The following is a 111447-nucleotide window of genomic DNA, read 5'->3' as shown; positions in this document are numbered from 1 at the left end:
CATTGCCGGCACTTTGCGGATCGCATACATCGGCATCAGGAACAGGATCGCAGCGATGACCGGGCCACCGATGGTCTCGATCATGCCGAGGATGCTCGGGTTCAGGGTCGCCACGATCCAGCACACCACCAGCATGAACGCCGCAACGATGCGATCCAGCGCCTTGGCGCCCGGACGCTTGCCGCTTTTGACGATCAGGCCTTTCAGACCTTCGCTGGCACCGATGTAGTGACCGAGGAACGACTTGGAGATGGCCACGAACGCAATCAACGGCGCTGCGAAAGCGATGGTCGGGTTGCTGAAGTGGTTGGCCAGGTACGACAGGATCGACAGGTTCTGCGCCTTGGCTTCAGCCAGTTGCTCTGGCGACAGGGTCAGCACGCAGCTGAAGACGAAGAACAGCACCATCACCACCATCAGCAGGTGGGCGCGGGACAGGATCTGCGAGCTGCGCTCGTCGGCGTGAACGCCGTAACGACGCTTCTGGTCCACCGCAAACGCCGAGATGATCGGCGAGTGGTTGAACGAGAACACCATCACCGGAATCGCCAGCCACAGCGTGTGCAGCAGCGCCGACGGCGCCGGCACCTGCGAAGCGGTGGACAGGATGCCGCCGTTCCAGTGCGGAATCAGGTACACGGCGAGGAACAGCAGCGCAACGATGAACGGATACACCATCAGGCTCATCGCCTTGACGATCACTTGCTCGCCGCAGCGAACAACAGCCAGCAGGCCGAGGATCAGCACGAACGACAGCAGCGCGCGCGGTGGCGGCGTGATGTGCAGTTGGTGTTCGAGGAAGCTGGCGACCGTGTTGGTCAGGCCGACGCTGTAGATCAGCAGGATCGGGAAGATCGCGAAGAAGTACAGCAACGTGATCAGCGCACCGGCCTTGATGCCGAAATGCTGCTCCACCACCTCAGTGATGTCGGCGCCTTCGCGACCGGAAAGCACGAAGCGGGTCAGGCCGCGGTGTGCAAAGAAGGTCATGGGGAATGCCAGCAGCGCGAGAATCACCAGCGGCCAGAAGCCACCCAGACCTGCGTTGATCGGCAAAAACAGGGTACCGGCGCCGATGGCCGTCCCAAACAGTCCCAACATCCAGGTAGTGTCATGGCGATTCCAGCTCGACAGTTGCGCTGGTGCTGCCGCTTCAAAGCGTTGTTCGACGCTATTGGCCTGATCATTCATCCGGTCGGATCTCCGCATTCCGGTCACTTGCCACTCGGTCAGGACGCGTCGGAAAAAACCGACAGACATGCTCCGGCCGAAACAGGGGCGCGATTCTCCGCGATAAATGAGCGGAAGCAAAGACTTAGCTGAGGAATGGTTGTGCGGAGCAGATTGGAGCGATGTCGTTTTTTGGAATATTACTGTCGGCAACAGGTACGCCTTATGTCGTTTTATGACGCGTCCCGGTGCCGAATGCGATCAGAAAAACCTGGTCAGATCGATCGGCCCACTATGAAGCCAAGTGACATGCAGAAGAGACCGAAACCCAGCATGCTCCAGACCGGGTACCTGTCCTCTTTGTCTTTGATTCGCATTTTTTCGACCCACTCATCGTACTCTCGATCTGCTTGTTCAATGATGGCCTGGCGGTCAAATGTGTTCATGTTGGCTCCTTCGGGTCAAGGGTCTGTTTTTTATGAGTAGCGAATACTCAAAACTTGAAGTAAACACTTGCTACTGCAGTGATTGCGGTCACCACACCACCCAATACTGCGATTGGATACAGGTATATTTCACTGTTCAGCTTTTTAACCTCCGCCAAAAGCTTTTGCCTTTCAGCAACGAGTTTTCGTGATTCATGCAGTAACCTTTCGAGTTCCAGCTCTTCGCGGTTGTTCTGAAGCATTGGCCTTCCTTGGCTAATGGCAATCACCGTTCAGGTTGCTGCCCCATCCTGAAGAGCACATCCCGTCTTGCCTGAATGATTTCGCATTTCTCACCCCGTCAGATAGCGGATAAATCCACCAGCATCCGTAGGCAGCTTCCGTAACTTTTGCAGGACGGCACTGACATCGTCGAACGGCTTTAAACAACCTCACCGACTGGCATTTTTCGGCTATACCCAATGGCGAACCGACTGACAGCCGCTTCCAGTCCCCTGCCCCAAGGAGCCTTTTCATGCCCCTCGTCCGTGTCGAACTCAAGAAACGTCCCGACCCGACCTTCGCCAAACGCGTCGGCGAGCAGATCTACGCCGCGATGCGCAGCACGATCAATGTCCCGGAGCACGACAACTTCCAGATCCTGGCCGAGCACGACGGCGAGCATTTCATCTTCGATACGCAATACCTGGGGATCCAGCGCAGCGACCAACTGGTGATCATCCAGATCACCCTCAATGAGGGCCGGACGCTGGAGCAGAAAAAAGCGCTGTACCAGACCATCGCCCAGAACCTGAACACGCACCTGTCGATCCGTCTGGAGGATGTGTTCATCAATCTGGTGGAAGTGAAGAAAGAAAACTGGTCATTCGGCAACGGCATCGCCCAGTACGCCAGTTGATGCATCTGTTGACAGCCCGTTGACGCCGCCAGCATGATCGGCCCCATGAACCTTTGCGCGCTGCACCTCACCCGTACCACCACGACCGCCACTGGCGGGTCGTGGTGTTTGCGCCTGAGGTAAATCCAGCGCAGCAAACCCAAGGCCCCGCCAGCAATGGACGGGGCCTTGTTGTTTCTCCCGTCCGTGCGGCACGTTTTGCATCCAAGGAGAAACACCATGCCCGCAGCACTGTTGATCATCGATATGCAGGTCGGCCTGTTCCAGGGTCAGGAAGAACCCCACGACGGCGAACGTATGCTCGCCAACATCCAGCACTTGATCGCCCAGGCACGCCAACGGCAAGTGCCGATCTTTGCCGTGCGCCACACCGGGCCGGTTGGCTCGCCGATTGCCGTCGGCAGTGCGTTCTGGCAGTTATTGCCAGCACTTGAGCTGGCCGCTGAAAACGCCACCTTCATCGACAAATCCCGCCCCAATGCCTTCCACGGCACAGATCTGGCTCAACAACTCAACGCCGCGAAAATCGAAGATCTGTACATCGTCGGCATGAAAACCCAGTTCTGCATCGACAGCACCTGCCGCGCCGCTGCCGATCTGGGCTTCAAGCCATTGCTGGTAGCCGATGCCCACACTTGCATGGACACACCCGCACTACCGGCCCAAGCGATCATCGAGCACCACAACGCAACCCTTGGCACGGCGTTCGCGCGGTTGATCAACACTGCCGACGTTGCCTTCTGACGAAGCGCCCACGCGCTCCCCGTATCAGCTCCTACACTGGCTGGTGCGGGGCAGTGCCGGCCATTGCCAAACCGCTCTGGAATCAGCACTCTGACACGACTTTCGCGACCGACACGCCGACGATCACAGGAGCCGAGCAATGCCCGCCACCGTTCTGGTACTGGTTGAAACCATCAATGACTACCTGCCCATTCTCGAACGACAGGGCTTTCACCTGATCCTCGCCCCGACACCCGCCGAACGCGCCCAGGCGATTGCCACCCACGGCGCACGCATCGACGCGGTGCTGACCCGTGGCCCGCTGGGGTTGTACGCCGAAGAAATCGCCGCGTTGCCCGCGCTGAAAATCATCTGCGTGATCGGCGCCGGCTACGAACAGGTGGACCTGCAAGCCGCCAGCAACCGGGGCCTGACCGTCACCAACGGCGCCGGCGTCAACGCCTCGTCGGTGGCCGACCATGCCATGGCGTTGCTGCTGTCGCTGGTACGCGACATTCCGCGCTGTGACGCGGCCGTGCGCCGTGGCGAATGGCCGAAGATCATGCGCCCGTCCCTGGCGGGCAAGCGGCTCGGGATTCTCGGCCTCGGCGCGGTGGGAATGGCCATCGCCAAACGGGCGAATCTGGGCTTCGACATGGAGATCAGCTACCACAACCGCCAGGTGCGCAGCGATGTGCCCTACGCCTTCTGTTCGACCCCCACCGAACTGGCGCGAGCCTCGGACTTTCTGGTGGTGGCGACGCCCGGCGGCATCGGCAGCCAGCATCTGGTGACCCGTCCCGTGCTGGACGCGCTGGGGCCCAAAGGCTTTATCGTCAACATCGCCCGTGCCAGCGTGATCGCCACGGCGGACCTGATCACGGCACTTGAGCAACGGCGAATCGCCGGCGCCGCACTGGATGTGTTCGACCACGAACCCCGGGTGCCGGACGCACTGAAAACCCTGAGCAACGTGATTCTCACCCCGCACGTCGCCGGGCTGTCACCGGAAGCCACCCAGGGCACCGTGGAGCTGGTGGGGAAAAACCTGGTGGCGTTCTTTGCCGGGGAGCCGGTGCTGACACCGCTGACACTGCCGCCGAAGCAAAACAACCAGCGCGTGCACTAAAGCACGCCGAGCAACGTCCACAGCCGCCGCGATTCGGCGTCGGCCGAGATCAACTCGCCGAGCAGTTCGCTCAACGGCTTGTTGCCCCACTCCACCCCGCGCCGGATCAGGTATGGCACGGGGCTGTGAGGTTCGGTGCGGGCCAGGTATTCAGCGATCAGCAGCAATTGCCGATAGGCTTCTTCGCGGTTCGCCGGCTCACGAAAGACCTGCGCCGCCACGGGCGCTTCATCGACCGGCTGCGCCTCCACCACGGGGGCTTCGACAGGGGCGACCGGCGCCGGTTTTTGTGGGTGCATGGCGATGAACTCCTGAACCAGTTTCAGCAGCGCTTGAATGATCTCCTGCAAGGGCTGCAAACCCGGCCCCTGATCGCCCAGATACGTATCGCTCCAGGCGTTCAGACGCTGCAGGTGTTGCTGGCTCAGCAGCAGGTTGCCCTGTTGGCGCAGCCAGAATGCCAATGGCGTGGCGCGCACCTGATCGCTGAGTTTCTTCTGTTCATTGCGTGCGGTTTCCGCCGAGGCCTTGGCATTCTTGCTGTCGTTGACCTGCACCTGCTGCACCTGCAAGCGGCGCCAGGTTTCCAGGTTGTATGCCTCGAAATCGCTGTTGTGCGAACCGAACAGCGGCACCCGGGTCAGCAGCACCTCACTGTACCGACGCACCAGCCACTCCAGCGGAATCACCCGCCACGACTGATCACCCTCCTCGGCCTGCGGGTGCAACTGTTCGGGATAGCGCTCACACAATCCGGCGATCAGCGCCAGGCTGCCGGGCAATCCGTCCAGTCCTTGAAGGTGCAGCCAGGCCTCGCCGAGCCAGGCGCTGAGCATCAGGTCCTTGCTGCGCTCGATCAGCAACGTCGTGGTGAGTTTTTCCACTTCTGGCCAGTTCGCCTGTTTCAGCGTCGATTGCCAGACCCCGGTCGGCAGGCTCGCATCGTCCTCGCGACGCAGGTCGCGCAATTGATCGAACTCGCGTTCGTAACGCAGATCCGCACCACACGGCGCGTCGGCGCTGATCGGTGCGAGCAACTGATCGATCAGGTCCGGCATGGTTGCAGATGGCAGGCTCACAGGCCCTCCTCGCGGGATTCAATGGCGGCGGTGGTGCCCGTTGCCTGAAACGGCGAGCGCGGCGCCCGGGTCGGCAACGGTGGAATCGACAATGGCAGCTTCGAGCCCTGGCTCATCAACGACAGACGCACGAACATCCGGGTGAACTCCGTGGTGATGCTGTCATTGAGCGCGGTGACCGGCAGGCGTAGGGTCAGCGGAAAGTCCGTGTAATCCATACTCGGCTGTCGCTGGACCGAGAAGTGCGCGCGCATCAACCGCAGCAACGACCATGGCCCGCCGTACTCCCAGCCCGCCTCCATGTCCCGAACCACCAGGTTCGGTTGCAGCGGATCGTTGACCGGGCGCTCGCGACCGTTGCGCGCCCAGCGCAGGGTCAGGCGGATCGGCTGGCCGACCATCCAGCGCAGGTTCGTCTGCTCGGCAGCGGGATAGCTGACCTGCTGACTGCCGGCCAGCAAGCCCCCGGCGATCACCTGATCGGCACCGCGCTCATCGTCGCGATCGGTGCGCCAGCGAACGTCCATCTCGACACCGAGAATGCCGCTCTTGTCGCGTACGAACAGCGGGGTCAGCCACAGGCTCGCCTGCTTCAAACGGTTGAGAAAATCTTCCGCCGCCAGTCGTTCCGGGGTCTGACTCAGCACCAGCCCGGCTTGGGCGACCGGCAGGCGCTTGTCGATGATTTCCAGAAAATGCTGCACCCGCGCGGGGTCCGCATCCTGCGCCTGCAAACCGTTGGCAAACGGGAAGCGATCGGCCAGGTACTGATTGAAATAGTTGGCCAGTTCATTCCACGCCGCTGCTGCCTGTTGCTGTTGCAGGTACTGGCAACGCTGCATGGCCGACTGTTGCAATTCCACCGCACGCATTGCCAGAGTGCCGCGCCCGCCCGCCAGATTGGCGGTCTGCAACACCTGCACGCAGGAGCCGGTGTCCATCTCGATGAAATCGCGGCTGACCAATTGCTCGATCTGCGCCGGCGAACTGGCCGGGTTCGAATCCTTGTACTTGAGCAGTTCGTCGTTGAGCGCGCTGAACTGGGTCACCCGTTCGTAATCCAGCGCCGACAGATTGCCCTGCTGGGTCATCAGCCACTGCAACGCCGATGTGCGCCGCTCGGTGATGCCGAGCATGGTGTTGAATTGCTGCTTGAGGCTCAGCTTCAAGTCCTGCACATCGCTGGCGCCGTACAGCTGCAAGCCGAGGTTTTTCGAGCCGTCCCACTGGCTGATTTCAGTCCGTCCGCCGAACAGCGGTTGTGCGGTGATTTCATCCAGACCGTTGACGATCTGCGCCATGGCCCGACGGTTCAACGCACCTTGCAGACGTGCCGCCAGATCGCTGCGATGGACTTCGACAAACGCCTTCTGCAAAGCCATGGCCTGCTCGGCCTGCACATTGAACACCGCATAGGGATGCGTCTGGTCGTTGTGATCTTTCAGGCTCAGCCACATGGCCTGCGCCGCCGCGCCTTCAGCCGCTTGCAGCAGCGCACCGCGATAAGCCGGGGGAATGCGCGGCAGTTCTTCGGCGACATAACTCTTGTAGCTGGCGAAATAGTTGAGCGAGGTGTTGAGATCGTCGCCATCGACGGTCTGGCCTTGCAGGTTGACGTTGTCTTCGGTGGCGCGCATGGCGATGGACACGAAGTCGCGCTTGAACAGCGCCTGCACCGCGTTATTGAGCTTCACCACCTGATCCTGCAACGCCAGTTGCCCGCTGCCCTGCTGCACCAGCAAGTTGCCGCGCGAACCGACCTGAGCGATCCACTGATCACGGAAACTCTGCTGCAACTTGCCCGCCTGGGCGTCGAGTTGTTGCTCGACCGCCGGCCCGAGCAACGTGCTCTTGCGCACCTTGTCGAGAAATTCGCGGTAGCCCGGCACTAGTTCCTGACCCTTGCCGCGACTCCAGGTCGAATTGGTCAGGGCGATCGCCGCTTGCAGGTCATCGATCAGCGCGCGCAGGTCTTCCAGCTCGCTGAGGCTGTTGCCACTCCCGGCCTCAAGCTGTTCCAGGTGCAGCTTGAGGTAGCCGGCCTTGCTGACAAAATTGTCGGCCAGAAAATACTGATCGAGCCAGCGCTCCATCAGCCCGTTGAAGTTGCTGACGATCAGCGGCCGCTCGACACTCAGATCCAGCGCCTGCAAATCACCATTGTCCCCTGCCGCCAACAGCCGGTTGTAATAAGCGGCGTGGGGCACCGTCGCCGCGTTGAGGTTGAGCGACAGCGCGTTGTTGCTCAGTTGCACCAGATCGTCCAACGGTGCCCGCTGATTGTTCTGCACCTCAGCGAACAACTGGTTCTGCTGCTCCAGGCGCAGCGCCCGGTCCACCAGGTCCGTGGCCTTCTGGTAGTTCTGCCACTGGGCCGGGTCTTCGCTTTCGACGCTGTTGCGCCGATCCGCCACGCGGATCGCCTTGATCTTCGCCAGCTCCGCCACCAGCAAGGCATGCAGCGGCTGAACCATATGACGCTGGGCAGCCTGGAACACCGCCCGTTCGATCTTCACGTCCACAGAGGAAATCCACGAAGACGGAAACGCCAGCGACACGTAGTGCCAGTGCGGCGCTTTTTCCAGTACCCGCCAGAAGCTCTGCACGTTGCGCCGGGTCGGCTCGACGCGGTGCGCCTCGTCGGTGACCGTGACGTAGCTCTTGTGCGCGCCTTGCATCAGCCGCGCCAGTTCATGGGCGTCCTTGACCGACTGGTTCCACACCCAGAACATCGCCAGCGCCCAGACAACCCCGACCACCAGCGCCACGCCGGCCGTCAGTCGTTGCCAACGCTGACGCAGGCGCAACAACCGTGGCACCCCTTGCGCCAGACCACGCTCACCGACCAGGCGCTGACGCCACAACTGACGCATGAACACACTGCGCTGCAAGCCGCTGTCATCGGCGCTGAACCCGTCGAGCGCATCCTCGCAGGGTTGATTGGCGCTGAAATACACACCACGAAAACACGGTGCCTCGCCCTGCGCGTTGCCCTGAAACACCGGCTCAAGCACGTTTTGCAGCCCCCGTCGCAGCGTTTCGAGACGCTCCGGCAAGGCATACAGGTCAGCACTCAAATGCCCGGACAATGTGCCGAGTTCAATCACTGCTTCGGCGACGGCGCGGTGCAGGCGATCCAGCGCCTGATCACTCCACTGCCCCTGCCACACCGCATCCCGCGCAAACGGCGACGACCAGCCCAGGGTGCGTTCGCGTGCCTCATTAGGCAGCGCACTGATCAGGTCCTGAAACCCCGGCAGTTCCTCAAGCCCGGTGACGATCACGTACACCGGTACACTCAGGCCAAAGCGCTGCAGCAGATCGATGAAGCGTCGGCGCGCCGCAAGCCCCAACTGCGTCGCCTGTTCCAGATTGCCCAGGCGACTGACCGGCACGGTCCAGATCACCCCGTCGAGCGGACGCTTGCTGCGCAGGCGCAGGATCAGCCCGAGCAGTCGCCACCAGCCGCCACGTTGCAGATGCATGCCGTCTTCCGGCAGAAACAAGCCTTGCGGCACCACCAGCACCGCACCTTCCGGGTCCGACCACCAACGGCCGAACCAGGCCGGTTTGTCGGTGGGTTGCAGGCGCCACTCGGTCACCAGTTGCGTGCCTTGGACTTCATCGCCGAGCATCAGCAACCATGGCAACTGATAGCGATCGTGAGTGCCCTGCTCTTGCTCCATGTGCCGCACCGCAAGATAGAAGCTGCGGATCGCCGCGCCGCTTCGAGTGCGCAGCCACCACACCGCCACACCGACGATCACCAGCAACAACAGCACCGCGACCACCCATGCGACGATCGACAAGGTACTCATGAGTCTTGCTCCGGCGCCGCCATCGAGTCGGTGGTTTGCAGCACTGGTTCCAGCTCTGAACGAATGTCACTCCACAAGAACTGGCCGACCCCGGTCAGCAACAGCACCATCGCCAGAATGCCCAACGCCAGACGAAAACCGTCCGGCAACGCCGTGCGCACCGGCAGTTGCAGGGGTGCGACCAGCGACGGCTGGACCAGTCGTTCGCTGACATCGTCGTAACTGGCCTCGTCCTGCCAGGCAAAGGTGAACAGCGCCAGCCGCCACTTTTCCAATTGCGCCTGACTGTGCTCGCCACGCAGGCGCCCATGGAAACCGAGGATCAGACATTGCAGGTAGACGTTGGCGAGGTCACGGGTGGTGGGTTGTTGTTCATCGAGAAGGGTTTGAATCGCCGCCGGCACTTGCTCACCCGCCTGACGGCTGGAATACAGGCGCGACTCCAGCGGCTTGTCTTGCCAGGCGCCCTGGCCCGGCCATGGGCTGAACAGCAGGGTTTCATCGACCAGCGCAACGAAGGCGTACACCAGCGCCTTGACCTGTTCGGTCGCCGAGTCGCCGACCCGCGAAAACGCCGTACGCCACAAGCGCTGTGAAGCCTGGGTGGACAGCTCGACCACGGTTTCGACCAGCGCCGCATCGTCCTCGATGTCCTTGGGCAATTGAGTCCAGTCCAGTTGCCATTGCTGCCACGTCTGACGGAACGCGCTGCTCAACGGTGCGTCCTGCAACCCAAGGCTTGCGGCACTTCCTTGCGACATACGGCGTTCCTTGTGTGATCAGGCACTTTCACTGTTCTGGGCGACAAACAGCACCACTTGCCACGGACTGCTGGTCAGCCGGGTGGCCGGCGCGGCGATCATCAGCGGCAATTGCGCGTCGAACCAGTTGCCTTCGGCCGTCACCACAAACAGTCGGGTGTCATCGCCGACGCTGTAGGCCACCTGTTCGCTGCGGCTCATCGCCTGATGCATCAGGCCGCTCATGCGCTGGCGGCTGAGCAAGGCGATGTGTGGCGCCGAGGCGATGATCGCACCGCGCAGCCACTCGCCGGCCGCCTGCTCGCTGGCACCGTTGGGCATGCGCAGGCCGATGACCAGCCGCTGACTGGGCTGCTCGTCCGGCAACTGAATGGAAAAGCTGTGTTCGCTGCGTTCGAAAGCGATGCTGCGGTAACCGGCGCGGATCAGCTCCAGGGTGGTTTCCAGCCAGTCCAGCAGCGGCTCGTATCCGCGCTGCAACTCGAAAAAGTCCAGCGGCGCGAACGACGGCACGCCCGCCAGCGGATCCAGCGCCGACCACGCGCCGGCCAGCCCCAGCAACTGCACGTACAAACCCTGCGGATGGGCAATGCGACTGTTCAGCGAACCTTCGACTTCCGGCAGCCGCGTCCATAACGCGGTCAGTTGGCGGCGGATCTCCAGCGCATCGTCCTGATTGCCGGACTGTTGTGCCTGACGCAGACGCCCGCCAAGGAACAGGCATTTCTCCCGGGCTCGCGCGCAGAGCCCGGCAATCCGCCGACCCAGCGGCGACTCCGGTAACAGGACCGGCGTCGGCGGTGTATAGGGCAACGGCAGGAAACCGCCACCCTCCTTGCGGATTTTCAGCAGTGGCAGGCAGATCGAATCGGCCTTGTTCAGTTGCGTGCACAGACGCGGATTGGGTCGCCACACCGTGATCGATTCGGGGAATTCGCCGCTGGTGAGATCCGGCAGCGCCTCGCCAACCACCGACTGCAATCGCCCCTTGAGCGGCAACAGTTGACCGGCGCGCCACAGCGGACTGATCGCCAGGTAAACGGTGACGGTCGCATCGTCGGTTTCGTTGATCGACGGGCCGACATCCAGCTCCAGCAACGGCCCGACTCCCGCCTGCAGATTGACCGGCAACCCGTCCGGCATCGTCCCTTGCAACGACAGCACCCGCACCACCCCGGCACTCATCGCCGAAGGGTCGAACTCCATGTGGCTGACACCAAAGAACCACGGGTTGCACGCCTGGGCCAGATGCGCGCCGAGCGCCTCGGCCCGCAAGCCCTGCAACTGAAAATGCTGTGGCAGCAATTGCATGCCTTCATGCCAGCAGACCGCGTCAGGTAGCAGACTCATACGACTCCCTTCGACTGCACCGCGAACCGGCGGCGGACGGTGTTTTTTTCAGTTTTCCTTGCTGACCAGGCTCATCTCGCGGCTGTCGAACTTGAGCCAGGCATCGCTCTGATCGTCCAGCCGCAAGCGGTGCGCTCCGGGTGTGTTATAGCTGGCGAAGACTAAAAGTCCAGCCGCCCGCTTGCCCCCCAGCGGGAAGGGTTGGCGGTCGATGAATTGCCCCGGCACCAGCTCCAGTCCCCACACGCTCATCAACTGACGATAGTCGCGCTGGTACTGCTCGCGCCCGGCGAACCACTGCTGGGCGCTGATGCCCGACAGTTGCTTGAGCAGATCCGGATCGTTGACCGCGATGAAATCCACGGCGATCGGTGTGTCGTCATTGGCCTTGGGCGCGACGTCGAGGGTCAGGCTGTCGAGGTCGACTTTCGGCCCGAAGAACGAACAGCCCGCGAGTAGCGCAAACCCGAGTGTTAGAAAAAGTCGTCCAGACAAAATGAATTTTCCTTTTCGCGAGACAGTCCAAAAATGTTTTTCGCTTGCATTTTTATAGACCTGTTCTAGCGTCTTGGGTAGTTCGGTTCCTACAGCCGAATGTGGAAGGTTTGTCAAAGGAACGACAGGTCATCTGCCTCCCTTTCTAACCTGTGGTCCAGCAAGGGAAAGCGATGAACGGGCCTCCCCGATGCATTGCGCCCGCTCATCGCATCGGAGTCCGCCGACATGGCAGAAAGTACCCAGCACAAGCTCGACCGGGTTCGCCCGCCTCGAGTGCAAATCACCTATGACGTCGAAATCGGCAACGCCATCGAGAAAAAGGAATTGCCGCTGGTCGTCGGGATCCTGGCCGACCTCTCGGGAAAACCGCTCGAACCATTGGCAAAACTGACTGAGCGACGTTTCACCGAAATCGACCGCGACAACTTCAACGAAGTGCTCGCCTCCATCGGCCCCCGTGCCACGCTACAAGTCAACAACACCCTCAGCGGCGATGACAGCAAGCTGAACATCGAACTCAACTTCAAACACATCGACGATTTCGACCCGGTCAAGGTGGTGGAGCAAGTCACCCCGCTGCGCCGCCTGTTCGAAGCCCGTCAGCGCCTGCGCGATTTGCTGACCAAACTCGACGGCAACGATGATCTGGACAAGCTGTTGCGCGATGTCATCGCCAACACCGAAGGCTTGCAAGAGATCAAATCGGCCCGCCCGGACACCGCTACCCCGGCAGCTGATGCCGAGGCTCCGGCCGAACCGCAAGCCTGATCGTCCACCTGACCGAGGAAGAATTCGCCATGCCCGCCGCCGCCCAGAATCAAGCCAGCGAAAATGCTGCTGCCGAGACTTTATCCCTGCTTGACCGGATCATCGCCGAGGGCCGCATGGCCCATGACGACAGCCAGCAGGACTACGCCCGCGACATGCTCGCGGAATTCGCCACCCAGGTACTCGACGAAGGCATGGCCATCGACAAGGACACGGTGGCGATGATCAACGACCGCATCAGCCAGATCGACGAGCTGATCAGCGCCCAGCTCAACGAAGTGCTGCATCACCCGGACCTGCAAAAACTCGAAGCGTCCTGGCGCGGCCTGCACATGCTGGTGCAGAACACCGAAACCAGCACCCGGTTGAAACTGCGTCTGCTCAACGTGACGCAGAAAGAGCTGCAGAACGACCTGGAAAAAGCCGTCGAATTCGACCAGAGCGCGTTGTTCAAAAAGATCTACGAAGAGGAATACGGCACCTTCGGTGGCCATCCGTTCAGCCTGCTGGTGGGTGATTACACCTTCGGCCGCCACCCGCAGGACATCGGCCTGCTGGAGAAACTGTCGAACGTCGCTGCAGCCGCCCACGCCCCGTTCATCGCTGCCGCCAGCCCGCGTCTGTTCGACATGAACAGCTTCACCGAACTGGCTGTGCCGCGTGATCTGTCGAAAGTGTTCGAGAGCCAGGAGCTGATCAAGTGGCGCTCGTTCCGTGAGAGCGAAGACTCGCGCTACGTCTCGCTGGTGCTGCCGCACTTCCTGCTGCGCCTGCCTTACGGCCCGGACACTTCGCCGGTGGAAGGCATCAACTACGTCGAAGACACCAACGGCACCGACCACAGCAAATACCTGTGGGGCAACGCTGCGTGGGCGCTGTCGCAACGCATCACCGAAGCCTTTGCCAAGTACGGCTGGTGCGCGGCGATCCGTGGTGCTGAAGGCGGCGGCGCGGTCGAAGGCCTGCCGGCGCACACCTTCCGCACCAGCTCCGGCGACCTGTCGCTCAAATGCCCGACCGAAGTGGCGATCACCGACCGTCGTGAGAAGGAACTCAACGACCTCGGTTTCATCGCCCTGTGCCACAAGAAGAACAGCGACATCGCGGTGTTCTTCGGCGGCCAGACCACCAACAAGTCCAAGGTCTACAACACCAACGAGGCCAACGCCAACGCGCGAATCTCGGCGATGTTGCCGTACGTGCTCGCGGCCTCGCGTTTCGCCCATTACCTGAAGGTGATCATGCGCGACAAGGTCGGCAGTTTCATGACCCGCGACAACGTGCAGACCTACCTCAACAACTGGATCGCCGACTACGTGCTGATCAACGACAACGCGCCGCAGGAGATCAAGGCGCAGTACCCGCTGCGCGAAGCACGGGTGGACGTCACCGAAGTCGCCGGCAAACCCGGTGCCTATCGCGCGACCGTGTTCCTGCGGCCGCACTTCCAGCTGGAAGAACTGACGGCATCGATCCGCCTGGTCGCCACGCTGCCGCCTCCGGTAGCCGCCTGACCCGCATACGCTCGCAGGATGTTCCTGCGGGCGCTCCCCTGTTTGTCTAGCGCGACACCTTTCAGGAGTTTCAAGCGATGGATGCAATCATTCTCGACCTCGGCGGCGACATCAAAGGCGACAGCCTGCTCGAGGGCTACAAGGACAAGATCGAAGTCATGTCCTACAGCCACAACGTGGCGATGCAGGTAACCAACGACGTCAGCAACTCGGAGCGCACCTCCGGCCGCCCACACATCGGCGAGTTCACCCTGACCAAATTCGTCGACAGCTCGACGCCCTCCCTCAACGAATATTGCTGCGCCGGCAAACCGATCCCGGAAGCCAAGATCACCATCGGTCGCAACGCCGCCGAAGGCAGCGGGCAGATCATGCCGTTCATCATCTACACCCTGACCAACGTGGTGCTGTCCAACGTCAGCGTCAGCGGCGGTACCGGTGGCAAACCGGTGGAAACCATTTCCCTGAACTTCACCAAGATCAAATGGGAACTCACGGCGCAAAAAGACGACGGCACCAAGGAAGGCACCGCCGGCACGGTCTGGGACCTGGCGGCCAACAAGGCCAGCAAGTAACCGGACGCCCTCGCCATGGCTGGCACCGGCATCCGCGCACCGCTGTTCGAACGCCTCGCCTGGAGCGAGGCCGACGAGCCGCCGGAGTTCGATCGGCAGGATTTGCTCGACTCGGTGCACACCGAGCTCGGGCGCCTGTTCAACACCCGCCGTGGCCCGCGCACATTGACGGTGCCCCCCAGCGTGATCGACTACGGCATCGCCGACTGGAGTGCCCTGCAACAGCAGCGCAGCGATGATCGCCGTCGCCTGGCACGGGACATTCGTGAGGCCATCACCCATTTCGAACCGCGCCTGCTGCTGGGCGAGGTTCAGGTCAATCCCCTCCCCGATCAGCCACAGCGATTGAGCATCCGTCTGCTCGGCGAATTGCGCAGCGGCTCGCAGCATTGGCCGGTGGCCTTTGTCATCGAGCCCGGCAACGAAGGGCTGGAGGTGCGCCATGAGCGACTCGATTGACCCGCAACTGCTCGACTATTACCAACGCGAACTGACCTGGTTGCGCCACGCCGGCAGCCAGTTTGCCGAACGCTATCCGAAAGTCGCGCGGCGGCTGGAACTGTCTCCCGGTGAATGCCCGGATCCGCACGTCGAGCGATTGCTCGAAGGCTTCGCCCTGCTCGCGGCGCGCCTGCAACGGCGTCTGGATGACGACTACGCAGAGTTCAGCGATGCCTTGCTGGAGCAGCTCTATCCCTTGGCCGTGCGCCCGCTGCCGTCCTGCGCCATCGTGCAGTTCGAACCTGATCCGAGCAAAGGCAAACTCGACGGCGGCTATCCCCTGCCCCGGGACACGCCGCTGTTCGTCACCACCAGCAAGGGCGAAAGCATTCACTTTCGCACCAGTGCCGCCGTGCGGCTGTGGCCGATCGAAGTGACTGAAGCGCTGCTGCTTGGCAGCGACGAAGCCCAGGCACTGACCGGCGTGGCGCAGTCCCGTTCGGCCTTGCGCCTGAACCTGCGTTGCCTGGGCGAAAGCCAATGGTCCGAGCTGGAGATCGAAAGTTTACGCATTCACCTGGCCGCCTCGCCCGTGATCAACGCCGGTCTCTATGACCTGCTCGGCGCCCATGCGGTGCAGGTACTTGCAGGCTCGCCAGGGAGTATTCCGGCGAAGGTGAAGGGACTGCCGCAGATCGTCGGGTTTGCCGACGACGAAGTGCTGCTGCCGGACGAAGACGGCGTACACCCGGGCATGCGTCTGTTGGCGGAATACTTTGCCTTCCCGGAAAAATTCCACTTCTTCGACTTGCCGCTTGCCGGCGTTTCCAGCGACAGCCAGACGCTCTACCTCTACATCGTTTTCGACCGTGCGCCGGCCGGCCGACTGCACTTGCAGGCCAGCGACATCGCACTGGGCTGTGCGCCGGTGATCAATCTGTTCCCGCGCACATCCGAGCCGTTGCGCCCCGACGGCACCCGCAGCGAGTACCGACTGGTCGCCGACAGCCACCGGGAAAACAGCGTCGAGATCCACAGCATCCGAGGCATGCGCGCCAGTTCCAGTGCCGGCGTGCAACGCCTGCCCGCCTATTACGGCAGCCAGCACAGCGGCGGCGATCAACAGCGTTACTGGCATGCGCGGCGAGTCAGTGGCCAGTCGCCGAACCGGCTCGGCAGCGATCTTTTGGTCAGCGTCGTCGACACCCGTTTTGAACCGCAAACCGATCTGCCCGACTACAGCCTCACGGCCGAACTGCTGTGCACCAACCGGCATCTGGCCCAGAGTCTGCCGGCCGGTACGCCGCTGGGATTCGAACGGCCGGGCCCGGTAGCGTGGGCACGCCTGCGCAATCCTCCGAGCCCGCAGAGTCTGCCGCGACTGGACGGCGATTCGCGCTGGCGGCTGGTGTCGCAACTGACCCTCAATCACCTGTCGCTGGTCGAAGGGCCACAGGCGCTGGACGCACTGAAGGAAATTCTTCATCTGCATAACCTGCGCGATGAAGCCAGCGCCCTGCGCCAGATCGAAGGCTTGCTGAGCCTCGCTTGCGAACGGGTGATCGGCCACGTCGGTGCCGATGCCTGGCGCGGCTGGCGCAACGGACTTGAAGTGCAGTTGCAGCTTGATCCGCAGCATTTCGTCGGCAGCAGCGCAGTGCTGTTCTCGGCGGTGCTCGCGCAATTCTTTTCGGTGTACGCCACGGCCAATCGCTTTGTGCGCACGGTGCTCATGCAGGCTGACAAGGAGGTCAAGGCATGGCAACCCCAAGCCGGCATGCCCCTGTCGCTCTGACACTCGGTCAGCGACTGCGCCGCGATCCGCAGGCCTTCGAATGGTTGCAGGCGTTGCTGTTGCTGGAGCGCGAACAGCCGCAGGCCGACTCCCTGGGTTCCGGTACGTCGCCGCAGGCCGAAGCGTTGAAATTGCGCGGGCCGTTGACGCCCGTGTTCGCCGCCAGCCAGATCGAAAGCCTTGAGGAAAAACCGGGCGAACCGCTGACCCTGAACACACCGATGTTCGGCCTCGGCGGCCCCGACGGCCCGTTGCCTTACGCCTATCAGGAATGGCTGCAACAACGGGCCCGGGCCAAGGATCACGCGCCCGCCGAGTTCCTCGACCTGTTCCAGCATCGGTTGCTCAGCCTGCTCTACAAGGTGATGCGCAAACACCGGATCGCCCTCGGCTTTACCACGCCCGGCGCTTCGCCGGTGCAGGCGCAATTGCGGGCGCTGACCGGGTTGCTGCCCAAGTCGTTGCAGGAACGTCAGGCGATTCCCGACTGCGCCGTTCTGGCCTGCACGGCGTTGTACGCCGATGGCCGCCGGTCGTTGGCGGGGTTCGCAGCCATTGTCCGCGAGCAATTTGCCGTGCCGGTGGAGCTGAGCGCGTATGAAGGCGCGTGGCGTGAGATTCCGGCAGCCAGCCGCAGCGTCATGAAGGCTGGCGGGCGCAATCTGCAACTTGGTCGCACTGCGGTCGCCGGCACTCGGGTCTGGGATGAACACGCCGGAATTCGCCTGACGCTCGGCCCATTGTCCTCGGCGCAGGCCGGGCGCTTTTTGCCGGACGGTGAAGCGCACCCGGCACTGGCGAGCCTGGCGGCGCTGTATTTCGGCCCGGATCTGGACGTGAAACTGGTGATGCTGGTACGCGGCGCCGGGCCGATGAAACTCGGTCGCCAGACCCCGGCGTTGTTGAGCTGGAACGGCGGTTTGCAACGGCAGGCCAGCCTTGCAGTACAACGGATCGAAACCCGTCTTCGTCAGCTGGAGATCACCTGAAATGGAACTGGCCAGCCTGATCGGACGCCTCAACCCGGACAACCGCCGCGCCCTCGAACGCGCCGCGCAACGATGCCTGCAACGCGGGCATCACTTTGTCGAGATCGAGCATTTGTTGCTGGAGTTGCTCGACATCGAGGGCGGAGACTTTGCCTTTCTGCTGCCGCGTTTCGGACTGGAACGGGATGCATTGACGGCTGAAATCAACAAGGCGCTGGACCTGTTCAAGGCTGGCAGCACCCGCACGCCGGCGCTGTCTTCGCACACGCTGGGATTGCTGGAAGATGCGGTGGTGCAGGCCAGTGTGCTGGGCATCGACAGCATTCGTTCCGGGCTGCTTTTATTGGCGTTGATCGACCGTGACGAGCGCCGCAGCCTGCTGCTCAACAGCGCGTCGTCATTGCTGCGAATTCCAAAAGAAGCCCTGCGCGCGAACCTGCTGGAGTGGACGGAGAACTCCCGCGAGCACGCAGGCCCGCGCTCTGTCGCCTCTGGAAACCCTGCGCCACGGCAGGACTCGGTGCTCGATCAGTACACCCAGGACCTCACCGCCGACGCTCACGCCGGGCGCATCGACCCCATCGTTGGTCGCGACGGCGAGATTCGTCAGTGCATCGACATTCTTTTGAGGCGCCGGCAAAACAACCCGATTCTGGTCGGCGCACCGGGCGTGGGCAAAACCGCCGTGGTCGAAGGCCTGGCACTGCGCATCGCTGCCGGGGACGTGCCGCCCTCCTTGCAGGAAGTCAGCCTGCGGGTGCTCGATCTCGGTCTGTTGCAGGCCGGGGCCGGGGTCAAAGGTGAATTCGAACAACGGCTCAAAGGTGTGATCGACGCGGTTCGCAGCGCCGACAAGCCAATCATCCTGTTCATCGACGAAGCCCACACCTTGATCGGCGCTGGCGGTGCCGAGGGCGGCAGCGATGCGGCCAACCTGCTGAAACCAGCGTTGGCCCGAGGCGAATTGCGCACCCTCGCCGCCACGACCTGGATGGAATACAAGAAATACTTCGAGAAAGACCCGGCCCTCGCCCGCCGCTTCCAGCTTGTGCAGGTCGAGGAACCGGATGAAATCACCGCCGTGGAAATGCTCCGTGGCGTGGCCGCCAAACTCGAACAGCACCATGGCGTACAAGTGCTGGATGCGGCGATCCATGAAGCGGTGAAACTCTCGCACCGCTACATCTCCGGCCGTCAGTTGCCGGACAAAGCCATCAGCGTCCTCGACACCGCGTGCGCCCGGGTCGCCCTCGGCCAGCACGACGTGCCGCCACCGCTGGAGAGCCTGCGCCATCGCCAGCAAAGCCTGAAAGAAGAGGTTGAGCGCCTGCGTCGTGAACAGGCCACAGGGCTCGACCACCGCGAACGCATCACCCTGCTGGAAAGTGAATCGAAGACCAACGTCCAGGCGATCCGCGAACTGGAAACCCGCTGGAGCGAAGAGCGCGTCGCCGTGCGCGAACTGCTCGACACCCGCCGCGAATTGCTCGACCTCAGTGAACGCGCCGACAGCGACAAGCCCGACGAAGCCACCGACAGTCGCATTGATCATCTGGCAGCCGAATTGTTGCGGCTTGAGGCAGGCCTCGATGCGATTCGCCAGGACGACCCGCTGGTGCCCGAACAGGTCGACAGCAAAACCGTCGCTGCCGTGATCGCAGGCTGGACCGGCATCCCCGTCGGCAAAATGCTTGCCGACGAAGCCCATGCCGTGCGCACCCTCGGACAGCGCATGGGCTTGCGCGTGATGGGCCAGAAAACGGCACTCGCGACCATCGCCCAGCGCTTGCAGGCCTACCGCGCAGGGCTCACCGATCCGCAAAAACCGGTCGGTGTGTTCTTGCTGGTCGGGCCCACGGGCGTTGGCAAAACCGAAACCGCGTATGCGCTGGCCGATGCCTTGTACGGCGGCGAACGCAATCTGATCAGCATCAACCTCTCCGAATATCAGGAAGCCCACACCGTCAGCCAACTCAAGGGCGCCCCTCCGGGTTACGTCGGTTATGGCAGTGGCGGCGTGCTGACGGAAGCGGTACGGCGCAAACCGTATTCGGTGGTGTTGCTGGACGAAATCGAGAAGGCGCATCCGGATGTGCTGGAGGCGTTTTACAACGTATTCGACAAAGGCTTGATGGAAGACGGCACCGGGCTGGTGGTGGACTTCAAGAACACCGTGATGCTCGCCACCAGCAACGTCGGCGCTGAACTGTTGCTCGATACGCCCGTGTCACAGATCGGCTCTGAAGCCTTCAACGAGGCGCTGCACAAAGTCCTTTTGCAAGCCTTCCGCCCGGCATTTCTGGCACGCATGACGGTGGTTGCGTACCGGCCGCTGGATGAGGCGACGCTGGAAGGAATTGTGTTGGCGAAGCTGGAAAAACTGCGCGGGCGCTACAAGGCGGCGACCGGCAAACAGTTCGAGTTTGATGCAGGAATCGTCAAAGCAGTACTCGCCAAATGCAGCGCGGCCGGGGCGCGTGATGTCGAGAACGTGTTGATGACGCAGGTGACCGGGAAGTTAGCGGAATGGGTGCTGGAATAGCACCCTTCATTTGCAAGGAATCAAACGGGCCGAGCTATTCGTCATTCGCTGCTTATTTATTCAAAAGGCGTTCAACCATGGGCAATACCTCATCAAACTCAAAAAAGGCCGATCAGCCTGAAGCATTGCTTTCATTGCTGCGCACAAACCCTGAAGCCTTTTTCGGCAGCCATGCCCTGATTGTGCGAGGCGGCTCCGCCACCCCGGACTGCAGTGTTTCACCCGTCTCGACGGGCAATAAAAGTGTATTGCAATTGAACGTCACGGCGGCGGGCATCGATTGGTATATCCCCTATAAAAACTTTGACGCAGGTTCTATCGAGGTCCCAAAAGGGCAGGACACAGGCACGCTGGTTGTGACGTGTTCAATGAACGGTTGTGCGCTGTCCGTTCATGGAACGGCAACCGGCAACCGCTTCTTTCATGATGCCGACGGCAAACACATGCCCGATCCGTTACCTGAAGGTGTTGAGACCCTCCCCAAGTTTCGCCGCACAGATGCAGACTTTTCCGGAAGCGACTCCACCGACCTCAGCGCATTTATCGTCAAAGCCAAACAGGCTGCCGAGGAAGGCGCGAAGGACATTAACAAGTTTGTGAAGACCTGGTTTGAACACACGGTTGTCTCGGTAAAAACCGATGCCGGCTGGTCGGTTTACCGCTGTACCGTATTGATGTGGGGATCTGACTACACGTGGCTTAACAAGAACAAGCCTTTACTGGGCACGTTCCTGGACTGACGCCTGGTAAAAGCAAACCGGACGGCAAGAGAACAGCTCCAAAGAATCAAACGGGAGTCAATGAGGCAGCACGTGGTAGACATAAGGAAAAGTCATCATGTTGAAAAGTATTCTCGAAAGAACAAAAACACACCTGATGATGAACATAGACACAACTCATTCAGGAACAGTTGACTTCGACCTGGAACGTCCGTCTTCCGGTCCGCAATACATGCTGGTCAATTCCGGCGGGCCTTATCGGGCCTACTACTTGGCGTGGCGTGAGGACAGCGGACTGTTTATTGACCTGCCTGCCGCCCCCACCGGAACCGACCCGATTGTTTTTCTTACGGCAAATCTCACGGGCTGTTGCGTAGGCATTCAGAATTACGGTGGTTTTATCAGGGTTCGTCATTACAACCTGGCGACTGAGGACGATCACAAACCGGTCTTCTCCCGTGATGATCTGGCCAGATACGGCACTAACATTTCCTGGTTATTGCCGGCGGACAAGTACAACGCGGCTACTCTGAACAACGCGACTTCCTATACGCATTTTGGCCCATGGACAGATGCTGTCATCTGGGGTGAATACGTGGCCCGATACTGGCCGTTCACCTCAAAGTGGCACTTCTACTATCAGGACGGCAATGCCAGTACTGTCGTTCATGAGTTGAACTATCAATAGCAGGCCATTTGATGCCCCGCTCCACCGACAGCAATACCACGCTCTCCCTCACCGCCCCCTCGCTGTCGGCGCTTTACCCCGATTCGCTGGCCGGTGACGAATCGCTCAACTCTCTCGGCTCGCAAACCCTCAACGGCCTCAACGACGGCACCGCCCTCACCCTGACCAGCGCTGTCGCCACTCACGTCACCACCACCCTGCACAACGACGCCCAACTCCGTCCCTTCGACGCACTGGTCGCCGAAATCCGCCAACTCCCTGCCGACGCCACCGCCGAGCGCTATCAACTCGTATTGCGTCCGTGGCTCTGGTGGCTGACCCTGGCCAGCAACAACCGTGTGTTCCAGAACCTCGCCACTTCGGACATCGTCACCACGATCTTCAAGGCCCACGGTTTCACCGATTTCAAACTGTCGCTGACCGGCAGCTACACCCCCCGCGAATACTGCGTGCAGTACGGCGAAACCGATTTCGCCTTTGTCTCACGGTTGCTGGAAGAGGAAGGCATCTTCTGGTTTTTCACCCACGAGGACGGCAAGCACACGCTGGTGCTGGGTGATAGCAATGACGCCTTTGTACAGATCCCCAACGGTCCGAAGGTCAAGTATCTGGGTCAGCAAATGGGTGAACGTGAGCTGCACGGCATCCGCTCCGGCCAGGTGTGCGTGCAGGCTGTCGCGGGCGTGTATCGAGCGACGGATTACGAGTTCACCACGCCGACCACCTCGCTCTATGGCCAGGCGGAGGCCGTGGCCGGGCCGCGTTCGATCTACGAGCATCCCGGTGGTTACAACGCCAAGGCTCGGGGCGATGCATTGACCAAACAACGGGTCGACGGTTTGCGCAGTGAAGAGAAACGTTTTGTCGGCGAAAGCGATTGCCGCTGGCTGATCCCGGGCCACTGGTTCACCCTCGACGGCCACGAAGATCCGAGCCTGAATATCGATTGGGTGGTCACGCACGTCACCCACGACGCCAGCCACGAAAGCTATCGCAACCGCTTCGAAGCAATCCCCAAAGCCACGCCCTTTCGCCCGCAACGCACCACACCGAAACCGCGCATGCATCCGCAGACCGCCCTCGTGGTCGGCAAGTCCGGGGAAGAAATCTGGACCGACGAGTACGGCCGGATCAAGTTGCAGTTCCCCTGGGATCGCGACGGCAAGAACGATGAAACCAGCTCCTGCTGGGTGCGCGTGGTGTTGCCGTGGAGTGGCAAGGGTTTTGGCATGCAGTTCGTACCGCGCATCGGCCAGGAAGTCATCGTGACCTTTATCGACGGCGATCCGGATCGGCCGCTGGTCACCGGATGCGTCTACAACGGCGACAACGCCCTGCCCTATGCCCTGCCGGCGAACCAGACCCAATCGGGGATCAAGACTCAATCTTCGAAGGGCGGCGGCGGGTTCAACGAGCTGCGTTTCGAGGACAAGAAGGATGCCGAAGAGGTGTTCCTGCAAGCGCAGAAAGACCTGAAGATCAACGTGCTCAACGACACCACCGCCACCGTCGGCCACGATGAAACCCTCACGGTGCAGAACGCCCGCACCCGCACGGTCAAGGACGGCGACGAAACCGTCACGCTGGAGAAAGGCAAACGCAGCGTGACCATCCAGACCGGCAGCGACAGCCTCGATGTGAAGGACAGTCGCACCGTGAAGGTCGGCGCCGACCAGACCCACAGCACCGGCGGCAACTACACCGACAAGGTCACCGGCGATTACAGCCTGACGGTGGACGGCAACCTGACAATCAAGGTCAGCGGCACCCTCACCCTGCAAAGCGGCGGCAGTTTCACGATCAAGAGCGGCGCGGATCTGGCGACCTCCGCCAGCACTTCGATCACCCAGAAGGCCGGCACCGCCATGACCAACCAGGCCGGTACCTCGCTGGACAACAAGGCCGGGACAACATTGACCAATGATGCCGGTATCAGCCTGACCAACAAGGGTGCGGCCTCGCAGACCGTGGACGGCGGCGGCATGCTGACCATCAAGGGCGGGCTGGTGCAGGTCAACTGACAAGGAGTCACCATGGCGATCACACCGCTGGATTTGCAGCAGGATGACAAACACCTCAAGGGGCGTCTGCAGGACGGGCAACTCGATGGCCCGTTGAGCATCAAGGATGACGGTCGCCAACAGGCAGACCTGAATTACAGCCAGGGCGAATTGCAGGGCACGTCCCTGCTCTATCACCCCAACGGCAAGGTGTCGGCGCAGATGCCGTTCGTGCGCGACAAACTGCAGGGCATCGCCAGTTTCTACGCGCCCGAGGGCTGGTTGCAGCGCAAGGCCACCTACCGGCGCGGGTTATTGCATGGCGAGGCGTTCAATTACTTTCCCGACGGGCAAGTGGCGGAGGCCGAGTTCTATCGCGACGGCGTGCGTGAGGGTCGCTATCAGCGCTTTCACCCGAACGGCAAACCGGCGGTGGATGCGCGTTATCTGAATGGGCAGTTGATGGAACCGGAGCAAGGGTTCGCCGAGGACGGGCGGCCGCTGGATGCCGATGGCAAGCCGATTTCCCGGGTGCGCTGGTGGTATCGCAAATGGACGGATCCGGCGCAGGCCTGACTCAGGGAATCAACATCTGCATCTGCCCCGGCATCACGATCTTGATCACCCCCGCCCAGTTGCACATCAACGTGCTGTTGGCATCGATTGCAGGCATCCCGCCCAACAGCAAGGTCGGCGCGCCGCCGGGGATCCACGGCGAGGCGGTGGCGGGAATGCACGGCATCGGCGTCAGCACACCCAACGCGGCAGCCGTGGCAGCGGCGACCATCGGGTTGGCCATGCTCATGCACATGCCGAAGGTGGTGACGTTGACCAGCGGAATATGATCCATGATGTTCGCCGCCGGCATTCCGCCGGTCAACGTGCGGTTGACCGGCAGCACGTTGAGCACCGCCGGCGCGGCGCCGAAACTGCATTGCAGGGTGGCGCTGGCACAGACTTGCGGGCAGCCCATTTCAAAGCTCCTTTCTGAACAAGGCATTCGCGCTAAACCTTAGTCGCCTGCGGCCCGCCGCGCACATTCCCAAAGGTGATTATCGTGCAACACGCTAACCTATAAGACCGAACCGCGCTTGTGACCGCCCGAGCGCGCCATTAGATTAGCCAATGATGTCTGGCCTCCAAAATAAGCAGAAGGGATAAGCATGGCGCTTACTGACCAGTCCACCCGTATCCGCTCTGGCGAAGAACTCGATGCCAGCCTGATCGATCCGTACCTCAAGGCGCACATTCCGGGCCTGACCGGCACGCCGCAGATCAGCCAGTTTCCCGGCGGCGCGTCGAACCTGACCTACCTGCTGGAATACCCGGATCAGGAATTCGTCCTGCGCCGTCCGCCGTTCGGCCACAAGGCCAAGTCCGCCCACGACATGGGCCGCGAATTTCGCATCCTCAACCAGTTGCGCGACGGCTTCCCGTATTGCCCGAAAGCCTACGTGCACTGCACCGACGAATCGGTGATCGGCGCCGAGTTCTATGTGATGGAACGGGTCAAGGGCATCATCCTGCGCTCGGACCTGCCGCCGGAACTGGGCCTGGATTCGGCGAAAACCGAAGCCCTGTGCAAGAGCTTCATCGACCGTTTCGTCGAACTGCACCGGGTCGATTACAACGCCTGCGGCCTCGGGGATCTGGGCAAGCCTGAAGGCTACGTCGCCCGCCAGATCAAAGGCTGGAGCGAACGCTACGAAAAAGCCCTGACCCCGGACGCACCGCACTGGGAGAAAGTCAAAGCCTGGCTCAACGACAAGATGCCGGCCGATCACCCGACTTCCAGCATCGTGCACAACGACTATCGCTTCGACAACGTCATCCTCGACCCGAACAACCCGATGCAGATCATCGGCGTGCTCGACTGGGAACTGACCACCCTCGGCGATCCATTGATGGACCTGGGCAACACCCTCGCCTACTGGATCCAGGCCGACGACCCGGCACCGGTGCAACTGATGCGCCGCCAACCGAGCCACGCCCCGGGCATGCTGACCCGCCGCGAATTCGTCGACTACTACGCCGAGCGTTCCGGCATCCAGATCGACAATTTCGACTTCTACTACACCTACGGCCTGTTCCGCCTGGCCGGCATCGTGCAGCAGATCTACTACCGCTTCTTCCATGGCCAGACCCAGGACAAACGCTTCGCGCAGTTCATTCACATGAACAAACTGCTGGAGCACATGAGCCTGCAGGTCATTGCCAAATCCAGCCTCTGATGACGGCGTTATAACAAGGCTTACTACAAGGGAATCCCATGTCCAAGACTCAGTTGTTCGACCTCGACGGCAAGATCGCTTTCGTCTCCGGCGCCAGCCGTGGCATCGGTGAAGCCATCGCCAAACTGCTGGCCCAGCAAGGTGCCCATGTGATCGTTTCGAGCCGCAAACTCGAAGGCTGCCAACACGTGGCCGACGCCATCATCGCCGCCGGCGGCAAGGCCACAGCGGTCGCCTGCCACATCGGCGAAATGGAACAGATCAGCCAGGTCTTCGCCGGGATCAAGGAACAGTTCGGGCGCCTCGACATTCTGGTCAACAACGCCGCGACCAACCCGCAGTTCTGCAACGTGCTGGACACCGACCTCGGCGCCTTCCAGAAAACCGTCGACGTGAACATCCGCGGCTACTTCTTCATGTCGGTGGAAGCCGGCAAGCTGATGCGCGAAAACGGTGGCGGCAGCATCATCAACGTGGCGTCGATCAACGGCATTTCGCCGGGGATCTTCCAGGGCATCTACTCGGTGACCAAAGCCGCCGTGATCAACATGACCAAAGTCTTCGCCAAGGAATGTGCGCAGTTCGGCATCCGCTGCAACGCCCTGCTGCCGGGCCTGACCGACACCAAATTCGCCTCGGCCCTGGTGAAGAACGACGCGATCCTGAAACAGGCCCTGACGCAGATCCCGCTCAAGCGCGTAGCCGACCCGAGCGAAATGGCCGGCGCCGTGCTGTACCTGGCAAGTGATGCGTCGAGCTACACCACGGGTGTGTCGCTGAACGTGGACGGCGGTTTCCTGTCCTGATCCACTTCTGACGCAAACGAAAGGCAGCCCTAGGGCTGCCTTTTTCATGCCTCCAGAACCTTCGGCAACTGCCAGCCGAAATGCACCGACAACAACCTCAACAACAAACACGCGGCCCCCGCCAGCAACGCCGCCGCCACTGGCGGAACCCCCAGCCTGCGCCCGATGATCAACACCGCTGCGCCGATAAACGCCGAACTGGCGTACAAATCCGCCTGCAACACCACCGGCACCCGCGCCAGCACGATGTCACGCAGCACCCCGCCACCGACGCCGGTAATCGTGCCCATCAGCATGGACACAAACGGCGAGATCCCGAAATTCAACGCCTTCTGCGCCCCGGCCACGGCAAACAGCGCCAACCCCGCCGCGTCCAGCACGATCAAGGTCGAACCGGACCAGCCCAGCACCTGCTCATGAAAAACAAACGCCACCCCGCCCATGGCAAACGCCAGCGCCGGATAACGCCAGTCAGCCACAGCCTTGGGTGGTGTAGCGCCGATCAACAGATCACGGGTCACCCCGCCGCCGAGTGCGACGATAAAGGCAATCACCATCACCCCGAGCAGATCGAGCTGACTGCGCATCGCCGCAATCGCGCCCTCAACCGCAAACACCGCCGTGCCGACCAGATCGGCCACCAGCACAATCCACTCGACCCGCGCCTTCACAGGCGCCCGGGCTATTGAGTGACGCAACGGGTCGTTGAGATGTGTCGAGTCACTTGACCGTCGGCATACGCATCACCGGCGACCTCGGTATTTTCCATGACCTGACAAGTGCGCTCAGGTGGCGGAGGCGGTGCTGCCGGCGGAGGGGGTGGAGGACTGGCGCAGCCACTGAGCAGCACCAGACCGAAAGCCGACAACAACGAAGAACACACGCGTTTCCCAGGATTGTTCATAGGATGACCCGCGATGAAAGGAAGAAAACTCCCGTTGCCGAGCGTACAAATGCCCGGTTATGGAAACCGAACCACTCATTCCTTATAGACCAGTGGGCTGCGAGTGCCAGTGAAATGGCTTGAACTGGTGGGATTTGCTGTCGATTTTTGGGATGAGTAGCTATCAATTGAACGAGTCGACTGATCCGTCGCCACCACTGACAAGCCAGTGCCAACAGGTGAATGTCAGATTGGGACGCAGAGCGTCCCGGGCTGCATTCCCACGCGGAGCGTGGGAACGATCAAAGAGCACACAAGTCGGCTTCGCGCTCCTCACCACTCAACACGATGAGCGTTAGCTCGAGTACCGCCTTTGATCGCAGGGCCCGTCGGCAGGCTGAGTGGAGGGATTGATCCGGGGGTGGGAGCGCAGCGACCGTTTGGCGAAGCCAAACACATCGAGAGGAGGTGCAGCGAAGCAAACCGTAGGCGATGCCCCCGGATCAATCCCGGAGCGAAGGAACCCGAGCCACAGCGAGGGCCGAACGTCAGGGTAAAGACTTTTTGGTTACTTTTGAGGCGTTTGTCAAAAGTGACCCGCTGTAAGAGCGGAACCGCCAGCCGCAACACCCGAAGAAACTGATATTCATCCAAACCCACCCAGAGCATGGTCGGCCCAAAGGCCGCCAAGCTCACCCGGGCGACCGCAAAGAATTACTCTCAAGCTCATACCGCAACTCATCAACCAAACCATCCACCGCCTCATCCGTGCGCAACGCATCCAGACTCAACCCACTGATCACCAGATCCACCCGCCCCGAAACCGGCTCATACAACTTCACAGTAAGCGAATGATCCCCATCCACCACACACTCACAAGCCAACGGCGAAAAACTGCGCTCAAGCCGAGCCCGCAACTGCGCCAGATAAATCATCGCGCCAGCTCCACACAACCAGACTCAACAACAAACAACACATTCATAAAGGGCTGATCCATTAGCAGGTTCCAAAGAGACACGATCACCAAAAAATGCATCGCACCTCACCAGACTAAGAACACCCCGCCCGATCAAACACCCGAATTTGCACCCCATGAACTAGTGCATTTGCACCTTACCGCTGCCCCCGGCCGCCCCCCGAAAACAACCCACGCTCGCGAGCCCAGACAATCGCCTCACTGCGACTGTGCACATCGAGCTTCGAATACACCGTCGCCACATGATTGCGCACCGTGTTCGGCGCCAGTTTCAAGCGCGCAGCAATCTCCTTGTCCGCCAACCCCTCACAGATCAGCCCCAGCACATCGCGCTCGCGGGCGGTGAGATCGGTGAACGACACACTCGGCAATTGCGGCGAATTGACCTTCTTCACATTGGCCAGTTTTTCGATCAGCGTACGGCTGAACCACGAAGCATCCTTCATCACCTCTTCAATCGCCGCCACCAGCTCAAGCTCGGTGCGCTTGCGCTCGGTGATGTCCATCAGCACCAGCAGATAGCACACCGTGTCCTGAATGTTGACGGTGTCGGCGGACACCGCGCACTCCAGCAATTCGGCGTCTTTCCTGCGGATCCGCATATCGACGCGATCGACCCGACCGGTCTTCTCCAGCGCCGCCAGCAACCGGGCGCGTTCCGCCGGTTCATCGATGAATTCCAGTTGCGCGACGGTCTTGCCGAGCACGTCGTCGCTCTCGTAAGCCAAGGTATCGAGAAAGGCCTGATTGACGTCGATCAGCCGCTGCTCGTCGGCACTGCAAATCAGGATCGGCACCGGGGTCAGGCGAAAGGCCTTGGCGAACCGCTCTTCACTTTGGCGTAAGGCGACTTCGGCCTTGTGCCGAGGCTCCATGTCGACGAACGAAAACAGCATGCAGTCCTCGTCATTGAGCACCAGCGGCTGCCCCGCCACGATCACCTGCTTGCTGCCACCGTCCGGCAGACGCAATTCAGCCTGCATCTGCGGAATGGTCGCGACATCGCGCAGGCGCTGGATCGCCAGGTCCTTGCGCTCGGCCTGTTCGAGAATATCCAGTTCATAGGTCGAGGCGCCGATCACCTGATCGCGGGTGTAACCGGTCATTTCCAGGAACCCCGGATTGACCTTGATGTAACGCAGATCGCTGAGGCGGCAGATCACTGCCGGCGCCGGGTTGGCATTGAAGGTTTTTTCGAAGCGCTGCTCGGCGTTGGCCCAATCGGTGACGTCGCTCATGATCAGCACCAACGACTCGGTCTCGCCGTCGCGGTCGGTCAACACCATGCTGCGCACGCTGTGCACCCAGGTGCGCTCCTCATCGCTGCGCGGGGTGACTTCGACCAGCACGTCGCTGAAGGTCTCGCCGGCGGCCACACGGCTGATCGGGTACTGCTCCAGCGTCAGCGTATGGTTGTTGCGATAACGCAGATTGAAACGCTCGACGTATTCCCCGGCGTTGTTGCCCAACTCGCCGATGCGACTGACGCCATGCATCGCCAGCGCCGCTTCGTTGGCCCAGAGAATCGTCTGGTCGAGTTCCAGCAGAATCACCCCGTCGGACAGGCCGGCAATGATCTGCTGCAACTGACGGCGATTGGTTTCGGTGGTCAGGACGTCCCGGCTCATTGGCTCTCCACAAATGCACGCATGTGAAGTTTACGACCGCAGGCCGTTGTGATCGTGCCGGGCAACTTTGTCCCTGATTATCGCGATGTGTGATCGACCAGTTCGCGCAGCGTATCCAGAAACAGCTTGAGCACCGGCGAGGCATCGTCCGCCCGATACGTCGCGCCGGGCCAACGGGTGATCCGCCGGCATCACCACGTGGATCGGCTCGTGGATCAGCAATTCATTGCGCAGCTGCGGGTCGTCATAGCCGACGCGAAACACGGATGGCTCGGCCCGGACGTCTGCGACGGTGCGACGATTGGTCTCGTCAGCTCCCACCGGCGGCGTTCGCGACTTTCGGCTTTCTCGACTAACGTTAGTACCTCATCGGATTGAGCCCCTGCCAGCTACACCGGGCTCTTGATCAAGGAGAGACTGATGACATCCAACCGCCTCATCGAACAGACCTATCGCACCTGGTCCAGCCCCATCCTGCTGGAGCTGAAAAAGCGCGAACACCAGATGGCGCCAGCCGAACGCCAGGCGCTCGAGAACGTGCTGGTGGAAAGACGATTGCTGGACGTTGGCAACCCGAATGGCGTTGAACGACGAAAAGGCGCGGCGAGTAAAACCGACAATCCCGGGTAATCACTTCACCCGCCTGAGTTTGCGTTCAGCCCCAGGCTCAGTAGTTCCTTGCGCAAGATCGAGGGTTTTAGAAACGCCAACCCAGCCTGCCATTCCATCGGCAGCAAACGACTCAACTTCTGCTGGCTGACCACGGGTTCGGCCAGCAAACAACTTTTGCGTTGACTGATGCAGATGACGTTCAGCAACCAGTCATCACCCTGCCCGTCCATCCAGCGGCAAATCTCGCTGCGATACTTCTCGATCAGCGCGTCGGCATCCCATACGGTCATCTGCGCAAAAACCTCAGACAACCGGCTTTCGGGTTTCATGCGTTTGAGATCGGCGGCCAATGCAGCAGACATGTCTGATTCGATGGCAGCCTGACATTCGAGGAAGTACTGCCCGGGCCAGTCCGCCGTGAGTTTCCCGTGTGGCGCGAGTTCGGCGTAGGCATCGATGTCCGCGGTTGTGGTCATTTGCCCGGTGAAATTCAGCGTGTTGTCCAGAATCGCCGTGGCCAGCAGAGCGGCGCTTTGTTCGCTGATCCTTGGCACCAAGCCTGCGGCTTTCCAGCGCTGAAAAACCTGAGTCGCTGCCGCGCCGATCGGGCGGATGTCGGCGGCCGATCCAAGTGTCTGTGCCCAATGGTCTTCGAAGCCCGGATGATGGTCGATGACTTCCACCACCCGATCGAGCGCGACCATCGGGTCGAAATGGTGGTAATCGGAGACGTCGACCAGAATGAACTCATCGTTGGAGGTCGGGCGGTAATCGTGCAGCACCGCGCCCCAGCCGAGCACGGTGTTCGAAACACTGGCATTGGGTTTTGCGCTGCTGACGGCGCGGGCAGGAATGCCTTGCAGGTTGAGCAGTTCTGCGTAGGCGATGCAGCAGGCGTAGGCGTCGATGTCCAGATACGCCGAGCCTGAGGTGATGACTTTGATAGGCGACATTGCGCGTCCCTGGCTTCCATTTCAGGGGCGGCAACGTCGCACGTACAGATGACAGTTTCAAGTCAGGCGGCGCGCTGCCCTCCCGCCACCGCCGCCGAAGCCGCCAGCATCGCCCGCAGCAACACCGCACAGCCGGCCGCCAGATCGTCCGGCGCGGCGTTTTCGATTTCGTTGTGGCTGATGCCGCCTTCGCACGGCACGAAGATCATCCCGGCCGGGCCGAGTTCGGCGAGGAAGATTGCGTCGTGTCCGGCGCCGCTGACGATGTCCATGTGCGACAGGCCCAGACCTTTGGCGGCACCGCGCACGGCTTCGACACAGCCTTTTTCGAAGTACAGCGGCGGGAAGTCGGCGGTCGGGGTCAGTTCATAGCTCAGGCCGTGTTCTTCGCAGGTCGCTTCGATGACTTGTTTCACCTCGCTGATCATCGAGTCGAGACGTGCCGGTTCCAGATGCCGGAAGTCGAGGGTCATGCGCACTTCGCCGGGAATGACGTTGCGCGAGCCCGGATAGGCTTGCAGGCAACCGACCGTGCCGCAGGCGTGGGGTTGGTGGCCGAGGGCCGCGCGATTGACCGCGCCGACGATCACCGAAGCGCCGACCAGAGCATCCTTGCGCAGGTGCATCGGGGTCGGGCCGGCGTGGGCTTCGACGCCGCGCAGTTTCAGGTCGAACCACTTCTGGCCCAGCGCGCCGAGTACTACGCCGATGGTTTTCTGTTCGTCTTCAAGGATTGGTCCTTGTTCGATATGTGCTTCGAAGTAGGCCCCGACCTTGTGCCCGCTGACCTTGCGTGGCCCGGCATAGCCGATGGCATTCAGCGCTTCACCAACGGTCACGCCGTCGGCATCGACCTTGGCCAGGGTTTCTTCGAGGGTGAATTTTTCCGCGAACACGCCGGAGCCCATCATGCACGGGGCGAAGCGCGAACCTTCTTCGTTGGTCCAGACCACCACTTCCAGCGGCGCCTCGGTTTCCACGCCCAGGTCATTGAGGGTGCGCAACACTTCGACCCCGGCCAGCACGCCGAAGCAACCGTCGAACTTGCCGCCGGTGGGCTGGGTGTCGATGTGGCTGCCGGTCATCACCGGGGGCAGGTTCGGGTTACGGCCAGGGCGGCGGGCGAAGATGTTGCCGACTTCATCGACCGTGACGCTGCAACCGGCGTCCTTGCACCACTGCACGAACAGGTCGCGGGCCTGGCGGTCGAGGTCGGTCAGGGCCAGGCGACAGACCCCGCCCTTGACCGTGGCGCCGAGTTTGGCGAGTTCCATGAGCGACGCCCACAAGCGGTCGCGGTTGATGTGCTGATGGGTCGATTGCAGAACGTCTACGGCTGCGTTCATGGGGATCTCCTCAGGCAGTTCTTATGGGAATTACAACGGCGATTTGACGACCACCGGGCTGGTCCGCATCGCGCACAACCCGTAATAGATCAACCCGCCCAGCGCCGAGCCGGTGAACCAGCCGTAGCTGTAAAACCAGCTGAATGCGCTGCTGCCCAGCGACAGCAGGGTCAGCACCACCGGCACGCCGAACGCGATGAACCCGGCCCAGTTCCACGCCGGGTACACGTCGTCGCGGTACAGGCCGGCCAGGTCCAGTTGCTGTTTCTTGATCAGGAAATAGTCCACCACCATGATCCCGGCGATCGGCCCGAGCAGGCTGGAATAACCCAGCAGCCAGTTCGAATACACGGTTTCCAGGCTGACATCGGAGACGATCCATCCGAGCTTTTTCAGCAGCTCATGGCCCATCAGCGCCAGACCGACGAAACCAGTGAGGATGACCGCTTTGGTGCGGTTGATCACCTTGGGCGCGATGTTCTGGAAATCGTTGGTTGGCGAGACGATGTTGGCGGCGGTGTTGGTCGACAGCGTGGCGATGATGATCAGCGCCATGGCCACCGCAACCCACACCGGGCTCTGGATATGGCCGATCAAAGTCACCGGATCGGAGACGCTGACGCCCACCAGTTTCACCGACGCGGCGGTCATCACCACGCCCAGTGCGGCGAACAGGAACATGGTCAGCGGCAGGCCGAAAATCTGCCCGAGGATCTGATCCTTCTGGCTGCGGGCATATCGGCTGAAATCGGGAATGTTCAGCGACAGGGTGGCCCAGAAGCCGACCATCGCTGTCAGCCCGGCGGCGAAGTAACTGACCACGCTCGCACCTTCGGGACGCTTCGGCGGAATCGCCAGCAGTTCAGTCATCGACACATTCGGCATGGCCCACACCAGCAAGCCGATGCCGACCGCCACCAGCAACGGTGCCGACAGGGTTTCCAGCCACTTGATCGACTCGGCACCCCGAATCACCACCCACAGGTTCAGCACCCAAAAAATCATGAAACCGATCACCTCCCCCGTCCCGCCGAGGGATTTCCAGCCCTCAAACACCGAGCCGAGAAACAGGTGAATCGCCAGCCCGCCGAACATGGTCTGAATGCCGAACCATCCGCACGCCACCAGCGCCCGGATCAGGCACGGCACGTTGGAGCCGAGAATTCCGAACGACGAACGCAGCAGCACGGGAAACGGAATCCCGTACTTGGTGCCGGGAAACGCGTTGAGTGTGAGGGGAATCAGAACGATGACGTTGGCAAACAGAATCGCCAGCAGTGCCTCGCCAACGGTCAGGCCAAAGTACGCGGTGAGCACCCCGCCGAGGGTGTAGGTCGGCACGCAGATCGACATGCCGATCCACAGCGCGGTGATGTGCCATTTGTTCCAGGTTCGTTCGCGCACCTTGGTCGGTGCCATGTCGTGGTTGTAACGGGGACTGTCGAGGACGTCGCTGCCGGCTTCGAGCTCGAACAAGCCGTCGCGCTCGATCACTTGTGATCTGTTCTGTTGCATGGCCGCTCCACTGTTCTTCTGATTATTTTTTTGCTCATCAGGCGGCTGCACACGCGGGTGCAAGCCGGACGATGGCCGGAGGAACTGACAACTTTCTTGCACCGGCCATGGTGTCAGCGGCGGCATCAATAAACATGCCGGGTGCCCCGCTTTCGCATCGGGCCGTGCTTTCAACTTTGCGTAACCAACTGATGTTTATCAGTTTTAATTATTCACCTTATGAGGCCGCGAAAACTTGACTGAACACTCAGGCTAAATGCCAGGCAAGTTGTCCGAACTGTCAGGACTCAATCTGGTGCACTGCACTTTTTTTCGTCGTGGGCGATCAACCGCAGCTCAACTTCAAGCGGCTGATTTCACATAGGAAATCTTGCTCATATTTCCAACCTGTCAAGTGCGTCAAAATGGTGAAGCACCTCACCATTTTGGTGATTTTGTATTTTTATCGTTATTTATCAGTCACTTAAAACAGATATAAGCTTATAAAAAATATTCTTGCTCAATTGTAAAACTGCGACTAGCGTCTATTCCTGACAGCGCTGACAAGATTACGCATTGGCGCTGCAAACAATAAAACATCTAGAACCGGCACAAGTCGGTCATGCCTGCGAGGAACTCGGAATGTCTCTGTTGATCCGTGGCGCCACCGTTGTTACCCATGATGAAAGTTACCGCGCCGATGTCTATTGCGCTGACGGCGTGATCAAAGCCATTTGTGAAAACCTGGATATTCCCGCCGGCGCCGAAGTGCTCGACGGCAGCGGCCAATACCTGATGCCCGGCGGCATCGATCCACACACCCACATGCAACTCCCGTTCATGGGCACCGTGGCCAGCGAAGACTTCTACAGCGGCACCGCCGCAGGCCTGGCCGGTGGCACCACCTCGATCATCGATTTCGTGATTCCCAATCCGCAGCAGTCGCTGCTCGAAGCGTTTCATCAGTGGCGTGGCTGGGCGGAGAAGTCCGCCTCCGACTACGGTTTCCACGTCGCGATCACCTGGTGGAGCGAGCAGGTCCGCGAGGAAATGGCTGAACTGGTCAGCCATCACGGAATCAACAGCTTCAAGCATTTCATGGCCTACAAGAACGCGATCATGGCCGCCGACGACACGCTGGTGGCGAGTTTCGAGCGCTGCCTGGAACTCGGCGCCGTGCCGACCGTGCACGCGGAAAACGGCGAGCTGGTCTATCACCTGCAGCGCAAGTTGATGGCCCAGGGCATCACCGGGCCGGAAGCGCACCCGCTGTCGCGGCCCTCACAGGTCGAAGGTGAAGCCGCGAGCCGGGCGATCCGCATCGCTGAAACCATCGGCACGCCGCTGTACCTGGTACACGTCTCGACCAAGGAGGCCCTCGACGAAATCACCTACGCCCGCAGCAAGGGTCAACCGGTCTACGGCGAAGTGCTGGCCGGGCATCTGCTGCTGGACGACAGCGTCTACCAGCACCCGGACTGGCAGACCGCCGCCGGTTACGTGATGAGCCCGCCGTTCCGCCCGCGCGGGCATCAGGAGGCGCTGTGGCAAGGCTTGCAGAGCGGCAATCTGCACACCACCGCCACCGATCATTGCTGCTTCTGCGCCGAGCAGAAAGCCGCTGGCCGCGACGACTTCAGCAAGATCCCCAACGGCACCGCCGGTATCGAAGACCGCATGGCGGTGTTGTGGGATGAAGGGGTGAACTCGGGACGGTTGTCGATGCAGGACTTCGTCGCCCTCACCTCCACCAACACCGCGAAAATCTTCAATCTCTATCCGCGCAAGGGCGCAATCCGCGTCGGCGCCGATGCCGACCTGGTGCTGTGGGATCCGCAAGGCACCCGCACCATCTCCGCCAAGACCCACCATCAGCAGGTGGACTTCAACATCTTCGAAGGCAAGACCGTGACCGGTGTGCCGAGCCATACCGTCAGCCAGGGCCGGGTGGTCTGGGCCGATGGCGACCTGCGCGCCGAGCGCGGGGCAGGCCGGTATATCGAACGGCCGGCGTATCCGGCGGTGTTTGACTTGTTGAGCAAGCGGGCTGAGTTGCACAGACCTGTGGCCGTCAAACGCTGATTCCCTGATTACCGATGATCGTTCCCACGCTCTGCGTGGGAATGCAGCCCGTGACGCTCCGCGTCACTGGACGCGGAGCGTCCCTTGAGGCATTCCCACGCAGAGCGTGGGAACGATCGACAACAAAAAACCACTGCCCGACAGAGGCAGAAAACCTCAAATAACCGTGAGGCAAAAAACCGTGATCGAGACCCTGAATCATCTCCCGCACCCGCACGAAAGTGCGGCCGCCCTCGCCGGCCATTTCACTGATCTGGCACCGCCGCTCAACGACCGTCAGGCGCATCTGGAAGCTTCGCGCTGCCTGTATTGCTACGACGCGCCGTGCGTGAATGCGTGCCCGAGCGAGATCGACATCCCGTCGTTCATCCGCAATATCCATCAGGACAACGTACCGGGTGCCGCGCAGAAAATCCTCTCGGCGAACATCCTCGGCGGCAGTTGCGCGCGGGTCTGTCCGACCGAGATCCTCTGCCAGCAAGCCTGCGTGCGCAACAACGCCCACGAATGCGCGCCGGTGCTGATCGGCCTGCTGCAACGCTACGCCGTGGACAACGCGCACTTCACCGAGCACCCGTTCCAGCGCGCCGCCGCCACCGGTAAACGCATCGCAGTGGTCGGTGCCGGCCCGGCGGGTCTGTCCTGTGCGCATCGCAGCGCCATGCACGGTCATGACGTAGTGATTTTCGAAGCGCGGGAGAAGGCTGGCGGGCTCAACGAATACGGAATCGCCAAATACAAACTGGTCGACGACTACGCACAGAAGGAACTGGATTTCCTCCTGCAGATCGGCGGCATCGAAATCCGCCACGGGCAGAAACTCGGCGACAACCTGACCTTGAGCGAACTGCATCAGCAGTTCGACGCGGTGTTCCTCGGCCTCGGTCTGAACGCCAGCAAGCAACTCGGCCTGGCCCACGAAGACGCGCCCGGCCTGCTCGCTGCCACCGACTACATCCGCGAACTACGCCAGGCCGATGACCTGTCGCAACTACCGCTGGCTGAACACTGCATCGTCCTCGGCGCCGGCAACACCGCCATCGATATGGCCGTGCAAATGGCCCGCCTCGGCGCCCGCGACGTCAACCTGGTCTATCGCCGTGGCGCGGCAGACATGGGCGCCACCGGCCACGAGCAGGACATTGCCAAGGCCAATCAGGTGCGGCTGCTGACCTGGGCGCAACCGGACGAAGTGCTGCTCGACGCTCAGGGCAAGGTGCGCGGCATGCGCTTCGCCCGTACGCATCTGGTGGAAGGTCGCCTGCAAACCACTGGCGAGACGTTCGAGCTGGCCGCCGATGCGATCTTCAAAGCCATCGGCCAGGCCTTCGACAGCAGCGCCCTCGCCGACCCGCTGGCCCGCGAACTCAAGCGTCAGGGTGAACGCATCCAGGTCGATGAAAACCTGCGTACCAGCATCCCCGGCGTGTACGCCGGCGGCGACTGCACCAGCCTCGATCAGGACCTGACCGTGCAAGCGGTGCAACACGGCAAGCGCGCCGCCGAGGCGATCAACGCTCAACTGATGCTCAACGTGGAGGCTGCGTAAATGGCCGATATCTCGATTGTCTTCGCCGGTATCAAAGCCCCCAACCCGTTCTGGCTGGCCTCCGCGCCTCCGACCGACAAGGCCTACAACGTGGTGCGCGCCTTCGAGGCCGGCTGGGGCGGCGTGGTCTGGAAAACCCTGGGTGAAGACCCGGCGGCGGTCAACGTCTCTTCGCGTTACTCGGCGCATTACGGCGCCAACCGCGAAGTGCTGGGCATCAACAACATCGAACTGATCACCGACCGCTCGCTGGAAATCAACCTGCGGGAAATCACCCAGGTGAAAAAGGACTGGCCGGATCGCGCGTTGATCGTGTCACTGATGGTGCCCTGCGTCGAAGAGTCGTGGAAAAACATCCTGCCGCTGGTGGAAGCCACCGGCGCCGACGGCATCGAGCTGAACTTCGGTTGCCCCCACGGCATGCCCGAACGCGGGATGGGCGCGGCAGTCGGTCAGGTGCCGGAGTACGTCGAGCAGGTCACGCGCTGGTGCAAGACCTATTGCTCGCTGCCGGTGATCGTCAAACTCACACCGAACATCACCGACATTCGCGTCGCCGCCCGCGCCGCATACCGGGGCGGCGCCGATGCGGTGTCGCTGATCAACACCATCAATTCGATCACCAGCGTCGACCTCGAACACATGGTCGCCCTGCCCACCGTCGGCAGCAAAAGCACTCACGGCGGTTATTGCGGCTCGGCGGTCAAACCGATAGCGCTGAACATGGTCGCGGAAATCGCCCGCGATCCGCAGACTCAAGGCCTGCCGATCTGCGGCATTGGTGGCATCGGCAGCTGGCGCGATGCGGCGGAGTTCATTGCACTGGGCAGCGGTGCGGTGCAGGTGTGCACGGCGGCGATGCTCCACGGGTTCCGGATTGTCGATGAAATGAAGGATGGCTTGTCGCGGTGGATGGATAGTCAGGGCTACGCCAGCATCGCCGAGTTCTCCGGGCGTGCGGTGGGCAATACGACCGACTGGAAGTACCTGGACATCAACTATCAGGTCATCGCGAAGATCGATCAGGAAGCGTGCATCGGTTGCGGGCGGTGCCACATTGCCTGCGAAGACACATCACACCAGGCAATCAGCAGCCTGAAACAGGCCGATGGCACGCACACATATGAAGTGATCGATGATGAGTGTGTGGGGTGCAATCTGTGCCAGATCACCTGCCCGGTGGCGGACTGCATCGAGATGGTGCCGATGGAGACGGGCAAGCCGTTTCTGGACTGGAATCATGATCCGCGGAATCCGTATCACGTTGCGGTCTAGATTGCCTGCTGATCCAGAAGTCCCCTCACCCTAGCCCTCTCCCCCTGGGAGAGGGGACTGATTGGGGGATATTGACGAATTACACCGACGTGAAAATCCTGCGTTGAATCCATAACCGAAACAGCTGGAACTCCACTGTGAATCCATAATCGACCCGGTCTTGCAGGTCGATGTAGCTCGCAAGACACCTCAGTCGGCCCCCTCTCCCTCCGGGAGAGGGCTGGGGTGAGGGTTAGCTTTTGACTTTTTTCAGGGTTCTAAACCTATCCCCCGCAAAATCACACTCGTCACCGTCTGCACCGCCCGCTCGAACTGCATGTCCGACAACGGCTGATGCTCATTCAGAATATTCACCTGATGATCGAAGTCGGCATAGTGCTGGGTCGACGCCCAGATCATGTACAGCAAACTCGACGGTTCCACCGGCAGAATCCGCTTGTCCTCCACCCACTGCCGAATCTTCGCCTCTTTCATCTTGGCCCAGTCGTACAGGCTGACATCCAGTGCCTCGCCCAGGGTCGGTGCGCCGTGGATGATTTCGTTGGCCCAGACTTTCGAGCCATACGGCCGGCTGCGCGAGTGGTTCATCTTGGCGCGGATGTAGCTGCTGAGCACCACCCGTGGATCATCGAACATCTCGAAGCACAGGGCGTCCTGCTTCCACACTTCCAGCAGGTCGAACAGCACCGCGCTGTACAGCTCGCTCTTGGTCGAAAAGTAGTAATGCAGGTTGGAACGCGGCAATTGCACTTCGGCGGCGATGTCGGCCATGGCGGTGCCACCGAAGCCTTTTTCGGCGAACACCTTTTCCGCCGCCAGAAGGATTTTCTCGACATTGCTGCGGCGGATTTCGATCTTGTGATTGCCCATGAGGGCTCCCTGAAGACAACGTTGTTGAAGACTAGCATCCGCTCTGGGCAAGGGGCGACAGCCAAGAACGATTCTTCACACACCCGGGCATTTTTCTGGTTTAGGATCGCCACCCGCCTCCTTGTCTCACCTCAAGGCAACGTGCACGGCACACCCTATACTGTCCGCCGTCACTCACTGAAAAGGGATTGCCCATGAAGCTGAAAAACCTGTTCACCGCCGGCGCGCTGCTCGCCTCGCTGGTCGTCACTTCCCAGGCGTTCGCCCACGCACATCTGAAAAGCCAGACCCCGGCCGCCGACAGCACCGTCGCCGCGCCGGCGGATCTGCGCCTGGTGTTTTCCGAAGGCGTCGAAGCCAGCTTCACCAAAGTCATCGTGACCCACGATGGCGCGCCAGTGAAGGTCAAGCCGCTGACCACCGAAGGCGACAAGAAAACCCTGATCGTCACGCCCGAAGCACCGTTGACCGCTGGCGAATACAAGGTCGAATGGCACGCGGTGTCGGTCGATACGCACAAGAGCGAAGGCGCCTATCAGTTCAAGGTTGGCCAGTAATTCATGAGTGAAGCGCTGGTGTTGTGCCGGTTCCTGCATTTCATCGTGGTGTTGATGCTGTTCGGGGCCTGGCTGTTCCGGCCGCTGCTGCTCAAGGGTGAAGCGCCGGCGCTGGATCGACACCTGGCGCGGCTGGCCCGTTGGCTGGTGGCGATTGCGCTGGTCAGCGGCGTTGCCTGGGCGTTGCTGATCACCGCGAGCATGGCCGGTTCGGCCGCTGCAGCGTTCGATCCGGACACCATTGAGCTAGTGCTGGGCCATACGTTTTTCGGTCAGGTGTGGCGCTGGCATCTGCTGATCAATGCACTGCTATTGGCGTTGCTGTTTACCCCGTGGCGATCGAGCCAACCATTGCGGCTGGGCCTGAGCGCGTTGCTGCTGATGACCCTCGCCCCGGTCGGTCACGGGGCCATGCTCGACGGCTTCAGCGGCCAGATGCTGATCCTCAATCAGGTGGTTCACCTGACGTGCGTCGGCGCCTGGCTCGGTGGGCTGCTGATGCTCGTGATGATCCTGCGCCAGCCTGATGCAGCGGTGCGCTATGTCTTGCTGCGGTTCAGTGGGCTCGGTTACGTGCTGGTCGCCGGTCTGTTGATGACCGGACTGATCAACGTGCGCGTCCTCACCGGCCAATGGTGGCCGACGCCGTTGTTCTCGGGATTTGCCCTGATTCTGTTGATCAAGGCATTGCTGGTGTTCGGCATGCTCGCACTGGCGCTGTTCAACCGCTTGCGCATCAGTGATTGCGAACAACGGATCGACACCCTCAAGCGCAGCGTGATGCTCGAGTGGTTGCTGGGGATCGGTGCCGTGGCGGCCGTGTCCGTGCTCGGCACCCTGCCCCCGATGATCGCCGCCTGAGGTCAGTGCTTCTGGGTATCACCCGCCGCTGTATCAATGCTGACCACCACCGACATCCCCGGTCGCAGCCGTTCGCTCTCCTGCTGCCCCGGATCGATGGTGATACGCACCGGCACCCGTTGAGCGATTTTCACGAAGTTGCCGGTGGCGTTGTCGGCCTGCAATAAGGCGAATTCGGAACCGGTGCCCGGCGAGATGTGCTGCACGTGACCGGTGAACTTGCGGTGGTTCAGGCCATCCACGGTGAAGGTCACCGGTTGCCCGACCCGCACGTTGTCCATCTGGGTTTCTTTCATGTTGGCGATCACCCACTTCTGGTCCGGCACCAGCGCCATCAACTGCGCCCCGGAATTGACGTAGGCACCGAGGCGCACGCCGATCTGCCCGAGCTGGCCGTCGCGCGGGGCGATGATCCGGGTGTTGGACAGATCGATCCGCGCCAGTTGCACCGCCGCCTCGGCGCTGGCCACCGCGGCTTCCAGCGAGCCGCGATTGACGATCACCGTTTGCAGGTCCTGCCGAGCGATTTCCAGATTAGCCTTGGCCTGCGCCACCGACGCAATGCCCTGCGCGTTGGCGGCCAGCGCCACGTCCATCTCGCGCTTGGAGACTGAGCCGTCATTGACCAACGCCGTGTTGCGTCGCAAGTCAGCCTCGCTTTTGCGCAGCTGCGCCTCGCTGTCGGCCACCACCGCCTGCCGCAACTTGATCGTCGCTTCGGCGCTGTTGCGCTGCTGGACGACGTTGGCCAGCGCAGCCTTCTGTACCGCCAGTTGCGCCAGCGACTGATCGAGACGCTGCTGATAAATGCGGTCATCGAGACGCACCAGCAAATCGCCTTCCTTCACAAACTGGAAGTCCTGCACCGGTACTTCAAACACATAACCACTGAGCTGCGGACCGATGATCGTCACCTGCCCCCGCACCAAGGCGTTTTCAGTGGTCTCGACCGCGCTGCTGAACGGCGGCAACTGCCAGGCGTAGAGCACGATCAGCACACCGACGATGGCAATCGCGGCAAAGCCCAGCGACGAGATGATCCGCACCCGCAGCGAGCGCGGTTCAGTGTTCGGTGATGACGGCGGCGCCTCTCCCTCGGGAGTGGCGGCGATGGCATTGGTGGTCGTGGTGGTCGGTTCGGTCATGAAGAAGTGGCACCGCTGGAAGGTACGGAAGGTGTCGGGGCGACGGCTTTGGTGGTGCTGATCAGCCACAGCGCACGGAGGGAAATCCAGATCATGGTGAGGATCGCGATCACCGCAATCAGCATGAACACATCGTTGTAGGCCAGCACGTTGGCTTCACGGGTGGCGGCGTTGGCCAGGCTGCGAATGCCTTGCAGGTTGCGCAGGCTCGGGTCCGCAATCAGGGAGCCGACCGCCGAACCGCCGCTCTGTACCCGGGCGGCCACCAACGGATCGGACAGCACCAGTTGCTCGACGATATGGCTGGAATGAAACTTCTCGCGCACGATCTGGAATGTCCCCAGCAACGCTGCGCCGATCAGGCCGCCGAGGTTGTTGCAGATCCCGAACAACACCGAAAAGCTCACGAGGTTGCGCGGATTGGTCAGCACGTTGCGCGTGCCGAGAACCATGGTCGGGCCGAGGAAGAATGTGCTGCCGAACGCCAGCAGGAACTGGCTGAAATAGAGGTTTTCGGGGCGGGTCAGGTTGTTCGAGGAGCTGTCGATGATCGAACCGGTGGCCATCAACGCCAGCGACACAATCAGCGGCATCAGCAGGTGCTTCGGGTCGATGGTCAGCGCACTGGTCAGCAGCCCGGCGACGCTGCCGATCAGCATCACCACGTAGAGGCTGTGCAACTGCTGGCTGCTCATGTTCAGGTTTTGCATGAAGCCCACGGCGCCGGTGGATTGCTCCGAGGTCACCATGCGAATCAGGATCACCGCCAGTGCCAGGCGGATCATCACCCCGCTGCCGAGCCAGCGGGTCATCAGCATCGGGTTGCTGCGGTTGTGTTCGATGGCCAGCCCCGCGAGGATGAGGGCAATCGATGCGGCCAGGGCGATGCCGATCCATTGCGCCTCGAGCCACCAGTCGATCCGGCCCAAAGACAACACCGCGCACAACAGCGCAACGCCACTGGCGAGGATGGCGAAGGTGAGAAAGTCGAGGGGTTCGAAGGTCTTGAAGCGGTCACCCGGCGGCAGCTTGAGCATCAACACGCAGCCGAGCGACAGCAGCGCCATGCCCAATTCGAACAGGTACAGGCCGCGCCATTCGGCGATCTGTAGCAAGTCTTCGGAAAACAACCGGGCCAGCGGCAACGCCAATTGTGAAGTACCAAGGCCCAGCACCAACGCCTTCATCCGCCATTTGGCCGGGAACGCCTGAACCATGTAATACAGGCCCAGCGAGCTCAACGCCGCGCCGACCATGCCGTGAGCGGCACGCACCGCAATCGCCGAGCTCAGGTCATTGACGAACAAATGGCCGAAGGTCACCAGCGCATACAAAACCAGGAACACCTCGGTGAACGCCCGCAAACCGAACTGCTGGCGAAACTTCACCAGCAGCAGGTTCATCGACACGTTGGTCATTACATACGCCGCCGGCAACCAGGCCATTTCGGCCGTGGTCGCGCCGATCGCGCCTTGCAGGTAAGGCAGGTTGGCGACCACCAGCGAATTGCCCAAGCCACCGGTCAGCGCCACCAGCAACCCCACCAGCGCATAGGCCAGGCGCCTGGGGTTGGAGTGCAGCGGCGTCGAGGGGGAACCGGGCAGACTGGGCTTCTCGTGAGGCTGCCAGTCGCGCGGGGCGTATTGATTCATTGAAAGGCCTTGTGCCGAAGATGGCATCAGTGTGCCGGGGTCGCCGGGATTCGTAAATTTTGTTTAAAGGTCATCTCGCACGCAGCGGATTTTTCCCAAGCGTTGCGAATGCCAACCTGCAGCACTTCTCAACCTGCAAGGTGCCCGTTATGACCACTTCCCGCTGGCAACGCTCCCCGCGTCTGCTGAAAAACCTGCTGGCAGCCGCCCTGCTGCTGCCTGCCCTCGCCTTCGCCCAGGAACGACCCTGGCCGGATGGCTCGCAACTGGTGATTTCGGTGTCGATGCAATTCGAAACCGGCGGCCAGCCCGAGGGCGCTGAAAGTCCGTTCTCCGGTACACCGTTGCCCAAAGGCTACCCGGACCTGCCGGCGCAGACCTGGTTCGATTACGGCTACAAGGAAGGCTTGTGGCGCATGCTTGATCTGTGGGACCGCACCGGCATCAAGGTCACCTCCCACGTGGTCGGCGAAGCGGCGCTCAAGCACCCGGAACTGGCCAAGGCGATCGCCGAGCGCGGCCATGAACTGGCAGCCCATGGCATGCGCTGGGCCGACTCGTACAACATGAACTACGCCCAGGAAAAACAGTTCATCGGCGACGGCGTCGCTGCCGTGGAAAAAATCACCGGCCAGCGTTCGGTCGGCTACAACGCCAACTGGCTGCGGCGCAGTCCCAATACGTTGAAGGTGCTGCAAGATCTGAATTTCACCTACCACATCGACGACGTCAGCCGCGACGAACCCTTCGTGACGATGGTTCGCGGGCGCAAATTCGCCGTGGTGCCCTACACCCTGCGCAACAACGACATCGTATTGATCGAGGGCCGGCACTTCTCCGCCGAGCAGTTCTATCAGCAACTGGTGCTGGAATTCGATCGCCTCTACGCCGAAGGCGCGAGCAAGCGGCGGATGATGTCGGTGAGTCTGCACGACCGCATCGGCGGCACGCCGGCGATGGTCGAGGCGATGGAACGCTTTATCCGTTACGCGCAATCGCATCCGAAGGTGACATTCATGCGCAAGGATCAGATTGCCCAGGTGGTGCTGACCGAGAAAAACCCGCTGATCGACAACACCGAGGCGGCGTACAACCAGTGACAAAAAAATCGCAGCCAAGGCTGCGATTTTCTCTCTGCTTAACGACTCACGCCCGCAGCAGCATATAAGCCGCGACCACCAGACACACACTGGCAAACCCCACCTGCAACGCCCGCGCCGGTACCCGCGCGCAAAGTTTGCGGCCGACGATCATGCCGACGATGCTCGCAACGATAAACGCCGCGCCCAGATGATCGATCCGCACCCCGGCATGAAATGCGCCAATCACGCCAATGGCGGAAATCAGGCTGATGACCATCAAGGAAGTGGCGACGATCCCGCGCATCTGCACATCGGTCAGTTGCTTGAACGCCGGCACGATCAGAAACCCGCCGCCAACGCCCAACAAACCAGACACCACGCCGGTGACAGCACCCAGCGCCGCAAGGGTCGCGGTGCATTTGGCGGTCCAGTCGAAACGTCCGGTCTGTTCGTTGAGCATGCAGTTCTTCTGCCCCCAACTGGCGTGGCCATGATCGCTCGGGCCCGGCTCCTGGCGTTCACGGCGCAGCATGCGCCACGCCACCATCACCATCAGCAGGCTGAACAGGATCATCAGGATCTTTTCCGGCAACTGATGGGCGAAGTAGATGCCCACCGGCGAAAACACTGCACCAAGTGCCGCAATCAACAGCGCCGCGCGATAACGCACCAGACCATGGCGCAGACCGTCGATGGCACCGACCGCCGCCGCGCTGCCGACGGCGAACAACGCCACCGGCGCCGCTTGCGTCATCGTCCAGCCCAGTCCGAGCACCAGCGCCGGCACCGCGAGAATCCCGCCGCCGGCCCCGGTCAGACCGAGGATCAACCCCATCAACACGCCAAACAGACTTGCCAGCAACATAGAGTGTTCTCAGTCGACTTTGGACAGGCTCGTCAGCCATTCGCGGCCCTTGAGCATGCCGTGCCAGTAGAACCACGGCAGCAGGGTCGCCTTCAGCCACCATGCAGAACGGCGCGGCACGGTCGGGTCGAGGGGAAAGGTCGGCAGCAACTTACCGCCATAGCCGAACTCGGCGAGGATCACCTTGCCCTTCTCCACCGTCAGCGGGCAGGAACCGTAGCCGTCGTACTTCAGCGGCAGCGCCAGTTCCTTGCGCAACGCCAGCAGGTTTTCCGCCACCACCACGACCTGCTTGCGCACTGCCGCCGCGGTTTTCGCATTGGTGGTGCCGCAGATATCGCCCAGCACAAACACTTCGGGATAACGCGGATGTTGCAGCGTGTGCGGGTTGACCTCGCACCAGCCGGCGGCGTCGGCCAGCGGACTCTGCGCGATGAAGTCCGGCGAAACCTGCGGCGGCACCACGTGCAGCAAGTCGAAGGTTTTCGCCTGACGGGTGACGTTGCCGTCCGCGTCCTTGATGTCAAACCAGGCGGTTTTCGCCGGGCCATCGACCTTCACCAGATTGGAATTGAACGCCAGCCGCGCGTTGTATTTCTCGATGTATTTCATCAGCGGCGGCACGAAGGTCGCCACACCGAACAGCGCGGCGCCGGCCAGGTTGAACTCAACCTCGACCTTGTTCAATACGCCCTTCTTGAGCCAGTGGTCGCAGGACAGATAGAGCGCCTTCTGAGGGGCACCGGCGCATTTGATCGGCATCGCCGGCTGAGTGAACAGCGCCTTGCCGTCGCGCAGTTTCTGCACCTGTTCCCAAGTGTATTGCGCATGCTGATAGCTGTAGTTGGACGTCACACCGTGCTGGCCGAGACTTTCCTGCAAGCCTTCGATCTTCTCCCACGCCAGGCGCAGGCCGGGGCAGACGATCAGGTTCTGATAGGTGACGGTGCGTTGATCGTTGAGGGTGAGTTGGCGTGTGTCGGGATCGATGTTGGTCACTGCCGCCTGAATCCAGGTGGCCTGACGCGGCAGTACCTTGTTCATTGGTCGGGCGGTGTCTTTGGCGTCGTAGGCGCCACCGCCGACCAGCGTCCAGGCCGGTTGGTAGTAATGCTGGGCACTCGGTTCGATCACCGTGATATTCAGGTGCGGGTCACGTTTAAGCAGGCTGGCGACAAAACCGATGCCGGCAGTGCCCCCGCCGATGACCACGATGTCCGCACTGATGGATGGGCCCCAGTGTTGATCGTTCATTGCTTGTTCCTTATTGCTGCACGCAAGGATAGCCGGGTCTATTGCGCCCAGCTTTTGAGCACGGCTCCGCAGTAGAGTCCGGACAGTGTTTTCATCACCTGGATGACTTCATGACTGGCGAGACCGTAGAAAATGTACTTGCCTTCACGACGGGTCGCGACCAGCCCTTCATCACGCAGGATGCCCAATTGCTGGGACAGGGTCGGCTGACGCACGCCGGTCATTTTCTCCAGCTCGCCGACGTTGCGTTCGCCCTGGGTCAACTGGCACAGGATCAACAGCCGATCCTCGTTGGCCAAGGCCTTGAGCAGCGAACAGGCCTTGGAGGCCGAGGCCCGCAGTTGGGCGACTTCACATTCGGTCAGACTGGATTGCATTTGCAGGATGCCTTCAACGTCACTTAAGCTGCGAACATTATGTTTTTACATAAAGTGTTGCAACCCTGACTTTCCACCTCCTGCACAGGACCGTGTCCATGCCCGCGCTGATTGAAGCTTTCCTAGACCCCGCCTCTTCGACCTACAGCTATGTGGTCTACGAGGCCGATGGCGGGCAATGCGCAATCGTCGATCCGGTGCTTGATTACGACGGCGCCGCCGGTCGCACCTGCACGGCTCAGGCCGACAAGATCATTGCCTTTGTTCGCGCCCATAAGCTGCAAGTGCAGTGGCTGCTGGAAACCCACGCCCACGCCGACCACCTGTCCGCCGCGCCTTATCTGCGTCGTGAACTGGGCGGCAAGATCGCGATTGGCGAATCGATCAGCAAAGTGCAGAACGTGTTCAAGGCGCTGTTCAACCTGGAACCGGAATTTCGCGTCGATGGTTCGCAGTTCGATCATCTGTTCGCGCCGAACGAGTCGTTCAGGATCGGCAACCTCAAGGCGACCGCCCTGCACGTCCCCGGCCACACCCCGGCGGACATGGCCTACTTGATCGACGGCGAACAGATCCTGGTCGGCGACACGCTGTTCATGCCCGACGTCGGCACCGCCCGTTGCGACTTCCCCGGCGGCAACGCGAATCAACTGTTCAATTCGATCCACAAACTGCTGGCCTTCCCAGCCAGCGTGAAGCTCTACGTCTGCCACGACTACCCACCCGCAGGTCGCGCCTCACAGTGTCAGACCACCGTTGGCGAACAGCGTAAAAGCAATATCCATGTGCATGACGGCGTCGACGAAACCGCGTTCGTCGAGATGCGCACCAAACGTGATGCCGGGTTGGGCATGCCGACGCTGTTGCTGCCGGCGATTCAGGTGAATGTGCGGGCGGGGAATCTGCCGCCGGCGGAAGGTAATGGCGTTGTCTACCTGAGGATTCCGATCAACAAAATGTGAGTTCAATTGCCCAGATGATTATTCGCTCCCTCATTTAAAGGAGCGCTCTGGACCGTGCCCTAGCCAAAATGCCACTACCGTGTAATATCCGGAAACCTAAACCGCTACGGCAGACTCCCTGCGATTACAAATGTGCAGGTGAGCAATAACACGGACATCGTCGAAGTCACACTTCGTCGAGAAGACTTTTTTGCAGGGAAACCATGAGTCAAACTTCTCCACAGGGGCAACCCCCTGAGCTGGAACCTGAAACATTCAATCGCCACCTCTCTATTTCCCTTCGCGCAATCGCCTACTTGTCATCCAAAGTCCTTGAGGCACTCAAAGCCATTGACGGGCGATCCTTCTTCGAGGGTAGAGAAGAAGGAATCAAGCTTGGCAATGACGCGGGCCTGCTTGCCGGAAAGGATCTCGGCTACGCTGAGGGTTATGCAGAGGGGCGCGCCATTCTAGAGATCAACGACCTGCGCTCAGCCGCATCCTTGCCAGGAGAGGATCACTCCCTTTTTGACAATGAACTCATGCCCATCACCGATGATATCAAGCAGAAAATGCGCGACGAGGTGTGGGAAAAACTTGATAAGAAAGAACAACCGAGCGATCAGCAGTGGGCAATGATCTTTGCCGACACGACCTGTACTTCAGTGATCGCTGGCGCGGGCTCCGGGAAGTCCACGACGTTGGCCTTGCGTGTTGTGCTTAAACACTTTCACCTGGGCATCCCCCTTCATCACATGCAGGTGACTACCTTCACCACTGAGTCTAAAAAAGACTTGCAGAAAAAGATGGTGAAGATTTTCAAATCGTGGGGCAAAGACCTGAGTGAGAGTCAAACCAAGAGTTTGGTGCGCACCTTTCACAGCAAAGTATTCGGCTTCATGAAAGCGTTCTCGGATGCGCCTATCGACTATTTCGATTTCTTGGGCGCAAAAAAATCAGGTGAGGATGAGGACGAGTTGGAAAACCCCTTTTCGTCAAAGATCACGAATGAGCAAGGATTGGTTCTTTCCCAAGTATTCAATAGCCTTTACGAGAAAGACCTGACGTTCAAAAAACACATCCTGGATCTCTACCAATCGATCGTCTTCGTCAAGCCGGATCCTATGTCTGAGTCCATGCGAATCAAAAAAAATCAGATTCTCGGCAAGATGTCCGAAAAGGATGAAGCTGTCTGCGATGAAATTGAGGCCGCATGGGTGGAGTTGGGTCTATGGCCAATTCCAGGTGTGGCCGAGCGTCGAACCTTCAACATCGAGAGAACCCCCTTCATAGCCCATGGTTACTTGGAAGAGCTCGAAACACTGGTAATTCTTGGTTGGCCGGACACGAAAAACCAGTCGGCCGAAATTCCTAGGCGCGAAGGCCAGACAGTGAATCTCAAACAAGAGAGCTGGAGCCGCCAGGCGATGATTGGAGAATGTTATCGGGGGAAAAAATACATTCTCATCAATAACGTTATGGCCGCAAAGACGCTGATGGGCAATGCCCAGCACATGATCTTTCAGGACGCCGGTTTTGATTATCACTTGCCGGGCACGACTATCAAGGAAACGAAGCTGACCGAAGTGTTCTTTGCCGAAGCCAACTACATCGAGAACCTGGGGTTGGATGTAGTCCAGGCGATCGGTTCATTAGATTTTACGCCGGGCGACCCACGCCAGCCTTTCTACCTCGCCTTGCAGATCTATTGGCGCGGCTTCCATGATTACCTGGAAAGCATGTCGCCCAAAAGATTGATCACCTTCAACAAGGCATTCGCACTGTTTGGCGAACACAATCCGGAAAATATTAAGCGCATTCCAACAGCCGAGCTAGACGGCATGCGGCATCTCATGATTGATGAGTTCCAGGACGTGTCCGGCCTGAACATTTCCTGGGTCCGGCAATGCTGCAAAGAGATCCGTAATCGTAATCAAGGCCTGCCCGGATTGGGCAATAGTCTGATGGCAGTCGGCGACGACTGGCAAAGTATCTATGGCTGGCGCGGTAGCTCACCCCTGTATCTGATGGACTTCCATAAGCATTTCCACGCCCATACGCGCAACACTCTGTACATGCAGAACAACTACCGTTCCCATCAGACAATCATTGATGCTGCCGAACAAGTTGTCCGTCCCACCACAACCGATAAAGCCAAGCATGGGATTGCAGCGAACGAAAAAGTCGTTAATCAAAAGACACCCGTATACATGCACTACGTGGCTAAAGATAAAAAAATCGTCGAACCGGACGAAACGATTCTGCGACTCGTCAGACAAGCCTATGACGACGGTCATAGCATACTGATGGTATTTCGCGTTGGCGATGTTGAAAAAGCATACAGAACAGCCCTACGAGGCCTATTGCAAGAAGCGCAAAAAAAACAGCGCAACGTCAAACTGATGACCTTTCACAAGTCCAAAGGATTGCAGGCGCAATCTGTTTTCGTTATCGGTGATTGCTTCTATAACCCGACGAAATCCAAACGCAACGACATTTACAACCTCACCCAACTGGGCGACAAATCTCCAGCGCCTTACGACAACGCTCAATCAGATGAGGCACTGCGTTTAGCTTACGTTGGCATTACTCGCGCTGAACTCAGATGTCATTGGCTGGTTGACCGCGAGGTCACCGCGACGACCAAACAAAGCGGAAGTAATGCTTCGGGGTATGCAGATCTTAAATCCGGATGCTACAAAAAGTGGACTGATCACGAAACATCCGGAGTTTCAGCTCTTTCGCCGCAATAAGGTATTGATCCAGAGGCGGCGAAAGTGTCAGCGCTAGGTGCCCAACGTCAACCCATTCGCCGGTAACGGCAGTGCCGTCTTGTAACGCACCTGTTTGAGCGCAAAACTTGACCGGATGTTGGCCACCCCTGGCACCTTGGTCAGAAAGTCCATCATGAAGCGCTCAAGCGACTGAATGGTCGGCACCAGCACCCGGATCAGATAGTCCGGGTCGCCGGCCATCAGGTAGCACTCCATGACTTCCGGCCGGTCGGAAATCGCCTCTTCGAAATGCTGCAGCGCTTCCTCTACCTGCTTCTCCAGGCTCACGTGAATGAACACGTTCACGTGCAGCCCGAGCAGGTCGGCGTCCAGCAGAGTCACTTGCTCGCGAATCAGGCCCAACTCTTCCATCGCCTTGACCCGGTTGAAGCACGGTGTCGGTGACAGATTGACCGAACGGGCCAGGTCGGCATTGGTGATGCGCGCGTTCTCTTGAAGGCTGTTGAGAATGCCGATGTCAGTACGGTCCAGTTTGCGCATGAGACAAAACCACCTGTTTTTTATGTTTATGCAGAATTTCTATCTGCAAATGATCTCCAGTGCAACGAAACAGAGAGAAATATTCTTCTTGCCCGGGCCTATGATTGTTGTAGGACAAGATTTCTTTTATCGAAGAATGACTGCCAGCTCACTACAAGAAATTCACAAGATCGAGCGTAGAAGCCATGACCCAAGCGTATGAACCGCTGCGTCTGCACGTCCCTGAACCCTCGGGCCGCCCAGGCTGCAAAACCGATTTCTCCTACCTGCATCTGACCGATGCCGGCACGGTGCGCAAACCTTCCATCGACGTTGAACCGGCCGACACCGCCGACCTGGCCCGTGGCCTGATCCGTGTGCTCGACGACCAGGGCAATGCTCTCGGTCCGTGGGCCGAAAACGTGCCGGTCGAGATCCTGCGCAAAGGCATGCGTGCCATGCTCAAGACCCGGATCTACGACAACCGCATGGTGGTCGCCCAGCGTCAGAAAAAAATGTCGTTCTACATGCAAAGCCTTGGCGAAGAAGCTATCGGCAGCGCTCAGGCCCTGGCCTTGAACATCGACGACATGTGCTTCCCGACCTACCGCCAGCAAAGCATCCTGATGGCCCGCGACGTACCGCTGGTCGACCTGATCTGCCAACTGCTGTCCAACGAGCGCGACCCGCTCAAGGGCCGTCAGCTGCCGATCATGTACTCGGTCAAGGACGCCGGTTTCTTCACCATTTCCGGCAACCTCGCGACCCAGTTCATCCAGGGCGTGGGCTGGGGCATGGCCTCGGCGATCAAGGGCGACACCAAAATCGCCTCGGCCTGGATCGGCGACGGCGCCACCGCCGAATCGGACTTCCACACTGCCCTCACCTTCGCTCACGTTTACCGGGCGCCAGTGATTCTCAACGTGGTCAACAACCAGTGGGCGATCTCGACCTTCCAGGCCATCGCCGGTGGTGAAGCCACCACCTTCGCCGGACGCGGCGTCGGTTGCGGCATCGCCTCGCTGCGGGTTGATGGCAACGATTTCTACGCGGTCTACGCCGCCTCCGCCTGGGCAGCCGAACGCGCCCGCCGCGGCCTCGGCCCGACCATGATCGAATGGGTCACCTACCGCGCCGGCCCGCACTCGACCTCCGACGATCCGTCCAAATACCGGCCTGCCGACGACTGGAGCCACTTCCCGCTGGGCGACCCGATTGCCCGCCTGAAACAGCACCTGATCAAGGTCGACCACTGGTCGGAAGAAGAGCACGCCGCCGTCAGCGCCGAGCTCGAAGCCGAAGTGATCGCCGCACAGAAACAGGCCGAACAGTACGGCACCCTCGCCGGCGGCCAGATTCCGAGCGCCGCGACCATGTTCGAAGACGTCTACAAAGAGATGCCGGAGCACTTGAAGCGCCAGCGTCAGCAGTTGGGGATCTGACATGAACGATCACAACAACAATATTCAGTTGGAAACCGCCATGACCACGACCACCATGACCATGATCCAGGCCCTGCGCTCGGCCATGGATGTGATGCTTGAGCGTGACGACAACGTTGTGGTGTTCGGCCAGGACGTCGGCTACTTCGGCGGCGTGTTCCGTTGCACCGAAGGCCTGCAGGCCAAGTACGGCACCTCGCGGGTGTTCGACGCGCCGATCTCCGAGAGCGGCATTGTCGGGACCGCCGTAGGCATGGGCGCCTACGGTCTGCGTCCGGTGGTGGAAATCCAGTTCGCCGACTACGTCTACCCAGCCTACGACCAGATCATTTCCGAGGCGGCACGCCTGCGTTATCGCTCGGCCGGCGAATTCACTGCGCCGATGACCCTGCGCATGCCTTGCGGTGGCGGCATCTACGGTGGTCAGACCCACAGCCAGAGCATCGAAGCCCTGTTCACCCAGGTCTGCGGCCTGCGCACTGTCATGCCGTCCAACCCGTATGACGCCAAGGGCCTGCTGATCGCCTCCATCGAAAACGATGACCCGGTGATCTTCCTCGAACCCAAACGCCTGTACAACGGCCCGTTCGACGGCCATCACGAACGTCCGGTAACCCCGTGGTCGAAACACCCGGCCGCGCAGGTGCCTGACGGCTACTACACCGTGCCGCTGGACGTCGCCGCCATCGCCCGTCCGGGCAAGGACGTGACCGTGCTGACCTACGGCACCACCGTGTACGTGTCGCAAGTCGCCGCCGAAGAATCCGGCGTTGATGCTGAAGTCATCGACCTGCGCAGCCTGTGGCCGCTGGACCTGGAAACCATCGTCAAATCCGTGAAGAAAACCGGCCGTTGCGTCGTGGTTCACGAAGCCACCCGCACCTGCGGTTTCGGCGCCGAACTGGTGTCGCTGGTGCAAGAGCATTGCTTCCACCACCTGGAAGCGCCGATCGAACGCGTCACCGGCTGGGACACCCCCTACCCGCACGCGCAGGAGTGGGCGTATTTCCCTGGGCCGTCCCGAGTGGGCGCGGCGCTGAAACGGGTCATGGAGGTCTGAATGGGCACGCACGTTATCAAGATGCCGGACATCGGCGAAGGCATCGCAGAAGTAGAACTGTCGCAGTGGCACGTCAAGGTCGGCGATCTGGTCGTTGAAGATCAGGTGCTGGCGGATGTGATGACCGACAAGGCGATGGTCGACATTCCGTCGCCGGTCCACGGCAAGGTGATTGCACTCGGCGGTCAGCCGGGTGAAGTGATGGCGGTCGGCAGTATTCTGATCAGCATCGAAGTGGAAGGCGCTGGCAATCTGAAGGAGTCCGACAAACCGGCGCCTGCTCCTGCGAAAGAACCTGTTGCCCCCAAAGTCGAAGCCGTCGCTGAAAGCAAGCCTGCTGTTGCCGCGCCGCGTCCGGCGGCTACCGTTTGCCAGGGCCCGATGGTCGCCCGCAAAGCCGATGAACGCCCGCTGGCCTCGCCGGCCGTGCGCAAACATGCGCTGGATCTGGGCATTCAGTTGCGTCTGGTGCGCGGTTCAGGCCCGGCCGGCCGTGTGTTGCACGAAGACCTCGACGCCTATCTGGCGCAAGGTCAGTCGAACGCTTCGGCACCTGTCGCCGCCGCTTACGCCCAGCGTAACGATGAAGAACAGATTCAAGTGATCGGCATGCGTCGCAAGATTGCCCAGCGCATGCAGGACGCCACTCAGCGTGCCGCGCACTTCAGTTATGTCGAGGAAATCGACGTCACCGCGATTGAAGAACTGCGCGCCCACCTGAACGAAAAACACGGCGCCAGCCGTGGCAAGTTGACCCTGCTGCCGTTTCTGGTGCGTGCACTGGTCGTCGCCCTGCGCGACTTCCCACAAATGAACGCTCGCTACGACGATGAAGCCCAGGTCATCACCCGCCTCGGCGCGGTGCATGTCGGCGTCGCCACCCAAAGCGATGTCGGCCTGATGGTGCCGGTGGTGCGTCACGCCGAGGCGCGCAGCCTGTGGGACAGCGCGGCAGAAATTTCCCGCCTGGCCAACGCCGCCCGCAATGGCAAGGCCAGCCGCGATGAACTGTCCGGCTCGACCATCACCCTGACCAGCCTCGGCGCCCTCGGCGGCATCGTCAGCACCCCGGTGCTGAACCTGCCGGAAGTGGCGATCGTCGGTGTGAACAAAATCGTCGAACGCCCGATGGTCGTCAAAGGCCAGGTGGTGATCCGCAAGATGATGAACCTCTCCAGCTCCTTCGATCACCGCGTGGTCGACGGCATGGACGCGGCGCTCTTCATCCAGGCCATTCGTGGCCTGATCGAACAACCCGCGACCCTGTTTGTGGAGTGATGCAATGCAAACTCTGAACACCACGCTGCTGATCATCGGCGGCGGCCCTGGCGGTTATGTAACGGCCATTCGTGCCGGACAACTGGGCATTTCGACCATTCTGGTCGAGGGCGAATCGCTGGGCGGCACCTGTCTGAACATCGGCTGCATTCCATCGAAAGCGCTTATTCATGTGGCCGAGCAGTTTCACCAGACTCAACATCACAACCAGCATTCGGCACTGGGTATCAGCGTTTCCGCGCCGACCCTCGACATCACCAAGAGCGTCGAGTGGAAGGACGGCATCGTCGATCGCCTGACCACCGGCGTCGCCGCGCTGCTGAAGAAGCACAAGGTTCAGGTCATCAATGGCTGGGCCAAGGTCATCGACGGCAAGACCGTGGACGTCGGCGACACCCGCATCCAGTGCGAACATCTGGTGCTGGCCACCGGCTCGAAAAGCGTCAACCTGCCGATCCTGCCGATTGGCGGGCCGATCATTTCGTCGACCGAAGCACTGGCGCCGAAGTCGGTACCGAAACGCCTGATCGTGGTCGGCGGTGGTTACATCGGTCTGGAATTGGGCATTGCCTACCGCAAGCTCGGCGCCGAGGTCAGTGTGGTCGAGGCGCAGGATCGGATCCTGCCAGCCTACGACGCCGAACTGACCCAACCGGTGCACGACGCGCTTAAGCAACTGGGCGTGAAGCTGTATCTCAAGCACAGCGTGCTGGGCTTCGACGGTACGTTGCAGGTCCGCGACCCGAACGGCGACACCCTGAACCTGGAAACCGATCAGGTGCTGGTGGCAGTCGGTCGCAAACCCAATACCCAGGGCTGGAACCTCGAAGCGTTGAACCTGGACATGAACGGCTCGGCGATCAAGATCGACAGCCGCTGCCAGACCAGCATGCGCAACGTCTACGCCATCGGCGACCTGAGCGGCGAGCCGATGCTGGCCCACCGCGCCATGGCTCAGGGCGAGATGGTCGCCGAGCTGATCAGCGGCAAGACCCGCGAATTCAACCCGACCGCCATCGCTGCCGTGTGCTTCACCGACCCGGAACTGGTGGTCGTCGGCAAGACGCCGGATGAAGCCAAGGCTGCCGGACTGGACTGCATCGTGTCGAACTTCCCGTTCGCGGCCAATGGTCGGGCGATGACCCTGGAATCGAAAACCGGTTTCGTGCGGGTGGTCGCCCGTCGGGACAATCATGTGATTGTCGGCTGGCAGGCGGTCGGGGTCGGGGTGTCGGAGCTGTCGACCGCGTTCGCGCAAAGCCTGGAAATGGGCGCGCGACTGGAGGACATCGGCGGCACCATCCACGCGCACCCGACGCTGGGTGAAGCGGTGCAGGAAGCGGCGTTGCGTGCCCTCGGGCATGCGTTGCACCTGTAAAAACCCGCCACGGGGGAGTTTTTTCATAAGCAGGCTAATAAATCTGCTGCTCCCCCCATCGCCCGGGCTGCGAAACCGCTCAAGAATGAAGTATTGTTGTGCCCATCCAAAAAAACGTCAGAAGCCTTGAACCGTTTCGACGGTTGTTAAGTGATAGAGGGTGTCATGGGTAACGAAAGCATCAATTGGGACAAGCTGGGTTTTGATTACATCAAGACCGATAAACGCTATCTGTCGTACTTTCGCAACGGCGAGTGGGACAAAGGCACCCTGACCGAAGACAACGTGCTGCACATCAGCGAAGGCTCCACTGCCCTTCACTATGGCCAGCAATGCTTCGAAGGCCTGAAGGCCTATCGTTGCAAGGACGGCTCGATCAACCTGTTCCGTCCGGACCAGAACGCCGCCCGCATGCAGCGCAGCTGCGCCCGCCTGCTGATGCCGCATGTGTCCACCGAGCAATTCATCGAAGCGTGCAAGGACGTGGTTCGCGCCAACGAGCGTTTCATCCCGCCTTACGGCACCGGCGGCGCGCTGTACCTGCGTCCGTTCGTGATCGGCGTGGGTGACAACATCGGCGTGCGTACTGCACCGGAGTTCATCTTCTCGGTGTTCGCGATCCCGGTGGGTGCCTATTTCAAGGGCGGCCTGACTCCGCACAACTTCCAGATCTCCTCCTTCGACCGCGCCGCGCCACAAGGCACCGGTGCCGCCAAAGTCGGTGGCAACTACGCTGCCAGCCTGATGCCGGGTTCCCAGGCCAAGAAAGCGCACTTCGCTGACGCCATCTACCTGGATCCGCTGACCCACAAGAAGATCGAGGAAGTCGGTTCGGCCAACTTCTTCGGGATCACCCACGACAACAAGTTCGTGACCCCGAACTCGCCATCGGTACTGCCGGGCATCACCCGTCTGTCGCTGATCGAACTGGCCAAGTCCCGTCTGGGCCTGGAAGTGGTCGAAGGCGACGTGTTCATCGACAAGCTGTCGGACTTCAAGGAAGCCGGTGCTTGCGGTACCGCTGCGGTGATCACCCCGATCGGCGGCATCAGCTACAACGACCACCTGCACGTGTTCCACAGCGAAACCGAAGTCGGCCCTGTGACCCAGAAGCTCTACAAAGAGCTGACCGGCGTGCAGACCGGCGACGTCGAAGCGCCAGCGGGCTGGATCGTCAAGGTTTGATCAGGTTTCGCATAGTAGCCTGAGCGCTTGATTCACCTTCCACATCAACGGAAGGTGAATCAACTCAAAACATCAAACAGGATCAGTGATTATCCATGTCGAGTTGTTTCTTCCGCCATGGATACCTACGACTCCCCATCCCTGCATAATCGGCAAGATATAGTTAATACAACGCACATTGCCGTTCAATCCGCGCGTGCTCGCACAGAGTGCCCCAGAACCAGTCGGACTGTTGCTGGAGCCGACAAGACATGGATTATCCATGCCGTGCCCATTGTGGAAAAGATAGGTAAGGGTCGTGTCAAAAGCAGCTCGACTGATTGTAATATCCTGCGGAGCAATCCGAATCGAGGCAGGGCCAACTTGTGAAATCTCGAATGGCACACCTTGTATACGATCAGGTGTCATGAAAGATTGACCGACTGCCATTTGCCCCCAAAGATCCTGCACTCGCCCTTCACAAACCAAACACATACGTACACCTCGAAAACAATCAATCCTTATAGATTACACAGCACGCCTCATTGAACTGCTGCAAATCAACAATAATCGCCATGTATATATTCATCAGCTCATAACAGAGCTCTATTGACGTAGCCCAGTCATTAGTCCTGGAAGGCTCATTGACATTCAAGGTGACTTCACCACTATCAAGCAACAGTTTTAGATCCTCCCCCCCGGCATGAATACCAAGATTATGCACAGTATTTCTTTGCGCTCGATAGAACCCTACAATCTCCAAATCCTTTTTCGCGTCGCGAGCGTAATCAGCAGAGAGCTTGGAAAAAATATGGTCAAGCTTGCCTTTGGCCGACATGAAAGGGCTGCCCTCTTCCATTATTTTCTTGACCGCTGCCTGACGAGTAGCCTCATCCTTCGCATCGTTGTATCGTTTTATTTGACTTACTACAATCTCCGCTTTACGAACTCTGCGGTCAGCGTCCGTTTCCTTGATGAGGTCATATAACCTGCCCATCCAGAACTCAAACACAGAGAAAGAGCCAACGGTAAAATCCAGAAAGCTGCTTCCTATCATAAACTCGACGCGTTCTTCGTAGATATTCTTGATATCTTCCATCGCCAAGCGAAACATTCTTTCATCACGCTCGTCCAGATACTCTTGCTTCACCTCGTCAAACAGTTCTTGAAGTGGCCCTCGTCCAGCCATACACGCGGAGACTTCATCATTCATGAAAAAATACAAAAGCATATCCACCGCACCGGACAAATCCCCGTAGAAGGTTCTACCCGGGCGCGGCTTTAACCCCATATAAAGACCCAACATATCCTCATTAAAGATACATCGCCCCTTCAACACAATCAGGCTATAAATTCGGGCTTTTGTATTGATATCAAATTTCCTTCCCTTGATGTACATCCAGTTTCCTCACTTTCTCGAACAAACAGCAACTCTACAATCCCGTCATTCCTCCACCACCTGCCTTCTATCTCTGGTTCGACGGGTGAGTGGATTTCATTTGGGGTTCTTGCCTATGACTATCGTGCCCCTTATGCATTGGCAATGCCACCTCGAACCGCGCCGCCATCTCCTTGTGTCCCCGCGCCGTCAACGCCAGCGCCCGGCTGTCCAGATCCTGGATTACCCACTTGCGCTTCAGCGCTGTTTGCAACAACGTTGCCCCCAACGACCCGCCCAAGTGGGGTCGACGCATGCTCCAGTCCAGGCACGGGCAGGCAAACTTGCGGCGCAAGGTACTCAGGTCCTGCACCTCGATGCCCAGCCCTTCAAACAACGCCTCGCCGCTTTCACTGAGGCGATAAACCTGCTCATCGGTTTGGACCAGCCAACCGCCCTCCAACAACCGGTCATGCAGCAACACCGCCAACGTCCCGGCCATGTGGTCGTAGCAGGTGCGGGCAAATTGCAGGCGATCCGGTGTGTGGGGTTTGAAGGCCGGCGCGGGGTTCTGGCCGATCACCATCAGCGCTTCGAGTGCCTGGGCCACGCGCTTGTCGGCGAGGCTGTAATAACGGTGGCGGCCCTGCACGTGCAGGCGCACCAATGCCAGGTCCTTGAGTTTGGCCAGGTGCGCACTGGCGGTCGAAGCGCTGACGTCGGCGAGGGTCGCCAGCTCCGTGGCGGTGCGGGCGTGGCCGTCCATCAGCGAGCACAGCATTTTGGTTCGCGCCGGTTCCGCGATGGCGGCCGCCACTTGCGAGACGCCGATGTCTTGATGTTCTGCGTGCATATTTCGCTCCCGGACGAATCATCGCCCTCAAGGACTGGAGATAGTAGCAACACTTTCCCCACCGACAAGGTTGCGAACCATGGACCCGATCATCGCTGCGACTCACGCCGATCCCTACCCTTACTACGCCGAACTGCGCGCGGCGGGCGGTTTGACCTTTCATCACGGACTGAAACTGTGGATCGCCAGCAGCGCCCGAGCGGTGTGCGCGGTGCTGGCGCATGCAGATTGCCGGGTGCGCCCAGTGCAGGAGCCGGTGCCCAAAGCCATCGCCGATGGCATGGCGGGCAAGGTGTTTGGCCAGTTCATGCGCATGAATGACGGCGAAGCTCAGCGCTGCCCGCGTTCGGCCATTGAGCCGACGCTGGGGCTGATCAATGACGAAGATGTCAGGGCGCTGGTCGCCGCACGGTTGGTGACTAACGATGCCGACGGCTTATATAAAGCAATGTTTCGCGGCCCGGTGAGCGTGGTTGCAGCGCTGCTTGGCTTCACCCCGGCGCAGGCGCGGGTCATCAGTGAACTGACGGCGGATTTCGCGGCGTGCCTTTCACCGCTGAGCAATGACCTGCAACTGGCGGCAGCGCATCGAGCGGCTGAGCAATTGTACGGTTACTTCATTGAATTACTGGCGGAGCCAAACCCGTTTCTCGCCGACATCCAACAGCGCTTTTCAGGCGAAGAAGACGTGCTGATCGCCAACCTGATCGGCCTTTGCTCGCAGACCTTTGAAGCCACCGCCGGCCTGATCGGCAACGCGCTGGTCGCGTTGCAGCGTCAGCCCGAATTACGCGATGTGCCAGTGGATTCGCTGTTGGCCGAAGTCCAGCGCCTCGATCCATCAGTGCAGAACACCCGACGTTTTGTCGCGAACACCTGCGAAATCGACGGCGTGCGACTTGAAGCGGGCGACGTGATTCTGGTGTTGCTCGCCTCAGCCAACCGCGACCCGGCACTGAATGAAAACCCGGATCGATTTCTGCCGGATCGCCCGAACCGCCGCAGTTTCACGTTCGGCAGCGGTCGTCATCAATGCCCGGGGCAAAGGTTGGCGATGACCATTGCCAGCGCCACCGTCGGTGAAATCCTCACCCATGACATCGACCTGAAGCGGTTCGCCTGGCATTACCGCCCTTCTCTCAATGGGCGGATTCCATTGTTCTGCGAGGCAACGACTTAAGCGTTGCGCAATTCGATGGTCAGGTGCGACAGCTCATGCACCGGTGCCAGACGCTCGCGAATCGCCTCGGCAGTCACGCCCGCAGCCGCCACCACACTGACAATCGCCGCTCGTGCCTGCGGGCCGACCTGCCAGACGTGCAAATCGCTGATGCGCACATCGTCGGAGGTTTCCAGCAGTTCGCGGATCTCCTCGGCCACCGGTTCATCGGTGGTGTCGAGCAGCACGGCGGCGGTGTCGCGCATCAGGTTCCAGGCCCATTTGGCGATGACGATGGAACCGACGATGCCCATCACCGGATCCATCCACACCCAGCCCAGATAGCGACCGGCAAGCAGCGCGGCAATCGCCAGCACCGACGTCAACGCATCGGCCAGTACGTGCACGTAGGCTGAGCGCAGGTTGTTGTCGTGATGGTGGTGATGGCCATGATCGTGGCTATGGCCGTGGTCATGATGACCGTGATGACCAGCCAGCAAAAAGGCGCTGAGCAGGTTGACGCCCAGGCCGACCACGGCGATCAAGGTTGCTTCGCCGAACGCCACACTGGTGGGCTCGAACAGGCGGAAAATCGACTCCCCGGCAATCCCCAGCGACACCAGCCCCAGCACCATGGCCGAGGCAAAACCCGCCAGATCGCCGACCTTGCCGGTGCCGAAACTGTAGCGACGGTTGTTGGCGTTGCGCCGGGCAAAACCATAGGCCGCCGCCGCGATGCCGAGGGCGCCGGCGTGGGTCGCCATGTGGAAACCATCGGCCAGCAGTGCCATGGAACCGGTGAGGTAACCGGCAGCAATTTCGCCGATCATCATCACGAACGTCAGCGCCACCACCCACAAGGTGCGGCGGGCGTTGTCGTCATGGGACGCGCCAAGAAACTGGTGATCGTGGGAAAAGTCGTCAGACCGAGTCGTCAGATTCATGGGGTCGGTGCTCACTTGGAATAACGGCGGATGGCTTGCAGCAACTCTTCCACGCCTTGGGCGCGAGCTTCATCGCTGAGGTCGGGATGAGCGACATGCTCGCGGGCGTGGGCTTCGATGAACTGTTCCATCAGGCCGTTGACCGCGCCGCGAATCGCCGCCATCAGGTGCAACGTCTTGGCGCAATCGGCCTCGGACTCCAGCGCCTTTTCGACGGCCTGAACCTGCCCGGCAATGCGCCGGACCCGGTTGAGCAACTCGCCTTTGTGTTCGTGCGTGTGCGACATACCTATACCCCCTACCCCTATATGGCGAGCATGGTCGCTGTTCCGATCGATAGGGGCAAGGCCTGTTTTCGACCGTCCGTCGCGGGTTGAGATTTTGATGCGAAAGAATGAGGCGGCGCGTCAGATGGCGCCGCCTCTGGAAGGTTTTTCAGAGGCAGGGCCGTTGGGTACCCTCGTCTGTCAGGCCCATTGCAGTGGCGAGGACGACGAGAAGCAGAGGTCTACGTCCAGTTTTGCGGCAGCCGACAGATTGACCAACGCGTCCAGAGAGAACTTGTCGATTTTGCCGTTGAGTACGTCGTTGAGGCGCGGCTGAGTGATGCCAAGTCGCTTGGCCGCCTCTTTCTGGGGAAGCTCCCAGGCTCGAATGGTTTCGCAAAGCGTGCGCATCAGCTTAGCCCGCAGACGCATGTTGGCCGCTTCCTGCGGCGTGTCTTCCAGTGCATCCCAGACGCTTGAGAAACGCTGGGGTGGGTTTTGATGATCCTTCATGGTTTAGCCTGATTCCTTGTGCTGGATGCGCCATGCACACTATATCGAAACCGATATAAATCAAGTTTGAATTGGCTTATCTGACATTTGGTATCACAAAGCAGAAACTCGCGAGCCGACACACCTGATAAGCCGACACAGAAGCCCTGCGGGAGCGAGCTTACTCGCGATGGCGGACTGAAAAATGACGCATCATTTTGCCCCCATCCGGGAGGCTACATTGCCTTGCGCCTTTGCCTACAACTACGCCAGAATCCGCCGGCTTGTGCGGCTTGGGACCTGCCAGTAACTTGATTCGCATCACTGAATGGTCAGTGAACGGGTTTAGTCGCTCGGTGCTTTTTCTCAAGTTCGCAAGCTGTCATTCAGTCAGGTATCTCTACGCCTGCACTCAATGGTAGCTGTGCGCAGGGCGCCTTCGGGTGCGCCGGTAATGCTTGGGTACTGGTCGACTAACCTGCGTACAGCTGCCACCTATTGTTTAGTCGCAAGAACGTGTCAGCCTCATTTTGAGGTTACCCAGCAAATGTTCAAACACGTACCCGATCCACCCGAAAAAGACGCGCCCAACGAGTCCGACCCAACTTCCCCCTACTCCACAACCGATTCAAAAAAACTCCACGAAGCCGCCGAACGCGCCCTCGACCACTACCTGAAACCTTCCGCCCCGAAACGACACTGCCCCGGCCGCATGTTCCTCGTCGCCCCCGACATGGATCAGCATTCCCTGCTGGCCCACGCCTGCGAATCGATGGCCTCGGCCAGCGTGATGCTCAGCGACTTCGCCGCGCTGCTGGACCCGCCCTACCGCAGTACCGTGCTGGGCATCGCCCAAGTGGTGATGTTTGGCGAACTGGCGGTCAACCGGGCGCTGGACACCATCGACCCCGCGATCTGAGGAAACACCATGGCCAGCAAATCCGATGCACAAGTCGTCGCCGCCCTGATCTCCATCGGCCTCAACGAGAAAGACAGCCAATGGGCCGAGAAGGCTTGCCTGCTCCTGCTCGAAAGCGAAAGAAAATCCATCGTCACCGCCGCTCTCGAAGCCCTCGTCCAGCTCGCCCGCGATCACGGCAAACTGGACCGCAACCGAGTAATGCCGGCACTTCACAGCGTCAAACGCAGATTTCCGAGCCTGACCAGCACGGTTGCCGCAACGCTGGATGAGATGGCGATGGCTGCGTAACGCCTCGGGTAAAGGCAAGAAAAAACCCGCTGGCTCCGTAAAAGGAGGCAGCGGGTTGTATAGGCGGACGCAATCAGCGCCGAAAGTCAGACAGGATAAACGGCGTATGACCTCTCAAGTAACGATCGACCTCTTCCAACGAGTGCAATCCGTCGCTCGAAGAAACGATGGAGCCTTGAACATCCTGGCGAGTCAGGGTCACGGTATAAACCCCCTCTTCCTCCAGCAGAACGCCGGTGAATCTGACCTGTTGCCCGCCTTCTTCTGCAAAGGAAGTCACTGTCAGGCTTCGAGACGCCAGCGTCGTCGTCACACGATCCTTGAGCACTTTGCTCTTTGCTATCTGTTCCCTGGCCACAACCCAAGTGCCAACCGCCACAGCAGCGTTGAGCACAGCCATATACCCGTAAGACCAGCGCCCGTGCGACGAGTGCTTCTCGCCCAACCACTCGGCAAACTGGAAAATCATGTTCCACACGTCCATGCGCCAATTCCTGACTGTGATCATCAAACGCCGGAATCAATCCTCCCGCGTCAAAACCTCGAGCAACTCAATCTCGAACACCAGATTCGAATTCGGCGGAATCTTGCCCATCGTCCGCTCGCCATACCCCAGATGCGCCGGCACCCGCAGCTTACGCTTGCCGCCGACCTGCATGCCCATGATCCCTTGATCCCAGCCCTTGATCACACGGCCCGTACCGATCACGCACTGGAACGGCTTGCCCCGGCTCCAGGACGAATCGAACTCGGTGCCATCCTCCAGCCAACCGGTGTATTGGGTGGTGATCAATGCGCCTTTGACGGCGGCTTTTCCGTCGCCGGGCTGAAGATCGATTATCTGCAGTTCATCATTCATAACATTCACTCTATTGTTCCGCTGGCCGCCGTTTTCCCAGAAATGCCGGCCATTGGCAACCGTTTGACCCAAGGTTGCCGCTGTTTCCGGCGTTGGCCGTGAATTAAGATAGCGACACGCCATCACTCCCGGATCGATACGCCATGACAGCACCGCTTGAATGACTCAACTCTGGATCAGCTTCGCCATTTTCGTTGTGTTGATGGTCGTGATCGCCGTGCTGATTCGTCGCGAGCGTGCCCTGCGTCGGCAGCTTGCCGAGTATCGCGAACTGCTCACCCGCGCCGCCGAAGGCCAGAACATTCACCAGGATGGCGATGCCGAACGCTTCAAGCGCAGTCAGTATTTCGCCCGGATCGGCACCTGGGATTGGGAAGTCGACACTGATCGGCTCTATTGGTCCGACGCAATCTTCGGCATGTTCGGCTTCAAGATCGGCGAAGTGACGCCGTCCTACGCCTTGTTCTGCTCCTGCGTCCACCCGGACGACCGCGCCAAGGTGCGCGCCGGGGAATTGCGTTGCCTGGAAACCGGCGAAAACCACGACGAGGAATACCGCGTGGTCTGGCCCGATGGCACGATTCGCTGGCTAAGGGAAACCGGCAATGTGGTGAAGAACGATCATGACGCGATGATCAAGATGATGGGCGTGGTGCGCGATATCACCGAAGAGAAGGCCTCGGCCAGTTACCTTCAGCACCTGGCACATTTCGACCCGCTGACCGGTTTGCCCAATCGACTGGTGCTGGAAGAACGCCTGTCGGAAGCGCTGGAGCATGCCCGCGCTACCGAGACCCGGGTGGCGCTGGTGTTCATCGATCTCAACGGTTTCAAAAGCATCAACGACCGCTACGGCCATGCCGCCGGCGACCGCGTTTTGATCACCACCGCTACGCGTTTGAAACGCATCCTGCGGGTCAGCGACACCGTCGCCCGCATCGGCGGCGACGAGTTCGTGGTCATTCTCCAGGGCCTCGCCCCCGGCCTGAATCTGCAGGACGAAGCGCGGAGCATCTGCCAGAAAATCTTCATCGAACTGTCCCCACCGATCACCATCGGCAACGACCAGCGCCACATCGGCACCAGCCTCGGCGTCGCCGTGTTCCCCGACCATGCGCCGACGATGGACCGGCTGCTGCACATTGCGGATCTGGCGATGTACGAGGCCAAGCGCAGCGGGAATAATCAGTATCGGTTGGGGGGCGGACAGACGGTGACTCACAGTCGGGTCGATTGAATCTCAGCGCTCAGGGGTACCGAACACGACACCGTTGAAGGTATGCGTGCAGCATTGGCAGTTGGGCGTCATGTCTTCAGCCTTCAGGTCGGGATTGACGATTTGCAGGCGCTTGTTCTCATCGACGTATAACCCACTGTAGATGCTGGACTCACCCATCCCCACGACATCGCTTCGCTCATGTTCATGCAGAGCGACCATCCAGAACACCGGTTCCTGCCGATCCAGCCGCGACACCGCCTCACTGAAAATCTCGTCCCAATCACCACCGACACGCGACAGCAAAAAGCGAAACAACGGCGTGTAATCGTAGCCATGATGCTTGATACCATGCATCGAGCCGCGTGTAGCCTCGCTGTGGATTTCAGCCTTGGTATTTCGCTGATGCCGATAATGCCCGCCCGGGTTGTTGCGCCAGACGTTATGGGCCGTGGTGTTTTCTTTGCGGTAGAGGGGTTTCTTTTCCAACGAATTGCTCCTGACATCTAGTCACTCGAAACGCCCCTCGCGTTTTACCCGAACGGCGCTCGAATGCAATCAACCGTCCATGGCCAATTGTTGCTGGCGGTCTAACGCTCCACCGGCTTGATATCCACAATCGTCCCGTTGGTGATCATCACCATCACGTACTTGTCGTTCATCTGCACCCACTGCGCCTGTGGCTCTGGCTGCTTGAGGCCTTTCTGTTTCCAGTTGTTGATGGCTTTTTCGCTGCGCTGATAGACATCCGGAGCACGGTCGTTGACCTTCAGTTCGCGGCCATCGATGGGCGAACGTTCGACGGTGTCGGTCGAGGTTGGCGCCGCTTGAACGAGCGGGCTGATCCCGGCGATGCCGGCGACGAGGGCCAGGCTGGCGATCAGGGTCTTGTTGTTCATCGGTGAACCTCCTTCAGATGTGTGATACCTGAACTCCGACTGCGGGGTTCTGGAATCATTCCTTGTTTCTTGATGATGACGGATTGGAAAGTGTAGTCGCCCCCAGACGCATTGATCCGGTACACGCATCAATCCATGCCAACTATGCAATTAACAGATCGATCCCCCTGCGCCACTATCCGCCCCAATAAAAACCGTGCGCCGCCTCCCCGTCGCGCACGTCATAAAAGCGGTGGAGTATTTTTCGATGACAGCCTCAATCCCACACGGCGGCTCGCGGGCCGGCGCTATTTTCCGGGTCACCTCGGGCAACTTCCTCGAACAGTTCGACTTCTTTCTGTTCGGCTTCTACGCCACGCAGATCGCGGCGGTGTTCTTTCCGGCGAGCAGCGAGTTCGCTTCCCTGATGATGACGTTCGCGGTGTTCGGCGCAGGCTTTTTGATGCGTCCGTTGGGGGCGATCGTGCTCGGTGCGTACATCGATGACGTCGGGCGTCGCAAAGGTTTGATCGTCACCCTGTCGATCATGGCCAGCGGCACGATATTGATTGTGCTGGTACCCGGATACGAAACCATTGGTCTGTTTGCCCCGGCGCTGGTGCTGGTCGGGCGCTTGCTGCAGGGTTTCTCGGCCGGTGCTGAATTGGGCGGCGTTTCGGTGTATCTCTCGGAGATTGCCACACCGGGCCGCAAAGGTTTTTTCACGGCCTGGCAGTCGGCCAGCCAACAGGTTGCGATCATCGTTGCAGCTGCGCTGGGCTTTGCCTTGAACCAGTGGATGGCGCCGGACGTGATTGCCGATTGGGGCTGGCGGATTCCGTTTTTCGTCGGTTGCATGATCGTGCCGTTCATCTTCCTGCTGCGTCGCAACCTGGCGGAAACCGAAGAGTTCGCCGCCCGCAAACATCGCCCGAGCATGAAAGAAGTTTTCCGCACTCTCGGCCAGAACTGGGTCGTGGTGCTTGGCGGGATGTTGATGGTTGCCCTGACCACCACCGCGTTCTACCTGATCACCGTGTACGCGCCGACCTTCGGTAAAACCGTGCTGCACCTGAGCACGTCGGATGCGTTGCTGGTGACGTTGCTGGTGGGCGTTTCGAACTTCTTCTGGCTGCCGATTGGCGGCGCGCTGTCCGACCGGATTGGCCGTCGTCCGCTGTTGATTGCCATGTCGTTGCTTGCCCTGGCCACCACGTATCCGGCGCTGTCGTATCTGGTGCAGGCGCCGAGCTTCAGCCACATGCTGATGTCGCTGCTGTGGCTGTCGTTCATCTACGGCATGTACAACGGCGCGATGATTCCGGCGCTGACCGAGATCATGCCGGTGGAAGTGCGGGTGGCGGGTTTCTCGCTGGCCTACAGCCTCGCTACTGCCGTGTTCGGTGGGTTCACGCCGGCAATGTCGACCTTCCTGATTCAGTACACCGGCGACAAAGCCGCACCGGGTTACTGGATGAGCGTCGGCGCGCTGTGTGCGTTGTGCGCGACGCTGTATCTGTATCGCCGTGCGGGCGGTCGTCTGCAACCGGCCGTAGCCTGAGGAGCCAGCCAACATGAAAAAGCTCTTCAATCTGACCGCTCTCGCCCTCCTCGCCTTCAGCGCATTCGCCCAAGCCGAGGAGTTGCGGGTGATGACTTCCGGCGGCTTCACCGCGGCTTATAAAGTCCTCGGCCCGAAGTTCGCCGCGAACACCGGCAACACCCTCGACACCATTCTCGGCCCGTCCATGGGCAAGGCCCCGGAAGCGATCCCCAATCGCCTCGCCCGGGGTGAGCAGGCCGACGTGGTGATCATGGTCGGCTACGCCCTCGACGACTTGATCAAACAAGGCAAGGTCGACCCGGCCTCGCGGGTGGAACTGGCGGATTCGCGGATCGGCCTGGTGGTGCGCGAAGGCGCGCCGAAACCGGACATCAGCAACGTCGACGCCCTGAAGAAAACCCTGCTCGATTCGCAATCGGTGGCCTACTCGGACAGCGCCAGCGGCGTGTACATCGAGCAGCAATTGTTCAAGAAGCTTGGCATCGAAGATCAGCTGAAACCGAAGGCGAAGATGATCCCGAAAATTCCGGTAGGCTCGGTGGTCGCCACCGGCGACTATCAATTGGGCTTCCAGCAGGTCAGCGAATTGCTGCCGGTGCCGGGGGTGAGTTTTGTCGGGAAGATTCCGGAGTCGGTGCAGTCGGTAACACGTTTTGCAGCGGGGATTCCGGTCGGTGCGCAGCATCCGCAGGAAGCCAAGGCGTTGCTCGCCTATCTGGCCGCGCCGGCCGCCCAGGCCGACGTGCAGGCCACCGGGCTGGACTCGGTCAAGCGCTGACCTTCGGCGGCTGGACTTTCATTTCCACCACCAGCCGCTCCAGTTCCAGTGCCGCCGGGGTCAGCGTACGGCCCCGGCGCTTGATGATGCCCACGCTGCGCATCACTTGCGGATCGGTCAGCGGCACCCGCGTCAGGATCGGATGATCCGCCGCCGGCATCGCCATCAACGGCACCGCCGCCACACCCAACCCCGCTTCCACCAGACCGATCATCGTCGTCACGTGCAGGGTTTCGCAGATGCTCGACCGCTGCGGCACCACTTTCGCCAGCGCCTGATCGAGCAAAAAGCGATTGCCCGAAGTCTTGTCCAGCGAGATGTAATCCTGCTGGTAAAACTCGTCCCAACTGACGCTGCTACGCCCGGCCAAGGGGTGATCGCGACGACAGGCCACCACGTAACTCTCCTGCACCAGCGGCTCGAAATCCACGCCCGCCTCCTGAGTGCCCATGAAACTCAGGCCGAAATCAGCCTCGCCATTGACCACTGCCGTCAGCACGTCATGGGCGCTGGAGTCGAGGACTTTGACTTTGATTCGCGGGAACTGCTGGTGATAGCGGGCGACCACCCGTGGCATGAAGTAATACGCCGCCGACGGCACGCAGGCGACGGTAACGTGGCCCTGCCGGTTCGAGGCAACTTCACTAATGCCGAGCAACGCCACGTCCAGATCATCCAGCAAACGCTCGACACTCGGCATGAAACCGCGTCCGGCCTGGGTCAGGCTGACTTTGCGTGTGGTGCGCTCGAACAGCTTCACGCCGAGGGCGTCTTCAAGCTTTTCGATGCGTCGGCTCAGGGCCGGTTGCGAGATGCGCACGGTGTCCGCGGCCTTGCGGAAACTGCCCTGCTCGACCACGGCGCGAAAGGCTTGCAGGTCGTTGAGGTCGAAGTTGATGGCCATGGGAGACTCGGGAGGAATTGATTCGCTGAGGCTATAAATGTAACCAATTGATGCAAATTATTACAGAACCTCGATTCGATCCCCCCATAGGGCGGCCAGCCCCGGCCTACTGGATGGGTGCCGGAAATTGCCGCTGGATCGTCGCCAGGGTTCGACGCCGAATCCAGCCGCTGGCCAGGCGGATCGCCAGCCAATACGGTGTGAACAACCATCGGGTTCGAGTGTTGGGGCAAAACACGAACGTTTCGGTGCGTAACGTACGTGCGCCCTCTGCCTGCTCGATGACTTGAAAACGCAACACCAGCCTGGCGACGCGGGAATCGTCCAGCGACATGAACGCCGGAGCATCCGCCACAAGGCAAGCGTCCAGATCCGGGCGCCAGAAACGCCCCGCCAGTCCCAGGGACACTTCGTGGTCAGTGCGCCGCAGCAAGGTGAAAGTGTCAAAACCGAACGGCGCGGGCGCGGGTTGCGGTCGGTTGCCGATGGCTCTGATCAGCTTTGCCGGCAGTTCGCGCAGACGAAGCAAGGCATCGGCCACCCGATCCGCGCGCATGTCCAAGGCACACACGGCGGCGATGATGGCATCGGGCTGAGCATCAATTGCGCCCGATTGGTGAAGTTCGTAAAAGTTGAATCGCGGAAGAAACGGCGAGGGTGAAATCCCGTGGGCATCGGTTCCGTCGCCATAGATCCCGAGCGTTTTCCAGAATGTCCCGAACATGCAGTGGCTTCCCTTTTCATCCGGTGGAGAGATCCGGAGTCCTTTCGGGAGTGCCCGCAGACATCCCCGAAAGTTCCGACAGCATTGGCCCGTCAGGCTTCCAGACGTTCGCCGGTGCCGGCCGCCTGCGTGGCCTTTTCAGGCACGTAGCACGGCGGCACGGCGAGCGTGCGCCGAAGGTCGAGCTTCAATGCGCCCCAGGACAGACCGGCACCGAATCCGCACAGCACGACGTTCTGGGCCTGCGCTGTGCCAACTGCGCTGTGGCGAGACAGGACAATCGGAATCGATGTAGAGCTGGTGTTGCCGACATCGTCGATGTCGATCGGCATCTTCTCCGGCGCGACGCCGATCATCCGCCGCAGGTAGTTGAGCATGAACCCGTTTGCCTGGTGCAGCACCAGCAAGTCGAGCGACGCCGGCGTCAACCCCGTCGCTTCAAGCAGCGACTTGACGGTCTGCGGTACCCGGTTCAGTGCAAAGTTCATCACCGCCGTACCGTCCATTTGCAGACGCTGGATCGAGGCACGAGTCTGGCTGTCACCCTCAGGCGTGTAGGCGATGTCGGATTCCAGGGCCTCACGACCACTACCGTCGGCTCCGCACAGGAACTCGAACGTCCCCTCGCCCGCCTCCAGCAGAGTGGCCGACGCCGCATCGCCAAACAGCATCTTCACATGCCGGTCGCGCCCGTCCAGCAGCTTGGTGGTCACATCCCCGGTGCACAGCAACACCTTTTTGCAGGCGCCGGCGGCGATCAGCGCGCCGGCCTGAACCAGCGCAGTGACGTACCCCGAGCAACCGGCGGACACGTTCAGTACCAGACAGTGCTGGGGCAGTCCGAGCGCCTGCTGAACCAGGAAACCGACGCCCGGCACCCACGAGTCCGGAGTCTGGGTCACGACGATCAGTCCGTCGATCTCCTGCGCTGCGCACACGCCCTGATCCAGCAGGTGACGGCACGCGGCGATCACCAGGTCGGACGTGTCCAGCGATCCGGCTTCCCTGATCGATTCGATGCCGGTGCTTTTGGCGATGCGGGCCACTTCCTTGGCGCCGAACAGTTCGGCGAAGTCGTCCAGCCCCACACGCCGCTCGGGCAACGCGGACGTGACCGCACGTACGGTCACTCCGCAAAGGGTGCGCAGGGTCATGCGGTTTCCTTCATTTTCAGGGTTACCAGATCGAAGATGTCCTGCACCGTCACGATACGGTCCATCTCTTCGCCAGACACCGTCACGCCGGTCGATTCGAACACCAGGGCGACAATGCCGATCCTGGCCATCGAGTCCCAGTTGTCACTGTTCTCCAATCGGACATCGCCCTTCAGTTCATCCAGCGGCAGGGTCAGGATTTCCGCGATGCTTGCGCGCATTGCTTCGAGTACGGCCATGTTGTCATTTCCTTATAACGTGGTAATCAGGTCTTACGACCCGCTGAGGACGCCGGGATGGCGCATTTTCTTGAAGCGGCTGGTGAACAGTGGCGTGTCGCTGACGGAAATCAGCCGGGGCAACTGCTCCGGTGACAGCACGTCGCGAATCGCCGCATACAGCCGTGGCTTGAACGCTTCCAGCGTTTCCGGTTCCAGCAAGGTGAACCGCGCGGCCACGATCTGACCGAGCAACGGGTTGGGCTGACCGTAGACCACGACGTCAGAAACGTTGTCGATGCCCATCAACACGCTCTCCACGTGAGACGGGAACACCTTCTTGCCGCCAACGTTGATCACATCGACCGCCCGCCCGCTGACCCTGAAGTACCCGTCGCGCTCTTCCGCCAGGTCCTGGGTAATCAGATAACCATCATCGGACAGTTCGCCCGGGCCGCTCAGGTAACCGAGCATATTGGTCGCTCCGCGCACCTGCAGAATGCCGTCGACCACCCGCAGGCTGTAGGCCGGATCCTCGACGGTCATCCAGGCGCTGTCGCCGTCCAGACCCCGACAGGGCAACACACCGATTTCCGACATGCCGTACAACTGGTTCAGCCGCACCTGCGGCAATGTGCGGGCGATGCGTTGAATGGCCTCGGGCGAGCTCGGCTCGGAGCCGAAATAGATACGTTGCAGGCTGCCGGTGTCCCAGGTCTGGAACACGCCGGTGATCGTCGCCAGGTTCAAAAGCGTCGGCGACACGTGCAGCGTTTGCACCTTGAACGTTTCGATACAGCGGCCGACTTCCTGAGGCGAACGTTCGTTGGGCAGGACCAGCGTCCCGTGTGTGGCCAGCGCCTGCAGGACGGTGACCAGCCCGCCGATGTGGTCGAACAGCAGGAACGCCAGAATCGCGCCACATTGCTCGGCCTTCAGATAACGCTCGAAGAACGGTGCGATGTCGTGCACGACGCCCTTGGCCGGCCCGGTCGAGCCGGACGAGAACACAATGAAACCGGCCTGCCGGCGCGACAGGAGACCGTCGACAGTCGGCGGCACCGCAGCACCATCGTTCGCCCGCACCGAGTAACCCTGCGGCCCGTTCCCCGTCACGGTAAACCGTGCGCCGGCAGCGTTCGCCAGATTCACCAACTGCTCGCTGTTTTTGGGCACCGACAACGCCACGACATTGTTGCGCCGCCACAGTGCGAACAGCAGGCAGACGCTGTTGAAGCTGTAGTTGTCGACCAGCAGCACACAGCAATCGCTGACCGATTGCGCCGCCAGCGACTCGGCATAGGCGTCGATCTGTCGGCATAGCTCGGCGTAAGTGAAGCGACCTTCGTCGCTGATGATCGCCGGCCTGTCCGCGCCGGCCTTCAGATGTTCCAGAAATGTTTCGACTTGCATGTCCACCTCTCGATAAAGGCGCCGCCCTACGACGGCGACCGTTGAGTCAATTGGCCAGAGCCTCTGCACCGGCCGCCGTCAGGGCTGACTCCAACCGGTTCATGACATACGCGCACAGCGTGCCGAGTGTCGCGAACGGCGTGGCGGTCGCAGGCAGGTGGGAGGTATCGGCCAGGTGCACTTCGGCACCGAATCGATGGCGGATCTTTTCTTCGGTGTCGACGAGGATCGAGACCAGGGTCATGGAGTCGATGGTGCCTTCGACGCCATATAGCGGGCTGTCTTCACCACGGGACAGGTCGATGGGTTCGCTCAGTAACAGATCCTGTTGCCGCACAGCGGTTTCGACCAGGGTTTTGACTTCGTTCAGCATTCCAACATTCCTTTATTGGGGGTGCGTCCACGGGTTCGCTAGGTTTGGGGTAGCGGCTCGTTCGCCTTCGGTTGACGGGTCAGCACGGTCCTCATGTCGACGAACACGCCGCTTTTCAAGCCGTAGTCGGCGGGTGCGCCGATCACATCGCGGATGTCCTCGGCACGCTGGGCGGCGGAGATCATGTAACCAGGGGCAAGGGCCCGCTGTTGAAGGGAACGCAGATCCGGAAAATCGGCGGTCCTCTGGCTGAAGCTCACTTGCCGCGACAGCCCGGTGTCGACATTGCACAGGCCCAACACGGCAAAGAAGATGTCCGGGTTTTCTTCGGCGTAGACACCGCCCAGTGCCGCCAGCGCCGCTTTCGACAGGCTGTAGGTCAGCGTGCCCGCGCGAAAGCGCACGCCGGCCATCGAAGCCGACAGCACGCAGGTGGTCGGTCGATGCGCCGAGGCGAGGATCAGATCGAGAATGGCCTTGTTCGCCAGCACATTGACGTTGAGCACATGCTGTACCTCCGCCACCGAAAACTCCTCGCCCCGGGCCGGCACGTTGCCGCTGATCCCCGCGTTGAGAAAGAGCACATCGACACCCCGGCTCAGGATCTCGGCGAACGGCCCTTTGAACAACTCACCCATGTCGCCGGTTTTCGAAAGATCGAATGACCGGAACCGGAAGTTCGGGTGCGACATGAAGCGGTAGGGTTCCCGCCTGGAAGTGCCGAACACGGTATAGCCGTGTTTCAGATGCAACTCGGTCAGCGCCTCGCCGATGCCGCTGCTCACGCCGGTGATGAACACCCGTTTGCCAGTTGGATGAGGCAGGTCGCGCTCTGTGGTGCTCATCAGAATTTACCGGCCGAAAAGCCGCCGTCCACTGGCATCACGGTGCCGGTGACGAACGATGAAGCATCGCTGAGCAGCCACAGGATCGCCGCAGAAATTTCGCCCGGATCGGCGAAACGTTTCATTACCGTGACCTGAAGTTTGTGTTTCGTGGACTCCGGGTTGGCCTTCAAGCGTTCCTCCGAGTTCATGCCGCCCATCGTCGGGCCGGGACACACCGCGTTGACGCGAACCGGATGGCGCTCCGGCAATGCCGCTTCCGCAGACTCGATGGCGCAGACCTGGGTCAGCATGTTCAGGGCGGCCTTGCTGGTGGAATAGGCACTCTGTCTGGCAACGCCCAGCAGGCCGGCACAGGACGACACGTTGACGATCGAGCCACCCGGATGCTTCGAGATCAGATTCGTCTGGTGTTTGAGCAACAACAGCGGGCCCAGCAGGTTGATCTCCAGCACGCGTTTCCAGTCGGCGAAATCCATGTCACGGATCGGTGCGTGTTTCGAGGTGACGCCGGCGTTGTTCACCGCCAGGTCGAGTCGCCCGTGGCGGTCGTTGATGATCCTGAACAGCTCGGCCACCGATGCCTCGTCCGTAACATCGCTCTTGATGAACATGCAGCGTTCGCCGAGCCGGCTTTGCGCGGTCAGGCCGTCATCCTCGTTGCGACCGGTGATGTAGCAGATGCAACCGGCTTCGACGAGCTTCTGGCTGACGTTGAAACCGATGCCGCGCGTACCCCCGACAACCAGGGCGATTTTTCCGGTGAAATTCATTTCAGACTTTCCTCATAGTGCAATTGCAGTTTTTCCGGCCGGCGGTAGTCAGGATTGACGCAGCAGTACACCCGCTCGGCCATGGGATCCTTCTTGTCACGGAAACAGAACGCATCGCCCCGGCAACGGTTGACCCGTCCGGCCTGACCGGTGAGCTCCTTGGCGATGAAATGGTTGTCGGCCAGCATGGCGCGGCCGAATCCGACGAAATCGGCATCGCCGCTCTCGATGATTTCGTTGGCTTGCGACACATCGCTGACCGAACCGGTGAAACCCACCGGAATCCGCACAAAACCTTTGAGGTAGCGGCATCCCGCACGCGACAGGGCCAGCGCCTGCGCCTTGTTCCTGAAAAAGAACGGAAAGGTTTCGCTGACACCTGTGGAACAGGTGATGGCCGCCACTCCGGCGGCCTCGAGCGCGACCACGACATCGCCCAGCAGACTCGCGCGCTGGCCTTCCTCACCCAGCCCGTCGTCGATGCCCAAACGCACGGTGACCGGCACCTGATCGCCGGTGGCCGCACGGATGCCTTCGACGATGGCTAGCAGCAATCGGGCCCGTTTGAGCGGGCTGCCGCCCCATTCATCCTCGCGGTGGTTAGTCCGCGGCGACAGGAAACTGCTGACCAGATAGCCGTTCGATGCCTGGACCTGGATCAGGGCGGCACCGGCCGCTTGTGCAAGCCGGGCGGCAGACGAGAATTGATCGACGCAGCGCAGGATCTGCGTGTGCGACATCGCCACCGCCCGCGCCTGGGGATAGGCCTTGAGGATCGCAGCGGACGCGATACCGCTCGGGCTGAGGATGATGCCCTGCTCCGACGGCATCGACTGCGGGCCGTAGTGCTGCAGCTGCACGCCCAGCGGAAAGCTTCTCTGCCGGGCGACTTCGAACAGCGGACGCAAGGCGTCGGCGTGAGCCGGCGACGTCAGTTTCAGGCCACGGCTGTTGTAGCGTGCGTCGGCATCCACACTGGCGTTGCCGAGAAAGCCGAAACCGGCCCCGCCGTCCATCAGCGATCGGTAGACCGCAAAGAACGCCGGCAAGGGCAAGCCGTGTTCGTCACACAGATCCATGCCCAGGGACGAAAAGTACATCCGGTTTTTCGCAACCACCTGCGCGCCCAGTTGCAGCACGCCGGTGGCCGGCATCGGCACGTCGATGTCATTGCTCATGCGCGCAACGCCCCGAGGGCCGCCTCGTCCAGATTGACGAATCCACGCTTGATCATGTCGCTCAGAGTCTGCAGGTCTTCGAACCCCAGTGCCGGGAATTCCCACGACGCGTGCCGGCCGTGGCCGACACTGAGGATGGCGGAGGAGAAATCCAGCTTGCCTTCATAACGGATGTGCAGCCTGGCCGAGTCGATGAAGTCGGTCTCCGGCATCGTCGTCACGCAGCCGCTCTTGCCCAGGCCCAGCAACTCCACATCGGCCTTGCGGCCCTGGCCATCGCTGACGCTGCACGCCAGTTTCGAAGGGTCGATGGGCGCGAACCAGTCGCTGGACTGAATGAAGATGTTCCGCGTTTTCTCGAACAGGCGGATGTCGATCACCGTAGCCTTGGTGTCGATGGTGGCGAACAGGGTCTGCCGCTGATAGAACGCCACTCGGAAGAAGATTTTCTTCGGCGATGTGCTGTCGGTCGGGGTCATGTTGTCGACCACCAGTTCGATGGGGTACATCAACTCCGCATAGGCGAAGAAGCTCGCGTTCAGTTCATTGACGCTGACGGTCACGTCACCCCGCGCATAACCGGTGTGGTGATACAGATGGTGATACACCGCCTGGCGCGCCGCTTCGATGAACATGGTGCCGGGCACATGTTCGTGGGACTTGCGGTAGAAAAAGTAGTTGTCGGCGTTGTTGATGAAGCGGAACGAACTGGCACGGCGGATGGCCGGAACCGACTCGCACAAACTCGCCACTGCCTGCTCCGGGCTGACGTTGGCAGCCGCGCCCTCCAGCAGGGCCGGAGTGACGATCTGGTACGGCAGCGCCCTCACCCGGCTCCATTCGTCGTCCGCCGCCGTGCCGCCCATGCGGCTCCTTTTCTGCACGTCGAGTGTCAGCTCAAAGGTTCGTTGCGAGCCGCTGCCGGCCGAAAACCGGCGCGCCAACAGGTCATTGTCGGCAGCCTGCAGAAGCGCTTCGTCGATGTGTAGCGGCAGCGCGACTCTCGGGGCGCAGATCAGTACGTCATCGGTCGAGCCTTTGTGCAAAAGCTCCGGTGAAATGCTCTCGTTGTTCATGTCGGGTCCACTCATTCTGGTTGTTGTTGTCTTGAAGGCAGGTGAAATCCCGCCGGCTACGAGGCCTGCTTGACGTCCCGCGCTTCGCCTTTGGGGGGCTGCGGGGCGAGGGTCGATTGCGGCAGCCAGGTCTCGACGACCGGGGCCACCGACAGGCTGTGGGTGCCCGCCACGATTTGCACGATCAGCTCTTTTTCCCGCTGCCGTGCGGCGGCGATCGACCGCTCCTTGACGTGGCCATAGCCGCGAATCGAGTCCGGCAGATTCGCCCACTCCACAAACAACGGCAGGTTCTCCGCGCTCAGGTTTGGCAGCAGGCGTTGCAGTGTCTGCTCGTAGTCGAGCAACAGGCGCCGCTCCTCACGGCGCTCGGCGGACCAGCCCAGCGGATCGAAGCGGGTGTGGCGCAACACGCGGCCCTTGGCCAACACCTTCAGCAGCGGCAACACCCAACCGGAGACGGCGATCTTCTTCGGCTCGCCGTTGCCGTCCTTGCGGTTGCGCATCAGGGGCAACGCGAAGTGGAACTTGAGCCTGACACCACTCTCGAAGCGGGCTTTGATTGGCGCCATGAAGCGACTGTCTGTGAGCAGCCGCGCGACTTCGTACTCGTCCTTGTAGGCCATCAACTTGAACAGGTTGCGTGCCACGGCCTCGGTGAGCGGGCTGTCATCGCCGATCGCAGGCGTCGAACGAAGCCGTTCGATCACCTGACGGTAGCGTGCTGCATAGGCCGCGTCCTGATAGTGGGTCAGGAACACACTGCGGGTCTCGACCAGCCGTTCGATGCTTTCGCGCCGAGCGGCAAGGTCGATGATCGACACCGGCGACACGTCGTTACTGGCCGGGTCGAGATATGGCATGACGAACGCCGGCTCCTGAGCCCACAGCCGCCCCCAGGCGAACGCCAGGTGGTTGGCGGCGGCGCTGCCGGCCTGATCGATGGCTTCTTTCAGCGCTTGCAGCGACACCGGCACCGTCCCCCGCTGCCAGGCATAACCCAGCAACAGCATGTTGGCCTGCATCGGATCGACAAGGTTGTTGGCCAGTTGTGCCGCATCCAGCGCGTGGTAGTGCTCGGCACCCACCCGTTGCTTGAGGAAGGCTTGAATCGCGGCGGTTTCGATGCGCAATTCGGTATTGCGCAGCATCGCTCCCGTCTGGGTCTGGGCGGTGTTGGCGATGACCACCGTTTTACCTGCCCGCAGTGTCGTCAATGCATCGTCTTCGCTGGCGACCACCAGATCGGCCGCAAGCAACAGGTCGGCACCACCCAGGTCGATGCGGTGCTGGTGCAGCACGTCGGCCGCGTTAGCCAGACGCACATGGCTGAGCACCGACCCGCCCTTCTGGGCGAATCCGGTGAAATCGAGCACGCTGACCGCCCGGCCGTCCAGATGCGCAGCCAGGGCAACCGTGCGTGCCACCGTCACGATTCCGGTGCCGCCGATGCCTGCCAGCAGCATTTCATACGGGGTTTCGAGTGAGCACGAAGACGGCAGTGCCAGTGCCTCGGCGCGGGCCAGAACCTGGCGGCTGTCGGCTTGCCGACGGTATTGCGCGCGCGGTTTGCCGGTCACCGTGACAAAGCTCGGGCAGAAGCCCTTGATGCAGGACAGATCGGTGTTGCATCCGTGGGGATCAATCCGGCGCTTGGTGCCGAACGGAGTCGCGACCGGTGTCACGGACAGGCAATTGGACTTGACCTGACAGTCGCCACAGCCTTCGCACACGGCTTCGTTGATCAATACTTCGGTTTTCATGACAGGCGTCGGCAACTGTTTCTTGCGCCGACGCCCCTCGATGGCGCAGACCTGATCGAACACCAGCACACTGACACCCCGTGTCTCGCGCAACTGTCGCTGAACCTCTTCCAGCCGTTCACGGTGGAACAGCTCGACGCCCTGCGGAAGGCTGCCCGGCGCTTCGAAGCGTTGCGGATCGTCCGCCACCACCACGACCCGGTGGGCGCCTTCGGCTTGCATCAGTTCGACGGCTTTCTTGACCGTCAGTTTGCCGTCGATCGGCTGGCCGCCAGTCATGGCCACCGCATCGTTGTGCAGCAGCTTGTAGGTGATGGTCGCGCCGGCCGCAATGGCCTGACGGATTGCCAGATAGCCAGAATGGAAAAACGTACCGTCACCGATGTTCTGGAAAATGTGAGGGGTTTCGACGAAGGGCGCCTGCCCCAGCCAGTCGACCCCTTCGCCCCCCATCTGCACGCTGCCGCTGGTTGCACGTTCCGGCATGCGCGCCGCCATCGCGTGGCAGCCGATACCGAGCCGCGCCTCGCTGCCTTCCGGCACTCGGGTGGAGGTGTTGTGCGGGCAACCCGAACACAGGTACGGCGTACGGCGGATCCAGTCATGAGTCCGGCTAACCGCAGGCAGATACCAGTACTCGGGCACGCTCAGTGTGATGCCCAGACCTTGCAGTCGTTGTTGAAGCATCGTCGCGAGGCGCGACGGCCTCAGTTCTTCGTGATCCGAAATCAACGGAGCGCCGCTTTCGTCACGCTTGCCCAGGATGACGGCACGCTGCCCGGACTCCGCGTTGTAGAGCGCTTGCTTGAGTTGCTCTTCGACGATGGCTTGCTTCTCTTCGACGATCAGCACCTGATCGGCCCGCTTCGCCCAGGCCTCCAGCACCGGTGACAGCGGGTAGACCAGATTGATCTTCAGCAGTGCCACACCGGCACTTTCCAGCTGTTCAAGCGAAACCCCGCCCTGCTGCAAGGCCTGGCGTACATCGCCATAGGCCTTGCCGATTGCGCCGATCACCAGCCTCGGCTGCTCCGGTGCCGTCACGGCGATATCGATCGGGTTGGCCAGCGCAAATGCACGGGCAGCGTCGAATTTGTAGGGAAGCCGCCGCTCGATCTGCATGCCCGGCAGGTCGGGCCAGCGCCAGTGCAGGCCGTCCGGCCCCGGATCGATATCGGGCGTGATGAATCCTGGCAACGGGGACGACTCGACGGAGGTGGTGGCCTCAACAGTCTCGGTGATGGCCTTGAAGCCGACCCATAGCCCGGACACCCGCGACAACGCCCAGCCCCACAGGCCGCAGCGTTCGTAATCGGCCAGTCCCGCCGGGTGAATCACCGGCAGCCCCCAGGCCATCAGGGTGCGGTCGGACTGATGGGACATCGACGACGAAACGCAGCCATGGTCGTCGCCGGTGACCACCAGGACGCCCCCGTTGGGCGATGATCCGTAGAAGTTGCCGTGCTTGATCGCGTCCCCGGAGCGGTCGACGCCAGGGCCCTTGCCGTACCAAAGGCCATAGACACCGTCAAAGCGCTTTTTCGGATCGGTCTCGACGCGTTGAGTGCCGATCAGTGCCGTGGCCGCCAGATCTTCGTTGATGGCAGGCAGGAAGCGGATATCTGCGCTTTCCAGCACGTCTTTGCTTTTCATCAACTCCCGATCCACGCCACCCAGAGGCGAACCGCGATAGCCGCTGACGAACCCGGCGGTGCGCAAGCCGTTGGCCCGGTCCAGCGCCGACTGGGACAGAAGCAACCTCACGAGCGCCTGCTGACCACTCAGGAAAATACGCCCGTTCGGCGTCGCGGATTCACGCGAATAGATGGAGTGAGCCTCAGGCTGGCGGCCAGACTGCGACGCTGCATCTGCCCCTTTCCCGGCCGCTGCCGTGGGCGTCCCCTGTGAGTGTTTGTCGGACTGAAGCCGCAGGTGTTCCGGATCAATGGCGTCTGAGTACACAGTTTCAAATCCTTATGAAAACTTCACGTTAAATGTGCTTGTTTATCCACTACAGCGAATGCGAATTCAGTACTTACAGTGATCTTCCATCAGATCCCGAGAGTTACACCTTCGCCATCAGGCCCCTCTTGCAAGACCTGAAACAAGCGGTTCGCAACCGCTCGAATACTCATTCATCGCAAAATCATTGACGCCACTATTCCGTCAAGCCAACAACCCCGGGGCACAACTTTCCCTGGTGCGCTCGCGCAAACCGTCGGTAAATTTTAAAACAAACAATTCCCGACCACTGCCGTAGGTTTAAATAACTAAAAAAGCCCGGACATAAATCTAAAGTTCGCGAGTGCGCTTCAAATCAAGTACAGCATCCGGCCGCCACGAAGAGCGTGGCTTAAAGACGTTTGACTGAAATTCTGGAAATTAGAATCGCCCGGCCCGCCGCCTGAAACGCGAGCTGAAAACGAACGAATGCTCGGTAGCCCGCCGGGCAAAGGGCAAAATGCGCACGTTCGACGTCGAGAAATGCCGAGTGCACATTACGTTGTTGGATGTTTTGAAGATGGGCGCCGCGTCAACGGGCAAACGCTTGGCAGCCGCCACGCGGGGCGTGTCGCAAGCGAGCCGGACAGGCACAGATAACGGGCGTGCCGCCCCCTTGGAGTTCGAGTACAAGGTTTCAAATCCTTATGAAAACTTAACTTCAAGCGGGCTTTCCTGCCCACCCTGTCGAATGAGACCTGATACTTGCAGCGGCGCCTTGCCAGGCGGCCAGCACAATACAGGTGTGTGGTCGCAACCGCCTCGCCGCAGACTTCTTGTTTGCGGTGAAACGGGATAAACAATCGTTATTTGCAAATTCCCTGCAACGATCATTTAACGACCTGCTTTTGCGGGGAAAATAGTAAGTTCGGAGGAATTGCATTGTCAATCACTGTTACGAAAGTTTCACAAACAAAATAATTTAATGAACTACCTAGTCCACACAACCACCCTGCTCTGCTTTTAAAAACCAAAAAAAAGACTTCGCTTTATCGAATAAGCTGCTGCTTTTATTGAGCAATACCGGCGAATCAAGCAACCCTCTTCGCAACATTACACCCGTCATACAAGTTGCATGACCGGATAAAACTCTCCCCCACAAACCCGAACTTTTTAGTCGCTGTTCCAGAGAAACACTCTCCAACTCTCTAAGACCAAAGTAGAACTTTACATGACCAGATATCGCCTGACGGTTCAAAGATGAACAGCATCATCAGAAACCGCCACCCACCACATCAGTTTCCCCCGCAGGTGGTGTGCCATGGGGCGAGCCTTTATCCTTGCCCTCCCGTCGTACCGTGTTATGGAGTTGTGCCATGCCCCATGAAGGCAACCTGTTGCAAGCCGCTGTCGTATTTCTGTTCGCGGCAGTGCTTACCGTTCCCCTGGCCAAGCGCCTGCAACTGGGCGCGGTGCTCGGTTATCTGTTTGCCGGAGTGATCATCGGCCCGTCGGTGCTGGGCCTGATCGGCAATCCGCAGAGCGTCAGCCATATCTCCGAGCTGGGCGTGGTGTTGCTGCTGTTCATCATTGGTCTGGAGCTTTCGCCGCGACGCTTGTGGGTGATGCGCAAATCGGTGTTCGGCGTCGGTCTGGCGCAGGTGCTTTTGACCGGTTCGGTGATTGGCGTACTGGCGTTGTCGGTGTTCGGCCAGCCGTTGAACAGCGCGATTGTTCTGGGCCTGGGTCTGGCCCTGTCGTCCACCGCGTTCGGTCTGCAAAGCCTCGCCGAGCGCAAGGAACTGACCAGCCCCCACGGTCGTCTGGCGTTTGCAATTTTGCTGTTCCAAGACATCGCCGCGATCCCGCTGATCGCCCTGGTGCCGATGCTCGCGGGCGTCGATCACCACACCAGCACTGCCGACGATGTGCGCCACAGTTTGCAGGTCTTGGGCAGCATCGCCGTGGTGGTGATTGGCGGGCGATATCTGTTGCGTCCGGTGTTCCGCGTGGTGGCGAAAACCGGTCTGCCGGAGGTGTCTACCGCCACCGCGTTGCTGGTGGTCATCGGCACCGCGTGGCTGATGGACATGGTCGGCGTGTCGATGGCGCTGGGCGCGTTTCTCGCCGGATTGCTGCTGGCGGACTCGGAATATCGTCATGAGCTGGAAGCGCAGATCGAGCCGTTCAAAGGCCTGCTGCTGGGGCTGTTCTTCATCAGCGTCGGCATGGGCGCCAACCTCAGTCTGCTGCTGAGCGCACCGATCACGGTGCTGGGGCTGACGCTGTTGCTGATTGCGCTGAAGTTGCCACTGTTGTTTGTGGTCGGGCGTCTGGCCGGTGGGTTGAACAAGGTCAGTGCGATTCGCCTGGGCATCGTGCTGGCGGCGGGTGGTGAATTTGCATTCGTGGTGTTCAAGATCGGTCGCGATCAAGGTCTGTTCGAGCCGCGTCTGTACGACCTGCTGGTGCTGACCATCACCCTGTCGATGGCCGTCACGCCGTTGCTGCTATTGATCTGCGCACGGCTGGTCAGCCCGAAAGTGCAGCCAGTTGAAGTGCCGGAGAAATTCCGCCAGATCGACACCGAAACTCCACGGGTGGTCATCGCCGGCATGGGCCGGATGGGTCAGATCGTGGCGCGGATCCTGCGGGCGCAGAACATCAAGTTCGTGGCGCTGGACACCTCGGTGGAAACCATCGAACTGTCGCGTAGTTTCGGCGGTGTGCCGGTGTTCTACGGCGACCCGATGCGTCCGGAAATCCTCAGCGCGGCCAAGGTCGGTGAAGCGGAATATTTCGTGATTGCCACGGACGATCCGGAGACCAACATCAAGACCGCCGAGATCGTGCGCAAGCTCTACCCGCACATGAAGATCATCGCCCGGGCGCGTAACCGGCAGCACGTTCACAGGTTGGTGGATGTCGGCGCCGATCCAATCCGGGAGACCTATTACTCCAGTCTGGAAATGAGCCGTCGCACGTTAGTGGGCCTCGGTTTGACCCAGGCCCAGGCCGATGCGCGAATCAAGCGCTTCAAGCACCATGACGAACAGGTACTGGAGGCCCAGCACGCGGTGTACGACGACGCGGCCAAGGTCCTGCAGACCGCACAGGAAGCGCGGGCGGAACTGGCCCGATTGTTCGAGTCGGATCAACTGGAAGAACAGTCCGGCAAGCCCTGACCTGACCCTGATCGTTCCCACGCTCTGCGTGGGAACGATCTCGTGGGAGCCAGCAGGCTCAGGCCATCTCCAGCGCCCGCTCTTCCTGCACCGGCGCCACTTCAAACCGATCCGCCAGAAACGGCGTGATGTCCAGCGGCAGCGGCTCATCGTTGACCAGCTTATCCAGCAACACCCCGGTAATCGCCGACGTCAGCACGCCGGTGCGGAAATGCCCGCAGGCGTTCAGGTAGCCGTCCACCCCGGCCATCGGCCCGAGAATCGGCAACTCATCCGGCGAGCCCGGCCGCAACCCGGCCCAGGTGCGCTTGAGGTTGATGTCTGCCAGTTCCGGCAGGCAACGCACGGCGCCCTGCACCAGCCCGGCGATTTCCGGCCAGGTGGTGGTGACGTCGAAGCCTTTGTCCTCGGTGGTGCTGCCGATCAGGATCTCGCCGTTGTCCTTCTGCGCCATGTAGCAATCGCTGGTGGTCAGGCAACCGTTGAGGATTTTCGGCAGGCGTTCGGTCAACAGGATCTGCCCTTTCACCGGTTTCACCGGAATACGCACGCCAGTGGCCCACTCGCTGAGATCTGCCGCCCACGCACCGGCGGCGTTGATCAGGGTCTTGCAGTGGAACACCCCGGCTTCAGCCGTTTGCACGCCGGTCACGCGCGTACCGTGATGCAGAACGCCGGTGATGTTGGTGTTGACGTACATGTCCACACCATTCTGCCGGGCGCCTTCGGCGTAGGCGTCGGCGAGGCGGAACGGACTGACCTGGTGGTCGCAGAGAAACTCCAGTGCCCCGCGCGCTTCATGGCTGACGCTCGGCTCGGATTCGCGCAACGCCGCCTGATCGAGCCAGCGCACCTGATCGGCCAGGTGCGGAATGCAGCCGACGATGTGCTCGGCGTACAACCGGTCTTCATCGTCATAAATGACGAACTTGAGCCCGGTCTTTTCGAACTTGAAATCCATCCCGTGGTTGTCTTTCAGCTCACGGTGCAGCGCCGGGTACAGCGCGTTGGACTGCAAGGCGAAGTCGAAGAACGACGGCGGCAGGATGTGCGGCGTGCTGGAATCCACCGCCACCGCCGCGCCTTGGGTTTCGCGCTTGCGGTTGGCCGACATCATGCGGAAGAAAATCACCCCGCAGCCCAGTCCCACCGACTCACCGATGGCCCATAAGCCGCCGGCCGAGGCGCGGGTCGCATTGCCCGGACGCTTGGCGTCGATCATCGCGACCTTGAGGTTTTTGCGCTTGGACAACTGATAGGCGATGGACGCGCCGATCACACCGCCGCCGGCGATGACCACGTCATAGAACTTACTCATGGGAAACGGCCTCCGTGCCGAGGGACTGGAACGCGGAAAAAGGAATCGGATCGACCGGGAAACGCGGCCGCAGCCAGCCGACATCCTTGCGCCCGGTGGCCTGACGCAAACGGTCGCTGCAATAGCCGACGCACATCCGCCCCTGACAGTCGCCCATGCTCACGCGGGTGCGCATTTTCAGGCTGGCGATGTCTTGCACGCCCTGCTCCAGCGCCCGGTCGATGTCGGCGCGGGTCGCGTGTTCACAGCGGCAGATCACCGTGTCGGCCGCCGGCAATTTGATTTGCCCGACGCCGCGTTCGGTGTAGCGATCCACCGCCGCGCGGAAACGCACGATGGCTTTGAGTTTGCTCAGGTAACGGTCGCGGCGGACCCGCGCCAGTTCCTCTTCGAGCACACCGCGTTGCAGCAGGATCGAAGTGGCGGCGATCTTGCCGGCCAGCATCGCCGCTTCACCGCCGCGAATCCCGCCCATGTCACCGGCCAGATGCACGTGGGGCTCGCTGCTTTGCTGCCAGATGTTGGCGTTGGCGCGCAGGTAACCGTCGTCGCTGAAGCCGTGATCCAGGCCCATTTGCTGGCTCAACTGGGTACGCGGAATGAAGCCGTAACCGACCGCCAGCGTCTTCGCTTCGAAGCGTTCGACGCGGCTCATGTCCGGTTCCCACGTCGCCGAGTACGGCGCCACGCTGACGCTTTTCAGTTCGCCTTCGCCGTGTGCCTCGACCACGCCCCAGCCGTAGTTCATCGGGATGCCGTGCAACTTCAGGTAGGCGAGCATGCTCAAGCCATCAAGGAAAAGTTGCGGCTTGTTCAGAAGCGCCAGGCTTTCCTTGGCAATCTTGCCAAACGCGCAGGCCTCGTAGACACCGGCAACACTCACGCCTGACGCGTGCAACTGGGTCGCCACCAGCGGCAACAGCGGCCCGGTGCCGGCGATCACCACTGGGCCCTGCGGTTTGACCACGCCACTCTTGATCTGCAATTGCAGGCCGCCGAGCATGATCACGCCCGGCAACGTCCAGCCGGGAAACGGCACGCTGCGTTCATGACAACCGGCGGCCAACAGCAGTTGCGGATAGCTGATTTCGTGCAGACGCTCATCGCCATCGAGCACGACTAGCGAGCGGGTGCCTTCGGCGCCGACCACACGGTGATGCAGGCGCACATCGATCAGCCCGGCCTGCTCCTGAAAGTCGCCGTGCAATTTGCTCAGTGCTTCGGAATAGCGCGGCCCCAGGTAATCCAGTTGCACGCCGTCACGCAGCGGCCCGCGATAGACCACACCACCCAGGCGCGACGCCTCCTCAAGCAATGTGCTGCGCACACCATGGCGCGCCAGTTCGATGGCCGCTGCCATCCCCGCCGGCCCACCGCCGACGATGACCGGATGCTGGCTCATAGCGCCTCCTGACCGTGAATGCGGTTAGCCTGGGTTTCGATGTGCATGCCGTCACGCACCACGGTCTGGCAGGCACGGCGTTTGTGCCGGCCGTTGATTTTCACCAGGCAGCACTGACACACGCCCATCCCGCAATAGGCGCCACTGATCTGGTTGTGATCGTTGCGCGCGACCTGGCGCACGCCGAGAGACTGAATGACGCTGAGCACGGTTTCGCCGATGGCGGCGGTGACCGGTTGGCCGTTGATGTGGACAGTCATATCCGCCTGCGCCAAGGGCTGGATATCGAAGGTTCTTTCTAGGCAGTGCATTGCGATGATCATCCGTGAAAAGTTCAGGTGAGGTTGAAACAGCTCCTTGCTGCACTACACCTTGCCGACACGTGGGGGTTATCTCTCTCTATCGGGCCGGCAGGTTGGTTCCGCTCGCGCAGCAACGTGCGCGCAAGCAATGTAGTCGATCCAGCGGCAAGGGCCTGGAAAATTCACGGTAGGGGATATCGCGCAGAAGAATATTGATCCAGGCCATGGAAATGACTGTACGGTTCTGCCGCCGATCAGTTGGAAAACACGAACTGCCCTTTGATCTTTTTCGAACCGATGAAACCGAGGTCAGGGAACAACTTGGTTTTCAGCCACACGACAAAATAGACCATGGCCAATGTGAGGCCGACGCCGATCAGGGTGGAGATCGGGTCTTCGGCGTAGTCCTTGAACAGGCGTGAAACCTGGCTGAGCGTAAGGATCACGAAGACGGTGTAGGTCTGAGCGGAGTATTTGTAGAAACCCCAGGCAAACAGCAGCGGGATACCACCGCCGATCAGCATGAGCGTCAGGGCCAATCCGATGCCGGAGTCCCAGCCCAGGACAAATCCGGCGAGCGCGCCGAGCAATGCCTGAATGCAGGTCAGCACGATCAGGATCGTGACCTTGCGTGCATACTGGCGGCGCAGCGCCGGGTCAATGCGTGAACCAATCCAGTAAGCCAGCACCCGATCCTTGACCGCCCCGCCCGAAAACGCCTTGAAGGTTTCGGTCTTCGAGCGCCCGGCGTCCAGCATCTCATCCAGCTGCCGTTTGATTTCCTTCTTGTCCAACGTCTTCATCCTTAAACAGAAATTGAAGCGGCCGATCCGCTTGCCGCGTCGATTCTGGCTGCTGGCCCTTTAGAAAGCAAAAAGCCGTTTCCACCCGAAGGTGGAAGCGGCCGAGGCACAAGCCCCAGAGGGATCAGTGCACAAACAAAGCGATCAGAATGATGATCGGGATTGGCACGCCGAGGAAAAACAGCAGTAGTGAGCGCATGGTGATTCTCCTTGTTAACGGACCGGAGGCAGTGTGGCCGTGGTGTAGGTTTCGACTTCAACGTACTCGACCGCATCCCGGCGGCGACCGCCGAAGGTGGCCGACAGACTGGCGAAGAACGCACCGGCCAGCAGCGCGATGAACATCCACAGCGAAGTCCAGGCAGCGACTTTGGCGGCGGTGTCAGCGGCTTGCTGTGCTTTGACCTTGGCGTCGGCAATGGCTTTTTGCGTACGGGCGTAGATTTCATCGACGCGACGTTCGGCGTCGGCCTGGGTCAGATTGGTCCGTTGCGCGACCAGTTGTGCAAGGTAGGTACGATCCTCGGGGCTGAGCTGACCATTGGCCAGGCTCTGAGCGAAGATCCGGGTCACGGTGCCGCGAGCGGCGTCATCGCTGACAGCGGCAGGACGGTCATCGCGGAACAGGCTGTCGACGAAGTAGCCGTACTGGTTGCTGTCGGTGTTCGCCGCTGCAGTCCCGGCCGCCTGAGTCATGGCACTGGCCGCACCACCGGCGACACTCGCACCGGCCTGCACACCGCCACTGACGATGCTGCTGACCGAGCCGACCACCAGCGTCGCAGTAACCAGCGTGGCCACACACCAGGCGAGGAAGCCATGGGCGGTGTCGCGGAAATACACCTCGTCACCGTGCATGTTCGCCCACTTCACCCGCAGGCGACCGGCGATGTAGCCGCCCAGACCGGAAGCGATGATTTGCGTCGCCGCCAGCCAGACGATTGTCGAAATGCCCAGGCCCTTGGCGCTGACGCCCTCCCCGGCCCACGGTGAAACAGCGGAGAAGCCCAGACCGAAACCGAGCAGTACCAGAATCAACGACAGTGCCGCAGCGGCTGCGGCCCCTGCGAAGATCGCGCCCCAGGACACCCCTGAGACGTTGCTCGACTCGCCTTCGAAGGCAGGATAAAACCCATCAGAGGATCTATTCATTGTTGTTCTGCTCCCGGCATGAAAAATGGTGTTACAACTCGTCAGCAGATGAATTGCAGTGACCGTGCCAGTCGCCAACATTAAATAAATCGTTTGAATTCATTCACTTAAAAAGACTGAACTTCCAAGAACCATGCAATTTGCAACAACGGTTCGATAGCAGCGGGTTTTATGCATTGGCACAAAACCGCTTACTTGCGTTTGTAGCTCTTCTTGCCGCTGGGCGTCAGGCAATACACGCCGCCGCGTGGCCCGGTGCAGAACGAACCGGTGCCACAATCACAGCCGTCATTGGTTTGCAGAAACTGCTGCGGCCGCGCCTGTTCACGGATGCCGAACATCGCAGCGCAACTCTTTTTCGAGCCGCTGATGGAGCCGTCATTACATAGAAACAGATCGCCATCGCAGCGATCGATGCCACCCTTCTTCCCGGAACACGGGGTATTGGCGGCCAATGCCGAAGCACTTAGCAGCGCCAGAAGCATCCCGGCCATCGGCATCCAGCCACCGCGAATCAACTTGCCCACGGAATCTCTCCCTCGAAAATATGGCCAGATGATATCAATGTTTCGGGAAATAAATCGGCAACCACGGTGGGTCATTTGCGTTTGTATCAACTACAACATGAAAGTTAATTTAAAGCGTTATTGCAAAATCTTGGCAAAATGCTGCCATTCCGTTTGAACCGATCAGCAGGCCCACCATGACTCGCATCTTGACCATCGAAGACGACGCCGTGACCGCCCGGGAAATCGTCGCCGAACTCAGCAGCCACGGCCTCGACGTGGATTGGGTCGACAACGGCCGCGAAGGCCTGGACCGCGCCGTCAGCGGCAACTACGACCTGATCACCCTCGACCGCATGCTGCCCGAACTCGATGGTCTGGCCATCGTCACCACCCTGCGCACCATGGGTGTGTCGACGCCGATCCTGATGATCAGCGCGTTGTCCGACGTCGATGAGCGCGTGCGCGGCCTGCGCGCCGGCGGTGACGATTACCTGACCAAGCCGTTCGCCACCGACGAAATGGCGGCCCGGGTCGAAGTGTTGCTGCGCCGGCAGCACAATGGCGGCACCCAGCCGACCACCCTGCGCGTGGCGGACCTTGAGCTCGACCTGATCAGCCATGAAGCCAGCCGCGCCGAGCAGGTGCTGACGCTGTTGCCCACCGAATACAAGTTGCTGGAATTCCTGATGCGCAACAGCGGCCAGATCCTGTCGCGGATGATGATTTTCGAGGAAGTCTGGGGTTATCACTTCGACCCGGGGACCAACCTGATCGACGTCCACATCGGTCGCCTGCGCAAGAAGATCGACCCGCCGGGCAATGTCCCGCTGATCCGTACGGTGCGAGGCTCGGGTTATGTCATTGCCGAACCCGTCTGACGGTTGGCGTTCCTCCAGCAGCCGGTTGCTGGCGCTTTACAGTTCGTTGTTCGTGGCCTGGAGCGGGATCCTCATGGGGGTCATGTATTTCGAGGTCTCCGGTTACCTCGACAGCCTGGCCAAACATTCGCTGATGCAGCGTCAGCATCTGTTCTCGCACTTTCGCGGCGAGCAGCTCGAGGATGCACTCGCCGCCAGCATGACGTTCGATATCCGCGGCATCGATGCCTACGGCCTGTTTGCCGCCGACCACACCTACCTCGGCGGGGCTTTGCAGCAAATGCCTGCGGGCCTGCCGCTGGACGGCAAGATCCACGAATTGCGCGACTGTTCCGAATCCGACGATCCGACCCTGCCCGCCGACAGTTGCGATGCGGTCGCCACCCCGACCCGCGACGGTCGCTGGCTGGTGCTGGTGCGCGACAACGGTTCGCTGTTCGCCGTGACCCGCATCATTCTGCGTGCATTGCTCTGGGGCGTTTCGCTGACAATCGTACCGGGGGTCATCGGCTGGCATTTGCTGCGGCGTCGGCCGTTGCGGCGAATCCGCGCGATTCAGGCCAGTGCCCAGTCGATTGTCGCCGGAGACCTGACTCACCGATTGCCCGTGTCCAATCGCCGCGACGAACTGGACATGCTCGCCGCCATCGTCAACGCCATGCTCGATCGCATCGAGCGTCTGATGAACGAAGTCAAAGGCGTGTGCGACAACATCGCCCACGACTTGCGCACTCCGCTGACGCGTTTGCGGGCGCAGTTGTATCGCATGCAGCAACAGGCCGGCGAAGGCTCGCCGGAAGCGGCGCAACTGGATCTGGTGCTGGCCGAGGCCGATACGCTGATGGCGCGTTTTCGCGGTTTGCTGAGGATTTCCGAACTGGAAGATCGCCAGCGGCGTTCGGGCTTCGTCGAGCTCGATCCGGTGCGACTGCTGCAGGAACTGCATGAGTTCTACCTGCCGCTGGCCGAGGAAGACGAACTGCGTTTCGAGCTGAACATGCCCGAAACCCTGCCGATGCTCAATGGTGACCGGGCGCTGTTGTTCGAGGCGCTGGCTAACCTGTTGAGCAACTCGATCAAGTTCACCCCGCCGGGAGGCACGGTGATTTTGCGTGGGGTGAATGATGCAGGGCATACACGGATCGAGGTGCACGACTCCGGCCCCGGCATTCCCGAGTCGGAACGGGAAGCAGTGTTCCAGCGCTTCTATCGTGCAGAGGGTGGGCAACCGCAAAGCGGTTTCGGACTGGGCCTGTCGATCGTTGCGGCGATTGTCAGCCTGCACGGGTTCAGTCTTGAGGTGGGTCGCAGCGATCTGGGCGGGGCGAAACTGGTGCTTGATTGCCGGCAGAGGCTGATGTCACAGACCTGATCGTTTGGCAGAGATAGTTCCCACGCTCTGCGTGGGAATTCCTCAAGGGACGCTCCGCGTTCCAGCTCTCGAATGGGACGCAGAGCGTCCCGGGCTGCATTCCCACGCGGAGCGTGGGAACGATCAACTCAGGCCGGGTAGTTAGCGCGCAGCGCTTCGAGGCCGCCCTGATAGATGCCGCTGAACAGCGCCACCACTTCCTCATCGCTCACGCCCTTGGCCGTGAAGCGTCCCGACCACGTCACCCGCGCGCCCTGCCCTTGGGCTTCGACGCGAATCGTCGCCAGATAATCCGTGGCCGGAAACGGTGCCTGCTCGATCGAGTAGCTGTAGGTCTTGCCCGCGTTATCGAACGTCTCCAGACGCTCGATCACCACCGCGCCGTCGGCGGTTTGCAGGGTGCGTACGCGGCCACCGTCGCTCAGCTCACTCTTGGGAATGAACGGCAGCCAGTCCGGCAGCGTGTTGAAGCCGCCGATCAGTTGCCAGACCTGATCGGCCGAGGCCGGGATGTCGATGAATGCTGATGCTGTTGCCATAAATAAACGTCTCTCTTGAGGAATTCAGATTGCCAGGCTGTCGACCACGCCGCCGTCGACGCGCAATGCCGCGCCGGTGGTGGCCGAGGACAGCGGTGAAGCGATGTAGGTCACCAGGTGCGCGACTTCTTCGACATTGGCCACGCGCTGGATGATCGAGGTCGGACGGGCCCTGCGCACAAACGCGTCGGCTTCGTCCCGCAAGCTACGGCCGGACTCGGCGGCGGCATCCTTGAGCATCTCTTCGACGCCGTCGGTGAAGGTCGGCCCCGGCAGGATTGCATTGACCGTCACCCCGGTGCCGGCCAAGCGTTTGGCCAGGCCATGGGACACCGCGAGGTTGGCGCTTTTGGTCACGCCGTAGTTGATCATGTCGGCCGGGGTGGCCACGCCGGATTCCGAAGACAGGAAGATCACCCGCCCCCAGCCCTGCTCGACCATCGCCGGCACGTAATGTCGCGACAGGCGCACGCCGGAGATCACGTTGATTTCATAGAAGCGCGTCCACTCATCGTCGGGCGCGTCGAAGAAATCCACGGCGTTGTAGATCCCGAGGTTGTTCACCAGGATGTCGGCTTTCGGCTCGGCGGCGAACAGTTTCTGCGCGCCTTCGGCCGTGCCCAGATCCGCCGTCAGACCGCGCAGTTTCGCGCCCGGAACGGCTTGCCGAATGCTCGCCAGTGCCTGCTCGACCTTGGCCGCGTCGCGACCGATCACCACCACCGTGGCGCCCGCCTCGGCCAGCGACTGGCTGATGCCCAAACCGATACCTGCCGTGCTGCCGCTGACAATCGCCAGTTTCCCGCTCAGATCGATCTTCATGCTTTCACCTCGTCGATAGGTAATGGTGCACGTTCGGACACCAGTTTCGCTTCACGCATGGCCTGCCAGAAACCGGCCGGAATGACCGCCGACAGCGCCGCTACATCTTCAGCGATGCGCCCCGGTTTGCTCGCGCCGGGAATCACGGCCGCCACGGCCGGATTGGCCAGCGAGAATTGTAGTGCAGCCGCTTTGACATCCACGCCGTGGACGGCGGCGATGCGTTTGATCTGCTCGACCTTGGCAATGATTTGCGGGCTGGCCTTCTGGTATTCGAAGTGCGCGCCACCGGCCAGGATTCCCGAGCTATATGGGCCGCCAACAACGATTTCAACGTTCTGCGCCCGCGCCGAATCCATCAGACGCTGCAAGGCGCGGTCGTGATCGAGCAAGGTGTAGCGGCCGGCCAACAGGAAGCCGTCAGGCTGCGCCTCGGTCAGGTCGAGCGTCAACTCGCACGGCTCGACTTTATTCACGCCCAGGCCCCAGCCCTTGATCACGCCTTCTTCACGCAGGCGGGTCAGGACTTTGAAGGCCCCGGTGCGGGCCTGATTGAAATACTCCAGCCATTGGTCGCCGTAGAAGTCCTGAGCGATGTCGTGCACCCAGACGATGTCGAGGCGATCGGTTTTCAGGCGTTCGAGGCTGTCTTCAATCGAGCGCAGGGTGGCGTCGGCGCTGTAGTCGTTGACGATCCTGTTCGGGCGGCCGTGTTCGAACACCCCGCTCTTCTCGCCCAGATCCCGGGCGGCGGCGTCTTCGACTTCATCGAGAATGACCCGGCCGACCTTGGTGCTGAGCACATAGTCATCGCGCTTGTAGCGGGACAGTGCTTCGCCGAGGCGGATTTCCGACAGGCCCGAGCCGTAGAACGGCGCGGTGTCGAAGTAACGCACGCCGGCATCCCACGCCGCATGCACGGTGGCCTGGGCTTCTTCCTCGGGAATGGCGCGGAACATGTTGCCCAGTGGCGCGGTGCCGAAGCCCAGCTGGCCGGGCAGTTTGTCTTTCAAGCTCATGGGGATTTCCTCGTAGTGTCTGGGTCGTGGTTGACCGTTGAGCAGATCCTAGATTGCGACACTCAGACCGTCCAAGACATAATGCGCAGCACTTGAGTCCCTATAGGTCTGACATGATCGATTTCCGCCAATTGCGCTACTTCGTGGTCGTCGCCGAGGAAGAGCACGTCGGCCGCGCGGCCGAGCGCCTGCACATTTCCCAGTCGCCCCTGAGCCGGCAGATCGCCCAGCTCGAAGAGCGCCTGGGCCTGACCCTGTTCGAACGCAGCCAGCAACGCATCCGCCTGACCCGCGACGGCCATACGTTCCTTGCCGAAACCCGCGCCTTGCTGACCCACGCCAATCGCCTGGAATCCCTCGGCAAACGCCTGGGCCGTGGAGAAGAAGGTGGCTTGTGCATCGGCTACATCGAGAACGCCATGCACGCGGGCGTATTGCCCAATGCCTTGCGCGTGTTGCGGGCAGATCGGCCGAACGTGCATGTCGCGCTGTACAACCTCAGCTCCGCCGAACAACTCGAAGGCCTGCGTCAGCGTAGTCTCGATATCGCACTGGTCAGCGAGCCGCCGACGACCGACGATCCTGACTTGCTGGGCTTCCAGGTGCTGGACGATCCGATGCTGCTGGCGCTGCCGGAGCAGCATCCATTGGCCGCACAGGCATCGCTGAGCCCGGAGGATCTGGCCACTCAGGAGTGGATCGGCGTACAACCCCGTCAGGACGCGGGCGACGATTTTGTGAGTGCCTGCCTGCGCGCCGGCTTCACCCCGGATGTACGGATGCAGGCGACCGAGCCGTTCACCGCGCTGGGGCTGGTTGCTTCGGGGCTGGGGATTGCAATGATCCAGAAAGGCCTGAGCCACAACGCCCCGCCGGGTGTGGTGTTGCGGGAGGTGCCGTGGCTGGCATTTACCACGCCGCTGTGGGCGGCTTGGCACAGGATTAATTTGCGGCCGTTGGTGGAGACGTTTCGGGAGGTTTTGACTGGATCCGATATCGCCGAGCCCTCACCCTAACCCTCCCGAAACGTCGGACCGCCCGAAGGGAGAGGGGACCGATCGGGGGATATTCGAGAAGTACACCGACGTGGTCGATTGGTGGTGAATCCGTAATGGACTCAACCCATCCAGTTCTTGGACTCAATCAGCAGACTGGCGATGGCGGCACTGGCTGTTGGTCTGGTCTACAGTGAATCTTCCATCCCACTTCACAAGGACGTGAAGCATGCAAAATCGCCCTACCCTCGACCAACGCCGATTCGCCCGCCGGTTGCGCGCCAGCCAGACCGATTGCGAGCAGATGCTTTGGCAAAGGCTGCGTGCGCGGCAGGTGGCGGGGCTGAAATTTCGGCGGCAGGTGCCGATCCCGCCGTTTTTGCTGGATTTTTATTGTGTGGAGTTGAGGTTCGCGGTGGAGCTGGATGGGGGGCAGCATTATGAAAAGGCGGGAGAGGTTCATGATCGGCGGCGGACGCTCTATCTTCAGCGGCTTGGGATTGAGGTGGTGCGGTTCAGTAATCTTGAGGTGATTCAGCAGATGGATGATGTTTTGGAGCAGATTGTCAGGATCGCGGAGGAACTTCGATTGCGACGTTGATCCGAAAGCGCCCTCACCCTAGCCCTCTCCCAGAGGGAGAGGGAACTGATTGGGGGATATTCGAGAAGTCCGCCGACGTGGGCGAACTGTTTTGAATCCATAATCGACTTGGAGTCTCAGGTCGATGCTTGGAATCCATAATCGACTCGGTTTTTCAGGTCGATGCATGACCTGAGACACTGCGGTCGGCCCCCTCTCCCTCCGGGAGAGGGCTGGGGTGAGGGGCTTTGGGGAGTTAGTAACAACATCGGAATCAGCCCCCCAACCGCGCCCACCCCGCCACCAACTGCGCACTGATACTCACCCCGCCACAAACAACAACCACCACGTCCCGAGCCCCCGCCAGCGCCGGATGATCCAGATAAGCCACCGCCAGCGACACCCCGCACGCCGGCTCCACCAGTTGCCGCAAATCACTGGCATAACGCACCACGCCCATGATCGCGTCGTCATCGGACAGCACCAGGCATTCGTGATCGAACTCGCCGATGTGCTGCACCGGCCACTCCGCCACTTGCGCGGCGCCAAGGGAGGTGGCGACGGTGTCGATTTTGCTCAGGCGCACCGGGTGGCCGGCCTGTACGGCGGCGGCAAACGAGGCGGCGCCCTGGGTTTCGCAGGTGATGATCCGGCAGTCACGCCGGTCATGGCGCAGCAGCCCTGTGAGAATTCCTGCAAGCAATCCCCCGCCGCCGACCGAGGTGACCACGGTGTCGACCTGCGGGCAGTCTTCGAGGATTTCATCGATCATTGTGCTGTGCCCTTGCCACAACACCGGGTGATCGAAGGCCGGGACGTATTCGGTGTCCGCCGCGCTGGCCAGTTCACGGGCGCGCTGATTGGCCTCATCCCAGACTTTGCCATGGACGATGACTTCGGCACCGGTACGACGAATGCGCGCGCGGGTGGCTTCGGGGGTGGTGTGTGGCACTACGATGCAGGCCTGCAGGCCCAGGCTGACCGCCGCCACCGCCGTCGCAAGACCTGCATTGCCACCGGACGGGCAGACGACTTTGCGCTTGCCCTGCGCCGCTGCCTGACTGCACAGCAGGCCCATGCCGCGCAGTTTGAAAGAACCACAGGGTTGCAGGTTTTCCAGTTTCAGCCAGATACGCCGGAAAGTGGTCGACAGGGTCGGATGGAGGATCAACGGCGTGCGGATGTGCAGCATGGCGGACTCCTGATGACGCCACGCCCGGGCGACCTGTTCGCCGGCGCGTGGACGGTTGAAGTCGAAACGTCCCTGTCTGAAGCTTAGTTCACCCTGCCCCCTCGACGGTAAACGCCGGGGATCGTGCAGCGATCTACACTGAACGGAACAGCCGTGAGGTGCCTATGAAAATGTCAGCGCAAATGACCGTCGTCGCGGTAATCGCCACTCTCGCCTACCTGGGGCTGGCGATGTGGGGCATTGGTGGCGTGGCGGTGTTCTTTTCCCACGGCGCGCTGGTGGTGGTGGCGCTGGCGACGCTGGCGATGGTGGTGGTGTCGCTGTTCAGCGAGGTGAACCTGAGTTCGGGCGAACGCGAGGACCGGGCCAATCGCTGGGTGATTCCGGCGTTCGGCGTGATCGGGCTGGTCAGTGCTTTTCTGCCGGCTTACTGCGACCGCATCGGTTTCTGGACCGTTGGCCGCGAAGGCACCCGTTGGCTGGGGGCGTTGTTGTTCATCGCTGGCGGTGCCTTGCGCCTGTGGCCGGTGTTCGTTCTGGGCCACCGTTTCAGCGGATTGGTGGCGATTCAGCCGGGACATCGACTGGTCACTGAAGGCATCTACACGCACCTGCGCAATCCCAGCTATCTGGGGCTGGTCGTCAACGCACTGGGCTGGGCACTGGCGTTTCGTTCGGTCGTCGGGATCCTGCTGGCGGCGCTGACACTGATCCCGCTGATTGCCCGCATCCATTCAGAAGAAGCCTTGCTGCGCACCCAGTTCGGCGCCGAATACGATGCCTATTGCGCGCGCAGCTGGCGGTTGTTGCCGGGCGTTTACTAAGGTTGCAGGCGTAACTGGCCGTTGTTGTCGATGCTCAGCGCAACGTCGCGGTAACTGGCGATGGTCGCGTGTGAGGTTTCAATCGGATGCTGGTGAGTCGCGGTGATGATCATCAACGACGCACCGGCCGCTTCCGCCGCCTGAATGCCAACAGTCGCGTCTTCGAAAATCAGGCAATCGGCCGGTTCCAGTCCCAGACGTTTGGCGGCCAGTCGATAGCCGGCCGGGTCAGGTTTGCCCGCCGTCACGTCTTCAGCCGTGATCATCACCGCAGGCTCGGGAATCCCCGCCGCCGCCATTCGCCGCAACGCCAGATCCCGTGGCGCCGAGGTCACCATGGCCCAGCGATCTGCCGGCAACGACTTGAGAAACGCCGCTGCACCGGGAATCTCGACAATGCCTTCAACGTCTTCGATTTCCGCCTCGGTGATGAACGCCGCTTGCGCCTCGGCGTCCACGCCCGGCAGGTTCAGGCGAGTGATGGTGTCGATGGCGCGCACGCCGTGGATGGTCGGCAGGAAGGTTTCGACATCCACGCCATGACGCTCGGCCCAGGCCGCCCAGATCCGCTCGGCGGCGGCGATGGAGTTGAGGACGGTGCCGTCCATGTCGAACAGGAACGCGCCGAACGCGCGATTGAAAACAGCATCGTGAGCAGACAAGGGATCGCATCCTTAGGCAGAGCCGGGCAAATGTGCCCGGCAATGTAGCATCTGCCGAAGGCTTCAGTGCAGACGCGGTGCCTTGGATTTGAATGCGTCGTCCACGCAATCGAGCAACTGGCCGATAGCCCAGGGTTTCTTGATGAACGCCACTGGATGGCGGACGCCGGAGGTCTCCGGCGTTTCATAACCGGACATGACCATCACCGGTTTTTCCGGCCAGCGCTCGCCGACCAGATTGGCCAGGTCCGCGCCATTGAGGGTGCCGGGCATGGTGATGTCGGTGAGCAGCAGCGCGACTTCCGGCGCGTGCTCTTCCAGGTATCGCGACGCCGCATCGGCACTGGTCTGCGGCTCGACCTTGAAACCTTCCTCCTGAAGAATTTCGCACAAAAACTCCAGAATCAACGGGTCATCCTCGACTACCAGAATCAACCCGCCAGGAAGGTGCGCGCTCGCCGTCGGAATTGGACACATGAACTGGCACTCCCTGAATTGCATGAACGATTTAGCGGCTTGATCCCGCTGCTTATCTGGTATGAGCAGCGCCTTCTACAGAAATTCATTTTTGATACAGGTCTTTTCGATAACACCCGGTCAACGGGCAGTCGCCGACCCGTAATTGCGGTTAAAATGCGCGCCCTTTTGCTTGCCGATCCCGATTGATGAACCCTGAAGCCCTCGCCGTTCTCCACGCCCACCTGCTCACCGCGCTGACTTCGGCACCGGCCGAAACCCGGCGCCTGTTCCATGGCCGTGGACGCTGCTGGCCGGGGCTGGAACAGCTCACCGTCGACTGGCTGCAAGGCGTGGTGCTGGTGTCGCTGTTCAAGGAACCCGAGGCTTCGCAACTGGAACACCTCAAGCGCTTGTTGCTGGAAATCACCGGTTCAGCGCCATGGCAGCAATCCGGCGCTCACACCCTGTTGATCCAGCATCGCTACCTGCCGCAAAGCACCGCCGAATGGCTGCTGGGCGAAGAAATCGACGAGATGACCATCGTCGAGGGCGGGCTGAAATACCGCGTGGATCTGGGCCGCAAGCAGAACGCCGGGCTGTTCCTCGACATGCGCTACGGACGCAACTGGGTGCGCGAGCAGTCTGCCGGCAAACGGGTGCTGAACCTGTTCGCCTACACCTGCGGTTTCTCGGTGGCAGCCATCGAGGGCGGCGCCAACCATGTGGTCAACCTCGACATGTCCCGCGCGGCGCTGAGCCGCGGCCGCGACAATCACCGCCTGAACGGGCATGACCTGAGCAAGGTGAGTTTTCTCGGCCACGACCTGTTCAAGTCCTGGGGCAAGGTCATCAACAGCGGCCCGTATGATCTGGTGATCATCGACCCGCCGTCGTTCCAGAAAGGCAGTTTCCTGCTGACCAAGGATTACCAGCGCGTACTGCGCCGCCTGCCGGAACTGCTGACGGCCCAAGGCACGGTGCTGGCGTGCATGAACGATCCGGCGTTCGGTTCGGATTTCCTGATCGATGGCGTGACCCAAGAGGCGCCGAGCCTGCGTTTCGAGCAGCGGCTTGAGAATCCACCGGAGTTTCCGGATGTCGATCCTGAAAGCGGTCTGAAGGCGCTGCTGTTCAAGCAGATCGGCTGACCACGGTCAGCGTGGACGCAACACCAGCGCAAACAGCTCGCCATGCCCGGTGACGTTGAGCTTGTGATAGAGGTTGCGCCGATGCACCTTCACCGTCTCCGGCGAAATGTTCATGTGCTGGGCGATGGCTTTGCTCGAGAAGCCCTGGAGAATCAGGCGCGCCGTATCGATTTCGCGCGCGGTCAGCCGCGCGTCGAAACGGTCCAGCAGCGCCGCCAGATCGCCGACCGGCGCCTCGACCACCGCACCTTGCGGCGGCATCAACTGCACATGCCGGCGCATCGCTGACAACACCCAGTCCCGTACGCACAGCAGGCGCCCTTGCTCCTGCAAACTGAACGCCGTGGCCCGGCCCATCGACAAGCCGAGCACGCCGTCGTCGGTGTTGACCATGAATTGCAACTCATCCGCGCCGACCACCGAGCGGAAGTAGCTCAGGTAGTACTCGCTGTGCAGAAACTGGTCCGGTGCCACGGACGCGAGGCTGTGCAAACCGTCGGTGATCCCGGCGCACGCGGCCTGATAGAACGGATCTAGCAAGTACATGCCGGCACAGTAACCGGCCAGTTCTTCCTGCTCCTCGGCGCGGCCCTGGCTGTCGACATCGATCAGCAATTGCGGCGGGCGCCCCGTCTGCATCACCGCCACCAGCGCATTGTCCAGCGGCACCAGCAGCCGCAAGGTATCGACCAGCGCCCGCCAGAAACCGTCCTGGCCGATGCTGGTGAACACCCGCGACAGGCTCTGATGCACCGGCAATTCCTGCAGCAACGCGTCCACGCTCTACCCCTTTTGAGTAACCCATGATGGGAATGGGTCTGGCGCGGCCTGCCCGATAGGCTGACCACTCCTGTTCATTACCGGCCTGCCGCAGGCCAGGAGTGCCGCATCATGCGTTGTCATCGTGGGTATATCAACCTGGGCCTGGCGGGCGTCGTGTCCGTCGCACTGACCGCTCAAGCGGCCGATACGCCGAGCGTGCATGTCTACAACTGGTACGACTACATCGGCCCGAACACCCTGCATGATTTCAAGCGCGACAGCGGCATCGAACCGGTCTACGACACCTTCGACAGCGCCGAAGTGCTGGAAGGCAAACTGATGACCAGCCACAGCGGCTACGACGTGGTGGTGGCAAGCAATTTCAGCCTGCCGACCCTGATCAAGGCCGGCGCCCTCGCCCCGCTGCCCCGCAATCAATTGCCGGGCTGGAAAAATCTCGACAACGACCTGCTGAGCAAACTGGCCAACAACGACCCCGGCAACCAGTACGCCGTGCCGTATCTGTGGGGCACCAACGGCATCGGCTACAACGTCGACAAGGTGCGCGCCGTACTGGGCGACAAGGCGCCGGTGGATTCCTGGGATCTGGTGTTCAAGGAAGAGAACCTGGCCAAGCTCGGCGAGTGCGGCGTGGCGATGCTCGATTCGCCGTCGGAAATGCTACCGGTCGCGTTGCACTATCTTGGCTTGCCGCCGAACAGCACCAACGCCGAGGACTATCAGAAAGCCGAAGCGCTGCTGCTGAAACTGCGCCCGCATATCGCCTACTTCAACTCCTCGAAATTCATCAGCGATCTGTCCAACGGCAACATCTGCGTGGCGGTCGGCTGGTCCGGCGCGATGCTCGAAGCCAAGACCAACGCCGAGCAGGCCGGCAACGGCGTGAAGATCCAGTACAGCCTGCCGAAGGAAGGCGCGCCGGTGTGGTTCGACACGCTGGTGCTGCTCAAGGACGCGCCGCATCCGACCCAGGGCCTGGCGTTCATCGACTACCTGCTGCGGCCCGACGTGATTGCGCCGGTCAGCGATCACCTCTCCTACCCCAACGGCAACCGCGCCGCCACCGCGCTGGTCGCCGAAGCCACCCGCGACAACCCGGCGGTGTATCCGTCTGCCACGGCGATGGCCACGTTGTTCACCCTCGAGCCCCTGCCCAAAGCCACCGAACGGGTACGCACGCGGGTCTGGAGCAAGGTCAAGAACGGCCAATAATCAAAAATGAACAGAGAAGAAAACACCATGAAACCAAGAGCCCGCGATCTCCATATCCGCATCGGCCAACTGCAGCCCGGCCCGCTCAATGCCATCACCGACGTGCCCGGCGTGCGGGTCGGCCACAGCAATGTGCGGGGGCAAAGCACCGCCGGACGCGACATCTGCACCGGCGTCACCCTCATCGAACCGCGCGCAGGTTCGACCAATGCTCAACCGTGTTTTGCCGGCGTTCACGTGCTCAACGGCAACGGTGATGCCACGGGGCTGGAATGGATTCGCGAAGCCGGCCTGCTGACCAGTCCGATCGCCTTCACCAACACCCACAGCCTCGGCGTGGTGCGCGATGCCTTGATCGAACTGGATCGCGCGCAGCAACCGGACGACGGTCGTCTCTACTGGAACATGCCGGTGGTGCTGGAAACTTTCGATGGTTTGCTCAACGACATCAACGGCTTTCACGTGAAGCCTGAACACGTTGCCGAGGCCATGGGCAATGCAGTCGATGGCCCGGTGCAGGAAGGCGCGGTGGGCGGTGGCAGCGGCATGATCTGCCATGAATTCAAGGGTGGAATCGGCAGCGCATCGCGCCGATTGAGCAAGGCTCAGGGTGGCTGGACGGTGGGCGCCATCGTCCAGGCCAACCATGGGATTCGCAGCGAGTTGCGGGTCGACGGCTACCCCGTCGGGCGCTACATGGAACAGGTGGATTCGCCGTTCCTGCGTGCCTTGCTACCCCATCCGGGCATGGGTTCGATCGTGGTGTGCCTGGCCACCGATGCGCCACTGTTGCCGCATCAATGCACGCGACTGGCGCAACGGGCGAGCCTCGGTCTGGCGCGTACCGGCGGCGGTAACGAAGACCACAGCGGCGACATTTTCATCGCCTTCGCCACCGGCAACGGCCACATCCCGCCCGCCGCCTATGAAGGCAAAGGCGCGTCCACCTGTGACGGCTTGCGGATGGTCAACAACGACCACATCAGCGAGCTGTTTCTGGCGGCGACCGAGGCGGTTGAAGAAGCGATCATCAACGCCCTGCTTGCCAGCGACAGCACCGAAGGCAACGGGCATTCGGTGCCGGGGCTGGATGCCGCGACCCTGCTCGCCGCCCTGGATAAAGCAGGCTGGCCCGGCGCTCGCTGAAACGGTTCCCAAAGACCTTTAGCGGAACAACCCAAGTCCGAGTTCGCGCGCCGCCTGCAGTTGCACCGCAGGGTCGCGCAACTCGGACTCCAGCAACAACGCCGAGCCCGCCACCGTCGCCCCGCAATAATCGAAAATGCCGTGGTCGATCTGCGCCTTCATCGCCGCGCCGTAGCCGTGGCGTTCGTAGGTGCGTGCATCCGCCCCGCCGAGTGCGACCAGTTGCACACGCAGTCGTCCCAGCTTCTTCAGCGTCGAATCACCGTCGAAATCAAACGCCCAGCCATTGCTGAACACCCGGTCGATCCAGCCCTTGAGCAGCGCCGGCATCGACCACCAGAACACCGGATACACCAGCACCAGCGCATCGGCGCGGTCGATGCGTGCCTGCTCGGCCAGCACGTCTGCTGGCGGTGCGGATTCGCGGTGATGCACGGCCCAATCGGCCACGCCAAAACGCGGATCGAATTCCTCGGCGTGCAGGTCAGCGATTTCGAAGGTGTTGGACAGATCGCTCTCTGACAGGCCTTTGGCAATCTGCTGCGCCAGCGCATGGGTCAGCGAACGGGGGTCGTCATGAGCCACAACAATCAATGCGTGCATAGGGAAATCTCCGGTTGGTGGATGCTGACCAAGGGTTATATACTCTTGGTAAGTTACGAATCGTAAGTTACTTTTGGTATATAATCGATGTCAACCACTGAAATTTCCGAAGCCGCTCAGCCCCGCCGACGCCTGTCACGGAAAGACCGCCAGCGCCAGTTGCTCGACATGGCCTGGCAATTGATTCGCGAAGAAGGCACCGATGCGCTGACCCTGGGTTATCTGGCGGAAAAGGCTGGCGTGACCAAACCGGTGGTCTACGACCACTTCACCACTCGCGCCGGTTTGCTGGCTGCGCTGTATCAGGATTTCGACAGACGCCAGACCGCGCTGATGGATATTGCGCTAGGCAATTGCGAGGCGACGTTGAGCGGCACCGCCTCGGTGATCGCCACGGCGTATGTCGATTGTGTGCTGACCCAGGGCAACGAGATTCCCGGGGTGATCGCCGCACTGGCGAGCACGCCGGAACTGGAGAAGATCAAGCGCGAGTACGAGGCGATTTTCCTGGAGAAGTGCCGCAGCGTGCTGTCGCCTTTCGCTGAGGGTGGCGACATTACCCAGGCGGGATTACGCGCCATGCTCGGCGCCGCCGAGGCGCTGTCTCAAGCAGCGGCGACCGGAGAAATCAGCGCCACACAGGCCCGTGACGAGCTGTTTGCAACGATCGCCGCGATGGTCGAAAGGGCCGCCGCCAGCGCCGCAAAAGCAAGTGACTGACGGTACTTGAGACCGCCGCCGCACCTTCCTAGGATGGAGATACGCAGTCGCTTGGTTCGCCAAACCGCTGCGTAGGTGCAGGTGCCCTGAACCCCAATCAAGCCCGCACTTTGTTTCACGCGCATCTTGAGCCTCACGGGCTCTACTCCTCCCTATCAAAGAGTCTTGAGGCTCTTTTTTTGTCTCTGAAAATCAGCGTTCCGGTTCGCTACGGATCGAACGCCACGTGGCCTGCGCCAGCAACTCGCGATAAGCCTTCGGACTGCCCTTCACCCGCCCGGACAACCATGCCCGGCAATAGCTGTCCGCCTGACCGACGATCAGCGACGGCAGCAGCTCGGCGGGACACTCATTGAGTTCGGCGGCGCGCCCGGGCTCGCTCAGCCAGGTGCGCAGGCTGAGATTGCGCGTCTTGTTGCGGGCGGCCAGTTCGTCCTTGTGGGGGCCCCGGGTCACGGCATAACGCGCGTGATACTGGAACCGCGCCCATTCCGGCTGGTTCTCGACCCAATCCACATAGCTGAAGACCAGCGCCTGCACGCCCTCTTCGGTGGTCGTTGCGTCGGCCAGGTACGCATCGCGCAGGCGCGCCTGGTCCTCCAGGGCGGTGAAAAACAACGCGGCTACCAGCCCTTCCTTGTTGCCGAAATGGTGATAGATCGCCCCGACACTGGTGTCGCACTCGGCGCGGATCATTTCGATGGTGGTGGCCTCGATCCCCTGTTCGTTGAACAGGCGCAAGGCCTTGCGAAAGATGTCGCGCTTGAGTTCGGCCCGGCGGCCGGGGTAGCTGCGCTCGAGTAGATCTGCGGTGTCCATGGGGTTGAAGGCCTTGTAAATCCGGTTGAAAGGCACGCCCGTGCCGGTAATCGAAACGCGCCTAGGTTGACAGATTTCCCACGGACAGAATACCGTTCCGTTACAGAACAATATTCTGTTACGGAACATTATTCTTTAAATCTCCTAATCGCGAGGCTTAACCATGAGTCAGTTTCTCAGCATGTTCACCAGCGCCGGCCCCCAAGCGTTCAGCCAGATGGCCTGTCAGGTCGCGCCGTATTTCAGCAGCATCAATCCGTTGGTCAGCGAACTGCGCGCAGGTTCGGCGACGGTACAGGTGCCGTTTCACCGCGAGATCACCAACCACCTCGGCACCGTGCACGCCATTGCCATGTGCAACGCCGCCGAACTGGCGGCCGGGATGATGACCGACGTGTCGATTCCCGCCGGTGCACGCTGGATTCCCAAAGGCATGACCGTCGAGTACCTCGCCAAAGCCAAATCCGATGTGACCGCCGTGGCCAATGGCGAAGGGCTGGACTGGCAGACCGAAGGCGACAAGATCGTGCCGGTGGACATCCACGACGCCGAAGGCAAGAAGGTGTTCACGGCGCGAATCACCATGAACGTGAAGCTGTCCTGAAATCCCAGGCACAAAAAAGCCCTTGTTGCTGTCATCGCAACAAGGGCTTTTGCCGTTCGCCGGATCAGTGAACGGTCAGACGCTGGCGGACAAATTCTTCGGTGTGCCGCGTGACTTGATCCAGATGCCGGTCGCGCTGTTTCTCGGCATCGACCATCGCCCGTTTGCCGTGCTTTTGCAGGAGGTAGGTGTGGATCTGCTGCACTTCGAGCGAGCGGTAGATCGGCGTGGTGTCGATAAAACCGCGCAAGCCGTTGCTGCGGTAATGCCGGGTGCTCATCAGCACCTGGGTCTCCAACTGGCCCAGCACCTCAAAGCCCAGCGCCTCGAAATACGGGACTTTACCCACGCTGCACGTCAGCTCGGCATGGGGGTAACGCGTCAGCATGTCGGCGATCAACGCCCGGGCCACGCCCTGACGGCGGTACGGTTGCTGCACCGCCAGATACGCCACGTTGCACGCCTCCCAATCGCCCTGCACCGGCAAGTACAACAGGAAGCCGATCACCTGCTCCGGGTCTTCGTCGTCGGTGGCCACCAGCAGTTCCACCTCGGTGCCCTTCTCGCCGTTCAACGCCTCCAGATACAAATGCACCTCGTAGCCGACCGCGTACTGATAGACGTTGTACAGCAGGTTGCTCGGGCCCAGACCGATCGCGCTGATGTCGGTCAGGTAGTCGACCACCATTTGCAGGATCTGGCTGTTGACGCTCTCGGGGCACGGGGATTTGTAGTGGGTGATGCGGGGCATGGCGGGTGGACTCCGGCGGTAAAACACAAGCTGCCGGGCGGGTTGAGCGACCGGCGAACCGCGACATCATACCCTGTGCAAGCCTGACAAAAATTTCATCTGCCCGAGAACGGATCTTTCGCCGATCTGGCGTCCAATTCTTCAGCTGCGTTCATTTCCCGACGCAGGCCCTGAGGAGTTGTCATGAACGTTCTGCGTTCCCTGTTCAAATGGCGAAAAGCCCTGCTGCTGGTGCCGCTGACACTGGCCGCGCTGGCCAGTACCCCGGTGTTTGCCCAGCCCGAAATCATCATCCGTGAAGCCCCGCCACCGATGCGTATGGAACCGATGCCCGGTGCACGGCCCGGCTATGCCTGGGATCAGGGCCATTGGCGCTGGGAAGGCCGAGGTTACGCGTGGGTGCCGGGACACTGGCAACCGGTGCGTCACGGCGCACGCTGGAAACCGGGCCACTGGCAGGCCCGCGGGCCGAACTGGTACTGGATTGAAGGTCATTGGGTGCGTTGATTGCTCGCCTGCCCGCCCACGTCATCCACCAGGAACATCGTCATGTCGAAAACCCTGAAAACCTTGCTCGCTGCCTCACTCGTGGCAATCACTCTGTCGGGCTGCGTCGTCGAACCGGTCCGCCCGCACCGGCCACCACCGATCGTCGAAGTGGTCCCGGTAATGCCTGCGCCGGGTTATCACTGGGTCGCCGGTCATTACCGCTGGGCCGGCAACCAATGGCGCTGGGTGCCGGGGCATTGGCGGGCGTATTGAGGCCGGTCACTGCGCCGGTGCAACGACCTTGAACTTGATCGCGATGTCGTTCGAAACCACGGTGTCGGCCCACTCCCCGGCACCGAGGCCGAATGCGTCGCGCTTGAGCACCAGTTCACCGTCGAAGATGCCGATGCTGCTGTCCGGCTTCAATTGCACCGGCACCTGCACCTCGCGGGTGACACCTTTGAGCGTGAGTCGGCCGGCAACCAGGTAATGGTTTTCATCGACCCGGCTGAAACGGGTCGATTCGAACACCGCCGTCGGAAACTTTTGCGTGTCGAACCACGCCGGTTTCACCAGCTCCGTGTTGGCGTCTTCGCTGCCGGCGTCGATGCTGGTGAGGTCGATGTGCAACGTGGTGCGGGCGCTGCCCAGACGCTCGGTGTCGAAGTCCAGCGTCGCGTCGAACTTGCCGAACGTGCCGTACATCCGCGAGCCCATCTGGTTATAGGTGAAACTGATCTGGCTGGCGGTGGTATTGACCCGGGTGTACTCCACCGCCTGCGCCGCCGGCATGACGATCAGGCAACACACAGCAACCAACAACAATCGAATCGACATGGGATGCTCCGGTGCCTCGATGGGCCTCGACTGACTTAAGCAAACATCGAGCGGTTATGCCACTTCACCGTTCATGCGCGCCTTCAAGTAACCGATCAGCGCCGTCACCTTGGGCGACGGCAGATGTTCGCGAGCCGTGACCGCGTTGAGATCCTGCGGCGGGCCGATCCACTCCGGCAGAACCCGGATCAGGCGTCCGGCCTGCACATCGGCTTTCATGCTCAGGTCCATTCCCAGACTCAGCCCTTCGCCTGCCCGCAACGCATCGTGCAACAGCGCCGGGTCGTTGGCGAGGATGGTGGGCTCGACTCGATAGTCTCTCAGGCGCGCCCCTTCCCGACGCAACGGCCAGACATAACCGACATCGCGCCGGGCCTGATGCAGCGTCAACGTTTGATGGTGAAGCAATTCTTCCGGAGTTTGCGGCGTACCGTGATGCGCGAGGTATGCCGGGGCCGCGTAAATACCTGTGGGGAAACTCGCCAGCCGGCGGGCGATCAGGCTCGAGTCCGGCAATGCTCCCAACCGCAGCGCCACATCGATCTCCTCGCCCACCAGATCCATCGGTACGTGGGAGGCCAGAATCTCCAGGCGAATTTCCGGGTACGCCTGACGAAACCCCGCCAGCAACGGTGCAAACCAACTCACCCCGAATGAAAACGGTACCGTTACCCGCAACCAGCCACGCGGCCCGTCACGCAATTGATGCACGGCCCGTTCGGCGTGTTCGAGGGTGTCGGCGATGGTTTTGCACTGCTCGTAATACACCGCGCCCGCCTCGGTCAGGCTCAACTGGCGGGTGGTGCGGCGCAGCAGTTGCACACCGATGGCCTGCTCCAGCTCGCGCACCCGGCGGCTGACCGTGGTTTTCGGAATCTGCAAGGCGTGGGCGGCAGCGGTGAAACTGCCGAGGCGCACCACGCGGACAAACACCAGCGTGTCGTTCAAATCGCGGATCATTTCGGGCCTGCCTGAGGACAATGGATTGTGCCACTCATGGCACATTTCATGCCGCGATTATGGGCTAATCACCTGAGACCCTGCGACCTAATATCGACGCTCCCTCTCGGAGTGATACCCATGAATCTCAACGAATACGCCGAACACGATGGCATTGGCCTCGCGCAGTTGGTTGCGTCCGGCGAAGTCCACGCCAAAGAGCTGGCCACACTGGCCATCGAAGCGATACAGCAGGTCAACCCATCGATCAACGCGATCATCGAACACTGGACGCCGACGGCTGCCAGCGGCAGTGGCCCGTTGGCCGGGGTACCGTTTCTGATCAAGGACCTGGCAATCACCGCGGCCGGACGGCGTAATGAACTGGGCAGCCGACTCGCGCAGGGCCTGGTCGCAGAAAGCGATTCCACGCTGATGCAACGCTTCAACGCCGCCGGGCTCATCACCCTCGGCCGCACCACCACCCCGGAAATGGCGTTCAGCAC

At 61.0% G+C, this 111447-nt stretch carries 110 protein-coding genes (2 of these 110 running past the window's edge); 50 read left to right on the top strand and 60 right to left on the bottom strand.

Annotation, left to right across the window (positions count from 1 at the left end):
• The 3 genes from AC1RR7_RS02550 to AC1RR7_RS02540 all read right to left on the bottom strand — a co-directional run.
• Positions 1-1191 carry the 5' portion of an HAAAP family serine/threonine permease gene (locus AC1RR7_RS02550; RefSeq protein ID WP_096820204.1) on the bottom strand. The gene continues 90 nt to the left of window position 1, outside the view, so the window shows 1191 of its 1281 coding nt (coding positions 1-1191); it begins with the start codon at positions 1189-1191; the stop codon falls past the left edge of the window.
• A 254-nt stretch (positions 1192-1445) separates the two neighbouring features.
• Positions 1446-1616: a hypothetical protein gene (locus AC1RR7_RS02545; RefSeq protein ID WP_192558307.1), complete on the bottom strand. Its 171-nt coding sequence runs from the start codon at positions 1614-1616 to the stop codon at positions 1446-1448.
• A gap of 47 nt (positions 1617-1663) precedes the next feature.
• A complete protein-coding gene (locus AC1RR7_RS02540; protein ID WP_096820205.1) occupies positions 1664-1858 on the bottom strand; it encodes a hypothetical protein in 195 nt (64 codons plus the stop codon).
• A gap of 272 nt (positions 1859-2130) precedes the next feature.
• Between AC1RR7_RS02540 and AC1RR7_RS02535 the strand changes: the two genes are divergently transcribed.
• The 3 genes from AC1RR7_RS02535 (at position 2131) to AC1RR7_RS02525 (ending at position 4366) form a co-directional block, all read left to right on the top strand.
• Positions 2131-2514, top strand: coding sequence for a tautomerase family protein (locus tag AC1RR7_RS02535; RefSeq protein ID WP_096820206.1), 384 nt, complete (start codon positions 2131-2133; stop codon positions 2512-2514).
• A 219-nt stretch (positions 2515-2733) separates the two neighbouring features.
• Positions 2734-3258 (top strand): cysteine hydrolase family protein, encoded by a 525-nt coding sequence (locus AC1RR7_RS02530; RefSeq protein ID WP_493155981.1) that lies wholly within the window; start codon positions 2734-2736, stop codon positions 3256-3258.
• A 139-nt stretch (positions 3259-3397) separates the two neighbouring features.
• Entirely contained in the window at positions 3398-4366 is a 969-nt protein-coding gene (locus AC1RR7_RS02525; protein ID WP_493065067.1) for a 2-hydroxyacid dehydrogenase, read from the top strand.
• On the opposite strand, the gene tssA is transcribed toward AC1RR7_RS02525, so the two are convergent.
• Genes tssA through AC1RR7_RS02500 form a run of 5 tightly spaced genes read right to left on the bottom strand, consistent with a single transcriptional unit; the run spans position 4363 to position 11869 of the window.
• The gene (gene tssA / locus AC1RR7_RS02520) at positions 4363-5445 is read right to left on the bottom strand and encodes a type VI secretion system protein TssA (RefSeq protein WP_102622080.1); all 1083 of its coding nucleotides are present in this window, start codon (positions 5443-5445) and stop codon (positions 4363-4365) included. The genes AC1RR7_RS02525 and tssA overlap by 4 nt on opposite strands.
• On the bottom strand, positions 5442-9263 hold the full coding sequence (locus tag AC1RR7_RS02515; protein WP_493155978.1) for a type VI secretion system protein: 3822 nt from the start codon (positions 9261-9263) through the stop codon (positions 5442-5444). Before AC1RR7_RS02515 ends, tssA begins: the two co-directional genes overlap by 4 nt.
• Entirely contained in the window at positions 9260-10024 is a 765-nt protein-coding gene (locus AC1RR7_RS02510) for a DotU/TssL family secretion system protein (RefSeq protein WP_096820211.1), read from the bottom strand. The genes AC1RR7_RS02515 and AC1RR7_RS02510 overlap by 4 nt, the downstream gene beginning before the upstream one ends.
• An 18-nt stretch (positions 10025-10042) precedes the next feature.
• The gene (gene tssK / locus AC1RR7_RS02505; protein ID WP_493155976.1) at positions 10043-11374 is read right to left on the bottom strand and encodes a type VI secretion system baseplate subunit TssK; all 1332 of its coding nucleotides are present in this window, start codon (positions 11372-11374) and stop codon (positions 10043-10045) included.
• A gap of 48 nt (positions 11375-11422) precedes the next feature.
• On the bottom strand, positions 11423-11869 hold the full coding sequence (locus AC1RR7_RS02500) for a type VI secretion protein (RefSeq protein ID WP_493065069.1): 447 nt from the start codon (positions 11867-11869) through the stop codon (positions 11423-11425).
• Between the two features lie 228 nt (positions 11870-12097).
• Between AC1RR7_RS02500 and tssB the strand changes: the two genes are divergently transcribed.
• From tssB to AC1RR7_RS02445, 11 genes are all read left to right on the top strand, one after another.
• Positions 12098-12640 carry a type VI secretion system contractile sheath small subunit gene (gene tssB, locus AC1RR7_RS02495; protein WP_064117633.1) on the top strand — a complete coding sequence of 181 codons (543 nt, stop codon included), beginning with the start codon at positions 12098-12100 and terminating at the stop codon, positions 12638-12640.
• A gap of 29 nt (positions 12641-12669) precedes the next feature.
• Entirely contained in the window at positions 12670-14154 is a 1485-nt protein-coding gene (gene tssC, locus AC1RR7_RS02490; protein WP_039767165.1) for a type VI secretion system contractile sheath large subunit, read from the top strand.
• A 77-nt stretch (positions 14155-14231) separates the two neighbouring features.
• Positions 14232-14729 (top strand): Hcp family type VI secretion system effector, encoded by a 498-nt coding sequence (locus AC1RR7_RS02485; protein WP_262193469.1) that lies wholly within the window; start codon positions 14232-14234, stop codon positions 14727-14729.
• A 15-nt stretch (positions 14730-14744) separates the two neighbouring features.
• A complete protein-coding gene (gene tssE, locus AC1RR7_RS02480) occupies positions 14745-15188 on the top strand; it encodes a type VI secretion system baseplate subunit TssE (RefSeq protein WP_102622084.1) in 444 nt (147 codons plus the stop codon).
• Complete coding sequence (gene tssF / locus AC1RR7_RS02475; RefSeq protein WP_493155973.1) at positions 15172-16965, top strand: type VI secretion system baseplate subunit TssF; 1794 nt, start codon at positions 15172-15174, stop codon at positions 16963-16965. The genes tssE and tssF overlap by 17 nt, the downstream gene beginning before the upstream one ends.
• Positions 16929-17954 (top strand): type VI secretion system baseplate subunit TssG, encoded by a 1026-nt coding sequence (gene tssG, locus AC1RR7_RS02470; RefSeq protein WP_102622086.1) that lies wholly within the window; start codon positions 16929-16931, stop codon positions 17952-17954. The genes tssF and tssG overlap by 37 nt, the downstream gene beginning before the upstream one ends.
• 1 nt (position 17955) lies before the next feature.
• Complete coding sequence (gene tssH, locus AC1RR7_RS02465; protein WP_096820217.1) at positions 17956-20496, top strand: type VI secretion system ATPase TssH; 2541 nt, start codon at positions 17956-17958, stop codon at positions 20494-20496.
• A gap of 77 nt (positions 20497-20573) precedes the next feature.
• Complete coding sequence (locus AC1RR7_RS02460; RefSeq protein ID WP_493155971.1) at positions 20574-21236, top strand: hypothetical protein; 663 nt, start codon at positions 20574-20576, stop codon at positions 21234-21236.
• 97 nt (positions 21237-21333) lie between these two features.
• On the top strand, positions 21334-21903 hold the full coding sequence (locus AC1RR7_RS02455; RefSeq protein ID WP_096820219.1) for a hypothetical protein: 570 nt from the start codon (positions 21334-21336) through the stop codon (positions 21901-21903).
• Positions 21904-21914: 11 nt separating this feature from the next.
• Positions 21915-23924, top strand: a complete 2010-nt coding sequence (tssI, locus tag AC1RR7_RS02450) for a type VI secretion system tip protein TssI/VgrG (protein ID WP_493155969.1) — start codon at positions 21915-21917, stop codon at positions 23922-23924.
• A gap of 12 nt (positions 23925-23936) precedes the next feature.
• Positions 23937-24479: a toxin-antitoxin system YwqK family antitoxin gene (locus AC1RR7_RS02445; protein WP_493155967.1), complete on the top strand. Its 543-nt coding sequence runs from the start codon at positions 23937-23939 to the stop codon at positions 24477-24479.
• Position 24480: 1 nt separating this feature from the next.
• On the opposite strand, the gene AC1RR7_RS02440 is transcribed toward AC1RR7_RS02445, so the two are convergent.
• Complete coding sequence (locus tag AC1RR7_RS02440; protein WP_085732036.1) at positions 24481-24876, bottom strand: DUF4280 domain-containing protein; 396 nt, start codon at positions 24874-24876, stop codon at positions 24481-24483.
• 190 nt (positions 24877-25066) lie between these two features.
• On the opposite strand from AC1RR7_RS02440, the gene AC1RR7_RS02435 reads away from it, so the two are divergent.
• Both AC1RR7_RS02435 and AC1RR7_RS02430 read left to right on the top strand, forming a co-directional pair.
• On the top strand, positions 25067-26134 hold the full coding sequence (locus tag AC1RR7_RS02435) for a phosphotransferase family protein (RefSeq protein WP_102622091.1): 1068 nt from the start codon (positions 25067-25069) through the stop codon (positions 26132-26134).
• 38 nt (positions 26135-26172) lie between these two features.
• Positions 26173-26940: an SDR family oxidoreductase gene (locus AC1RR7_RS02430; protein ID WP_085687598.1), complete on the top strand. Its 768-nt coding sequence runs from the start codon at positions 26173-26175 to the stop codon at positions 26938-26940.
• A 44-nt stretch (positions 26941-26984) separates the two neighbouring features.
• Here the strand turns inward: AC1RR7_RS02430 and AC1RR7_RS02425 are convergent, their stop codons facing one another.
• The 3 genes from AC1RR7_RS02425 to AC1RR7_RS02415 form a co-directional block, all read right to left on the bottom strand.
• A complete protein-coding gene (locus AC1RR7_RS02425) occupies positions 26985-27638 on the bottom strand; it encodes a trimeric intracellular cation channel family protein (RefSeq protein ID WP_493155965.1) in 654 nt (217 codons plus the stop codon).
• 877 nt (positions 27639-28515) lie between these two features.
• The gene (locus AC1RR7_RS02420) at positions 28516-28758 is read right to left on the bottom strand and encodes a DUF1652 domain-containing protein (RefSeq protein WP_192558318.1); all 243 of its coding nucleotides are present in this window, start codon (positions 28756-28758) and stop codon (positions 28516-28518) included.
• Positions 28759-28936: 178 nt separating this feature from the next.
• Positions 28937-30427 carry a helix-turn-helix transcriptional regulator gene (locus AC1RR7_RS02415; protein ID WP_493155963.1) on the bottom strand — a complete coding sequence of 497 codons (1491 nt, stop codon included), beginning with the start codon at positions 30425-30427 and terminating at the stop codon, positions 28937-28939.
• 420 nt (positions 30428-30847) lie between these two features.
• On the opposite strand from AC1RR7_RS02415, the gene AC1RR7_RS02410 reads away from it, so the two are divergent.
• On the top strand, positions 30848-31057 hold the full coding sequence (locus AC1RR7_RS02410) for a hypothetical protein (protein WP_096822539.1): 210 nt from the start codon (positions 30848-30850) through the stop codon (positions 31055-31057).
• A 5-nt stretch (positions 31058-31062) separates the two neighbouring features.
• Here AC1RR7_RS02410 and AC1RR7_RS02405 read toward each other — a convergent pair whose 3' ends face one another.
• The 3 genes from AC1RR7_RS02405 to AC1RR7_RS02395 form a co-directional block, all read right to left on the bottom strand.
• Complete coding sequence (locus AC1RR7_RS02405; protein WP_493156953.1) at positions 31063-31983, bottom strand: DHH family phosphoesterase; 921 nt, start codon at positions 31981-31983, stop codon at positions 31063-31065.
• 71 nt (positions 31984-32054) lie between these two features.
• Positions 32055-33338, bottom strand: a complete 1284-nt coding sequence (locus tag AC1RR7_RS02400) for a Zn-dependent hydrolase (protein WP_102621982.1) — start codon at positions 33336-33338, stop codon at positions 32055-32057.
• A 30-nt stretch (positions 33339-33368) separates the two neighbouring features.
• Positions 33369-34853, bottom strand: coding sequence for an NCS1 family nucleobase:cation symporter-1 (locus tag AC1RR7_RS02395; RefSeq protein WP_102621983.1), 1485 nt, complete (start codon positions 34851-34853; stop codon positions 33369-33371).
• Positions 34854-35474: 621 nt separating this feature from the next.
• On the opposite strand from AC1RR7_RS02395, the gene hydA reads away from it, so the two are divergent.
• The 3 genes from hydA (at position 35475) to preA (ending at position 39738) form a co-directional block, all read left to right on the top strand.
• The gene (hydA, locus tag AC1RR7_RS02390) at positions 35475-36914 is read left to right on the top strand and encodes a dihydropyrimidinase (protein WP_493155961.1); all 1440 of its coding nucleotides are present in this window, start codon (positions 35475-35477) and stop codon (positions 36912-36914) included.
• A 181-nt stretch (positions 36915-37095) separates the two neighbouring features.
• Positions 37096-38463 (top strand): NAD(P)-dependent oxidoreductase, encoded by a 1368-nt coding sequence (locus tag AC1RR7_RS02385; protein WP_493155959.1) that lies wholly within the window; start codon positions 37096-37098, stop codon positions 38461-38463.
• Positions 38464-39738, top strand: a complete 1275-nt coding sequence (preA, locus tag AC1RR7_RS02380; protein ID WP_493155957.1) for an NAD-dependent dihydropyrimidine dehydrogenase subunit PreA — start codon at positions 38464-38466, stop codon at positions 39736-39738.
• A 249-nt stretch (positions 39739-39987) separates the two neighbouring features.
• Here the strand turns inward: preA and AC1RR7_RS02375 are convergent, their stop codons facing one another.
• The gene (locus AC1RR7_RS02375) at positions 39988-40608 is read right to left on the bottom strand and encodes a TetR/AcrR family transcriptional regulator (RefSeq protein WP_038365564.1); all 621 of its coding nucleotides are present in this window, start codon (positions 40606-40608) and stop codon (positions 39988-39990) included.
• Between the two features lie 194 nt (positions 40609-40802).
• On the opposite strand from AC1RR7_RS02375, the gene copC reads away from it, so the two are divergent.
• Positions 40803-41165, top strand: coding sequence for a copper homeostasis periplasmic binding protein CopC (copC, locus tag AC1RR7_RS02370; RefSeq protein ID WP_096822546.1), 363 nt, complete (start codon positions 40803-40805; stop codon positions 41163-41165).
• Between the two features lie 3 nt (positions 41166-41168).
• A complete protein-coding gene (gene copD / locus AC1RR7_RS02365) occupies positions 41169-42026 on the top strand; it encodes a copper homeostasis membrane protein CopD (protein ID WP_493155954.1) in 858 nt (285 codons plus the stop codon).
• 2 nt (positions 42027-42028) lie between these two features.
• Here the strand turns inward: copD and AC1RR7_RS02360 are convergent, their stop codons facing one another.
• Entirely contained in the window at positions 42029-43171 is a 1143-nt protein-coding gene (locus AC1RR7_RS02360; RefSeq protein WP_102621988.1) for an HlyD family secretion protein, read from the bottom strand.
• The gene (locus tag AC1RR7_RS02355) at positions 43168-44823 is read right to left on the bottom strand and encodes an MFS transporter (RefSeq protein ID WP_096822549.1); all 1656 of its coding nucleotides are present in this window, start codon (positions 44821-44823) and stop codon (positions 43168-43170) included. The genes AC1RR7_RS02360 and AC1RR7_RS02355 overlap by 4 nt, the downstream gene beginning before the upstream one ends.
• A gap of 149 nt (positions 44824-44972) precedes the next feature.
• Here AC1RR7_RS02355 and AC1RR7_RS02350 point away from each other — a divergent pair, with 149 nt between their 5' ends.
• Positions 44973-45923, top strand: a complete 951-nt coding sequence (locus AC1RR7_RS02350) for a polysaccharide deacetylase family protein (protein ID WP_192558328.1) — start codon at positions 44973-44975, stop codon at positions 45921-45923.
• Positions 45924-45969: 46 nt separating this feature from the next.
• Here the strand turns inward: AC1RR7_RS02350 and AC1RR7_RS02345 are convergent, their stop codons facing one another.
• The 3 genes from AC1RR7_RS02345 to AC1RR7_RS02335 are packed head-to-tail and all read right to left on the bottom strand — an operon-like array spanning position 45970 to position 48401.
• A complete protein-coding gene (locus AC1RR7_RS02345) occupies positions 45970-46770 on the bottom strand; it encodes a sulfite exporter TauE/SafE family protein (protein WP_096822551.1) in 801 nt (266 codons plus the stop codon).
• A 9-nt stretch (positions 46771-46779) separates the two neighbouring features.
• Positions 46780-48024: an NAD(P)/FAD-dependent oxidoreductase gene (locus AC1RR7_RS02340; protein ID WP_493155952.1), complete on the bottom strand. Its 1245-nt coding sequence runs from the start codon at positions 48022-48024 to the stop codon at positions 46780-46782.
• Between the two features lie 38 nt (positions 48025-48062).
• A complete protein-coding gene (locus AC1RR7_RS02335) occupies positions 48063-48401 on the bottom strand; it encodes an ArsR/SmtB family transcription factor (RefSeq protein ID WP_007952897.1) in 339 nt (112 codons plus the stop codon).
• Between the two features lie 98 nt (positions 48402-48499).
• Between AC1RR7_RS02335 and AC1RR7_RS02330 the strand changes: the two genes are divergently transcribed.
• On the top strand, positions 48500-49363 hold the full coding sequence (locus tag AC1RR7_RS02330) for an MBL fold metallo-hydrolase (protein ID WP_493155950.1): 864 nt from the start codon (positions 48500-48502) through the stop codon (positions 49361-49363).
• A gap of 203 nt (positions 49364-49566) precedes the next feature.
• On the top strand, positions 49567-52095 hold the full coding sequence (locus tag AC1RR7_RS02325) for a UvrD-helicase domain-containing protein (RefSeq protein ID WP_493065083.1): 2529 nt from the start codon (positions 49567-49569) through the stop codon (positions 52093-52095).
• Between the two features lie 33 nt (positions 52096-52128).
• On the opposite strand, the gene bkdR is transcribed toward AC1RR7_RS02325, so the two are convergent.
• On the bottom strand, positions 52129-52617 hold the full coding sequence (gene bkdR / locus AC1RR7_RS02320; RefSeq protein ID WP_008059350.1) for a Bkd operon transcriptional regulator BkdR: 489 nt from the start codon (positions 52615-52617) through the stop codon (positions 52129-52131).
• A gap of 185 nt (positions 52618-52802) precedes the next feature.
• Here bkdR and AC1RR7_RS02315 point away from each other — a divergent pair, with 185 nt between their 5' ends.
• From AC1RR7_RS02315 to AC1RR7_RS02295, 5 genes are all read left to right on the top strand, one after another.
• Positions 52803-54038 carry a 3-methyl-2-oxobutanoate dehydrogenase (2-methylpropanoyl-transferring) subunit alpha gene (locus AC1RR7_RS02315; RefSeq protein ID WP_493155948.1) on the top strand — a complete coding sequence of 412 codons (1236 nt, stop codon included), beginning with the start codon at positions 52803-52805 and terminating at the stop codon, positions 54036-54038.
• A 1-nt stretch (position 54039) separates the two neighbouring features.
• Entirely contained in the window at positions 54040-55098 is a 1059-nt protein-coding gene (locus AC1RR7_RS02310; protein ID WP_085711528.1) for an alpha-ketoacid dehydrogenase subunit beta, read from the top strand.
• The gene (locus AC1RR7_RS02305) at positions 55099-56376 is read left to right on the top strand and encodes a dihydrolipoamide acetyltransferase family protein (protein WP_493155946.1); all 1278 of its coding nucleotides are present in this window, start codon (positions 55099-55101) and stop codon (positions 56374-56376) included.
• 4 nt (positions 56377-56380) lie between these two features.
• Positions 56381-57754 carry a dihydrolipoyl dehydrogenase gene (gene lpdA, locus AC1RR7_RS02300; protein WP_493155944.1) on the top strand — a complete coding sequence of 458 codons (1374 nt, stop codon included), beginning with the start codon at positions 56381-56383 and terminating at the stop codon, positions 57752-57754.
• Between the two features lie 165 nt (positions 57755-57919).
• Positions 57920-58939, top strand: a complete 1020-nt coding sequence (locus AC1RR7_RS02295) for a branched-chain amino acid aminotransferase (protein ID WP_096822558.1) — start codon at positions 57920-57922, stop codon at positions 58937-58939.
• A 493-nt stretch (positions 58940-59432) separates the two neighbouring features.
• Here AC1RR7_RS02295 and AC1RR7_RS02290 read toward each other — a convergent pair whose 3' ends face one another.
• Positions 59433-60317 carry a hypothetical protein gene (locus tag AC1RR7_RS02290; protein WP_493155942.1) on the bottom strand — a complete coding sequence of 295 codons (885 nt, stop codon included), beginning with the start codon at positions 60315-60317 and terminating at the stop codon, positions 59433-59435.
• 67 nt (positions 60318-60384) lie between these two features.
• Positions 60385-61149, bottom strand: a complete 765-nt coding sequence (locus AC1RR7_RS02285; RefSeq protein ID WP_493155940.1) for an ArsR/SmtB family transcription factor — start codon at positions 61147-61149, stop codon at positions 60385-60387.
• 79 nt (positions 61150-61228) lie between these two features.
• Between AC1RR7_RS02285 and AC1RR7_RS02280 the strand changes: the two genes are divergently transcribed.
• Positions 61229-62329, top strand: a complete 1101-nt coding sequence (locus AC1RR7_RS02280; protein WP_493155938.1) for a cytochrome P450 — start codon at positions 61229-61231, stop codon at positions 62327-62329.
• Here AC1RR7_RS02280 and dmeF read toward each other — a convergent pair.
• The 3 genes from dmeF to AC1RR7_RS02265 form a co-directional block, all read right to left on the bottom strand.
• Positions 62326-63252, bottom strand: a complete 927-nt coding sequence (gene dmeF / locus AC1RR7_RS02275) for a CDF family Co(II)/Ni(II) efflux transporter DmeF (protein WP_493155936.1) — start codon at positions 63250-63252, stop codon at positions 62326-62328. The genes AC1RR7_RS02280 and dmeF overlap by 4 nt on opposite strands.
• 11 nt (positions 63253-63263) lie before the next feature.
• On the bottom strand, positions 63264-63539 hold the full coding sequence (locus AC1RR7_RS02270; RefSeq protein ID WP_102621998.1) for a metal/formaldehyde-sensitive transcriptional repressor: 276 nt from the start codon (positions 63537-63539) through the stop codon (positions 63264-63266).
• Positions 63540-63719: 180 nt separating this feature from the next.
• Positions 63720-64031, bottom strand: coding sequence for a helix-turn-helix domain-containing protein (locus AC1RR7_RS02265; protein WP_493155934.1), 312 nt, complete (start codon positions 64029-64031; stop codon positions 63720-63722).
• A 526-nt stretch (positions 64032-64557) separates the two neighbouring features.
• Between AC1RR7_RS02265 and AC1RR7_RS02260 the strand changes: the two genes are divergently transcribed.
• A complete protein-coding gene (locus AC1RR7_RS02260; RefSeq protein WP_493155932.1) occupies positions 64558-64929 on the top strand; it encodes a DUF6124 family protein in 372 nt (123 codons plus the stop codon).
• Positions 64930-64938: 9 nt separating this feature from the next.
• On the top strand, positions 64939-65220 hold the full coding sequence (locus AC1RR7_RS02255; RefSeq protein WP_102622000.1) for a hypothetical protein: 282 nt from the start codon (positions 64939-64941) through the stop codon (positions 65218-65220).
• 73 nt (positions 65221-65293) lie between these two features.
• Here the strand turns inward: AC1RR7_RS02255 and AC1RR7_RS02250 are convergent, their stop codons facing one another.
• Positions 65294-65704, bottom strand: coding sequence for a hypothetical protein (locus AC1RR7_RS02250; RefSeq protein WP_493155930.1), 411 nt, complete (start codon positions 65702-65704; stop codon positions 65294-65296).
• 36 nt (positions 65705-65740) lie between these two features.
• Positions 65741-66079: an FKBP-type peptidyl-prolyl cis-trans isomerase gene (locus AC1RR7_RS02245; protein WP_192558344.1), complete on the bottom strand. Its 339-nt coding sequence runs from the start codon at positions 66077-66079 to the stop codon at positions 65741-65743.
• A gap of 160 nt (positions 66080-66239) precedes the next feature.
• Between AC1RR7_RS02245 and AC1RR7_RS02240 the strand changes: the two genes are divergently transcribed.
• Positions 66240-67316 carry a sensor domain-containing diguanylate cyclase gene (locus AC1RR7_RS02240; RefSeq protein WP_273537331.1) on the top strand — a complete coding sequence of 359 codons (1077 nt, stop codon included), beginning with the start codon at positions 66240-66242 and terminating at the stop codon, positions 67314-67316.
• Positions 67317-67319: 3 nt separating this feature from the next.
• Here the strand turns inward: AC1RR7_RS02240 and AC1RR7_RS02235 are convergent, their stop codons facing one another.
• Together AC1RR7_RS02235 and AC1RR7_RS02230 are read right to left on the bottom strand one after the other, a co-directional pair.
• On the bottom strand, positions 67320-67784 hold the full coding sequence (locus AC1RR7_RS02235; RefSeq protein ID WP_493155927.1) for a hypothetical protein: 465 nt from the start codon (positions 67782-67784) through the stop codon (positions 67320-67322).
• A gap of 101 nt (positions 67785-67885) precedes the next feature.
• Complete coding sequence (locus AC1RR7_RS02230) at positions 67886-68194, bottom strand: RcnB family protein (protein WP_273537328.1); 309 nt, start codon at positions 68192-68194, stop codon at positions 67886-67888.
• Positions 68195-68441: 247 nt separating this feature from the next.
• Between AC1RR7_RS02230 and AC1RR7_RS02225 the strand changes: the two genes are divergently transcribed.
• Positions 68442-69734, top strand: a complete 1293-nt coding sequence (locus AC1RR7_RS02225) for an MFS transporter (RefSeq protein WP_096822573.1) — start codon at positions 68442-68444, stop codon at positions 69732-69734.
• 13 nt (positions 69735-69747) lie between these two features.
• The gene (locus AC1RR7_RS02220) at positions 69748-70515 is read left to right on the top strand and encodes a substrate-binding domain-containing protein (RefSeq protein ID WP_493072194.1); all 768 of its coding nucleotides are present in this window, start codon (positions 69748-69750) and stop codon (positions 70513-70515) included.
• Here AC1RR7_RS02220 and AC1RR7_RS02215 read toward each other — a convergent pair.
• From AC1RR7_RS02215 to AC1RR7_RS02165, 11 genes are all read right to left on the bottom strand, one after another.
• Positions 70505-71419, bottom strand: a complete 915-nt coding sequence (locus AC1RR7_RS02215) for a LysR family transcriptional regulator (protein ID WP_493155925.1) — start codon at positions 71417-71419, stop codon at positions 70505-70507. The two genes, AC1RR7_RS02220 and AC1RR7_RS02215, sit on opposite strands and share 11 nt — an antisense overlap.
• Positions 71420-71525: 106 nt before the next feature.
• Positions 71526-72143: a hypothetical protein gene (locus AC1RR7_RS02210; RefSeq protein ID WP_493155923.1), complete on the bottom strand. Its 618-nt coding sequence runs from the start codon at positions 72141-72143 to the stop codon at positions 71526-71528.
• A gap of 92 nt (positions 72144-72235) precedes the next feature.
• Positions 72236-73297, bottom strand: a complete 1062-nt coding sequence (locus AC1RR7_RS02205; RefSeq protein ID WP_096822576.1) for a 3-oxoacyl-ACP synthase III family protein — start codon at positions 73295-73297, stop codon at positions 72236-72238.
• Positions 73294-73536 carry an acyl carrier protein gene (locus AC1RR7_RS02200; protein ID WP_096822577.1) on the bottom strand — a complete coding sequence of 81 codons (243 nt, stop codon included), beginning with the start codon at positions 73534-73536 and terminating at the stop codon, positions 73294-73296. Before AC1RR7_RS02200 ends, AC1RR7_RS02205 begins: the two co-directional genes overlap by 4 nt.
• Before the next feature lie 33 nt (positions 73537-73569).
• On the bottom strand, positions 73570-74928 hold the full coding sequence (locus tag AC1RR7_RS02195) for a class I adenylate-forming enzyme family protein (RefSeq protein WP_493155921.1): 1359 nt from the start codon (positions 74926-74928) through the stop codon (positions 73570-73572).
• A gap of 46 nt (positions 74929-74974) precedes the next feature.
• Positions 74975-75301, bottom strand: coding sequence for a hypothetical protein (locus tag AC1RR7_RS02190; RefSeq protein WP_102622007.1), 327 nt, complete (start codon positions 75299-75301; stop codon positions 74975-74977).
• A 38-nt stretch (positions 75302-75339) separates the two neighbouring features.
• Positions 75340-76146: an SDR family oxidoreductase gene (locus tag AC1RR7_RS02185; RefSeq protein WP_096822580.1), complete on the bottom strand. Its 807-nt coding sequence runs from the start codon at positions 76144-76146 to the stop codon at positions 75340-75342.
• A complete protein-coding gene (locus tag AC1RR7_RS02180) occupies positions 76146-76919 on the bottom strand; it encodes an SDR family NAD(P)-dependent oxidoreductase (RefSeq protein ID WP_096822581.1) in 774 nt (257 codons plus the stop codon). The genes AC1RR7_RS02185 and AC1RR7_RS02180 overlap by 1 nt, the downstream gene beginning before the upstream one ends.
• Positions 76916-78097 carry an oxidoreductase gene (locus AC1RR7_RS02175; RefSeq protein ID WP_493155918.1) on the bottom strand — a complete coding sequence of 394 codons (1182 nt, stop codon included), beginning with the start codon at positions 78095-78097 and terminating at the stop codon, positions 76916-76918. Before AC1RR7_RS02175 ends, AC1RR7_RS02180 begins: the two co-directional genes overlap by 4 nt.
• Positions 78094-79173, bottom strand: coding sequence for an AfsA-related hotdog domain-containing protein (locus AC1RR7_RS02170; RefSeq protein ID WP_102622009.1), 1080 nt, complete (start codon positions 79171-79173; stop codon positions 78094-78096). Before AC1RR7_RS02170 ends, AC1RR7_RS02175 begins: the two co-directional genes overlap by 4 nt.
• A gap of 56 nt (positions 79174-79229) precedes the next feature.
• Positions 79230-82898 (bottom strand): indolepyruvate ferredoxin oxidoreductase family protein, encoded by a 3669-nt coding sequence (locus tag AC1RR7_RS02165; RefSeq protein WP_493155916.1) that lies wholly within the window; start codon positions 82896-82898, stop codon positions 79230-79232.
• 1355 nt (positions 82899-84253) lie between these two features.
• Between AC1RR7_RS02165 and AC1RR7_RS02160 the strand changes: the two genes are divergently transcribed.
• On the top strand, positions 84254-86062 hold the full coding sequence (locus AC1RR7_RS02160; protein ID WP_493155914.1) for a monovalent cation:proton antiporter-2 (CPA2) family protein: 1809 nt from the start codon (positions 84254-84256) through the stop codon (positions 86060-86062).
• Positions 86063-86120: 58 nt separating this feature from the next.
• Here AC1RR7_RS02160 and hcnC read toward each other — a convergent pair whose 3' ends face one another.
• From hcnC to AC1RR7_RS02130, 6 genes are all read right to left on the bottom strand, one after another.
• Entirely contained in the window at positions 86121-87380 is a 1260-nt protein-coding gene (gene hcnC, locus AC1RR7_RS02155; RefSeq protein WP_273539307.1) for a cyanide-forming glycine dehydrogenase subunit HcnC, read from the bottom strand.
• Positions 87373-88782 (bottom strand): cyanide-forming glycine dehydrogenase subunit HcnB, encoded by a 1410-nt coding sequence (hcnB, locus tag AC1RR7_RS02150; RefSeq protein ID WP_273539306.1) that lies wholly within the window; start codon positions 88780-88782, stop codon positions 87373-87375. Before hcnB ends, hcnC begins: the two co-directional genes overlap by 8 nt.
• Positions 88779-89093 (bottom strand): cyanide-forming glycine dehydrogenase subunit HcnA, encoded by a 315-nt coding sequence (hcnA, locus tag AC1RR7_RS02145; protein ID WP_096822653.1) that lies wholly within the window; start codon positions 89091-89093, stop codon positions 88779-88781. Before hcnA ends, hcnB begins: the two co-directional genes overlap by 4 nt.
• Positions 89094-89338: 245 nt before the next feature.
• Positions 89339-89878, bottom strand: a complete 540-nt coding sequence (locus AC1RR7_RS02140) for a hypothetical protein (protein ID WP_102622013.1) — start codon at positions 89876-89878, stop codon at positions 89339-89341.
• A gap of 222 nt (positions 89879-90100) precedes the next feature.
• A complete protein-coding gene (locus AC1RR7_RS02135; protein WP_102622014.1) occupies positions 90101-91039 on the bottom strand; it encodes a hypothetical protein in 939 nt (312 codons plus the stop codon).
• 191 nt (positions 91040-91230) lie between these two features.
• Positions 91231-91539, bottom strand: coding sequence for a YdcA family protein (locus AC1RR7_RS02130; protein ID WP_219737177.1), 309 nt, complete (start codon positions 91537-91539; stop codon positions 91231-91233).
• A gap of 203 nt (positions 91540-91742) precedes the next feature.
• On the opposite strand from AC1RR7_RS02130, the gene AC1RR7_RS02125 reads away from it, so the two are divergent.
• Together AC1RR7_RS02125 and AC1RR7_RS02120 are read left to right on the top strand one after the other, a co-directional pair.
• Complete coding sequence (locus tag AC1RR7_RS02125) at positions 91743-92426, top strand: response regulator transcription factor (RefSeq protein ID WP_096822590.1); 684 nt, start codon at positions 91743-91745, stop codon at positions 92424-92426.
• The gene (locus tag AC1RR7_RS02120; protein WP_493155911.1) at positions 92404-93798 is read left to right on the top strand and encodes a sensor histidine kinase; all 1395 of its coding nucleotides are present in this window, start codon (positions 92404-92406) and stop codon (positions 93796-93798) included. Before AC1RR7_RS02125 ends, AC1RR7_RS02120 begins: the two co-directional genes overlap by 23 nt.
• Positions 93799-93926: 128 nt before the next feature.
• On the opposite strand, the gene AC1RR7_RS02115 is transcribed toward AC1RR7_RS02120, so the two are convergent.
• From AC1RR7_RS02115 to AC1RR7_RS02105, 3 genes are read right to left on the bottom strand one after another with little or no spacing between them, the layout of a single operon-like run.
• A complete protein-coding gene (locus AC1RR7_RS02115) occupies positions 93927-94337 on the bottom strand; it encodes an SRPBCC family protein (RefSeq protein WP_096822592.1) in 411 nt (136 codons plus the stop codon).
• Between the two features lie 24 nt (positions 94338-94361).
• A complete protein-coding gene (locus AC1RR7_RS02110) occupies positions 94362-95159 on the bottom strand; it encodes an SDR family NAD(P)-dependent oxidoreductase (protein WP_096822593.1) in 798 nt (265 codons plus the stop codon).
• On the bottom strand, positions 95156-96178 hold the full coding sequence (locus tag AC1RR7_RS02105; protein WP_493065102.1) for an aldo/keto reductase: 1023 nt from the start codon (positions 96176-96178) through the stop codon (positions 95156-95158). Before AC1RR7_RS02105 ends, AC1RR7_RS02110 begins: the two co-directional genes overlap by 4 nt.
• A gap of 113 nt (positions 96179-96291) precedes the next feature.
• Here AC1RR7_RS02105 and AC1RR7_RS02100 point away from each other — a divergent pair, with 113 nt between their 5' ends.
• Positions 96292-97194 (top strand): LysR substrate-binding domain-containing protein, encoded by a 903-nt coding sequence (locus AC1RR7_RS02100; RefSeq protein WP_102622017.1) that lies wholly within the window; start codon positions 96292-96294, stop codon positions 97192-97194.
• Positions 97195-97402: 208 nt separating this feature from the next.
• The gene (locus AC1RR7_RS02095) at positions 97403-97774 is read left to right on the top strand and encodes an endonuclease domain-containing protein (protein ID WP_493155909.1); all 372 of its coding nucleotides are present in this window, start codon (positions 97403-97405) and stop codon (positions 97772-97774) included.
• Between the two features lie 253 nt (positions 97775-98027).
• On the opposite strand, the gene AC1RR7_RS02090 is transcribed toward AC1RR7_RS02095, so the two are convergent.
• A complete protein-coding gene (locus AC1RR7_RS02090) occupies positions 98028-98945 on the bottom strand; it encodes a pyridoxal-phosphate dependent enzyme (RefSeq protein ID WP_493155907.1) in 918 nt (305 codons plus the stop codon).
• A gap of 164 nt (positions 98946-99109) precedes the next feature.
• On the opposite strand from AC1RR7_RS02090, the gene AC1RR7_RS02085 reads away from it, so the two are divergent.
• Entirely contained in the window at positions 99110-99769 is a 660-nt protein-coding gene (locus AC1RR7_RS02085; protein ID WP_096822597.1) for a methyltransferase family protein, read from the top strand.
• On the opposite strand, the gene AC1RR7_RS02080 is transcribed toward AC1RR7_RS02085, so the two are convergent.
• On the bottom strand, positions 99766-100431 hold the full coding sequence (locus AC1RR7_RS02080; protein WP_493155905.1) for an HAD family hydrolase: 666 nt from the start codon (positions 100429-100431) through the stop codon (positions 99766-99768). The genes AC1RR7_RS02085 and AC1RR7_RS02080 overlap by 4 nt on opposite strands.
• A gap of 63 nt (positions 100432-100494) precedes the next feature.
• Positions 100495-100908: a response regulator gene (locus AC1RR7_RS02075; RefSeq protein ID WP_096822599.1), complete on the bottom strand. Its 414-nt coding sequence runs from the start codon at positions 100906-100908 to the stop codon at positions 100495-100497.
• Between the two features lie 188 nt (positions 100909-101096).
• Between AC1RR7_RS02075 and AC1RR7_RS02070 the strand changes: the two genes are divergently transcribed.
• A complete protein-coding gene (locus AC1RR7_RS02070) occupies positions 101097-102038 on the top strand; it encodes a class I SAM-dependent methyltransferase (protein WP_493155903.1) in 942 nt (313 codons plus the stop codon).
• 6 nt (positions 102039-102044) lie between these two features.
• On the opposite strand, the gene AC1RR7_RS02065 is transcribed toward AC1RR7_RS02070, so the two are convergent.
• Complete coding sequence (locus AC1RR7_RS02065; protein ID WP_493155901.1) at positions 102045-102818, bottom strand: helix-turn-helix transcriptional regulator; 774 nt, start codon at positions 102816-102818, stop codon at positions 102045-102047.
• A gap of 111 nt (positions 102819-102929) precedes the next feature.
• Between AC1RR7_RS02065 and AC1RR7_RS02060 the strand changes: the two genes are divergently transcribed.
• Both AC1RR7_RS02060 and AC1RR7_RS02055 read left to right on the top strand, forming a co-directional pair.
• Positions 102930-104033 carry a polyamine ABC transporter substrate-binding protein gene (locus AC1RR7_RS02060; protein WP_493155899.1) on the top strand — a complete coding sequence of 368 codons (1104 nt, stop codon included), beginning with the start codon at positions 102930-102932 and terminating at the stop codon, positions 104031-104033.
• 27 nt (positions 104034-104060) lie between these two features.
• Positions 104061-105179 (top strand): DmpA family aminopeptidase, encoded by a 1119-nt coding sequence (locus AC1RR7_RS02055; RefSeq protein WP_493155897.1) that lies wholly within the window; start codon positions 104061-104063, stop codon positions 105177-105179.
• 18 nt (positions 105180-105197) lie between these two features.
• Here the strand turns inward: AC1RR7_RS02055 and AC1RR7_RS02050 are convergent, their stop codons facing one another.
• Entirely contained in the window at positions 105198-105782 is a 585-nt protein-coding gene (locus AC1RR7_RS02050) for an NAD(P)H-dependent oxidoreductase (protein ID WP_493155895.1), read from the bottom strand.
• A gap of 87 nt (positions 105783-105869) precedes the next feature.
• On the opposite strand from AC1RR7_RS02050, the gene AC1RR7_RS02045 reads away from it, so the two are divergent.
• Positions 105870-106502 (top strand): TetR/AcrR family transcriptional regulator, encoded by a 633-nt coding sequence (locus AC1RR7_RS02045; protein WP_493155893.1) that lies wholly within the window; start codon positions 105870-105872, stop codon positions 106500-106502.
• 192 nt (positions 106503-106694) lie between these two features.
• Here the strand turns inward: AC1RR7_RS02045 and AC1RR7_RS02040 are convergent, their stop codons facing one another.
• The gene (locus AC1RR7_RS02040) at positions 106695-107321 is read right to left on the bottom strand and encodes a TetR/AcrR family transcriptional regulator (RefSeq protein ID WP_102622041.1); all 627 of its coding nucleotides are present in this window, start codon (positions 107319-107321) and stop codon (positions 106695-106697) included.
• Between the two features lie 163 nt (positions 107322-107484).
• On the opposite strand from AC1RR7_RS02040, the gene AC1RR7_RS02035 reads away from it, so the two are divergent.
• On the top strand, positions 107485-107925 hold the full coding sequence (locus tag AC1RR7_RS02035) for a hotdog fold domain-containing protein (RefSeq protein ID WP_102622026.1): 441 nt from the start codon (positions 107485-107487) through the stop codon (positions 107923-107925).
• 64 nt (positions 107926-107989) lie between these two features.
• Here AC1RR7_RS02035 and AC1RR7_RS02030 read toward each other — a convergent pair whose 3' ends face one another.
• Positions 107990-108676: a GNAT family N-acetyltransferase gene (locus AC1RR7_RS02030; protein WP_096822607.1), complete on the bottom strand. Its 687-nt coding sequence runs from the start codon at positions 108674-108676 to the stop codon at positions 107990-107992.
• A 183-nt stretch (positions 108677-108859) separates the two neighbouring features.
• Here AC1RR7_RS02030 and AC1RR7_RS02025 point away from each other — a divergent pair, with 183 nt between their 5' ends.
• Positions 108860-109183, top strand: a complete 324-nt coding sequence (locus tag AC1RR7_RS02025) for a YXWGXW repeat-containing protein (protein WP_102622027.1) — start codon at positions 108860-108862, stop codon at positions 109181-109183.
• Between the two features lie 42 nt (positions 109184-109225).
• Positions 109226-109438: a YXWGXW repeat-containing protein gene (locus AC1RR7_RS02020; protein ID WP_096822609.1), complete on the top strand. Its 213-nt coding sequence runs from the start codon at positions 109226-109228 to the stop codon at positions 109436-109438.
• 6 nt (positions 109439-109444) lie between these two features.
• Here the strand turns inward: AC1RR7_RS02020 and AC1RR7_RS02015 are convergent, their stop codons facing one another.
• Together AC1RR7_RS02015 and AC1RR7_RS02010 are read right to left on the bottom strand one after the other, a co-directional pair.
• Positions 109445-110002, bottom strand: coding sequence for a YceI family protein (locus tag AC1RR7_RS02015; protein ID WP_096822610.1), 558 nt, complete (start codon positions 110000-110002; stop codon positions 109445-109447).
• A gap of 54 nt (positions 110003-110056) precedes the next feature.
• Positions 110057-110962: a LysR family transcriptional regulator gene (locus AC1RR7_RS02010; RefSeq protein ID WP_273540560.1), complete on the bottom strand. Its 906-nt coding sequence runs from the start codon at positions 110960-110962 to the stop codon at positions 110057-110059.
• A gap of 120 nt (positions 110963-111082) precedes the next feature.
• Between AC1RR7_RS02010 and AC1RR7_RS02005 the strand changes: the two genes are divergently transcribed.
• On the top strand, positions 111083-111447 hold the start of the coding sequence (locus AC1RR7_RS02005; protein ID WP_493155891.1) for an amidase. Its footprint extends 1072 nt past the window's final position; only the first 365 of its 1437 coding nucleotides appear in the window; the start codon lies at positions 111083-111085; the stop codon falls past the right edge of the window.

It is taken from the genome of Pseudomonas sp. GW821-FHT11G12 (assembly GCF_058808055.1).
The sequence above is the reverse complement of the archived record's forward strand: the minus strand, read 5'-3'. Positions and strand labels throughout refer to the sequence as shown.

What these genes read in the sequence shown, in the direction of transcription:
- AC1RR7_RS02360 (WP_102621988.1), bottom strand. Translation starts at nt 43,171, where the DNA reads ATGACCGAACCGACCACCACGACCACCAATGCCATCGCCGCCACTCCC.
- AC1RR7_RS02130 (WP_219737177.1), bottom strand. Translation starts at nt 91,539, where the DNA reads ATGCCGATGGCCGGGATGCTTCTGGCGCTGCTAAGTGCTTCGGCATTG.
- AC1RR7_RS02185 (WP_096822580.1), bottom strand. Translation starts at nt 76,146, where the DNA reads ATGAGCACCACAGAGCGCGACCTGCCTCATCCAACTGGCAAACGGGTG.
- AC1RR7_RS02215 (WP_493155925.1), bottom strand. Translation starts at nt 71,419, where the DNA reads ATGGCCATCAACTTCGACCTCAACGACCTGCAAGCCTTTCGCGCCGTG.
- AC1RR7_RS02435 (WP_102622091.1), top strand. Translation starts at nt 25,067, where the DNA reads ATGGCGCTTACTGACCAGTCCACCCGTATCCGCTCTGGCGAAGAACTC.
- AC1RR7_RS02195 (WP_493155921.1), bottom strand. Translation starts at nt 74,928, where the DNA reads ATGCAAGTCGAAACATTTCTGGAACATCTGAAGGCCGGCGCGGACAGG.
- AC1RR7_RS02540 (WP_096820205.1), bottom strand. Translation starts at nt 1,858, where the DNA reads ATGCTTCAGAACAACCGCGAAGAGCTGGAACTCGAAAGGTTACTGCAT.
- AC1RR7_RS02075 (WP_096822599.1), bottom strand. Translation starts at nt 100,908, where the DNA reads ATGTGTCCAATTCCGACGGCGAGCGCGCACCTTCCTGGCGGGTTGATT.
- AC1RR7_RS02515 (WP_493155978.1), bottom strand. Translation starts at nt 9,263, where the DNA reads ATGAGTACCTTGTCGATCGTCGCATGGGTGGTCGCGGTGCTGTTGTTG.
- AC1RR7_RS02090 (WP_493155907.1), bottom strand. Translation starts at nt 98,945, where the DNA reads ATGCTGCACATCCGCACGCCGTTGATCCTCCATCCGACCCTGTCGACC.
- AC1RR7_RS02400 (WP_102621982.1), bottom strand. Translation starts at nt 33,338, where the DNA reads ATGAACGCAGCCGTAGACGTTCTGCAATCGACCCATCAGCACATCAAC.
- preA (WP_493155957.1), top strand. Translation starts at nt 38,464, where the DNA reads ATGGCCGATATCTCGATTGTCTTCGCCGGTATCAAAGCCCCCAACCCG.
- AC1RR7_RS02315 (WP_493155948.1), top strand. Translation starts at nt 52,803, where the DNA reads ATGACCCAAGCGTATGAACCGCTGCGTCTGCACGTCCCTGAACCCTCG.
- AC1RR7_RS02180 (WP_096822581.1), bottom strand. Translation starts at nt 76,919, where the DNA reads ATGAATTTCACCGGAAAAATCGCCCTGGTTGTCGGGGGTACGCGCGGC.
- AC1RR7_RS02545 (WP_192558307.1), bottom strand. Translation starts at nt 1,616, where the DNA reads ATGAACACATTTGACCGCCAGGCCATCATTGAACAAGCAGATCGAGAG.
- AC1RR7_RS02330 (WP_493155950.1), top strand. Translation starts at nt 48,500, where the DNA reads ATGCCCGCGCTGATTGAAGCTTTCCTAGACCCCGCCTCTTCGACCTAC.
- AC1RR7_RS02430 (WP_085687598.1), top strand. Translation starts at nt 26,173, where the DNA reads ATGTCCAAGACTCAGTTGTTCGACCTCGACGGCAAGATCGCTTTCGTC.
- AC1RR7_RS02095 (WP_493155909.1), top strand. Translation starts at nt 97,403, where the DNA reads ATGCAAAATCGCCCTACCCTCGACCAACGCCGATTCGCCCGCCGGTTG.
- AC1RR7_RS02120 (WP_493155911.1), top strand. Translation starts at nt 92,404, where the DNA reads ATGTCATTGCCGAACCCGTCTGACGGTTGGCGTTCCTCCAGCAGCCGG.
- AC1RR7_RS02535 (WP_096820206.1), top strand. Translation starts at nt 2,131, where the DNA reads ATGCCCCTCGTCCGTGTCGAACTCAAGAAACGTCCCGACCCGACCTTC.
- AC1RR7_RS02375 (WP_038365564.1), bottom strand. Translation starts at nt 40,608, where the DNA reads ATGGGCAATCACAAGATCGAAATCCGCCGCAGCAATGTCGAGAAAATC.
- AC1RR7_RS02280 (WP_493155938.1), top strand. Translation starts at nt 61,229, where the DNA reads ATGGACCCGATCATCGCTGCGACTCACGCCGATCCCTACCCTTACTAC.
- AC1RR7_RS02035 (WP_102622026.1), top strand. Translation starts at nt 107,485, where the DNA reads ATGAGTCAGTTTCTCAGCATGTTCACCAGCGCCGGCCCCCAAGCGTTC.
- AC1RR7_RS02310 (WP_085711528.1), top strand. Translation starts at nt 54,040, where the DNA reads ATGAACGATCACAACAACAATATTCAGTTGGAAACCGCCATGACCACG.
- AC1RR7_RS02445 (WP_493155967.1), top strand. Translation starts at nt 23,937, where the DNA reads ATGGCGATCACACCGCTGGATTTGCAGCAGGATGACAAACACCTCAAG.
- hydA (WP_493155961.1), top strand. Translation starts at nt 35,475, where the DNA reads ATGTCTCTGTTGATCCGTGGCGCCACCGTTGTTACCCATGATGAAAGT.
- AC1RR7_RS02200 (WP_096822577.1), bottom strand. Translation starts at nt 73,536, where the DNA reads ATGGCCGTACTCGAAGCAATGCGCGCAAGCATCGCGGAAATCCTGACC.
- AC1RR7_RS02510 (WP_096820211.1), bottom strand. Translation starts at nt 10,024, where the DNA reads ATGTCGCAAGGAAGTGCCGCAAGCCTTGGGTTGCAGGACGCACCGTTG.
- AC1RR7_RS02285 (WP_493155940.1), bottom strand. Translation starts at nt 61,149, where the DNA reads ATGCACGCAGAACATCAAGACATCGGCGTCTCGCAAGTGGCGGCCGCC.
- AC1RR7_RS02355 (WP_096822549.1), bottom strand. Translation starts at nt 44,823, where the DNA reads ATGAATCAATACGCCCCGCGCGACTGGCAGCCTCACGAGAAGCCCAGT.
- AC1RR7_RS02415 (WP_493155963.1), bottom strand. Translation starts at nt 30,427, where the DNA reads ATGAGCCGGGACGTCCTGACCACCGAAACCAATCGCCGTCAGTTGCAG.
- AC1RR7_RS02105 (WP_493065102.1), bottom strand. Translation starts at nt 96,178, where the DNA reads ATGAGCTTGAAAGACAAACTGCCCGGCCAGCTGGGCTTCGGCACCGCG.
- hcnB (WP_273539306.1), bottom strand. Translation starts at nt 88,782, where the DNA reads ATGAGCCAGCATCCGGTCATCGTCGGCGGTGGGCCGGCGGGGATGGCA.
- AC1RR7_RS02525 (WP_493065067.1), top strand. Translation starts at nt 3,398, where the DNA reads ATGCCCGCCACCGTTCTGGTACTGGTTGAAACCATCAATGACTACCTG.
- AC1RR7_RS02325 (WP_493065083.1), top strand. Translation starts at nt 49,567, where the DNA reads ATGAGTCAAACTTCTCCACAGGGGCAACCCCCTGAGCTGGAACCTGAA.
- AC1RR7_RS02350 (WP_192558328.1), top strand. Translation starts at nt 44,973, where the DNA reads ATGACCACTTCCCGCTGGCAACGCTCCCCGCGTCTGCTGAAAAACCTG.
- AC1RR7_RS02265 (WP_493155934.1), bottom strand. Translation starts at nt 64,031, where the DNA reads ATGAAGGATCATCAAAACCCACCCCAGCGTTTCTCAAGCGTCTGGGAT.
- AC1RR7_RS02205 (WP_096822576.1), bottom strand. Translation starts at nt 73,297, where the DNA reads ATGACCCTGCGCACCCTTTGCGGAGTGACCGTACGTGCGGTCACGTCC.
- tssI (WP_493155969.1), top strand. Translation starts at nt 21,915, where the DNA reads ATGCCCCGCTCCACCGACAGCAATACCACGCTCTCCCTCACCGCCCCC.
- AC1RR7_RS02160 (WP_493155914.1), top strand. Translation starts at nt 84,254, where the DNA reads ATGCCCCATGAAGGCAACCTGTTGCAAGCCGCTGTCGTATTTCTGTTC.
- bkdR (WP_008059350.1), bottom strand. Translation starts at nt 52,617, where the DNA reads ATGCGCAAACTGGACCGTACTGACATCGGCATTCTCAACAGCCTTCAA.
- AC1RR7_RS02455 (WP_096820219.1), top strand. Translation starts at nt 21,334, where the DNA reads ATGTTGAAAAGTATTCTCGAAAGAACAAAAACACACCTGATGATGAAC.
- AC1RR7_RS02045 (WP_493155893.1), top strand. Translation starts at nt 105,870, where the DNA reads ATGTCAACCACTGAAATTTCCGAAGCCGCTCAGCCCCGCCGACGCCTG.
- tssK (WP_493155976.1), bottom strand. Translation starts at nt 11,374, where the DNA reads ATGAGTCTGCTACCTGACGCGGTCTGCTGGCATGAAGGCATGCAATTG.
- AC1RR7_RS02295 (WP_096822558.1), top strand. Translation starts at nt 57,920, where the DNA reads ATGGGTAACGAAAGCATCAATTGGGACAAGCTGGGTTTTGATTACATC.
- AC1RR7_RS02250 (WP_493155930.1), bottom strand. Translation starts at nt 65,704, where the DNA reads ATGGACGTGTGGAACATGATTTTCCAGTTTGCCGAGTGGTTGGGCGAG.
- AC1RR7_RS02030 (WP_096822607.1), bottom strand. Translation starts at nt 108,676, where the DNA reads ATGCCCCGCATCACCCACTACAAATCCCCGTGCCCCGAGAGCGTCAAC.
- tssH (WP_096820217.1), top strand. Translation starts at nt 17,956, where the DNA reads ATGGAACTGGCCAGCCTGATCGGACGCCTCAACCCGGACAACCGCCGC.
- AC1RR7_RS02115 (WP_096822592.1), bottom strand. Translation starts at nt 94,337, where the DNA reads ATGGCAACAGCATCAGCATTCATCGACATCCCGGCCTCGGCCGATCAG.
- AC1RR7_RS02225 (WP_096822573.1), top strand. Translation starts at nt 68,442, where the DNA reads ATGACAGCCTCAATCCCACACGGCGGCTCGCGGGCCGGCGCTATTTTC.
- dmeF (WP_493155936.1), bottom strand. Translation starts at nt 63,252, where the DNA reads ATGAATCTGACGACTCGGTCTGACGACTTTTCCCACGATCACCAGTTT.
- AC1RR7_RS02290 (WP_493155942.1), bottom strand. Translation starts at nt 60,317, where the DNA reads ATGTACATCAAGGGAAGGAAATTTGATATCAATACAAAAGCCCGAATT.
- AC1RR7_RS02305 (WP_493155946.1), top strand. Translation starts at nt 55,099, where the DNA reads ATGGGCACGCACGTTATCAAGATGCCGGACATCGGCGAAGGCATCGCA.
- AC1RR7_RS02440 (WP_085732036.1), bottom strand. Translation starts at nt 24,876, where the DNA reads ATGGGCTGCCCGCAAGTCTGTGCCAGCGCCACCCTGCAATGCAGTTTC.
- AC1RR7_RS02190 (WP_102622007.1), bottom strand. Translation starts at nt 75,301, where the DNA reads ATGCTGAACGAAGTCAAAACCCTGGTCGAAACCGCTGTGCGGCAACAG.
- AC1RR7_RS02125 (WP_096822590.1), top strand. Translation starts at nt 91,743, where the DNA reads ATGACTCGCATCTTGACCATCGAAGACGACGCCGTGACCGCCCGGGAA.
- tssB (WP_064117633.1), top strand. Translation starts at nt 12,098, where the DNA reads ATGGCAGAAAGTACCCAGCACAAGCTCGACCGGGTTCGCCCGCCTCGA.
- AC1RR7_RS02220 (WP_493072194.1), top strand. Translation starts at nt 69,748, where the DNA reads ATGAAAAAGCTCTTCAATCTGACCGCTCTCGCCCTCCTCGCCTTCAGC.
- lpdA (WP_493155944.1), top strand. Translation starts at nt 56,381, where the DNA reads ATGCAAACTCTGAACACCACGCTGCTGATCATCGGCGGCGGCCCTGGC.
- AC1RR7_RS02395 (WP_102621983.1), bottom strand. Translation starts at nt 34,853, where the DNA reads ATGCAACAGAACAGATCACAAGTGATCGAGCGCGACGGCTTGTTCGAG.
- AC1RR7_RS02270 (WP_102621998.1), bottom strand. Translation starts at nt 63,539, where the DNA reads ATGTCGCACACGCACGAACACAAAGGCGAGTTGCTCAACCGGGTCCGG.
- AC1RR7_RS02530 (WP_493155981.1), top strand. Translation starts at nt 2,734, where the DNA reads ATGCCCGCAGCACTGTTGATCATCGATATGCAGGTCGGCCTGTTCCAG.
- AC1RR7_RS02010 (WP_273540560.1), bottom strand. Translation starts at nt 110,962, where the DNA reads ATGATCCGCGATTTGAACGACACGCTGGTGTTTGTCCGCGTGGTGCGC.
- AC1RR7_RS02025 (WP_102622027.1), top strand. Translation starts at nt 108,860, where the DNA reads ATGAACGTTCTGCGTTCCCTGTTCAAATGGCGAAAAGCCCTGCTGCTG.
- AC1RR7_RS02420 (WP_192558318.1), bottom strand. Translation starts at nt 28,758, where the DNA reads ATGATTTATCTGGCGCAGTTGCGGGCTCGGCTTGAGCGCAGTTTTTCG.
- AC1RR7_RS02060 (WP_493155899.1), top strand. Translation starts at nt 102,930, where the DNA reads ATGCGTTGTCATCGTGGGTATATCAACCTGGGCCTGGCGGGCGTCGTG.
- AC1RR7_RS02485 (WP_262193469.1), top strand. Translation starts at nt 14,232, where the DNA reads ATGGATGCAATCATTCTCGACCTCGGCGGCGACATCAAAGGCGACAGC.
- AC1RR7_RS02255 (WP_102622000.1), top strand. Translation starts at nt 64,939, where the DNA reads ATGGCCAGCAAATCCGATGCACAAGTCGTCGCCGCCCTGATCTCCATC.
- AC1RR7_RS02040 (WP_102622041.1), bottom strand. Translation starts at nt 107,321, where the DNA reads ATGGACACCGCAGATCTACTCGAGCGCAGCTACCCCGGCCGCCGGGCC.
- tssC (WP_039767165.1), top strand. Translation starts at nt 12,670, where the DNA reads ATGCCCGCCGCCGCCCAGAATCAAGCCAGCGAAAATGCTGCTGCCGAG.
- AC1RR7_RS02245 (WP_192558344.1), bottom strand. Translation starts at nt 66,079, where the DNA reads ATGAATGATGAACTGCAGATAATCGATCTTCAGCCCGGCGACGGAAAA.
- AC1RR7_RS02015 (WP_096822610.1), bottom strand. Translation starts at nt 110,002, where the DNA reads ATGTCGATTCGATTGTTGTTGGTTGCTGTGTGTTGCCTGATCGTCATG.
- AC1RR7_RS02110 (WP_096822593.1), bottom strand. Translation starts at nt 95,159, where the DNA reads ATGAAGATCGATCTGAGCGGGAAACTGGCGATTGTCAGCGGCAGCACG.
- copC (WP_096822546.1), top strand. Translation starts at nt 40,803, where the DNA reads ATGAAGCTGAAAAACCTGTTCACCGCCGGCGCGCTGCTCGCCTCGCTG.
- AC1RR7_RS02460 (WP_493155971.1), top strand. Translation starts at nt 20,574, where the DNA reads ATGGGCAATACCTCATCAAACTCAAAAAAGGCCGATCAGCCTGAAGCA.
- AC1RR7_RS02260 (WP_493155932.1), top strand. Translation starts at nt 64,558, where the DNA reads ATGTTCAAACACGTACCCGATCCACCCGAAAAAGACGCGCCCAACGAG.
- hcnA (WP_096822653.1), bottom strand. Translation starts at nt 89,093, where the DNA reads ATGCACTGCCTAGAAAGAACCTTCGATATCCAGCCCTTGGCGCAGGCG.
- AC1RR7_RS02070 (WP_493155903.1), top strand. Translation starts at nt 101,097, where the DNA reads ATGAACCCTGAAGCCCTCGCCGTTCTCCACGCCCACCTGCTCACCGCG.
- AC1RR7_RS02210 (WP_493155923.1), bottom strand. Translation starts at nt 72,143, where the DNA reads ATGTTCGGGACATTCTGGAAAACGCTCGGGATCTATGGCGACGGAACC.
- hcnC (WP_273539307.1), bottom strand. Translation starts at nt 87,380, where the DNA reads ATGAGTAAGTTCTATGACGTGGTCATCGCCGGCGGCGGTGTGATCGGC.
- AC1RR7_RS02240 (WP_273537331.1), top strand. Translation starts at nt 66,240, where the DNA reads ATGACTCAACTCTGGATCAGCTTCGCCATTTTCGTTGTGTTGATGGTC.
- tssG (WP_102622086.1), top strand. Translation starts at nt 16,929, where the DNA reads ATGGCAACCCCAAGCCGGCATGCCCCTGTCGCTCTGACACTCGGTCAG.
- AC1RR7_RS02050 (WP_493155895.1), bottom strand. Translation starts at nt 105,782, where the DNA reads ATGCACGCATTGATTGTTGTGGCTCATGACGACCCCCGTTCGCTGACC.
- AC1RR7_RS02085 (WP_096822597.1), top strand. Translation starts at nt 99,110, where the DNA reads ATGAAAATGTCAGCGCAAATGACCGTCGTCGCGGTAATCGCCACTCTC.
- AC1RR7_RS02410 (WP_096822539.1), top strand. Translation starts at nt 30,848, where the DNA reads ATGACATCCAACCGCCTCATCGAACAGACCTATCGCACCTGGTCCAGC.
- AC1RR7_RS02135 (WP_102622014.1), bottom strand. Translation starts at nt 91,039, where the DNA reads ATGAATAGATCCTCTGATGGGTTTTATCCTGCCTTCGAAGGCGAGTCG.
- AC1RR7_RS02020 (WP_096822609.1), top strand. Translation starts at nt 109,226, where the DNA reads ATGTCGAAAACCCTGAAAACCTTGCTCGCTGCCTCACTCGTGGCAATC.
- AC1RR7_RS02335 (WP_007952897.1), bottom strand. Translation starts at nt 48,401, where the DNA reads ATGCAATCCAGTCTGACCGAATGTGAAGTCGCCCAACTGCGGGCCTCG.
- AC1RR7_RS02345 (WP_096822551.1), bottom strand. Translation starts at nt 46,770, where the DNA reads ATGTTGCTGGCAAGTCTGTTTGGCGTGTTGATGGGGTTGATCCTCGGT.
- copD (WP_493155954.1), top strand. Translation starts at nt 41,169, where the DNA reads ATGAGTGAAGCGCTGGTGTTGTGCCGGTTCCTGCATTTCATCGTGGTG.
- tssF (WP_493155973.1), top strand. Translation starts at nt 15,172, where the DNA reads ATGAGCGACTCGATTGACCCGCAACTGCTCGACTATTACCAACGCGAA.
- AC1RR7_RS02170 (WP_102622009.1), bottom strand. Translation starts at nt 79,173, where the DNA reads ATGAACAACGAGAGCATTTCACCGGAGCTTTTGCACAAAGGCTCGACC.
- AC1RR7_RS02340 (WP_493155952.1), bottom strand. Translation starts at nt 48,024, where the DNA reads ATGAACGATCAACACTGGGGCCCATCCATCAGTGCGGACATCGTGGTC.
- AC1RR7_RS02100 (WP_102622017.1), top strand. Translation starts at nt 96,292, where the DNA reads ATGATCGATTTCCGCCAATTGCGCTACTTCGTGGTCGTCGCCGAGGAA.
- AC1RR7_RS02055 (WP_493155897.1), top strand. Translation starts at nt 104,061, where the DNA reads ATGAAACCAAGAGCCCGCGATCTCCATATCCGCATCGGCCAACTGCAG.
- AC1RR7_RS02175 (WP_493155918.1), bottom strand. Translation starts at nt 78,097, where the DNA reads ATGAGCAATGACATCGACGTGCCGATGCCGGCCACCGGCGTGCTGCAA.
- AC1RR7_RS02230 (WP_273537328.1), bottom strand. Translation starts at nt 68,194, where the DNA reads ATGAACAACAAGACCCTGATCGCCAGCCTGGCCCTCGTCGCCGGCATC.
- tssE (WP_102622084.1), top strand. Translation starts at nt 14,745, where the DNA reads ATGGCTGGCACCGGCATCCGCGCACCGCTGTTCGAACGCCTCGCCTGG.